Source organism: Mycolicibacterium aromaticivorans JS19b1 = JCM 16368, from assembly GCF_000559085.1.
GTDB classification, from domain to species: Bacteria; Actinomycetota; Actinomycetes; order Mycobacteriales; family Mycobacteriaceae; genus Mycobacterium; species Mycobacterium aromaticivorans.
Window position 1 is genome coordinate 3,485,230 of record NZ_JALN02000001.1, and the last position, 115,343, is coordinate 3,600,572.

Consider the following 115,343-nt stretch of genomic DNA (forward strand, 5'->3'; position numbering starts at 1 on the left):
TCTGTGAGTCGCGGCAGCTGGGCCGTCATTCACTGAGCGCTGACGCTTCACAATGCGCCGCTGAGTGAGGCGTCAACGCTCACTCAACCGGTCAGCTGAACGGCTTGCGCCGGTCCAGGATTCGCGATCCCATCCCCGCGACGCGCCAGGCCCGCGCCACCAGGTCGGCGTCCTCGTCGGTGACCAGGTTGCCCATCACCCGCACCGCGACGCCCATCAGCCGCGACGAACGCATCGCGACCGGCCCGGTCAGCGGCAGGAAGCGCGGCAGCGTCAGCATCAACCCCAGCCGGCGGGCCACCGAGAAACCGCGCCCATAGTGCGCCTGCAGCATCGTGGGCCACGCCTGCGACAGGTCGCCCGAGCCCAGCATTTCGGCAGCCAGCCGCCCGGTTTCCAGCCCGTAGTCGATGCCCTCGCCGTTGAGCGGGTTCACACATGCCGCGGCGTCGCCGATCAGCACCCAGTTGGGCCCGGCCACACCGGAGACCGCCCCACCCATCGGCAACAGTGCCGAGGACACCGCCCGCGGCGGGCTGTCGAATCCCCACGACGCTCGCTTGAGGTCGGTGTAGTGCTTGATCAGTGGCCGCAACGCCACGTCGGCGGGCCGTTTCGCGGTGGCCAGCGCGCCGACGCCGATGTTCACCTCGCCGTTGCCCAGCGGGAAGATCCAGCCGTAACCGGGCAGCACCTGCCCGTCGACAGACCGCAGTTCCAGGTCTGAGGAGATCCACGGCTCGGAAGACCGCGGCGACGAGAGGTATCCGCGCACGGCCACCCCATACACCGTCTCCTGATGCCACTGCCTGCCGAGCACCCGCCCGAACGGGGAGCGCGCTCCGTCGGCCACGATCACCCAGCGGCAGGACACCCGCGACCCGTCGGCCAGCACCACCGCGTCCGCGCGGCCCCGCGAATCACGAGATACATCAACGGCTTTCACGCCCAGCAGCATGGCCGCGCCGGCATCTTCAGCGACCTTGCGGATCCGGTCGTCGAGTTCGGTGCGCGGCACCGCCGACCCGCCGGACGGAAACGACGGCCCCGGCCACTTGACCTCGACGTCGGCGCCGAACCCGGACAGCCGCAGGCCGTGATGACGGATGTGGCCGTCCAGCCAGTCGCCGAGCCCGAGCCGCTGCAGCTCGAGCACCGCGCGTGGGGTCAGTCCGTCACCGCAGGGCTTGTCGCGGGGGAACTCGGCGGCGTCGACGACGAGCACGTCGTGACCGCGCCGGGCAGCCCAGGCGGCCGCCGCCGAGCCGGCCGGTCCCGCCCCGACGACCACCAGGTCTGCCCGCAAGTCCATGCCCCCAGTATGTTGGCAGGGTGAGTACTCCGGCCACGGTGGTAGCAGGGGTGGACTTTGGTGATCCGGCTTTCGCCAAGAACGTCCGCGACGGGGTAGGTCGTGTCGAAGAGCTCATGAGCACCGAACTGCGCGGCGGTGACGAGCTGATGACCGAAGCCGTCGTGCACCTGTTCGAGGCCGGCGGCAAGCGCTTCCGACCGCTGTTCACGGTGTTGTCGGCGCAGATCGGCCCGGAGCCCGACGCCTGGCAGGTCACGGTGGCCGGCGCGGTGATCGAGCTGGTGCACCTGGCCACGCTGTATCACGACGACGTCATGGACGAGGCGCAGATGCGGCGCGGGGCGCCCAGCGCCAACGCCCGCTGGGGCAACAACATCGCGATCCTGGCCGGCGACTACCTGTTCGCGACCGCGTCGCGCCTGGTGAGCCGGTTGGGCCCGGACGCGGTCCGGATCATCGCCGAGACGTTCGCTCAATTGGTCACCGGTCAGATGCGCGAAACCAAGGGCAACACCAACGGGGTGGACCCGGTCGACCACTACCTGAAGGTGATCTACGAGAAGACCGCCTGTCTGATCGCGGCGTCGGGCCGATTCGGGGCCACGTTCGCGGGCGCCAACGACGACCAGATCGAGCGGCTCAGCCGGCTCGGCGGGATCGTGGGCACCGCGTTCCAGATCTCCGACGACATCATCGACATCGACAGCGATCCCGACGAGTCGGGCAAGACCCCCGGCACCGACTTGCGCGAAGGCGTACACACGCTGCCGGTGCTGTACGCGCTGCAAGAGACCGGCCCCGAGGCCGACCGGCTGCGTGAGCTGGTGAAAGGCCCGATCGAGGACGACGACGCCCTGGCCGAGGCGCTCGCGCTGCTGCGCGCCGGTGACGGCATCGCCAAGGCCAAGGCCACCGTGCAGCGCTACGCCGAGCAGGCCGGCGACGAGCTGGCCGGTTTGCCCGACGGGCCGGGCCGTCGCGCACTGGCGTCACTGATGGACTACACGATCAACCGGCACGGCTGACGGCGTCGCGGAACCTCACGGTCGGTTCGAGGCGTTAACCTCCCGGAGACTGCGTTTGCTCGTAGGAGGAATTGATGACTTGGCATCCGACCGCCAACACGTTCAAGACGTTCGCGCTGCTTGTTGGGATGTCGGCGCTGATTGTCTTCATCGGTTCGCTGTTCGGGCGCAACGTGATGTTCCTGGCGCTGGTCTTCGCGATCGGCATGAACGTCTACGTGTACTTCAACTCCGACAAGCTGGCACTGCGCGCGATGCATGCCCAGCCGATCACCGAGGTTCAGGCGCCGCAGATCTACTCGATGGTTCGCGAGCTGGCCACCACGGCGCATCAGCCGATGCCGCGGCTCTACATCAGCGACACGGCCAACCCGAATGCGTTCGCCACCGGCCGCAACCCGCGCAACGCGGCGGTGTGCGTCACCACCGGCATCCTCAACCTGCTCAGCGAGCGTGAACTGCGCGCTGTGCTGGGCCACGAACTGTCGCACGTCTACAACCGCGACATCCTGATCTCGTGTGTTGCCGGTGCGTTGGCTTCGGTGATCACCGCGCTGGCCAACATCGCCCTGTTCGCCGGGATGTTCGGCGGCAACAACCGCGACGGCGGTGCCAATCCCTTTGCGCTGTTGCTGGTTTCGCTGCTCGGTCCGATCGCTGCCACGCTGATCCGGATGGCGGTGTCCCGCTCGCGGGAGTACCAGGCCGACGAGTCCGGAGCTGAACTGTCCGGCGATCCGCTGGCGCTGGCGTCGGCCTTGCGCAAGATCAGCGGCGGGGTGGAGAACGCGCCGCTGCCTCCCGAGCCGCAGCTGGCCGACCAGGCGCACCTGATGATCGCCAGCCCGTTCCGCGCCAGTGAGAAGATCGGCAAGATGTTCTCCACCCATCCGCCGATCTCCGACCGGATCGCGCGGCTCGAGAAGATGGCCGGCCACTAGCCGGTAGCCCCGGCGGTCAGGACGCCATGGCCCGCTGGTAACGAATTGTGACTGCGGATCCGAAAGACCAGGTGAGTCCGCAGACTGCGCCGTCGGTGGCGCTTACGTAGGGTGTGATGATGCTGAGCAGAATCCTGATCGGCCTGGTGAGCGTCGCGGGGGCGGCGGCGATCGGTTCGCCGGGCATGGCCGCGGCAGATCCCGAGCCGGCACCCGCTCCGGTCCTTCCGAACGTCAATGCCTACGCCCCGGTGAGCCCCGTGCCGTACACGGCCATGGGCGGCAACTGGTACGCCTTCGCCGGACCGCCCGGGGTGGTGTGCGTGTTGGACAAGCAGAACTCCAGCTACGGCTGCAGCGGGGCGCTGCCCGGTGCTCCGGATGGCGCGAACCTCGTCAGTGCCGGGCCGTCCGGTGAGCCCGGCTTTTCGAGCAGCGGCGGCTCGCTGTACGCGTCGGCGGGTGACGTGAAGCCGCTGCCGCCGAACACCCGGCTGAGCTTCCGCGACATCAGCTGCGGCGTCGACGGTGGCGGCGTCGTGGCGTGCGTGAACAACCACGACCAGGTCGGCTTCGTCGTCGGGCCGAGTGCGACGTTCACATCGGGTCCCAGCCCGATGCTGGATCGGCCGAAGAACTCGAACCCGTTGTTCCCGTCGTTCCCGGGCTGAGCCGCGCTAGAAGTGTGAGTCGTTGACTTCGTGGCCAGGCTTCTCGGCCATCAGGCCGCGGTAGGCCTGTTCGACGTTGGCGCCGTGGTTGACGACGGCATCGACCTCGCGCGCGATCGGCATGTTCAGGCCGTACTTCTCGGCGAATTCCATGATCACGCTGGCGGCTTTGACGCCCTCGGCGACCTGGTTCATCGAGGCGATGATCTCCTCGATGGACTTACCGGAGCCCAGTTGTTCGCCGACGTGGCGGTTGCGGCTGCGCTGCGAGGTGCAGGTGACGATGAGGTCGCCCATGCCGGCCAGGCCGGCGAACGTGTCGCGGTGCCCACCGATGGCTTCGCCGAGGCGCGACATCTCCCGCACCGCGCGAGCCATCACCAGCGCCCGGGTGTTCTCGCCGATGCCCAGCGAATAACCCATGCCGACGGCGATGGCGTAGACGTTCTTCAGCGCGCCGGCGATCTCGACTCCGACGACGTCGTCGGTGGTGTAGACGCGGAACCGCTTGGTGCGGAACATCTTCGCGAGGTTGGCGGCCAGATGTTGGTCGGGCATGGCCAGTACGGCGGCGGCCGCGTAGCCGTCGGCCACCTCGCGTGCGATGTTGGGGCCGGCGAGGATACCGGCCGGGTGACCGGGCAGAACCTCGTCGATGATCTGGCTCATCCGCATGTTGGTGCCCTGCTCGAGACCCTTGACCAGGCTCACAACGGGCACCCACGGGCGCAACTCCTTGCTCAGCTCGGCCAGCACGCCGCGGAAGCCGTGTGACGGCACGCCCATCACGACGACATCGGCGCACTCGGCGGCTTCGCTGAAATCAGTGGTGGCCCGCAAGGTTTCCGAGAGTTCGACCTCGTCGCCCAGGTAGCGCGAGTTGCGATGGTTCTCGTTGATGTCCTTGGCGGTCTCCTCCGAGCGCACCCATTGCAGCGTCGGCCCTCGGCGCGAGCAGATGGATGCGACGGTGGTACCCCAGGATCCGCCGCCGAGCACGACGACATTGGGTTCGCGGCGTTGAGAAGTCATGGTGTTCAGCGTATTGCGAATACCCGGTTGTTCATGGGGAGTTCGTGCAATCGGGGTGCGTGGGTGCACCCACCCCACCCGCTGCTGAGCTATCCGGCCACCTGCGCCGGGGACGCCACCCGGCCGAACGTCATGTCCTCGTCGATCTTGTCGATGAAGTGGTGGTCGAAGGCATCGGCGAGATAATTCTGCCGGACCACCCATGGCCGCTTGAGACCCGACTTCGGCAGGGCGTGCAGGTTGCGCAACACGTAACCGGCCTGGATGTCCCACGCGGGCTTCTCGGCGATGGGTTCGCCACCCAGGTGTGGGAAGGCGTGGGTGTAGCCGTGTGTGTTCATGTATTCGATCAGCTTGGCCGCCGCGCGGGCGGTCATGTCGGCGCGCAGCGTCCACGACGCGTTGGTGTAGCCGATGCACCAAATGAGGTTCGGTACGTCCTCGAGCATGTGCGCCTTGTAGGAGAACCGTTCCTGGGGCTTGATCTCATTGCCGTCCAATGTGATTCGCACACCACCGAGGGCCTGCAGCTGCAAGCCGGTCGCGGTGACGATGATGTCGGCCGCCAAGTGCTTGCCCGACTTCAGGGTGACGCCGGTGTCGTCGAAGCGGTCGATGTGGTCGGTGACGACTTCAGCGCGGCCGTCGGATATCACCTCGAACAAGTCGCCGTCGGCGACCAGGCACAGGCGCTGATCCCAGACGTTGTAGCGCGGCTTGAAGTGCACGTCGACCGGGTAGCCCGCAGGCAGCCGGCTGACGTTCTGGGCCCGGATGATCTTGCGGGCCACACCGGGTACGGTCCGGGCCAAGAACCACACGACGCTTTCGAAGGCGACTGCGAAGTAGCGCGCGAACGCGTGAGAAATCTTGCGGGGAACGACTTTCCGGACGGCCTCGATGAGCGGGTTCACCCGGGAGCCGGCCAGCAGGAAGGTTGGCGAGCGCTGCAGCATCGTCACCTTGGCTGCCTTCTGGGCCAGTGCTGGAATAAGCGAGATCGCGGTGGCCCCGCTGCCGATGACGATCACGTTCTTGCCGGTGTAGTCAAGGTCCTCCGGCCAGAACTGGGGGTGCACGACGGTGCCGGCGAACGTCTCGAGGCCCGGGAAGTCGGGGGTGTAGCCCTCGTCGTAGTTGTAGTAGCCCGAGCCGAAGAACACGAAGCGCCCGCGGTAGGTCTTTCGTTCGCCGTTCTCTTCGGCATGCACGGTCCAGGCGTCGGTGGCCGAATCCCAGTCGGCCGACTGCACGTGGGTTCCGAAATGGATGTTGGACAAGATGCCGTGCTTGCGCGCGGTGTCTTCCATGTATTCGCGGATGTGGTCGCCGTCGGCGACGCCTTCCTTGCGCACCCACGGTTCCCACGGCCAGGACAGCGAGAAGATGCTGGAGTCCGAGCGCACGCCGGGGTAGCGGAACAGGTCCCAGGTGCCGCCGATGCGATCGCGGCGTTCCAGGATCACGTAGCGCGTGCCGGGGTTGCGCTCGGCGATGCGGTAGGCGGCGCCGATCCCGGAGAAGCCGGCGCCGACGATCACGACGTCGTAGGACCCGCCGTCGCTCTCGGCGGGTACGGGGGCAGTCTCCGGGGTGGCGGTCATCGCGGTCCTCGCTTCGCGTGGGTGGTGATGCTCACCACACTAGGCACTGACCGGTTGGTTGAGCGAGGGCCCTTGGTCTACCGATAGTTGACGAACTGCAGCGCCACGTCGAGGTCGGCAGCTTTGAGCAGGGCGATGACGGCCTGCAGGTCGTCGCGCTTCTTGGAGCTGACCCGGATCTCGTCGCCCTGGACCTGCGACTTCACGCCCTTGGGGCCTTCGTCGCGGATCAGCTTGTTGATCTTCTTGGCCTGCTCGGAGTCGATGCCCTGCTTGAGGGTGCCGCTGACCTTGTAGGTCTTTCCGCTGGCCTGCGGTTCGCCGGCGTCGAAGGCCTTCATGGAGATGTCGCGGCGAATCAGCTTCTCCTTGAAGACGTCGACGGCGGCCTTGACCCGTTCCTCGGTGGAGCTGACGAGTTCGATGACCTCGTCGCCTTTCCACGCGATCGTGGTGTCGGTGCCGCGGAAGTCGAACCGGGTGCTCAGCTCCTTGGCCGCCTGGTTCAGCGCGTTGTCGACCTCTTGGCGGTCGACCTTGCTCACGATGTCGAACGATGAATCCGCCATTGGACTCGTCCCCTTCGGTTGATCGGCCGGTTTGTGTTTGGGGTACATCCTCGTTGTACCCTGCTAGTCGCACCAAACCGGATCCCCGGTGCGGCGCACCCAGGCAGGTTGCCCGAGCGGCCAATGGGAGCGGACTGTAAATCCGTCGGCGGAAGCCTACACAGGTTCGAATCCTGTACCTGCCACACTGGTCAGGCCCCCTCAACGAGGGGGCCTGATGTAATTTCGCTGACTTGACGCTTCACTGCACGGGTACCCCTGCGGAATATTGCGAGGTGTTCGGTGTTCCGGTCGCCGGGGTGGCGACAACGGTGATCAGACTGCCAGGTGTCGTCACGGTCCAGGGGAACTGGGCGACGAAGTCGTTGGTCGCGGCGTCGATCGTCCCGATCAGCTTGCGGCCCTGCACGTTGCCCCCGCCGGAAGCCGGGTTGCTGAACACCTGAATCGTGAAGGGGCCGGAGTAGCCGTCGATCCCGGCGACCGACCCGGTGACCGTCAACACGGCCCTGTCGCGGACCGCAGAACTGACCACCGGTGTCGGCTGGCCGCCGTTGCCGCCGTTGGTCAAGGCGATGCCGAGACCGGCGTTGTCGAAGATGCGGTTGCCGGTCAGCGCATTTCCGCTCGACGTGTGACCGTTGACGGTGACTCCGTTGCCCCCGTTGCCGCTGATCGTGTTGTTCCCGATGGCGATGTCGGTGACGCCGTCGGGAATGGTGGAATTCGGATAGTAGCCGGCTTCGAAGGATCCGTTGGCGCTATGGAACGCGTTGTACTGCAACTCGTTTCCGCCGGAGGGATCGGCGGGTGTGTACAGCCCCAGATACCCGCCTGCGGCGTCGTAGAGGTAGTTCATCCCCGCGATCACCCGACGGCCGGTATTGAAGAACTGTCCGCTCTGCGGCGGCATGTTCTGCGAGAAGGCACCGGCCAGCGGATCGAAGAAGTCGACGGCCGTCGCGGTCATCTGGTTCGTGCTGTCCGTGGGGTCGACGGTGTAGTGGATCTTGCCGCCGGAGTTCAGCAGATCGACGTCCAGCGCACCGGTGAAGGTGCTCGATCCGCTTTGCCCCGGCAGCGTGAGAATGCCGGTGGGGATGCCGATGTCGATGACCAACGAACCGAGGTTGCCCTGTTGGTACGTACCGGGGTCGGCGGGGTCCGGTTTGTAGGTCACCTGACCGGTGGCCGGCTGCCAGTCCGGCACGGTCTGGCTACCGCGGCTCAGGCCCGAGGGTGCCAGGTCGGTGTAGGCGTACGGGCCGACGCCGGTCACCGCCGAGTCCGCCGTCGAACTATCCAGGCCCAGGATGACTCCGCCGGCCGTGATGACGTAACCCGGGCGCATGGTGCCCGCACGCATCTGCGTCAGGTTCAGGAATGCGTTGTAGTCCTGGTTGTTTCCGTTTTGCGTCGGTTCGGTCCCGAAGCCGGTCCGGTCGAAGCCGACGCCGAAATTCATCACCGGACCGAGAATGCCTGGGTTGGCGTCGTAGCTCGCCCACCACCCGCCGGGAATGGTCACGGTGCCGACGCCGCCGACACCGGGGGTGATCTGCACCTGCCGGGTCGTGGTGCCGTCGGTGATTGTCACAGTGCCCTGGTCGGTCAGGGTGTTGAACACCGCAGTGGCCGTGCTGGTTCCCGGTGCGGGGGTCGTCGAGGCGCCTACTGCACTCACCACCAGCACCGGCACGTCAGCCGTCGCCACCGCAGGGTTGGCGGGCGCGGACGGGCCGACCCACGTCGAATCGGGGAACGTGACGCTGGTGTTCACCCATGTTCCGAAGAACATCCGGTTGGAGCTGTTGAGGTAGACGCATCCCGGTGTTCCGCCGGAGGTGTCGAGATTCGGCACCTGGCCCTGATCGATGTAGAGGCCGCGCGATCCGGTGTCGAGGTTGATATTGATCGCCGGACCGCCATCGAAGCTCACCAGAACCTGAGGATCCGCCGGAACCGGCTGGGTGTAGAACCCGGGATCGTTGGACCAGTGCAGCACATAGTGGCCGTAGGCATACGGGTTCGGGTCGGATGACCCGGTGTTGTCCCGGTACCCGTCCGCGGGATTGCCGAAATCGTTGAGCGCCTGGTCGATTCCGGCGCCCAGCGAGATCCCGTCGCCGACGTTGCCGGTGATTGTGTTACCGGTGACCACGGTTCCGGTGAAGTCCCCACCGGTGAAGTCGATGCCGTTGCCCTGGTTTCTTGACACCGTATTGCCGGAGATTTCCAGGCCTTGCACCCCGTCGGGCGCCGCGATGCCGGCCCGGCGGTTGTACTGAATCGTGTTGTCGGCGATCACCGTCGCCGTGTAGTCGCCGGGTGCCAGGACGATGCCCTGGGCATTCGGTCCGGCCGAGACGTAGCCAAATTCGTTTGCGGTGCCCTTGGCGCCGATGGTGTTGTGCCGGATCGCCAGCCCAGTGGTACTCCGCAGTGTCTCGATACCGAAGCCGGAGTTTCCGGTGAGGGTGTTGTACGAGATCGAGGTTCCGGTGTAGTTCCCGCCGCCGAGCTGGATACCGTCGTAGACGTTGTCTGCGATGGTGAAGCCCCGCAGCACCGAGGAGGTTGAGGCGCCGTCGAATTGCACGCCGTTGACCGTGAAATCCGCGATGGTCCCCCCGTGGGCCAGTTTGGCCGTCACGTTGTCACCGATGAACAGGCCCGCGCCCTGCGAATTCGGCAGGCCGCCGTTCAAGCTGATCGAACCTCTGGCCGTGACGGTTCCGCTCTTGAGATTCAGCCCGCCCAACGCGTTCTTCGAGCCCACTGCCGCGTTGAGGTTCACCGTGCTGTTCGGCGCGCTGAGCCCCAGCACATTGCCGGCGCCTGCGGCGGAATCGACTCGACCGCCGAAGGTGATCGCAGAACCGTTGGTGCTCACCGAGCTGGGTCCGGCCAGTGTGGTCGACGAGGCGGAGTAAAAGGCGCCCGCCGTGGTCACGTAAGCACCGTTGAGAGTCAGTCGGTCGAAGTAGGTCTGCGCTCCGGTTGTCGTCACTCCGGCGGTGGCCGTCGAGCCAGGACGGTCGGTAGTGAGACTTGCCAGCGCTTTGACTCCGCCTACCTGGCGCACGAAATTCGTGGCGCCCCGCGAATTGACTTGCAGCCCTTGCGCACCGGCCGTTGTCGCATCGACGGTGCCGGAGAACGTGACATTCCCGCGGCCGGTATCGATCACTGAGCCGCCGTTGAGTTGGGTGATACCGGCCACCGAGAAGTCGCCTCCGCCGGTGCGGTAGACGCCGTTCAGTTGGGCGTTCTGACCGTAGGATTGCGCTCCCCTGGTGGTGACCGATTGTAGGCTCACCGTCGATTGACCACCGTTGGGCCGCAGCCAAATTCGTTGTTCAGCGACGTCGTACATGACGTCGAAGTCGTTGAACAGGTTCAGACCGGTGTTTACGTTCGGAACGTCGGTCGCTGCGCCGGTGGTGTTCAAGTAGCCCACCTGGTCGACCGAGCCGATGGTCCCGGCGGTGAAACTCCAAGTGAGCGAAGGGTATCCGGGCACGGTGGGGAGTTCGCCGGTGAATACAGTCCCCGGAATGAGCTGGCCGGACGAGTCCATGTAGGGCTTTGCCAGCGGGTCCGGCAGCCGGGCGCTGGTGGACCCCGCGCCGCTGTCGATCAGGCTGGGCAGTGGCCCGCCACCAAGGATCACGGCGGGTTGACTCGGATAATCTGCCGGGGTCACCGTGTAGGTCGGGCTGAAGCCGAATTGCTCCAGCAGCGGATATCCGGACACCGGGTAGTAGCCGGCGGGCGCCGGATCCTGGGGATCGCTCGGCGCCGGGACCGCGGCGATCGGTATGGCGTAAGGGAATTGGGCACGCAACTCGTCGGTGACGCCGACCGTCAGCTGTGGTGTGCTGCCGATCGGGCCGAGTTGGGTCAAATAGCCGCTGGAGAGGTTACCGGGCAACTGGAACAAGACGCTGGTGACGAATGAACCAGGGGCATAAAGTAACTGGCCGTCGATCTGCTGAACACCGAAGGCGCCACCGAAGTCCCCCGCGAACTGGGTGCCGAAGGGCGCGTTGGGTGAGATGGGCTGGCCGCTGCCGTTGGTCGCGCTGACCACGGCGGCTAGGTCTACGGGCCCGTCGGTGGAGACGGCCTGCTTGCCGCTGCCGATCGTGATGTTGGCCGGTGTGACGCGCCCGTAGAGGGTCTGTCCGCTGGTGTAGGTGATCTGGGCGGTCTCGTCGCCGAGCGGCACACCGCTGAACGCGGCGGGGTCATATCCCGCGAAGAAGCCGTTGCCACCGGTGTCGAACAGGTAGACCCGCGACGGGTTATCGCCGATCGCCACGTCGATGCCGTACTTCACGTCGCCCGCGATCGGCAGGTAGTGCAGCGGAACGGTCACCGAGTCCGGCGATTGCCTCACATTCAGGGGCGCGATACCGCGAGTGGTCAGGCTGCCCAACGGAGATCTGCTGCCGACGCTGCCGGCGAAAGTCGTTGTGCCCAAGGCGGTGACGAGCAGTGACTGCCCACCGAACCAGCCTCTGCCGTCAACGGTCCCGGCGAAGGTGGCGTTTCCGGTTCCCGCGTCGATCTCGGTGTCACTGAGGAGCACCACCGGGGCGTTTATGGTGACACCGGCTAGGCCCCGCACGGCCTGGCTCAGCGTGAGGCTGCCCGGAACCCAGTTCGCGGTGACTGCTCCCTTGAACGCCGCGTCGGACTCGAACCGCAGCGAGTCGATACCGGTCGTGGTGAAGTCCGCGATGGCGGTTCCTCCGGTGAAGACGAATCCGGCGCAGCCGCCGTTACCGGCGGCGTCGGCCATTACGTGATCGACCGACGTGGCCGTGAACTCCTGAGCGCTGGAAAATGCGGGGTCGCCGGCCACCTCAATGGCGGTGCCGGTGTCGCGGAAGTAGGCGACGCTGCCCGTGTGGACGGCGACGATCAGCGAGTCGCCGCTGACGCTGGCGCTGACTCCGGTGGGGACGAAGCCGAAGAGCGTCCGGCGGATGAGAAGCAAGCCGCCTTCGACGACATTGGAGATGGGACCGGCGGGGTACGTCGCCAGCAGGTCGAAGGCAGAGTTGAACAGGTGGTTTGTCGCGGTGACAAGGCCCTGCTCAATACTGGGGGCGGTCAGGCCGAGACATGCGGTGCACGTCGCGGCCCCGGCGGCATCGGCTGAAACCCCCGCCGACGTGGCACTGCCGCGCTTCGTCGCGGCGGGACGAGCTGAGTCCTTGCCGCCGAGGCGATGTGAGTGAGCGACCGCCGACTGGTGCACCGTTTTCCCGGCCGCGCTGGCTGCCGGCGTCGGCCTGTGCCGGTTACGCGCACCACCGGACGGGCTGATCGTCGGCTGATGCGATGCGTTGTCCCTCGGCGAGGCAGCTCCCGAGTCGCTGCCGTCGTCGGCGGCGGCGAGACCGGTCGGCTGCGCGAGGATGGCCAGACCCAGCACACACGCCGCCGCACCGAGATGGGCCGCCCGTCGTGAAGTTGGCATCCCGTCCCCCTCCCGAGTATCGGAATGCTAGGACTTTTCGGCAGGCGCGTTTAACGAACCGCAAATTTTGGTGCTGACTCGACTACAGCGACCAACCGCAGATTGACCCACGAGTAAACCGTCAGACGAATCGGCCGCGCTATCAGGCAACTCCCGTTACGCTCGTCGGCCTAGATGGCAATCGCGCCTGGCTGCACTTGGGGGATCCGATGAGCAGAAAACGTGGACGGCAGATCGGCGCAGCAACGTTTGCCTTGGGCGTCGCGTTGGCGGGACCGCAAATCGCGATCGCGGCCGCCGACGCACCGGACGCCCCGTCTACATCCGCGGGTGCCCACGCCGGGCCGGCGTCCCGCACCCCGTCGACCGCTGCCGAGGTCCGCAAGGCCCCTACTCGAGCTCGTAACAAGACAAGTGCTGCCGCCACACCGCAGACCGCGTCGTCCGCCGGATCCGCCACCCCATCGCGCGGTGTCGCATCCAGCCGACGGGCCGTAACCCGCACTGCCACAGCGACATCAGAGACGGCGGGTGCCACATCGGTGGCGGCTCCCCGGGTGGATCCGGCCTGCCCGTTGTGCCGGGCAGCGCACGCCCAAAGCCTCGACCAGACCCTCGTGATAACCGTCAACCGCGCGTTCAATTCGGCGTTCACACTGCTCTCCGGTGGTGGCCCGCTCTCCGATGTGTTCACCGGTGCACTTGTTCTCGTCCGACGGTCGCTGTTCTTCGTCCCGGAGGGCGTGACAGCCAGCACGACGACCAACGGGTTGACGGTGAACGTCAACTCCGGAAGCGTCGCGTACTTCCGGCAGAACGGCTCGGGGGTGCAGGTTTCCGGCGATCCCGGGTTCTGGAACGCGACCACCTACACCAGCGACCACGTGGCTGTGGCCGGTGCCGGTAACGGTGGCGCCGGCGTCGTGCTCACCTCCGGGACCATCGCCGGTGACCTGACCACCGATCAGATCGACGCCGTGAGATTCGAGTCCGGGTCGGCGTTCACCGGGAAGGTCGCGGTGACAGCCACTGGTCTGCTCACGCTCCGCGACGGCGTGCGCGGTCTCGCAGGTGTCGCCCTGAACGCCCCGGCGATCGTACTGGACAACAACGTCGAGATCGACGGCGGCTCAGGCGACGCGGCGTTCGCCGGAACTGTCGACGCCGCCAGGGCCGGCAAGCAGTCGCTGACCGTCACAGCACTGGGCACCACCACCTTCGCCGGCGACGTCGGTGCCACTGCCGCGCTTTCCAGCCTGCTGACTCAAGGCATCGCACCGTTGGCGATCACCCAGTCCAACAACACCAAGACGATCGCCCTGCACTTCCTGCCGTGGGTCGAGAATCCGGTCACCGGCACGAACGAAGTGAAATACGGCATCGATGTGGCGGTGGGCGGCAACCCCTCGCAAGTCTACGAATTCGACACCGGTGGCAACGGCTTCTTCGCCGGCTACAACCAGCCCTTCTGGCAGGGAGTGCCGATCACCAGCGACCCGGTGTCGATCCTGTTCACCTCGGGCAATCAATTCAACGCGGTCGTCGCCACTCCCACGGTCACCATCGGCCAGGGCAACCACACGGTCACCACCGCGCCCATCGACGTCGGCGCGATCCTGAGCGGAAGTTCGCCCAAGACAGGGACTTTCGTGTTCACCGATCCCGCTGCGCCACCGATCGAGGGCAGCTTCTTCGGCGATTTCGGCGCTTCACTGGCCGTGCTGCCGGTCTCGGGAACCTCCTACCTGCTGGCGAACCCGCTGCTTCAGCTGCCCGGAAACCTGTCCAACGGGTACCTCGTTCAACTCGGCCCGATCGGTGTCACGCCGCAGGTGACCGTGGGTCTCACCGATAGCCTTCGCGCGCAATTCCCCTACGCCGTTCCCATCGCCCCCGCGCCGGGCGGCGGCACCTACCCGGTGTCCGGGCTGCCGCAGCTGAACCTGTTCGGTATCTACCCAAGCTATTTCGCACAAGAATCCCCGACGAGCCCGCTGGTTCCGATCCAACAAGACGGCTGCGGAAATGACTGCGCGTTACCGACCGTCATCGACAGCGGCGCCCCCAGCACGAGCATTCGCCTTGGCGACCAGAAGGGGCCATTCGAGACACCGGGTGGCCAATTGCAACCGGGCGTGAGTTTCGTCGCGCAGTTCCCGACTGCCGAAGGCAAGCCACCGCTGACATGGACGTTCGTCGCGGGAAACAACGGGTCGGTGAATCTGGTCGACTACGCCAACAGTTCGGCGGCGTTTTCGGGCGACAACCTCAACACCGGACTGAATATCTACAACAACTACGACGTGATGTTCGACGTGCAGGACCAGGTTCTGCGCTTGCGGCCGACCGGCGGCCAGTCCATGGTCATCGCGAATTCGGTGACGACGACCGGGACACAGACCTACCGGCAGAACGCCGAACTGAACGGGACCTACACCACCGGCGGTGCCGACTTCTCCGTCGCAGGCGTCACCACGCTCACCGGGGACACCGTGATCAACGCCGGCGCCGGCAACGTCACGTTCTCCGGCAACGTCGACAGCCCGACCCCGGCCGGTTCGGATCCTGCCACTCCGATGGCGCTGACGGTTAACTCCAGCGGTACAACGACATTCGCGCGACCGGTGGGGTCGCTGTCAGCGCTATCTTCACTAACAACGGATGCCGGTGGCAGAACCGACAGTTTCCAGGTCGACACCGTCGGCACTCAGAACTACGGCGACGATGTCACTTTGCAGGGCAAGTACGTCACGCAGCAGGGCAGTTTCCTGGTGTCCGGCGACACCATACTGGGCGCGGGAGTCAGCGTCCAAGCCCTCGACAACTACTCCCAGTACCCACCGCAGCCCGGCGGGATCACGTTCAGCGGCAAGGTCGACTCCCAGCCCGGTCGCGGCTACACGTTGGATCTGCAGAGCGGCGGCGGAAAGATGGTCCTGGTCGGTGACGTCGGCTCGACAAATCCGTTGGGCGGGTTGACCGCCGAGAGTGCGGGAGCGCCTGCAGGAACCAACCCCGAGTTCGTCGCCAGCGGCAGGATCACCATGGACGGCAGCCTGGGATTCGCCAACGACAACGGTCTGGTGATCAGTGACGGCGTCACCACCAAACTCACTTCCGGCGGCCTCATCACCAACTTCGGCAACGACGGAATCCTGGTGACCTCTCAGGCCGGGACGCAGGTGAGCGGCTTCGCGGTGAGTGGCAGCGGCTCGGCCAACATCGCGACCGACGGTGCAGCCAATGTCACGATCACCAATAACGCCGTCTCTGGCGGCGCCGGCTCCGGCGTGGACCTCAAGAAGTCAACGGCCGTCACCCTCAGCGGCAACTCGATCAGAGGAGCCGGCGGCGCGGGGCTCCGCGCCGACCAGCTGCACAACTCGATCATCTCCAACAACACCATCGCTGCCAACACCGGTGAAGCCGTACGGCTCACCAACTCCGCGAACGTGACGGTCAGTGGAAACACCGTCAACAGCAACGGATCAGATGGTGTGTACGCCGACGGGCTGACCGATTCCAGTATCTCCGGCAACAACATCACTGCGAATCAAGGTAACGGGATTTACTCCACCGACTCGACGACGATTCAGATCGTGTCGAACACCATCAGCGGCAATGGATTCAACGGTGTGTCGATCGATAAGGGGTCGACAGGCAACGCGATCCTGTCCAACTCGATATCCGGCAATGACGCTGCGAAAGCCGGCGGTCTCGGCATCTCGCTCAACAACGGCGACGGCAACGACGGGCAGGCCGCCCCTCGAGAAATTCAGGCCGTGCAGACCGGCGCGTCGTCGAATGAGCTTCAGGTATCCGGCAAGCTGAATCCGCAGGGGTACACCGGCGAGTACACCGTGCAGGTGTTCTACTCACCAGCCACCGATGCACCGAATATCGAGGGCCAGCAATTCCTTGGGCAGGAGGATGTTTCCCTCACCGGGCAAGACTTCTCATTCAGCCTGCCCCTCGATACCTTGCTGCCAGCCGGGTACATCACCGTGACGGCCACTCCGAAGGACGGCGCGCCCAACACATCCGAATTCTCGAATGGCGCCGCTCTTCAATAGAACTGGACCTCTACCACCCCGGAAGGGTGACAGCCGTTGCCGCGTCAGCGGCTTCGGCCGCTGCCTCCCACTGCATGCTTGGCCCCGCCGGTGCTCGTCGACTTCTTCGACGAGGTGCCGGCAGCGGGGGAGCTACCGCGCCCCTTCGCTGGAAGCGCGGCCGCGGTGCGGCTGGGCGCGGCATTCGCGGATTTCGCGCCCGGGGTTGCGGCGCTGCGACCGGAGCGGCCGGTGCCGGCCGGGGAGTCGCTGGCGCTCGCGACGCGAGCCACGCGGTCGGCTGACGGCGCGGCCGCGGGCAGCGAGATAGCCCGCGACACTGATGACGCGGCCTGCACCAGGCCCGCGACGATCAGGGCCGGCGGCAAGAGCGCATAGATGAGCGCACCAACCGCCACCGCGGTTCCCGTCAAAGCCGGGGTCATGGTTCCGCCCGCGGCGGCGACGAACGGACGCATGAGGACAACCAGGACCGCCGCGCTCCCCGTGAGGGTGACCGGAAAGCCGAGGTACCAGGCCGGGGTCAGCAGTGCAGCGGCTCCGGCGATGACCAAACCTTGAGTGAAACTGTAGATGGGCTCAGGTACCACAACCACGACGGAGGCCGGGGTCTGTGCTGCTCCAATGGAATTCGCGCCGTCGTGCTTGAGTGCCGAAGCGAGGCCGTCGACTGCGGTCGATGTCACGGCCGCGGCCAGTGTGGCTGCGAGTTCGACCGCCCGGCCGACGTGGGGCCGGGCCACCTCGCCTGGCGCGGCGGCTCCACAACCAGCTGCCAACACGACGGCGGCGATCCCCGCAGCGCAAACACTCCGCAACCCGTCGCGGAATCTCACGGTCCATGTCGTCGCGCCAACTGCTGCGGTCACGCCGTGTCCTTTGTTCGGGCAGATTGTTCCTGAGAAATTATCAGGAAGACTGGCAAAGGATCGCGTTTCGGGTTCCGGGTGCGCGTCGCATCAAGTCGCATCAAACAGTGGTGTCTCGCCGGCCTTCGCTGAATCTGTGAAATTATTGACGAGTGCGTAATGAAGAGCGGCTTGTCCGCTCCACCGTGGTAGCTGAACCGCGATGGACCTGATAGCTCTCGGCCGCGCCCGCCAGGCGGTGCTGCGGCTCGGTGTCGTGCTGATCATGGTCGGCGCGATGATCGTCGGCACGTCGCCGGGCGACTGGCTCGCGGAGTGCATCTGGATCGCGGTCTATGCGCTCGCCGCGATCGGCGCGGCGGTTCTCGCGGTCTCACCGGCCGGCAAGTTGATCAGCGGACCACGGTGGCGCATCGCCACCGCCGCGACCGACATCGTGGCGCTGGCGGGCTTCCATCTGCTGACGTCGGGCGGCTACGTCCCGTTGTTGCTCATCGGGCTCCTTCCGTTGATGGTGATTGTCGAGTTGTCCTGGCAGCGCGCGGCAATTGTGTTGTCGCTGAGCGTGGTTGCGTTCGTAGGTACGCTGTTCGCCGATACCTCCATCCACCAGAGGATCGGATGGCCGGCGGCCTGGTTCCTCGTCGTCGTATACGCGTACCTGTGCTGTGCGGCATTCCTCGCGACCTATGTGCACGCGCGCCAGATTGCCGAAATCTCCTCCGAGCGCTCCGCGAGTGAGCGTCTGGCCCACCAGGCCACCCACGACGACCTGACCGGCCTACCGAATCGTGCGTATGTGCTGGCCCGGATCACCGACGCGCTGACACGCGCTGGGCGTGATGCGTTGTCCGGCGTGCTGTTTCTCGATATCGACGATTTGAAGGTCATCAACGACTCGTTGGGTCACGACGCCGGCGACACTATGCTTCAGACCGCCGCGCAACGCCTCGCGCGTTCCGTACGAGCCGGGGATGTGGTCGCCCGGCTCGGCGGCGACGAATTCGTCGCGCTGCTGTTCGGCCCGACCACCCGCGAGGCGCTGGACGGACTCAGTGAGCGAATGCATGCCGCGCTGGCCGAACCGGTGCGCATCGGTGCGACCACCTTGCGCATGACCGCCAGCATCGGCATCGCCCCGATCAACGAGCGCGACGAGAACACCGCGGCCACCATACTGCGAGACGCGGATCATGCGATGTATCAGGCGAAGAGGCTGGGTCGCGGCAAGAGTGCTTACGCCACTGAACAACTCGTCGACACGACCGGTTCGACCTAGCGCAGGTGTACTGGTCACACCGACAGGATGTGCCCTTCACTGGCCGGAACGGTCCCGTCCAGCAGCGCCGCATAACACTGCTCAACGGCCTCGCGGCCTTCTGAGGTCACCACAGTCATCCACGGCCGCTCGGCGTCGTCGATGCGTGCCAGGAACGCCGTCCACACCGCGGCCAGCCGCTCCTGCAGTCCCTGCGGCCCCCACTCCGCAGCACGCTTGCGGGCTTGTTCGGGCGCGAAGAACAACTGCGGCGGCGGGCCCGGCAATTCACCGCCGCCGCCCATTGCATCCCAATGTGTCGCGCCCACCGCGCAGCTATAGGCCAGCAGATCGCCGAGTCTGCGATGGACCGCACCGCGCACCGCGGTGTCGCCGCTCATGTCGACGTACACCGATGCGACCTCGGGAAGAGTGCCCACGTCCTGGTAACAGAGGACGTCGTCGTAACAGCCCAGGGAGCGGGTGAATTCGGCGTTGGCCGGTGACGTCAGCCCGACGACGGTGACGTCCCCGCCGCGCTGTGCGAGGCAGAACGCGGTACCGTAGGCGGTCTTGCTGGATGCGCTGGACAGGATCACCGTCGTGGCGCCGAAGAATGCGTTGTCGGCAAGGAAGTCGTCGATCAGGAACGACGTGGCGAACAGCGGACGTAGCAGCGCCTGCTGCGGCTCGCGGTCGGCTCGATAACCGGGGTCGGCGCTGCACCGCACGTACTGGTTGTAGACCGCGTGCAGGGCGCAACGATGCTCGGAACCCTCGGCGAAACCGCCCGGGTGCACATCGGTGGCCCGCACTACCGCCTCGTCGGCGATCGGCCAGTAACCGTAGAAACGCTCGTCGATTTCCACTCCGGGACAGCGTGATTCGATGACCGTGGCGAAGCCCCATACCGGGACATGACCGGTGCCCCATTCGGCGGTCGGAAAGAACTGCCAGTAGTTCATCACGTCACCGAGCGCGGCGTAGGTGATGTTGTTCGATGTCAGGGCGAAAGCGTCGATGCGCAGGCGCACGTCGCCGTCCCCCAGGCTGGGTGCGGGTGACTCGTCCCAGTGAGTGGTGCGCAGATCATTGCGCTGCACCACGAAGCTCGTCGTCATCGGCTCTCCAATCATTGCGGTACACCCAGCGCAAGCACTGCTGTGTCGTCCTCGATGCCGGCTCCGAAAGAGCCCAGCAGCTGGCGGATTTGGGCGATCAACGCATCAGCGCCGACCGGCCCCAACGCCGTGACGAATCGACGCAGGGCGCCGTCGTCGTCGTATCGGCGTTTGCCGTCACCGACTCGTGCCTCGGTCAGGCCGTCGCTGTAGAGCAGCATGGTGTCGCCCGGCGCGAGTCGCAGCGCGGCGTCGACGAACCGCGGCCGGTCGGTCAGGCCGACTGCCATCCCGCCGGTGATATCCAGATAGCTGACCTCGCCGGAGCGCTCCACCAGCAGCGGTGCCGGATGCCCGCCGCTGGCCAGGCGCACCTCGAACCCGTCGTCTTTCTGGGTGAGAGTGCCGAAAATAACTGTGCAGAAGCGTGTTTGCCCATCGCGATGCTCTTGGCCGATCACGGTGTTCAGCCGGTGCAGCACAGTCATCGGGTCGGGGTCGACGACAGCTGCGGTGCGCAGGGTATAGCGGGTCAGCGATGTGATCGCCGCGGCTGCCGGACCCTTGCCGCACACGTCGCCGAGGAAGAATCCAGATATGTTGTGCGACAACGGGAACAGGTCGTAGAAGTCGCCGCCGATGTCTTGTACCGAGGCGTGGTAGTGAGCGGCTGCGGCTAGTCCCTCAGGGACCGACAATGACGGCGGCAACAGCGAGCGCCGCAGGGTCTCGGCCAATGACTGCGCCCTGGCCCGTTCGGACTCGGCGCGCTGGCGCTCGTCGAGCAGCTCCCGTTCGTACGAGCGTCGTTCGCGGGCGTCTTGGATGTCGACGCGCAGCAGCGCAGGTCGACCGTCCGCCCCGCGTTTGACGTTGGCGGTCAGAAACACCGATCGGCGTGAGCCATCAGCGGCCCGCAGCTCCACGCTGATGCCGTCGAGTTGGCCACTCATCTGCAACAGCGGAGCGAAGTGCGTCTCGAAGTGGATGCGCCCACCGATGGTGAAAAGATCAGTGATCAGCTTGCCGTGCAACGCATTCGGTGTAGTGCCGAGCCAAGACGCCAGCGTGGCGTTGGCGTCGACGATACGCCCGTCGGGGGTCGCCGCCAGCTGACCGCTTGGCGCGTTTTGCCACAGATCCTCAGCGTCGGTCATGCGGAGGCGAATGCCGCGAGGGCCTCTGCGGTGGCCTCGGGTGCGCTCACGTGCGGGCAGTGGCCGGTGGCGTCCAGGGTGATGAGCTGGGCGTCGGGAATGTGATCGCGGACGTATGCGCCGACTTCGGGCGGCGCGATGACGTCCTGGCGGCAGTCGATGATCAGCGTGGGGACTCCGACATTGGCGAGGTCGGCGCGGTTGTCGGACAGGAATGTGGCGCGGGCGAAGACCTTCGCGGCCGCGGGGTTGGTGCGGCAGAAGGTCGCGGTGAGGTCCTCGGCGAGTTCGGGGCGGTCGGCGTTGCCCATGATCGCCGGCGCCATCGATCGCGACCAGCCGAGGTAATTGCTTTCCAGCGATTCGAGGAGCTCGTCGATGTCGGCGCGGCTGAAGCCACCGCGGTAGCCGTCGTCATCGATGTAGCGCGGGGACGGGGTGATCATCGCGAGCTTGCCGAAGCGGGCAGGCGCGCGGGACGCCGCCAGGGCGCCGATCATGGCGGCCACCGAGTGCCCGACGAGTGTCACGTCGTGCAGGTCGAGGGCCTCGGCAATCTCCACCACGTCGTCGGCGTAACCCTGCAGGGACGAGTACTTGACCGGATCCCACGCCTCGGGGTCGGCGTTGCCAGAACCGACGTGGTCGAACAAAACGATGTCGAAACGGTTCTGCAGCAAGGCTGCCACCGGGTGCCAGAGGTGCTGGTCGCAGCCGAAGCCGTGCGCCAACAGAAGAGTCGGTCCGTCGGCCGCACCCATGCGGGTCACGTTGTTGCGGGAGACGACGTCCATCAGGGCATTCTTGCGCAGCTAGCGCCGTGGTTCGGATCTGGTGCGCTTGTCCGCGTACATGGCGGCGTCGGCGCGGGCCAGGACGGCTTCGGCCAGGTCGCCGCCACCCACCACCGCTGTTCCGCAGCTGGCCCCGACGGTCAGTGCCCCGACGCTGGTGGCCATCTCCTCCTGCAGCACGGTGAGCAGGCGCTTACGCAGGCTGATCGGGTCGGGGGCGAACGAGGACGCGAGCAGGACGGCGAACTCGTCCCCGCCGATCCGGGCTCCGAGATCCTCGGCCCGGCAGGTGGTCGCGATGCGGTTGCCGATGACCCGCAGCACCTCGTCACCGACCGAGTGCCCGTAGACGTCATTGATCGGCTTGAACCCGTCGAGGTCGATGTAGAGCACGACGGCGACCGGGTTGCCGGTTCCCGCGGCACCGGAAATCATGCCTTCAAGCCCGGAGAGGAACGCCGACCGGTTGGCCAGGCCGGTGAGGGCGTCGACGGAGGCGGCATGGGCTTTCTCGTCCATGACGTACGCGCGGGCCAAGGCCTTGGCAATGAACGCGGCCAGCTGTTCGAGCAGGCTCACGTCCTCGTCGGTGAATGCGTTGGGCTTGTCGCAGATGACCTTGAGCACGCCTTGGGTGCGGTTGCCGTCGACCAAGGGGACCACGATCATCGACCGGGCATGGACCCGGCGGCAGGCTTCCAAGTCCACCCGGGGATCGGTCTCGGTGTCGGTGGAGATCAGGATCTTGCCGGTGCGGACGCACTCGCCGGACATGCTGCCCGACATGGCCAACCGCAGCCCTTCGGTGCCCGCGAGCGAACCGACGGCGGTGGTGTAGACCATCTCGCCGAACTCGGCGAGCTCGATGACCGCGCCGGGCGCCCGAGTCGCTTCGCGTGCCTGTTCTGCGACGATCTTCATTACCGCGTCGGCGGTCGCCTCGGCTTCATTGATCGCTTGCTGGACCTTGATGATGGTCTGCAAGGTCGCCACCGACAGTTCGCCCCCCACGAGCTGGATATTAGGGGACAAAAGGCGGCCGGCGTAGGCAATGAACAATTCGCATAAGTGCGTTTACGCGTACACGCTCATGTCACCCATGGCGTGTGCTATACCCCTAGCAAATTAGCTTTTTCGTCAACATCGGGGGTTGGTGCCATGGGCCTGGGACAGCAGGGTCGTTACGTCGGTCGGGTCGGAGCGTTGGCGGTGGCCCTCGGTGTCGGCGGGCTGATCGTCGCACTGCCTGCGGTGGCCGGCGCGGACAGCGGGGCGGGGGACTCGGGCAAGACGACGTCCTCGGCCGGCAAGCCTGCCCCTCGGACCGCGGCGAAGGCGGGTCCGCGTGCTCCCAAGGCGCCGACGTCGACGCCGGCCGCGTCGGCCAAGCCGGCCGCATCGATCTCCGGAGCGAGCCGGCGGCCGCTGGACGGGCTCAGCGGAAGCAGCGATCCGTTGGCTCCGGTCACCGAGCCAGTGTCATTCGCGGTGCTGGCGGCGACCCGTCGGGACGGGACCGCCCGGTCGGCACGCTCGGTCGTCACCGGTGGAACCGCCTCTGCGGCAGCCGCTTCAGTGCCCAGTGCCGGTGTCACGGGAAGCGCACCGCTGCCTGCCGGTGCCACCGCAGGCACCGCGCTCGGCACTGCGGTGCGCAACTTCATCGACTCGCATTTCCCGGGCTGGAGCCCGATCGCTGACCAGCTGGCACCGATCGTCGCCAATGGAGTCCAGGATCTGTTGGACAATGGCAAGGTCAGTGCCGAGGTGCAGCAGCTGATCGCGAATGACACTATCCTGCAGTTCGTTTCGACGAAGATCTCCGCCGCGCTGAACACCTACCTCGGCGTGCCGTCGTCGGTCGGCACCGTCGTCGGCAACGCTGCGGTGAGCTTCGCTAGCACGGTGCTCGGCAACACCGGCGTCCAGACCGCGCTGGACGTGCTCGCCACCGCCGTGGCGCCGGACAGTGCGCAAGCCACCGCCATCGCGGCGGGTTTGGCGATCAACGACATTGCGCCGCTTGCGAGTTACCTCAAAGCGGTGGTCGCCAACTCCTCCGGCGAGGTCGCGACCTTCCTGAGTAACTCCTCGGTTCAGGCTGCTCTGGCGTCAGGTGTGTCTGGTGCAGTCATCGATCTGACCAGCGGTGGGGTCATCCCGACATGGCTCGGCACTGTTGTCGACGGCTGGGTGACATCCGCGCTCGGTGACAACGCCACCGCGACCGCTGTCGGAAACGCGCTGGGCGCGGCCGTACAGGGCTTGCTGAGCAACACCAAGGCGGTGCAGGGTGTGGCCGCGGCCGCCGGTGCTGGTGTCACCGACATCCTGTCCGCGCCAGGCGTCCCCGCCGCGCTGGCCGGTTACATCACGCAGTTCGGCACCGCCCTGCTGACGGGCGACAACTGGATCGATGCACTGGACGTGGCTTGGCAAGGGCTGCAGGGCAATTCGGCGTTCCTGTCGGCTCTGGCTCCCGCCGCCGGTGACGTTGTGTCGTCGTTGGTCACCAATGCCGACGTGGTGGCGGCTCTGGCGTCGACGGCCAAGGCGCTGGTGATCAGCTTGTCGGCCGACGAAGGCTTCCGCACTGCCGTCGGTGAGTTGTTCGGGTCCACTTACGGTCCGACGCTCGTACAGGCTCTGGCCGATCCGACGTCCGCGGCGCAGCTCGGCGCGACGGCCGGCTCGGTGGTCACCAGCTTCCTCGGTCAGGACGGGGTGGCGGCGACGCTGTCGGCTGCCACCGAGCAGATCGTCGCGGCGCTGCTGGGCGGGGCTTCGCCTGTCGACGTGCTCCAGGGTGCTGTGCAGCAGCTGGCGTCGGACCCGGCGTTGGTCGCCGCGTTCAATGCCACAGTGCCGGACGCGCTGAAGTCTGTGCTGAAGGCTCCGGCCGTGCGTGACGTGATCAGCACGGTCGCGCAAGGTGTCGTCAATCAGCTGATCGATTCGACCCCGCTGAACAACACGGCCCTGGATCCGGTGGTGAGCCAGGTGGCGAAGGCGACGGTCCAGGCGTTCGTGTCCAATCCGGCGGCCCAGGGCCTGCTCGGCGATCTCGCCGGGGATCTCCTTGGCGGAACGCCGCCGGCCGATGTGGTGCAGACCGTTATTTCGAAGGTTGTGAACAGCCCGGCGTTGCAGATCGCGCTCGGTCAGTCGCTGGGCCAGGGGTTCGGTGCGCTGCTCGGGGACAATCCGGTCGCCTACGCGGTGGGTCAGCTGGCCGGAATCGGTACGGCGCTGGCATTGGTGTTCAGCTTCGGGGTGGCGAATCTCTTCGGCCTCGGCGGCAGCCTGTCGGCGTCCTCGGTCCCGAGTGGCAGCTCGTATTTCGTGACATTGCAGATTGCCTGAGCGAGAAAACGGACGCAAACGCGAACGGGTAAGCCATACTCAGTGCTGCCGGATAGCAAATCCGCCACCAGCACTCTCGGCATGATCGGGGAATAGTCATGATCAGTACCGCAAAGACTCGTTACACGGTGTCCGGCGTCCTGGCCACAGGTGCCGCCGCGAGCGCATTATTCGCAGGCGCCGCGCTGGGATCGGCCCCCGACGCCAACGCGAGCTGCGCGTCATTCTTCGGTCTCGGCAACAGCGCCAGCTGCTCCAGCACGCCGCTGAGCATCGCGATCGCGGTCGGCAACGGAGCCACTGCGCATGCCGGCGGACTATTCGGCGCGGCGTTCGCCCTCGGGACCAATTCCGCCGCGACCACTGGTGACGCGTTCACGTTCGCCACGGCAGCCGGTGACGGTTCGGTCGCCACCGCCAACGGACTGTTCGGCATCGCCACTCAGCTCGGCCCGAACGGCGCCGCGGTCACCAAAGGGTCGGGGCAGTTCGGCAACTTCGGTCTCAACATCGCATTGAATGTCACGCCGCTCAATTCGGCGGCGAACGGCAGCACCGTCACCGCGGGCGGCACCGGCGGCGCGGGGAACATCGCCCTGAATCTCTTCGGCCGCGCGACTGCCGCCAACAGCGTGAAGGTCACCTCGCACGGCTTTTTCAACATTGCGACGAATGTTGGTGGCCGCGACAACATCATCGAATCGGGCGACGCGGCCAACAGCTCGATCATCAACCTGGCGACCAACCTCTTCGGGAGTAACACCACGGTTTCGGCCCAGGGTGGGATTTGGAACTGGGCGACCAACGTGCTCGGTAACAACAACACCGTCGTGACGGTCGGCAGCCTGGTGAACACCGCGACCAATCTGTTCGGCAGCAATAACACCGTGATGACGACGGGTGGCTACGCCAACTGGGGCCGTAACCTCTTCGGCAACGGCAACACCATCGAGGTCACCGGCGGCTACGCGAACACCGTTCGAAACCTGTTCGGCAGCAACAACACTGTGACGACAACAGGCGGCAACGGCAATCTGGCGCAGAACTGGTTCGGCACCGGGAACGCGGTGACGATCACCGGCGGCATCTACAACACGGCTTTCAATCTGCTGGGCGGCAACGGCAATCAGGTCGAGTCGCAAGGCGGGTATCAGAACGCGGTGTTCAATTTGATCGGTAACCACAACACGTTGACCGTCGGCGGTGCGGGCAGTAACTACAATCTGACGGTCAATTCGTTGAGCAGTAACAACCAGGTGACCGCTGGTGGTGCTGGCGGTAACTTCAGCGCCGGGTTCAACGTCCTCGGCGGCACTAACACCGTCCATGCGGGACCTGGACCGCTCGCGTTGGCCGGCACCATCTTCGCCAACGGTCAGACCGTCACCAAGACCAACCCGGGTATCGCGATCAACAACTTCCGCATCGGCGGCGCGCAGGCCACCAGCGGCCAGAGCAGTAAGACGCCTGCGGCGAAGGCCGGCGACGCCGGAAAGAAGAAGGGCACCGCTGGGAGCGCGCGGGGTTAGCCGCTAGCTATTCGGGATGTCGAAATTGGACTGGCGCAGAGGAAGTGCGAGAGCACATCTGCGCCAGTTCAATCTCGCGAAGGCTCCTAGCCCATCGGCCCCATGTCGTCAGGCATCGGTGCATCGCAGCGGGCGCGGAAATCGGCCGCCGGTTGGCGAACGGCTTTGATCTGGTCGCGGACATCGGGATTGGCCTGGAGGTAATTGGAGACGGCGGTGCGCATCTCGTCGCGCGACTTGCCCTTGAGGCCGGTGAAGAAGGCGTTCACGTCCGGGTGGGTGAACAGGTAGACCGACATGCCGGCGTTGACTCCCGAGAGGACCTGGGTGAGGTCGCCAGCCGTGCAGTTCGGTTCGTCGGCGGCGGCGGTTGCCGAACTGCCGATCAGCATTGCGCCGGAGATGATCCCGGCGCTGATCAAATTGCGGACCAACATTCGACTGCTCCTAACGATGAAAGATGGACAGGTAAAGCTCAGTTGCGAGGTCCGGGACGGCCAGGCCGGATCGGCGGACGCGGAGATGGAGGCGGATTCGGCCGGGGGTTGAGATTGATGTCGATGCCCCAGGAGTCGTCGCAGTACCACGGGTCTGCGCAGTAGCCCGGATACGCAGGCCCGGCGATCGGCGCGGTCGGGCCGCCGCCGCGGACTTCGCCTTGCGCGCAGACCGTGGCCGCGCCTGCATTGGTGCAGTCCGCTGAGGCGGGTGTAGCCGATATCAGGGTCGCGGGTCCGGTCCCGATGATCAACCCGAATGCCAAGAAGCACGATGCTTTTCGCATGGCGCCCACCCCTATTTCCCAGGAGGGCCCGTGATCGCGCTGATCCGGTGGGCTCTCGGACATTTTGGCTCTGCGGATAGTACTACGCCGCGTCGTGCAATTGCGCAAGAGCAAAGACTCAGAACGCGCCCGGCTCACCGGGTTCGGTCTCCAAGGCCGCACGGTTGGTCAGCAGCAGCCAGACGAAGTACAGCCCACCGACGGCGATCAGGCCGAGCACGATCAGGCCGGGAATCCTTGCCTCACTGGGGGATACGAGGGCGAAGATCGAGAAGGCCACCCACACCAGCGCGGTGTAGGCCACCGGCAGCTCGAACCGGCCGAGGCTGAAGCCGCCCTCCTTGCGTTCGAGGCGCTTGCGCACGCAAAGATAGAGCACCACGATACCGCCGTAGATCAACGCAGGCAGGATCGTCGACGCGACGATCAGCTGCAGCAGGGCCGCACCGCGCAGCGTGAGCATCAACACCACGCCGATCACTAAGATCAGGATCGTCGCAGCGACCGGCGTCTGGGTGCGCGGGCTCACCCGGCGTAGCACTGCGTGGCCGGGGAATCGTGAGTCGCGCGCCATGGCGAATGCCTGCCGCGAGCAGGCTGCGATCATCACCATTCCGGCGCCGAACATGGCAAACACGATGCCGGTCAACAGGACTCGCTCCATCACCGGACCGAGCTGATCGTGGATGATCGTCGCCACCGGTGAGCCGCTGGTGGTCACTGCGGTGATGTCCTTGATCGCCAACGTCAGGATGACGACGAACACCAAACCTAACGTCGCCGAGGCGATCACCGACGAGACGATCGCGCGGGGAACGCTGCGGAACGGATCCTTGGCCTCCTCAGCGAGATTCGCCGCGGAGTCGAAGCCGACCAATGTCACCAAGCCCATGATCATGCCGGCCATCAGCGGCCCGCCGATCGCGAAGTAGTTGGGCGCATCGGCCGCCACACCGCGGGACACCAGATTGGCGGTCGTGCCGGTCCCGGAGAACACCATCACGGCACCGAGGCCGACCACCAGGACCGCCAGGATTACCAGCTCGAGACCGACCGCCCCGGAGGTGACCACGCCGAGCAGCCGGGTGGAGGCGATGACGAGAATGGTCTGAGTCAGCAAGATCGCCAACGTGATCACGCGTGCGACGTCCTCGTCGGGCGCCATCCCGAACAGCGGCATCAGCGCTTGGCTGGCCAGGGCGTTGTCCATCGCCGCCACCGCGATCGCCAGGAACCAGAACGTCAGCCAGCCGAACAGCCAGCCGACTTTCGGGTTCGCCAGCCGCGAGGCCCACTGATAGGACGAGCCGCTGAGCGCGATGCGCGCCGCGAACTGCGCCACCACCAACGCGACGAGGGTCTGGCCCACCGCGGCGATGATCCATAGCCAGATCCCCACCGGCCCTGAATAATTCAGCACCGCACCGTAGGTCGCGAAGATCCCGACCACCACGGAGATGAACGCGAACGAGATCGCGAACACCTGGAACGAGCCGAGGGTGCGTTTCAGTTCGGGTTGATAACCCGAATGCCGCAGTTCCTCGTCGGTGGAGTCAACGGTCATTGCGGCACCGGGCCTTCCTCGAAGTCAGAGCAACCATAGGGGACGAGGGGACGTTCGGGCGGCGGCTTGAGCAGCATCCAGACCGCCACCGCCGACCCGAGCAGCAGAACCGAACCGATCCCCGCGGCGACGGCGAGTCCGTCGGTGAACGCGGATTGGGCGGCGGCAAGCAGGGCGTGCGCCTTGTCGTCGCTGAGTGATGCGGCCGCTCGGTGGGCGGCGGCCAGCGACTGCTCGGCGTGCGCGAGGACGTCGTCGTGGATGCCGGCCGGGCGGTCGAGTCCGCGGTAGACGGCGGCGATCACGCTGCCCAGCAGCGCGATACCGAGCGCCGTGCCCAACTCGTAGGCCGTCTCCGACACGCCCGCCGCGGCACCGGCCCGTTCGGGCGGGATGCTGGTGATGATGACGTCGTTGGCGACGGTGAAGGCCATCCCGAGCCCGGCGCCGATGACGAACAGGGCGAACCCGAGCGGCCAGTAGGGGGTTGTCGGGCTGATCGCCGTCAGCGATGCCAGCGCCGCACCGATCAACGTCAATGAGGTCGCGAGCACCACCCGCGGCGACCGATACCGCACCGCGACACCGGCGAGGACCCCGAACGCTGTCGCCGCCAGCGCGGCGGGCAGTTCGGCGAGCCCGGCCTGCAGCGGGCTGTAGTCATGCACGAGCTGGAAGAACTGCGACAGGAAGAAGAGCACTCCGGACAGCCCGAGCACCGACAGCATGTTGGCGGTGATCACGCCGGTGAACCCGCGGTTGGCGAACAGGCGAACGTCGATCAGCGGGTGCTGCGCCTTGAGCTGACGTCGCACGAACAACGTCAGCGCACCCAGGCCCACCAGGCCGGCGGCGACGATGTCGGCGTGCAGTCCGTGCGCGGCGCCCTGTTTGGCGGCGTACACCACGCCGAGGATCCCGACCAGCGACAGGGCGGCGCCGATCGGATCCCACGGTCCCGGGATCGGGTTGCGCAACTCGGGCAGCAGCACCCAGCCGCCGATAACCAGGACGACGACCACCGGCACGTTGATCAGGAACACCGAACCCCACCAGAAGTGCTCCAGGAACAGGCCACCGATGACCGGGCCGAGCGCGGTGCCCGCCGAGAACACCGATGCCCAAATGCCCACGGCGACAGCACGTTCCCGCGAGTCGGGAAACAGACCACGGATGAGGGCCAGGGTCGACGGAGCGAGGCTCGCCCCGGCGACACCCAGCAGCGCACGGGCCGCGATCAGCATGCCGGCGGTCGGGGCGAAGGCGGCCGCCACCGATGCCAGCGCGAAAGCGGTTGCGCTGATGAGTAATAGCTTCTTGTGCCCGATCCGGTCGCCGAGGCTGCCCATGGTGACGAGCAGCCCGGTGAGCACGAAGGAGTAGATGTCGCCGATCCACATGATCTCGGTGGTGGTCATGCCGAGATCCCTGCCGAAGACCGGTGCCGCCACCGCCAGGACGGTGCCGTCGACTCCGATGAGCAGCACGCCCAGGCTGAGCACACCCAGTGCGGGCCAGCGGTGTCTCATGGACTACCCGGCGTGGCAGAACACGTCGACCTGGGCGGCGAGAGTGGCGAGGGCGAGCTTGGCGGCGGTGATCATGGAAACGACGTTATGGCCGGTGGGCACCCCGCATCATCGGCCGAAGTATGCGTTTGTGCAGGTACGGCGTGGTGCAAATTATGTAGACGCGCCGTGCAGCACTTTGTTTTCGTGCGCCCAGGCCGCTGCTGCGGTGCGGCTGGAGACGCCGAGCTTGACGTAGATGTTGGCCAGGTGCCGGGCGGCGGTCTTCTCGCTGATGAACAGCTTCTTGGCCAGGTCGCGGTTGGACAGGCCCGCGGCGATGCCGATCAGGACCTCGAGTTCCCGCTTGGTCAGCCCGCCGGGCGCTGCGCTGGGTTCGGCCTGGGTGGGTGCGACGCCGAGTTGTTGATAGATCGCGGCGGCGTTGGCTTTTTCGGTGGCAGCTCCCTCGGGATCCGCGGAGTCGCTGCGGGCCAAGGACATCCACTCATACACCTGAGCCATCTCGTAGCGGCATTGGGTGCTGCGGTAGCGGCGCAATGCGTCCTGGAGGACGGGCAGTGCGTCGGCGGCCTTTCCCTGTTTGACGAGGACGGTGCCGCGGGCGTGGCGGGCCCAGGCCCGGAAACCGGGGGAGTCGAACTTCTCTGCGCCTGCTTCGAGTTCGGCGCAGTAGCGGTCGGCGTCGTCGATTTTGTTGCGGGCCAACGCGATTTCGACGGCGGCGGGCAGCAACCGGAGGCGGTTGATTTCGTCTTGCTCGGCGTCCATCCGCATGCGCAGGTCGGTCGCGGCGGCGTCGGCCTCACCGAGGTGGCAGCGCAACAGAGCCTCACCGGGTTGCGGGTCCTTGTTGTGGTCGCGGGCTTTCGCGAATGCTTCGCGGGCGCCATCGAGGTCGCCTTTACGGCGGCGAATCTCGCCGAGTTCGTAGTAGCCCTTGCCGACGGTGCCGGGGAAGTCGCCCATGGCGGCGATCGCGTCGAGCAGCCGCTGCTCCACCTCGGTCAGGGTTTTGGTGGCGCTGTGCAGGTCTATCTTGTGGACCTCGCAGGTGGTGCCGTACCAGGAGGCGGTGACCTTCGGGCCTTTGCGCCAGACCTCCATGGCGTCGAACCAGGTCTTCATGCGGGTTAGGTCGGCGAGGCGGTGACATTCGTGGATGACGGCGCAGTAGATGTCGCCGGCCCAGTCGACGGGGACCTGGTCGGCGAGGACGGGCATCATCGCCTCGTCGAGTTGGGCGAAGGCCTCGCTGGTGCGGGCGAAGGGCAGCATGGTGACGCCGCTGGCGGTGAAGCACAGGGCGTTGAAGCCGGGATCGTTGAGTCTGTCCGTGACTTCCTGGAGCTGCGCTGCGAGGTCTTTGGCGACGTCGTTGCGGCCCTCGTCGATGGCCACCAAGGAGTCGACATAGAGAAGGTAGGCCAGGACCCGGTCGTCGGGTTGTTTGTCGTGCAGGCGGCGGGCGCGGTTGATCCAGACGCGGGTGATGGTGAGGTCGCCGCCGTTGAACCACTGCAGGGCGACCTCGACGGCCTTCATCGCGGCGCCGTGGGTGTCGTTGGCGGCGTTCAGGCGGTTGAAGGCCTGCTCAGAGAGCTGCATGGAATGCCGGCCGTGGCCCAGGCGCCAAGCGGCCAGGCCGAACGACGACAGATCGTCGGTGGTGAGTTCGCCGGATTCTTGGGCCTGAAGGTAGTGGTCGTAGGCGGTGCGCCAGTCGCCTTGTGCGTAAGCGGCGCGGGCTGCGTCGAGCTCGGTGGGGTTCGCCATGGTGATCGCGTTAACGGTAGCGGAGGCTGCGGCGATGTAAGGGCTGAACAGTGCGGGTGCTTCGGCGAGGTCGCGGGTTGGCTACGAAGTCTTGTACTGCAGGTTTTCAGGTTGTCGGGATACTGTTGACAGCCGTTGACTTCGGAAGGGGTTGCTCATGCGGGCTGGCTGTGTCGCTGCGGTGGTGTGCGGTGTTGCGCTGGCGATGGCGCCGACGGCTTCGGCGGCCGAGGACCTGATGAGCGGCAGCTACACCGTGATGGGCCCGAACGAGATCATCGACACCTGGACCATCTCGAACCTGTGCAACGTGATCGAGACGGGCTGCCTTGCCAACGTCAAGTCCCCGCTGATCGAGGGTCAGGCCGTCTACCAAGGCGCGCACACCTGGATGATGCGAGTCATCGGTCAGGTGCCGGTATGCCCGGACAGGTCCAAGACCAAGGGTGCGATGGTCTTCACATGGAACACCCAGAGCCTGACCGGCTCGGTGACCGAGATCCAGCAGGGCAACTGCGTGTTCACCCGGCCCGGGCAGTCGCAGATTCCGATTACGTTGGTGGCTGCTTAGGGGTGCGGTCGTGCGATGGATTCCTTAACGCCGTTTTTTTAGGACGCGTCGCGTCAGCGTAGGGAGCGTTCGTGTCAAGCGATTTCCTCGAGACGCCGTGGGCGTTCGACACGGTGCAGCAGTATGCCGATCCGTGACAAGCAGCTCGGTCAAGTTGCACAGCGTCAATAGCGCCCGATAGAAATTGCCAATGCGGTCCAGGATGCTGCGTACCGTTGCAATGCCCAACTAGCCTGAGGCCGTGCTGGCTATTCCGACCCTTAAATTCAGTTATGGCAATCTTCTCCTCGCTCGCCTGCGGGAACTTAAATCGGCCACGGTCACGGAACTCGTCGGCGATGATCCAGCGCAGCTCTTCAAATCTGGTGGTCCGTTCGACAATCCCGAGAGGCGCGCGGCTGACTGCCTTCGGTTCGCGCGGATGCTCGGCTTAGTGGTGGATGAGGAGCGCCGGTGGAAGCTAACCGACTCAGGCATCGCCTATGCCGAAAATGTTGATCCGAGCGATCCGTGGGTTGTCAGCAAAATCCAGGCAGATGTCCTTCGTGGCCAGTTATCTGGCGGTGGTGCAGAGCTTGCTGAGGAAGTCCGGGTCGCTCTCCAGATTATTCGTGACTTGGCCCCCGGCTTTTCCAACGACGACCTAGGGCGCGCCCTAGCTGAGCGTGCGAGCACCGGTCAGTGGCAAGCGGAACGAACTTTCGAATCACAGGGTGCTCGCTACCGAGAACTGCTCGTCGAGAGTGGGCTTATCAGAAGAAATGGGGAACTCACCGAGCAGGGCGAGGCGTTTCTCGCACGACGTGCTTCGGTTTGGTGGGTGAATCAGGGAGCCACGTACACGAAGGAGCGCGATGGTGGATTCCTTTGGGCTCCACTGCTGAATAAGGCGGGCCGTCCGCAGTACCACTGGGACACCATGGATGAAGTCCGCGTAGGCGACGTTGTTCTGCACTACAGCAACGGCTCTTTGCGTGCCGCCAGCCGCGTGAGCGCTGCTGCGAGGCCTGCACCAAATCCGCTCGGAGATCAATCCTGGGAGGAGGCGGGCCGACTGGTTGAGACGCGATATCAGGAACTGAATGAGCCGGTGGCACTAGGCGCAATCGACGCAAGTGCGCGAATAAGGCAGGGTTCTCCCTTCACGAGTACCGGATCTGTCCAGCAGGTTTACCTAGTTCGTCTGAACGGCGATTTTGTACATCAACTCGCCCAGCGATTTCCCGAGCTCGCGGAGCACTTACCATCGGTTCCCGCGCCTCCGCCGTCCGTGCCACTCCCGGAGGTGACTGCCGAAGAATTGTTTCGCAACTTCGAAGCCGTGGTGGACGCCTCTGGACTCCGCTTCCCGGCTGGTTCAAACCTGATTCGATCGTTCCTGTGCAGTCTGCTGGCTAAGCCATTCGCGATCCTCACTGGCTTGGCCGGTTCGGGTAAGACGCAGCTCGCAATGCGACTCGGTGAATGGTTCGGCACAGACGAGCACGGACGTCATCGTCACATCGTTGTACCCGTACGACCCGACTGGACCGGCCCGGAATCAATCTTTGGGTACGAGGACGCACTCCGTACCTCCGCGACTGGGGCGCCCGTGTGGTTCGTTCCCGAAGCGTTCGAATTCGTCCTCCGCGCGGCTGACGATCCCGAGTACCCGTACTTGCTGATTCTCGACGAGATGAATTTGGCCCACGTGGAGCGGTACTTCTCCGACTTTCTGTCCGGGGTGGAATCGCGACGCCCGGTCTTACCGGATCTGAGCTTCGACCAGCCATCCAATCAATGGGTGCTGCGCGACGCCGAAGCGCGAAGACTTCCACTGCCGCGCAACCTTTTTGTTGTTGGCACGGTTAACGTGGACGAGACGACGTACATGTTCTCTCCGAAAGTTCTCGATAGAGCGTTCACTTTTGAGTTCCGGGTGACCTCTGATCAGCTCGATGCAGATCTGCGGCGGCCGATTGCAGCTGCCGCGGGGGAAGACCAGCAAGTGCGAGCGTTGTCGTCGCTAGCGGAAAGCGATGATTGGCACCGGGAGAACCCTCATCCAGCTCGCGACGAGATTGTGTCGACGCTTCGGGAGGTGCACGCAATCTTGGCTGCCGCCAACCAAGAGTTCGGGCACCGCACGCTCTATGAAATCTTGCGGTTCTGTGCGTTCTTGGCTGCGACGGGAGAGACTGACGTCGATACCGCGCTCGACCTCGCGATCATGCAGAAAATTCTTCCGAAGGTGCACGGCTCGCGACGGCGGGTAGAGCCAATCCTAGTTGCGTTGGATGCCCTGGCTGCAGGCATCGGTCCTACCCCGCGGCTACCGATTACGCAACACAAAGTTGTCCGGATGATGGACGCCGTTCGCGCGAATCAGTTCGTCAGCTTCGCTGAATAGCCATGTCCCAAAATCCAATGAAATTGGCGCTTCAATCTAGCGGTGGTCATGTCGTTGGTGAACTGCTGGTCACCAACCTCCCCGGTCGGCAGGACACGACGTTCTCGACGCGGGGTGAAATCGCGTTGCGTGAGGCGGCGATCTACCGCTACGAGATACTCACCGCCGCAGAGACTGTCGACCTTGAGCCGCGCGAGCTGTTCGATCCCGACGATGCGAGTCTTAAGCGAGGGCGGCTACGTCCCGGCCAAGCTGTTGGGCGTCTCCGGATCCAAGTTGTTGATCGCGCGACGCAGGTAGCTGGGTCAACCGAAATTGATGTTCTGGCAGTCAAGCTCCACCACGAGACTGAGTATCGCCAAATGCTAACTGATATATCCTCGTTCGCTGCTGAGGCGGTGTTGCAAGGGTTCGCGCCAAGCTTGTTGGACCTTGCGCCAAGCGATTCGCCCGCCGAATTGCTCTACCTCCGTTTCGCGATGATCGCGGCGTACTTGCAAGATCCAGCGTTTGAGGCGGCAATCGCGCGTGTCACGACCCAGCCGCATCGAACCTGGGTCGCCGAACGCGAGATCCGCCCTATCGGAGCGCCGTTTCCAGCGGGGTCGGCCTTTCGGCGTGCAGTTCGCGCATCCGGTCGAAGGGTACCGTGGACGGGTGGTTCGGTCACCCTTGCTTCTTTGCCCGCCGCTCTCTCTCGCGACCGCACGGAAGCGACAGTTGACAACTCTGCAAATCAGTTCGTCAAGTTCGCCTTAACTCGTTGGCGCGCAATCGCACTCGAATTATTGAACGCTCTGTCACTTACCTCGCAGAAGGTCGAATCTGGACCGCTGCGCCGTGGTGAGCAGATCGCTGCTGAAGTCGGTGCTCAACTCGACGAGTACCTTGGACACCCACTATTCAGGGACGTTACCGCCCTAAATAGAATGCCCACTTCGGACCAGGTCTTGCTCAAGCGCGCGGGTTACCGCGAAATCTTCCGAACTTTTGCCATGACTGAGTCTGGTCCGACCGTACGGATTGATCGCGAAGACTTGACCGATGTTTTCGCAGCCTCGCAACGCAATATCGCCACGCTGTACGAGTTTTGGTGCTTTCTTGCCGTAGTCAACTCACTTGGACGAGTGTGTGGGTATGAACAGACGGCGCGCGCATTCGCGGTGTCGGCTGATGGCACCTCCATGATGATGCGGTCAGGCCACGCGTCGAAGTTATCGTGGTCTGTCAGAAGGGTGGACCGTCCACTTCGAATTGAAGTCTTCTTCAATCGGACCTTTGCCGGGAGAGACGATCGGCGGGGCTCATGGAGCCAAGCGATGCGGCCCGACTGCTCGGTCCGTATTCGCCCAGACGGCAGTACGCCTTCGCGCGTTACCGCTCAAGAACTCGAAGTCTGGTTGCACTTCGATGCGAAATACCGTGTCGACAATCTCCTCGCACAGCTGTCATCAGCTCCTGATTCGGATGAGCTGCTGGCAGAGTCGGCGACCACTGGCGGCGCTAAGCGAGACGACCTGCTCAAGATGCACGCCTACCGGGACGCGATCTCGAGAACGGCGGGAGCGTACGTGTTGTATCCGGGGTCAGAAATCAAGGACATTCGGCGGCATCCGGGCTTCAAAGAAGTCTTGCCAGGCCTCGGCGCCTTCCCCCTCCGGCCGAATAGTGAGGGCCTGCCGTCGTCATCGCAGGCCCTCGACCAGTTCTTCAGTGATGTGCTCATGCATGTCGCCAGCCAGGTCACACGCGACGAGCGTCATCGCTTCTGGACCGCCACCGTTCATCGATCTGATGAGCCCACCCTAAAGTCTTCACTGACAACTGACTTTCTAGACGAGCCTCCTGCCGACACGGATGTGTTGCTCGCATTCGTCCGAGACGTCGAGCACCTTCAATGGATAGATCAGTTGAAGCAGTACAACATTCGTGCGGGAGATCGGGTTGGCGCCGTCGAAATCGGCGGGCGAGAGCTCGGTGCCAAGCTGCTCGTCCTGTACGAGAACCGGAATGGCCTCCTCCGGGTGGCACGCGCCGCCAAGGTAGCGCGCTGGCGGCCAGCTACGGCGGCCGACTTGTCGGCTATTGGTTACCCGGACCCGCGTGGCGAGATCTACTTCGTAGCAGATATCGAGTTCATCGAACATCTACCGGCGTGGGCCGACTCGATCGACCTCGAACACCTGACGTCAGGTGTCCGTAGTGGAGCCCCAATTGTCGTGACTTGGTGGGACATCGTCCGAGCAGCGCTGCCGCCCAACTCCGAGTAGCGGCTCTGCTCGACTGCAACGCGTCTGGTATTGGCCGTAGACGGACGGCTTGCCCATGATCGCGAGTCTGGCTGAGACCGCTACCCTCAACTACCCAATGCGACGCGCACCACATAAGCTCACTTATTGACACCCGTCAAGTCCGTGTGAGCGAGGATGCATGACCAGTTCGATCGTCGATGACGCCGCCAAGGTTCTGGCCGAGCCGCGCGCATACGCGGACGAGGCCCGGCTGCAGAGGGCCCTGGCTCACCTGCGGGAACACGCCCCGGTGTCCTACGTCGAGGTGCCCGACTACCGGCCGTTCTGGGCCATCACCAAGCACGCCGACGTGATGGCGATCGAACGCGCCAACGAGCTGTGGATCAACGCCCCTCGGCCGATGCTGCAGACCGCCGCGACCGACGAGCTGTCGGCGGCCAACCTCGCTGCCGGCGGTGGCTTGCGCACGCTCATCCACATGGACGACCCGCTTCATCGCGACATCCGCAAGATCGGTGCCGACTGGTTCCGGCCGAAGGCCATGCGCGCCTTGAAGACCCGGGTCGACGAACTGGCCAAGATCTACGTTGACAAGATGGTCAAGCAGGGTCCTGAGTGCGATTTCGTCCAAGAGGTCGCGGTCAACTTCCCGCTCTATGTCATCTTGTCGCTGCTCGGTCTGCCGGAGTCTGACTTCGGCCGCATGCTCAAGCTCACCCAGGAGTTGTTCGGCGGCGACGACGACGAGCTCAGTCGCGGCAAGGACCCGGAGGAGCTGCACGCGGTCATCCTCGACTTCTTCCAGTACTTCACCGCCCTCACCGCCGCCCGCAGGGCCAATCCGACCGAAGACCTCGCCTCGGCGATCGCCAACGCCAAGCTTGACGGCGAATTCCTCAACGACATCGACTGCCTGTCGTACTACGTGATCGTCGCCAGCGCCGGCCATGACACCACCAGCGCCGCGATCTCAGGTGGGCTGCTCGCTCTCATCGAGCACCAGGACCAGCTCGCCCGGCTCAAGGCACAGCCGGAGCTGATGGGCACCGCGGTCGAGGAGATCATCCGCTGGACCGCCCCGGTCAAGGAATTCATGCGCACCGCCACCGCCGACACCGAAGTGCGCGGCGTGCCTATCGGCAAGGGCGAGTCGGTACTGCTGTCCTACGTCTCGGCCAACCGGGACGAGGAGATCTTCGACCAGCCAGCCACATTCGACGTCGGACGCGACCCGAACAAGCACCTGTCCTTCGGTTACGGCGTCCACTTCTGCCTCGGTGCGGCTCTGGCCCGTATGGAGATCAACAGCTTCTTCACCGAGCTGCTGCCGCGACTGGAGTCCATCGAACTGGCCGGCGAGCCGGAGTTCATCTCGACGATCTTCGTCGGCGGGCTCAAGCACCTGCCGATCCGGTACTCGCTGCGCTGACGCAATCGGCGTCGCCTGAGGCGTGGCCGACTACGCTGACACCACCACAAGTGGAAGGCGGCCCATGCGACTGTTCATCACCGGAGTCGACGCTGACGGCAAGTCCTGCATCATCAGCAACGACGAGGTCGAAATCAACTCCGTCGCACCCGGTTTCGGCATCGCCATTCCCTACAACACGACACAGGCGCCACCACCGGCCCGCCCAACGGGCAATGCCGACCTGATCGACCAGTACCTCGAGCCCGGCCATGTCCGCTGGATGGTCGTCGACCAAGGCGCCAACACCGAGACGCCCAAGCACCACACCGACACCCTCGACCTCGAGCTCGTCCTCAGCGGAAGCGTCGACCTCATCCTCGACGATGGTGCGCACCGCATCGAAGCCGGTGACATGGTGGTCATGACCGGCGTCGACCACGCGTGGAAAGCCGGCCCCGACGGCTACCGCATGACCGCCGTCCTGATCGGCACCCCGGCACCTGCTTAAGCGAAGTTAGGTCGCATCAACTTCAATCACCAACGCCGACAACCCACCTCCATCTCAGTTCAGTGAATGGGTATGGGGTGCAGGCTAATCACCGAATTACAGCGCCACCACGCGGACCAGTTCTGCAAGGCCTGTGAAGTCGTCCGCATTGCGGCTGTAGAGGTCCAGGCCATGGGCATGTGCGGTAGCGGCAATCAACAGATCCGCGAATCGGCTTCGAGGCTTGCGGCCTTCACTGATGACGGCCGCAACGACGAGACCGTAGCTGCGCGCTGCCCTGTCGTCGAAAGGAATTGGCTCAATCAGCGATTCGACCTCCTGCAACCTGGACTGGCGTCTGGCGGCCTCTACCGGCGTACTTGCCAGGAGAGGACCGGCCGCCAGTTCGGCGGCGGTGATGGCGGAAATCGCCATCTCGTCCGGTAGCTTGTCGGCGACTGCCGGATCGTGCCAGTCGATCACCACCGATGTGTCCAGCAGCCCGGCCGCCATCTACAAGCTCTGATCGATCGCGGCGTCGAGATCGCGACGGAACTCGCCAGGGTCGATCCGGACCCCTGCGCCGGCGATGCGTGCCAAGTCGTCACGGGTGATGAACGTCTTGCGGGCGGGCTGAATAGGGCGAAGTTCGGCGACTGGCTCCCCATGACGGGTGACGACGAACGTCTCACCCGCTGCCACCGCATCCATGAGCTTCGCGTTTTCGTTGCGCAGTTCACGCTGCGGGATCGTCCGGGCCACGCAGGCCAGTGTAGCGAGGTGTGCTACATATGGCTACACATTGTCTCGGGATCCACCCGCGCCTGCCGCCCGCAAAAGCCGCGTTAGGTCGCCTGACCCCCTAGACAACGCCAGTTGTCACACGGGAGACTTGGTCATGCACAAGGGGTTCACGCTCGCAGCGGCACTCATAGCGGCAGCGCTCACGACCCCAATTGCCAACGCCGACAACCCAACCCCGTCGCTGCCAGAGTTCGCTCCGCACGAATCCGACTGGCAGCCCAACACCGTCGTTTATCCGTACAACCTCTGGCAGAACCGCGTCACCCCCGAGCAGGTCACCGCCATGCGCGACTCCTGTCAATGGTTCAACGCCCAGTACGAACCGCTGATGAGCCAAGTCTTCGGCTTCCAGCACTTCCTCGACAGCCAGCACGACAACTGGCAAGCGCCCGGCGTCCAACAAGCCGCAAACACCATCGAGGCCAACCTCGACCAGTCCGCGGCCTTCCTCGACCCCCGCGCGCACACTCTCTTCATCGTGAACTACCCCGACCAGAGCGAGTATTCGCCTGTCTACAACGGGGATTCGATGTTCCACCTCTGGTATCAGCTCACCCAGATCAGCGACAACATGAAGCACCAGCTGCCGTCGGGTCAGCTGAACGCACACATTGCCACCGCCAACGTCTACGGCACCACCATCCGCGACTCGCAAGTGTGCGCCGGAGCCTGACGCCGGGCCGATAGCCTCAAGCGGTGATGATCGGTGTCCTGGCCGCCCTGCTGGCGTGCGTCGGCTACGGGGTCTCCTCGGTCCTCCAGGCTTACGGGGCGCGCCGATCAGCAGCCGCAGCCGTCGACCGCGGCGCCACCGGACACGTCACCGCAACTGGTGCCCCGACCCTGCGCTCCACGCTGCACGCCGCTGTCACCGCAGCGTTCATCGTCGGAATCGTCTTGGATGTCGTCGGCTTCGTCGGCAGCGCGGTCTCGGCGCGGCTGATCCCATTGTTCTTGTCCCAGACGATCATCAGTGCCAACCTGGTCGTCACCGCGGTGCTCGGGATCGCCGTCCTCGGCATCGGATTACGCAGCCGCGACTGGATCGCCATCGTCGCGGTCATCGCCTCGCTGTTTGTCCTCGGTCTCGGCTCGGGTGAGAGAGGTGAGGTGGACCCCGACCGGCTCGTCCACTGGATCGTGCTGGCGGTTTCGGTGCTGATCCTGCTCGGCGGGATCGCACTGACCCGCATCCTCGGGTCGCGCAGCGCGGTCATGGCCGGACTGATCGCCGGTGTGCTGTTCGGCATGCTCGCAATCGGTGTGCGCGTGCTCGATGGTGTTGAGCCGCTACAGCCGGTCACCCTCGTCACCGACCCGGCGGCCTGGACCGTCGCCATCGCCGGCATCGGCGGCTTCTACCTGCACACCGTGGCGCTGCAACTCGGTTCGGTGAACGGGGCCACCGCGGCCCTCGTCGTCGGCGAGACGGTGGTGCCCGGCATCGTCGGCGTGGCGTTCCTCGGCGACAGCTCCCGGTCCGGACTCGGCTGGGTGGTGGCCCTCGGATTCGTCGGGGCCGTCGCCGGCGCCGTGGCCGTCGCGGTCTTCGGCGCGATCGGACATCAGGTTGAGACCGAAACCGAAGTCCCGCAACCCAACTAAACGGCAGTGAACCGGATCGCCGCCAGCTTGTTCACCTCGACCGCCTCGCGGAACTCCTCCACAGAAGGAATCCGGTCCTCGCGGAACCGCAGCCCCATCATCCGCTGCGCCCGCTTCGGGCCATACGCAGAAGCGCACCGGTGAAACAGCGACACCGTCTGCTCACGATCCTCGATCAGCGCGCCCCGCATCGTCGTCTCGCGCCCGTCGTACAACACCGACGCGGGAGCACCGCCGCGAAAGTTCAGCTTCCACACACTCCCGATCAACGCGTACAGGTCGCCGTCGATTTGATGCGCAGAAACCGGCACCACGAACTCCCGACCCGTCTTGCGTCCCTTGAACGACAGCACCATGAACTGCCTACGCAGCCCGCCGGCCAGCGGGGTGCGCAACAGATACCGCATGAGCGGGTTGACGGCCCGCATGATCGCGTCCGGCGGAGGCGCCGGAGTGATCGCCGCTGACTTATCCACCGGACAACGGTACGACCGCGGCCCGCATAACCGCAGGTCATTCGCTACACAGCCGACCGCAAGGTTGCGCCTCGCCGAACGAAGCGGCTTGTATGGGGTCATGGATCGTCGCCAGATGCTCATGACCACCGGCCTTGGCCTGCTGGTCGCCGCCACCAAGATCCCGCAGGCCGGCGCCGCACCGACCACACCAGTCCCGCAGGCCCCGGCGCCGCAGAACTACATCTTCCACGACGAATTCGACGGCCCCGCCGGCTCCGCGCCCGACCCGTCCAAGTGGACCACCGCGCTGGCCCGTGAATCGATGGAAGACCCCACCTTCTGGGAGCTGCCGCAGAACGTCGGCCAATACCGCGACGACCGCCGCAACGTCTACCTCGACGGCAACTCCAACCTGGTTTTCCACGCCGCCAAAGACGGCCCCACCTACTACAGCGGCAAGATCTTCGGGAAGTGGCAGGGCGGCATCGGCCACACCTGGGAAGCCCGAATGAAGTTGGACTGCCTGACCCCCGGCTGTTGGCCCGCCTTCTACCTGTCCAACGAGAGCCCCGTCAACGGCGGCGAAGTCGACGTCATGGAGTGGTATGGCAACGGCAAGTGGGCTCCCGGCACCGCCGTGCACGCCAAGCTCAACGGCGGCGAACACGTCAGCCAGACCATCTCCGTCGACAGCGCCTGGCACACCTGGCGCGTCGTGTGGGACGACGCCGGTATGAGCTTCTCCAAAGACGGCGCCGCGCCGTACTTCACCGTGCCGGCCCGTTCACTTCCGGACTGGCAGTTCAACGATCCCGGCTACACCCTGATGCCGGTGTTCGACCTCGCCGTCGCCGGCTCCGGCGGCGGTGACCCGACCGGTGGCAGTTACCCGGCCAACATGCTGATCGACTACATCCGCGTCTGGTAATCCGGCGTCCGAGCCTTTCAAACGCTACGGCGCAATCAGCTGCCCGGCGTCCGAAGCGGCCTGCAGCAGTTGGGAAATGGTCAGCGCGCCGTAACCCGTCTCCACGGGACCCATCGGCAACCCAAGCCACGGCACCACCGTGGGATCCGGGTCCACGTCGAGGTTGTGAGCCTGCATGCCCGGCAGATGATGCTCGAAGAAATTCCCCAGCGTGTCGACCGTGAAGATGAGATCGCCGATCGGACCGTAGCCATACAGCGCCGACGCATTGAACAGCGGCGCAACCGCTTTCGGGTCGCCGATCATCACGATCGCGCCGTAGTGCGGCTTGCTTCCGCCAGCGGGCACATAGCTCGGCATGAACGGCTGCAGACCGGGGAGATCGGTAGCGAAGTACGCCGCGGGGTCACCATAGGTCTCGATGTTGACGAACCCGGAGTCGGCGCCGTTGCCGTCGACGACGGTATTGATACCGGGACTCTCGAAGCCGATGCCGTCCAGACCCGTCTGCTGCGCAACGTATTCGGCTTCCCAGCCGCCCAGTGAGTGGCCGGTGACAAAGATGTCAGAGGCGCCGTAACCCTGCAGGGCAGCGTCGGCCTGTACCCGTTGCGCGAAGGTCACCGCGTCGGTGAACCCCTGCGGAGTGGTGTGGGTGTAGATGACTTGCAGGTCGGTGACGATCTGCGAGATGGCTATCAGTGGGTCGAACAACAGATTCGTCCCACCGGTCGTGCCCTGGTAGGCGATGATGATCTGATTCTGCGGCGTCACCCATACCTGAGCTCGCTCGCCCGACAGGACGTTCGTGGACGTGACCGGCACCCCGTTGACGGTGAACGGCCGTAACCCGCCCGGGACACCGCCCAGCACGTATTCCGCCGCGGCGGCATTCAGGAATTGGGCGACCGTCGGCGTCAGCGCGGTCGTCGGGCCGGTGTAGATCAGGGTGGGCGGTATCGGCTGCGTGGTCGGGGTCGCGTCCAGCCCCACCGCATGCTCGATTCTGCGGAACACCGCGAAAATCAGGTTGTCGAACGGTGCGAGGTCGAGCGGGCTTTGCGGGCCGCCGACCGCGGCAGTGAGATCGAGCGACTGCAGCACGGTGTTGACGATGTGGCCGGGCAGTGCGATCAGCTTGGCGATCGGGGACAGCGGCGCCGGGGGAGTCGGGGTCGTCGGCGCGGGGGTCGTCACGACGAGCGCAGCGCTCGCTGAGGTCTTTCTCGCCGTGGTCGCCACGGCACGGGAGGACGTGGCCGACGCTTCCGTACCCGGTGTGGGCGCGCTGATCGGAACGGTGACCGCGGCGGCACTCGCTGACCTCGTCGAGTTGCGCTGCGAAGCAGTCGAATCCGGCTGGATCGCCGAGCGCCGGCTCGTCGCCAGGCCGCTGCCACGATGACTGTCGCGGCCGTCAGCCGCCGCTTTGGGGTCGCTTGCGTGTGACTGACTCGACGACGACCCAGCGTGGCCGGTATCGGCCCAGGCCGCAGCTTGCCCGCCGACGGTTCCGATGCCCAACCCGATGCCCACCGCAAGCGTGGCCAGGCCGCACCGGCACGCCGTCCGCTTCCGCTGGCTGGCGCGGCGCTGCGTCTGTCCCGTCATCGATCCCCAAATTCCGTCACGGTGTCTCTACGTTGCTGACGACGATATGACAACGTGGGATGTCGGTCTCGGTTTTCGCTGTCGAGCGTGGGGGCTGTCGTTGACGAAATGGCCGTCGACCACCGATATCTCACACGCTCGGCGCGCAACCCACCGTCAGCGACGCCGCACCGGCCGACCCAGCAGCGTGACCTCCATCAAGCGCCGGATCGTCGCCACCGACTCAGGCCCGGATTCCCGGGCGAACAACCGCCGGAAGTCCACCGTCAGCGCAAACGCCGCGCCCACCGCATACCGGGCGGCACCGATTTTCATCTCCGGCCGCGCCGCCGTCACCAGCCGCGCCCAGGCGTCCATCGTCGAATGCTCGATGGTCTCCAACACCCGCAGATCCGGCTCCGGAACGTTTTGCCGCTCTGTGTAATACACGTACGGCAGGTCCGGCCACTCCATCACCCGGCCGAGGTACTCGTCGACCAAGTCATCGAGCGTCGCCTCCGGATCGGAGTTGCGCGACAACGCATCCGCGGTATCACTGGAATGCCGATCGGCTGCCCGCCGATACGCCAGCGCCAAGATGTCCGCCTTGCCCGGGAATGACCGGTACAACCCCGACGCCTGGATGCCGATTGCCGACGCGATGTCCTCCATGCTCGTGTTGCGGTACCCGTTCTCGTAGAACAACCGGACCGACTCGAAGAGCACGTGCTCGTACATCCCGGCCTCGGCGCCGACAACCAGAGGCGTGAGCCGCGGTGCGCCTCCGCGCCTCGCGGAAGGCAGCTCGGCAGCCAGGACGTCAGCCGTCATCGTGCACAGCAAAGTCCGGATATCGCCTGCTGCAAGCGGATTGGAATGATCGGTGATGCTGCCGATGATGGTGAGCGCGGCCGCTGACAGCGTCCACGCCTGGCTCGGCTTCAATCTGGGCCGCAGCGTCAGCAGCGGCCGATGCATGCGCTCGTTCACCACTTTGAGTTGGTGGACCAAGACCGCGCGGTCAGCCTCTTTCAGGTAGCGCGCTTCCCAGCGATACAGCCCACCCGCCGCCCGGTTGGCGATGGTGGCGTCGACCAATGCAGAGGTCAACGCCTGCAAGGTCATTGCCGGATCGCCGTCCGTTTCGTCGGCGAACGCGGTGGTGTCGACCAGCATTTGGCTCAGTCCCAGCACCGCGTCGCGGAACAGGTCGTACTTGCTGGGGGAGTGGCGATACAACGCGGCGGGCGTGATGCCGACCCGCGCGGCGATGTCCTCCATGCTGACCGCGTGATAGCCCTGCGAACCGAAGGCGTCGGTCGACGCGCGCGCTATCTGCGCTTTACGGTCCTTGGGCCGCCGCCGTACAGCGGGTTCGCCATCTGACACGGACTCCACGCTAGTCGCTCCTCGAGTGCATCACCGCAAATTGATTCGAAGACAAGAACGAGTATTCACTTCTGCTTGTCTGCCGTCTCGCCTGTGTGAGACGCTTCATAGAGCTAGACAAGGGGAGATGTCTACATGCCAACGTCATCGCTGACCACCGCTGAGACCCGCATCAGGATTCACAAGAGAACCGCACGCTGGAGTGACGAACCCGTCACCGCCGCCGACGCCCTGGACTTCTGGTCCTTCGCCGCAGGCGCTGCCAACGTCATCATGCAGCTGTCGCTGCCCGGCGTCGGCTACGGCGTGGTCGAATCCAGAGTCGACTCCGGGAACCTGCTCATCCACCCGTGGAAGCGGGCCCGCACCACCTTCACCTACATCGCCGTCGCAATCATCGGCAGCGACGAGGACAAGCTGCTGTACCGCGAGGCCGTCAACTCCGCGCACCGCCACGTCCAGTCCACCGACCAAAGCCCGGTGCGCTACAACGCCTTTGACCGCGACCTGCAGATGTGGGTAGCCGCCTGCCTGTTCGTCGGGCTCGAAGACACCTACCAGCTGTTGCGCGGCGAGATGACCGCCGATCAAGCCGAGGGTTTCTACCGCTCCGCCTGGACGCTGGGCACCACCCTGCAGGTCAGCGAGGACCAGTGGCCGCCCACCCGCGCTGCCTTCGACGACTACTGGAACACCGCCTGCCAGCGAGTCCAGTTCGACGACACCGTGCGCGCCTACCTGTTCGACCTGATCGACCTCGAGATGATCAACCCGTTGCTGCGCATACCCTTTCGTGGTCTGCTCAAATTCCTCACCGCCGGATTCCTGGCGCCGGTATTCCGCGACGCACTCGGCCTTGCGTGGAGCGCGCGAAAGCAACGCCGCTTCGAACTGCTGTTTCGCTTCGTCGCCCTGGTGAACCGCTTCCTGCCCTCGTTCCTCCGTCAGCCTGGCCCGCACCTGCTGCTGGCCGACCTGCGCCGGCGCGCCCGCCACGACAAGCGACTGGTCTAGCGGCATCACGTTCCGCCGAACTCTGGTCGCAGTACCGAACCCAACGCCGATAGCGGAATGTCCGCCTGCACAGTGCCGCCATCCATCGACCACTGCATGACGCCCGGGGTGTAGTTGATCGGCGAGTCATGGGCGACCGGATAGTCCGGCATGTACAGGATCAGCTCGTCGCCGGACAACGCCCACGCCTTGTACCCACCGGAATACACCGTGTCCGGTCCCCACCGCTCGGCCACGAACGGGTAGCTGCCCGCCTCGTGCGGGGGCGGCGCCTGATCCAACGCATCCTGAATGAAGGGCGCGCCCAGCGTCGCGATCGCCCCGAAATCGACGCCGGGCTTCAGCACATCGGCCAGCCCGACCCGAACGCCGCGGGCCATGTCGAAGGTGAACGTCCGAAACGCGTTGTTGGGCTTGGGCCCGTCGGCGTGATAGTCCTCGTGGAACACCACGCTGAGCACGTCGCCGCGCTGCAGGATCTGGAAGTTCTCCTCGCCGAAGCTGTCCGCCACCATGTGCACGCCGACGGTGCGCCAGTTGGTGACCAACTGGGTCAGGTAGTCCCGAATGGTCGGACCGGTGACGGGATTGTCGACCAGGTCGCCGGGCACTGCGACCTTGATGTCGCGGACAGCCTTACGTTCCGACAGCACCGAGGTGTGGCAGTAGGCGCCGTCCCACTCGGCGCCGAGGCTCGAGCAGAAGTCCGGCGCCGACGCGCCGGCCACCGGCGCGACGGCCAGTGCCGCCACGACGAGAAGCACAGGAACCACACGAATGCGCATGCTGGTCAGGGCAGTTGGACTTTGCTGGCCCGCCAGACGCCATCGACTTTCTCCAGCGTCATCTTGACCCGGCTGCGGTCGATCCGCGGATCCGGTGCCGCCTTGTTGGCCACCGTCTGGTCGATGAACATCAGCACCACGACTTTGTCCGGGGTGGCCGACTGCACGGCCGACTCGATCACCACACCGTGCGCGGTGGCCTTATTGTCCAAAAGCAGTTGGCGCAACTGCGCGCTGGACTGCGAATACATGTCCTTGAATTCGCCGGTGGCACCGTTGAGTACCTCGGCGAAGTTCTGGTCGACGTTGTTGGAGTCGATGCTCGTCAGCACCTGCGCGTAACGCACCGCGGCCGCCTGGCCCTCCCGCGCCGCCACTTCGACGCGATGCTCCTGCCATGCCTGCCAGCCCAGGAAGCCCGAACCGCCGAGCAGCGCAACGATCATCGCGCCCAACAGCACTCGCCGAACCAGGGGCCACCGGCGCCGCGTGACCGGCTCCTCGACAGCCTCGGTCTCGACGTCCGACTCCACGTCGGACTCCACGTCGGATTCGGTATCGGGTTCGGCTTCACTGGTGACGGTCATGGCAATCTCCTCAACTCGGCGGTTCGATCGGCAGCACCGGGCCGCCGTAGGGGGTCGGAATGGTGTAGCGGCCTTTGGGTGTCGGGTCGGTGGTCGCACCCAGGTCGGCGCCCGGCGGGGGACCGGCGGTGTCGTCGTCGGCCGGGCGCGGTGCGTTCTTGGCGCCGCGGATCAGCACCGCCGGGTCGTCGTCGCGGCAGTACGTATACAGGTAGGGCTCGGGGTAATCGGCCGACGATGCCGGACGCCTCGGCGTGCCGTAATCGCATGCGTAGCGCGGGTAAATGTCGGCGGTCGCCCACAGGCCGTGGTCGTGCATCACGGTGGCCCACGCATCGAGCAGGGACCCGCGGTAGTCCGGGAACAGCGCATTGAGGGCCGGCACCCGCACATACAACAGCTGCGAGGCGGTGGCCATGCTGGTCAGCAGCCCGACCATGGTGTCGGAGTTGTCGGTGAACAGAGCGTCGGTGGCCGAGAGGGTGTGCGGCGTTTGATCGACGAGCCGGCGGTAACCGTCGACCATCTTGTTCACCCCGCTGAAGGTGCGATTCAAGTTGTCGGTGGCGACCTTGATCCCCGCGTTCTTGTCGGCCGCGGTGGTCAGCACGATCCGGCTGGTCCGCAAAATGCTCGTGGTCTGCGGCAGAACGGAATCCAGCGTCGACAACAGGAACGTGCCGCCGTCGATGATGTCGGCGAGCTTCTGCGGGCCTTGATTGGTCAGGCTCAACTCTTTCTTGATCAGTTCGAGCTTGCCCGGATCGACCTGCTTCAACATCCCGTCGGCGTGGGCGAGGACGTCAGCCAAGCTGACCGGCACCGAAGCCTTGTCCTGCGCGATGACGCTGCCGTCATGCAGGTACGGCCCGGCGTCGGAGGTCGGCACGAATTCGATGTACTGCTCACCGGCCGGGGACAGACCCGACACCTTCACCGGGCTGGCCGACGGGATGCGGACATCCGAGCGCACGGTCGCCACCGCGGCCACTCCGTCGGGCGTGATCGCCAGCGACTGCACCCGCCCGATCGGCACCCCGCGCAACGTCACGTCCTGATTGGGCAGCAGCCCACCGGATTCCGGCAGCTTGATCGTCACCCGGTACGCCGAGTCGAACGGCGTCACCCGCAGCGCACCCACCAACACGTACGCCGCGGCGACCACCAGCGTCAGGACCAGACCCACCGTCGACAACCACAATCGGTGCCGATAGCCGAACCCGACCCCACGCACCACGCGGCCGGCTGCCCACTCGATCATGGCGGCGGCTCCGACGCAGGCGGGCCAGGTGGCGGGCCAGGTGGCGCGACGATCACACTGCCGGGATCGGTGGGGCTGGGCAGCACGGGAACCTGCGGAACCCCGGGGCCGGACCCGACGACGCGCTGCTGCAATCGCCAAAGCGTGTACTTGAACGTCCCGACCATCTGCGCCCAGTCGTAGCGCTTGGGTCCGTGGAAACCGGGGTCGCCGAGGAAACCGGCGTCCGGCATCGACCCGAGAACCAGTCGGTCGATGCTGGCCCGCACCGAAAACGAGTTGCTGGCAGTCGCTTTGATGATCGGCGGCATCAGCCGGTTCAGTGACCGCAGATCGGCGTCCGGGGCCAGCACCAGGTCGTTCCACGAGCGGGCGATGGTGTTGGCGTCACCGATCACACTGCGCCCGCTGGTGTCGGTGCCCGCGATCGACGGGAACTTCTGCAACTGCTTGCTGGTGTCGCCGGCCTGCTGGACGACGTCGGCGACGGTGTCGGCGTTGGCGGCCAGTGTGTCGGTCGCCGGACCCGCCGCGACCATCACCTCGCTCAGTGCCTGATTCTTGGCGTCGAGTTCGGCGGCCAAGTGCGAGGTTTCGGTCAACGCGTCCGAGATCTGGTCGGAGCGTGCTGTCAGCTTGGCCAGTGTGCCGTTGGTCTTGGCGATGATGTCGCCGAAGGCCTGCCCTTGATCGCCGGTGGCCTTACCCAACCCGTTGATGACGTTGGTGAAGTTGCGCACCGCGCCGCCGTTCACCATCACCGCGGCCGAACTGAGCACCGACTCCACGGTCGCCGCCGCCGTCGTGGAATCCAGACCGATGGTGTCGCCATCCTTCAGCAACGGCGTGGCCGCGGAGGCGTCTGGCGGGGGTTTCAATGCGATGAACACATCGCCGAGCGGCGTGGCCGAACGCAATTCGGCCGTACTGCCCCGCGGCAGACGCACCCCGTCCATGATCCGGATCGTCGTGACCGCGGTGTAATTGCTGGCCACCATCCTCTCGAGCTGGCCGACGTCGGCGCCGGCGAGCTTCACCTTGGCCTCGGCGGGCAGGTTCAGCGCATTGGAGAACACCGCGGTCAGCCGGTACCCACCGCTGCCGACGCTCGGGGCCGGTAGCGGCAGGCTGGACAGGCCGTTCGACGAGCACGCGGTGGCGCCGACCGCGACCAGAGCCGCGGCAGCGGTCTGCTTCCAGCGTCTCATTTCTGGCCCATCGCGGCCATGCCGTCGAGAACGTAGGTCAGCCCGAAGTCTGGGCCGAAATCCTGCAATGTGCCGGTGCTGCAGCCCAGTTGGCGCAAACCCATCAGGTTGCAGATCTCCTTGGTGTACTGGCTGTCGAACAGCACCCGATCGGTGAGCACCCGCGCCCGTGCCGCGCCGTTGTTCTGGTCGACGACGTTGTACATGTTGTCCAGCGTCAGCGGCGCGACGTCGAGGAACTCCTTGAGGTCACGCTGCCGTTCGACCAGTGTGTTCGCCGTCGTATTGCCGTTGTTGACAACAGCTTTGATGTTGTCGCGGTTCTTCTCCAGGAAATCGCCGACCTGGGCCAGCAGGGTGTTCATGGTCTTGCCGGTGGTGCCGCTGCCGAAGTCCTCGTCGTTGACGATCTGGCTGAGCTGACGCACGGTCGCGCCGAACTCGCGCAGCGTCGCGTCGTTGTCGGCGGCGGCCTGCATCAGCGAGCTGAGGTTGCGCACGATCGTGGTCAACTGGTCTCGGGTCTGTGCGCCGCCATCGGCGGACAGCCGCAAGGCATTCGACAGCTGTCCCAGCGCATCCTTGATCTTCTGGCCGTTGCCGTCGGCGATCGCTGCCCCCGAGTTGACGACGTTGGCCACCGGTCCGTTACCGTTTCCGTCGCCCTTGAGCGAGGTGGAGATCTTGTCCAGAACACCAAGCACCCGGGCGAACTCGACGGGCGTCTTGGTCCGCGGCAATCCGATGGTGTCGTGATCCTTGAGCACCGGACCGCCGCGATATGGCGGAGTGAGCTCGATCTGCCGGTCGGTGAGGATCGACGTCGAGATCGTCACCGCCTGCGCATTCGCCGGGACCTGCACGCCGCGGTCGACGGTGAACTGCACCTCGACGTAGCCGCTCTTGGGGGTGATCGCCGTGACCTTGCCGACCGGCATGCCGAGCACCGCGACCGTGTTGTCGACGTACAGCCCGGCGGCGCTGTCGAATTGCGCGGTCAGCGTGATGTGGTCGGTGGCCGACCGGAAGTACGTCCACGCCACGGTGATCGCCGACGCAGCCACCACCACGACCACCGTCAGAACGGCCAGCAGCCGGGCCCGCGCATTCATTTGCAGTCCTTGTAGTACTGGATCATGTTGAACTGCTTGGCTCGTCCGCTGATGGCGCACATCCAGGAGTCGACGGCAATACCGTTGGGCGTGTTGAAGTCGACGGCGTTGCCGGTGCCGCTGGCGTTGGCGAAACCGCGCAGTGCCACCGGTCCGGCCTGCAGGGTGCTGCGCAGCAGATCGTCATGTTGGGCCAGCAGGTCGGACAGCCGGCGCAGATTCGTGATGGTCTGGTCCAACTCGCCACGGTTGGCCACCACCGTGGTGCTCATCGTGTTCACCAGGTTGGTCAGCGCCGCCATCATGGCGTGGAACGTCGCGCTGCGATCCACGAACCGGCCGATCAGCTCCTGCCCCTGAGTGATCATCGCCGCGATGTTGGCGTGCTGGCGCTCCAGGGTGCTGCTGACCATGTCCGTGCTTTTCAGCAACGCGCCCAGCTGGTCTCGCCGGTCGGCGATCACGGTCGACAGGGTGTGGATGTTCTGCATCGCCTGCGGCACCACGGCGGGCAGGCCCTGCATCTGTTCGCCGAGGATCGCCAGCGACTTCGCGAACGAATCGGTGTCAACCTGCTCGTAGGTGGTCGTGACGTCGGCAAGGGCGGCCTGCAGGTCATACGGCACCTCGGTGTGCGACAGGTCGAAGGTGTTGTCGGGCAACGTCCCACCGTCGACGGGCTCCAACGCCAGATAGCGCGATCCCAGGATGGTGGCGACCTTGATGACCGCCTTCGAGTCCTTGCCGAGCGCGACGTCGTCGCGAACCTCGAGGCCGGCTTCGACGTGGTCGCCGGCCAACGTCATGCTGGTGACCTTGCCGACCTGGATGCCGCCGATGGTGATCGGGTTGCCCGCCTGCAGGGCGGCGGCTTGAAGGAACTTGGCGGTGTAGTGCCGGTGACCGACGTTGGCGGCGTTGGCAATCAGCATTGCCCCGACGATGACGGTCACCACGGCGACGGCGATCAGACCGAGCCAGGTCTTGTTGTAGGTCTCCAGCGGGCGCCTAGCCATTGGCCATGTTCCTGCATCGTGGGGTGTACATCGCCTTGTTTCCCGGTGTCGCCGCGTTGACGATGATCGGCGTGATGTCGTTGAGGCCGGGAAAGAACCCGGTGCCGTTCAGATCGCAGGCGTACGCGTTGGCGAAGGCACCCTCGTTGGTGATCCGGGCCAGCCCTTTGAGCATCAGTGGCAGGTTGTCACCGGTGAACGCCAGCTGCGGCTCGATGTCGACCAGGTGTCCGGTGAAACCGGGCTGGCGCGTGATCATCTCGTTCAGTGACGGGTTGACCGTGTCGGAGATCGTCGACAGCTGGCGGATCACCCGCGCCATCGCCCCTGTCGAATCCACCAGTTGGGTGCGCCGGGCATTGAAGTCCGATACGACTGAGCTGGTCTGGGAGAGCACCTGGTCGAGGCTGGTGTTCTGCTTGGCCAGGCTCGCCATCACGGTGTTCAACTGAGTGATCACATCACCGAGCACCTGATCGCGCCCGGCGAATGTGTCGGTCAGCGTGGAGGTTTGGCTGACCAGGTTCACGATCGACGAGTTGTCGCCCTGCAGCGATTGGATGACGCCCTTGGTCAGGTTGTCGGCGTCGCGGGGGTTGAGCACGCTGAACAGTGGTTCGTAGCCGTTGAGCAGTGTGCCGACGTCGAAGGACGGATCGGTGCGCTCAACCGGGATCGTGGCATGCGGTGCGAGCGGGCCCGGGCTGCCGATCTTTCCGAGTGACAGCCCGAGGTAACGCTGCCCGACGATGTTCTGGTAGGTCACCGACGCGACAGTGTTGCCGAACAGGTGCTGATCGTTCTGTACGACGAACGACACTTTGGCCAATGTGCCTGCCAGTTCGATCTTTTCGACCCGTCCGACGCGCACGCCCGCCATCCGGACGTCGTCACCTTCACGCAGCCCGTACACGTCGGTGAACATCGCGGCATACGGGGTGGTGGGGCCGGCCACGTCGCGGCGCAACGTGACATACACCAGCCAGGTCAGCGTCACCGCCACCACCATGAGCAGTGACAGCCCGATCAGCGGGGCGCGGAACTTCATCTCGACCCTCCGGCCTCGGCGGGCAGTGGCGGCGCCGAAGCCGGCGGTGCCGGCGACGGCGGGGCATCGTCGGGATTGGCGGCAAGCGGCACCGGAGGAAACGGCGGGGCCCACCACGGTGTCGGGGGATTGGGGTCAGTCAGGTTCGGATTCGGGTTCACCAGCGGGGGGCCGACCGCGACGAGATTGCCGTCCGGCCCGACGACGGTGCCCGGCGTCGGGGCCAGATCCTTGGGCGGCTGGTAGTTCTGCGGCAGCAGCATCTCGGGCAGGTCTGGCCGCACGACGATCTTCGGTGCCGTGTAGCAGCTGGCCCCCAGCAGCTGGCCGTAGCGCGGGCAGTCGGCCCGGGTGTAGTCGTAGCTGGGCGTCAACGACAGATTGACCCGCATGTTGCCGGTATCCAGCTCCGGCATCCATACCTCGTCGAAGAACTTGCGGGACAATACGTTCAACTTCGTGAATGCCGGCACGAACTTGCCCGCGTTCATCGCGAGGCTGCCCAGCACCGGCGTCAGGTCGTGGCTGATGCCGGTCAGCTGGTCGATGTGATTGTCCAGCGCGGTATGCGTGGTGCCCAGCGTGTGCGCGCCACCGGTCACCAAAGCGGTCAATGCCGACCGCTTTTCGGCCAGCACCTGCATGGGCTGCACCGCCTGGTGCAGCGCGTCAACCAGATCTGGTGCGGTGGCAGCCAGCCCGTGGGTGGCGTCGATCAACGCCGAGACCGTCGATGGCCCGTCGTCGGTGCTGATGACCGAGTTCAGCTGGTCCAGTAGCCGATTCAGTTGGGCGCCGCCGGTGAGCAACTTTGTGCGCCGGTTCTCGGTGGCGGCGTTGACCGCAGCCAGGATTCCGACGCTGCGGTCCTCACGGCCGCGCCCGGTGGCGGCCAGCACGTCACGCAGCTTGCTGATGGTGGTCTGGAAGAGCACGGTCGGCAGCTGGGTGTCCTCGGGAATGTGTTCCCCGGCGCGGATCGCCGGCCCGGCCCCATCGGCCACGAGTTGCACCGACGACACCGCGAACACGTTGGACGGGACCACCCGGGCCGTGACGGTCGCCGGGATGGAGCCGGCGTACTCGGGCTTCAGGTCGATGTGGACGTAGTTGGGATGACCGTTGGCGGCGGGGACTACGCTGTCGACCAGTCCGACCAGAATGCCGTGATATTTCACGTCTGACTTCTGCGGCAGCCCGTCACCGACGTTCAGCAGATCGGCGACCACTCGCACATAGTTGTCGAGCTTGCCGTTCGACTTGAGCAGCAGCAGCGTTGTCACCAAAGCGGCGACCACCACGACGGCCAGCCCGCAGACCAGGAGCTGACGGTCGGTAGGTCCACGCCCGTCGAGGTCAAAGGAATTCGCCATCTAGCCGCCGAACCTCGCCCCGGCATCAACGCTCCACAGCGCCATGGTCATCAGCATGTTCACCACGATCGTCACCGTGATGGCCGCGCGCATCGCGTGCCCGGCGGCGATGCCGACCCCCTCGGGTCCGCCGCTGGCGTAAAAGCCGTAGTAGCACTGGATGGTCGAGGCGATCCAGACGAACACGACCGCCTTCAGCAGCGAGTACAGGATGTCCCTGCCGGACAGCATCAGCGTGAAGTAATGCAGGTAGGCGCCGTTCGATCCGCCGCTGATCACCTCGACCACGATCTGGGTGGTCAGGTAGCTCACCGCCAAACACAAGACGTAGAGCGGGATCACGGCGACGACGGACGCCATCAGTCGCGTGGTGACGAGGTAGGGGATGGGGCGGATCGCCAGCGAGTCCAGCGCGTCGATCTCCTCGGCGATCCGCATGGAACCCAGCTGTGCGGTGAACCGGCAGCCGCCCTGCGTCGCGAACGCCAGCGATGCCGCGATCGGCGCGAGCTCGCGGGTGTTCACCAGCGACGAGATGATCCCGGTCGCGGGGCCCAGCCCCAACAGGTTCAAGAAGTTGTAGCCCTCGATGCCGACGATCGCGCCGACCGTGACGCCCAGCACCAAAGCGACGCCCGCGGTGCCGCCGCCGACCACCAATGACCCGTTGCCCCAGGCGATATCGGACAGCAGCCGGGCGAACTCGGTACGGTAGTGGCGCAACACGATCGGCACCGCCGCGACTGCGCGGACGAAGAACACCAGCATGTGGCCCAGCCGGACGACCGGTGACATCAGCCGCCGGGAGAACCGGGCCCAGGGGACCCGGAACGGGCTGTAGGTCGATGCGGTCACCTCACAGCCCCACTCGCGGGAACAGCATGTTGTATAGCTGGCTGATCGCGACGTTGACGATCATCAGGATCAGAATCGATTCGACGACAGCAGCATTCACCGAGTTGGCGACTCCGGTGGGGCCGCCTTTGGTGGACAGTCCCTTCTGACTGGACACGATCGCGACGATCGCGCCGAACACCACGGCCTTGAGCAACGCCAGCACCATGTCGCCGGGCGTGGTGAAGGACGCAAACGTGGCCACGAAGCTACCGGGGGCACCGTTCTGGAAGTAGACGTTGAACAGATAGCTCGCCAGGAACCCGACGAAGCACACCACTCCCGTGAGGGCGACGCCGATCATGATCGCGGCGGCGAACCGCGGGACGACGAGGCGGCGAATGACCGAAACGCCCATGACCTCCATGGCGTCGATCTCTTCGCGCATCGTCCGTGAGCCCAGATCCGCGGTGATGGCCGAACCGACAGCGGCCGCCATCAGGATCGCGGCGACCAGGGATGCAGCCTGCCGGATCACGGCCAGCCCGCTGGCCGCACCGGCCAGCGAGGTGGCGCCGACCTGGCCGGCGAGCAGAGCGAATTGGATCGACAGCGTCACCCCGACCGGCAGGGCCACCAGCACTGTGGGGACCACGGCTGTTCCGGCCATGAAGGCGCCTTGGCGGACGAACTCCTGCAGCGGGAACCGGCCGGTGACCAGGTCGAGGAACAAGTATTGAAGGGTTCTCACCCCGAGGACGAACTGATCACCGACGGTCGCCAGCGATGCCAGCGGATGCCGCTTCACATAACCGAGGGTCCACCCGCCGACGACGTCGACCGCCCGCGGGTTGGCCACAGCTCCCGACGATGGCGATTCCTCGGCCGTCGTCATGATCGTGCCCGCATCATCGCCAATCCGAAATTCGCTTCACCGTAGGATATTTGACGCCCATGATCGAGCTCACGAGCGATGATCACATACAACAAGCCATCACTACGCGAAGTTCAAAGGGCGCCACGCCAACCTCCTCAACCTGTCGCCACGGTATGACCCGGCCGCTCCCGGCGTCAAGAAAATGGAGAATATTCGTTAACATAATCGAACCTATGGTGTGCCTAAGTGAACGTCAGGTCACCACGAGGTGCGGTGTCATACGAAGACGCGCGTGGCTCAGGCGGCGCGGTCCGGCAGCGCCAGCTTGAGGATGGTCCGCTGCGTCTGAAGGAATTGGCGAAGCAGTGGGCCGGTGGTGTACGGCAGACCGTATTCCTCGCAGAGCGGGCGAACCCGTCGCGCTATCTGGGCGTAGCGATTGCTCGGCAGATCGGGGAACAGGTGGTGCTCGATCTGGTAGCACAGGTTCCCGCTGAGGAAGGCGAGTACCCGCCCGGCCGTGAAGTTGGCGCTGCCCAGCATCTGGCGCAGGTACCATTCGGCCTTGCTCTCCTGCTGGACGACATCGGGTGTGAAGGTCGACACCCCGTCGGGGAAATGCCCGCAGAAGATCACCGTGTAGGCCCAGATGTTGCGCACGATGTTGGCGGCGACGTTCGCTGACAAAGCCCGCCGCCAACGAGATCCGTTGAGGGCCGGGATCGCAACGTAGTCCTTGATGATCTGTCGCCGGATCTTGGCCTTCAGCGCGCGCGTGTGGCCTTGGCGTTGCTCGGCGTTGGTTGCGCGTTCATGTTCCGAGTGCAGACCGTGCAGTGCGATGCCCCATTCGAAGATGACGGCCAGCAGCGCGTTGCGAAACGGCTGCATCAGGTTACGTGGCCGCCATGCGACATCGCGGGTCACCCGCATGATGCCGAAGCCGAGGTCGTCGTCGACGCCGACGACGTTGGCGTACATGTGGTGCCGGTAGTTGTGTGAGTACTGCCATTGCGACGACAGCCCGGCCATGTCCCACTCCCAGGTGGTGGAGTGGATCTCGGGATCGTTCATCCAATCCCATTGCCCGTGAACGACGTTGTGGCTTATTTCCATGTTCTCGACGCTCTTGGCCACGGCCAGCGACGCCACCCCGAGCAGCCACCCACGCCGTGATCGGCTGCCGAAGATCAGCAGTCGGGCGCCGGCATCGAGTGCTCTCTGGAACATGATCGTGCGACGGATGTAGGCGGCGTCGCGCTCGCCGCGGGAGTCCTCGATATCGCGGCGGATCGCATCGAGTGCGGCCGCCAAGGTATCGATGTCCTGTTGGCTCAGATGCGCATAGTCAACGACGTCTGTGATGGCGATGGGGAGTCCTCAAGAAATCGACCATTGTGCGTTGAGCGACAACGGCATTGGAGGAAGTGCCCGTCTGTGAGCGGATGCTCGCGGCATCGCGGAGGTGGGACGCCGATTCGGGCCGGCTGCAGGTGCCAGCAGCACCAGCTTACCCGTCTGGGGGAGTGCTGCCGCCCGGCGCCGTCGCCGCTCGGGTTCGGCAAATCCGAGCATTAGTGCGCCGAGTAGAGGAGGGTGGGGGCATGGTCGCGGAACTGTCACCCGTCGGGCCGGCATCTCAAGCCTGGTCCGGCTAGTTTGACGATCCAGGACGAGCTTGTTGCGGCCGTCGACGGCCAGCGTGGAGTGAAAGCCGCCGACCGGCTCTGTGAAGCGTGTGTGCTCCTGCTCGACATTGACGCAGCCGCGATTTCGCTTGTCTTCGATGGTGCGAACGCGGGCACGCTGGGCTCCAGTGGTGCCTCGGCTCGGGCGTATGACGAATTGCAGTTCACCTACGGCGAAGGGCCGTGCCTGGACGCGGTCCTCCAGCAGGCCCCGGTGGTGGTGATCGACCTTGCGCATCCCGGGGAAGCGCGGTGGCCCAATTACGGACGGGCCATGCTGGAGCATCGGATCCGGGGAGTTCTTGCGATGCCGGTACTGGTAGCCGGTGAGTATGTGGGCGCGCTGGACCTCTTCCGGGCTCAGCCTGGTCCTCTGGCGGGCGAGCAACTCGCCGGCGCGGCCGCCGCTGCCGAGCTGGCCGGCATTCCGGTGCTGGATCTGCTGGTCGGCGACCTGCAGGCGGCCGTCGATGATCCCAGCAGCAACGCATGGGCGGAATTGTGTACGTTGAGCCGCGCCGAGGTCAGCCAGGCAACCGGAATGTTGGTGGCGCAGTTGGACATAGATCCGACCGAGGCGCTGGTGCGGCTGCGTGCGCACGCCTACGCCACCGGTCGCACCGCTACCGATGTCGCCCGCGACATCATCGACCGGCGGCTGAGACTGGAGACGGACAGATGAACGACGACAGATGCACACGCACATCCAGGCCGGGAGGCAAGCCATGGTGAGCGATGACCTTCGCGAAACTCGCGTACTCAGCGCGGTGGTATCACTGGTCGACAGTCTGCTCGACGATTTCGACGTTGTGGACCTGCTGACAGAACTGACCGAACGCTGTGCCGAACTGCTCGACATCTCTTCGGCGGGATTCCTCCTCGCCGATCCATTACGGCGACTCCATCTGGTGGCCGCCACCTCGGAGCAGACGCGGGACCTCGAGCTGTTTCAGCTGCAGGCCGAGCAGGGGCCCTGCATCGACTGCTACCGGACCGGCGAGCCGGTCGTGGTGCCCGACATCGCCACGCAGGTCGACCGGTGGCCGCGGTTCGCCCCGGCCGCGGCGGAGGCCGGCTTTGCGGCAGTGCACGCTTTGCCGATGCGCGCAGCAGGTGTGGTGCTCGGCGCGCTGAATTTGTTCGACACCCGGCCCGGTGGACTAAGCGAAGCCGATCGACTGGTCGCGCAGACCCTCGCGCACATCGCGTGTGTGGCGGTCCTGCAAGAACATCCGCCCACCGCCGCCACCGTGGTCTCGCCGCTGCGGTCGGCCCTGATCGGTCGCGTCGTCGTGGAGCAGGCCAAGGGGTTCGTCAGCGAGGTGCTCGGTGTCTCGATGGATGAGGCGTTCCGGTTGATCCGCACTCACAGCCGGGCGCATGGCGAGCATCTGACCGATGTTGCCCGGCGGTTGATGAGGGACCGGCACACCCGGCCGGAGTTGGTCAGGGCACTCACGGAACTCGCCCACCGTGAAGGCCGGCAGTGAGCACCTATTGCTGACGTGCGCGGGCCCGGCGGACCGCCTCGTCGACGAGTTGCTCGGCGACGTCAGCCAATTTGATGTGCTCCCGCTGGCTGATGCGGATGAGACGGTCGAAGGCCTCTTGCGCCGTGCCGCCGGAACGGCTGCGAATGATGCCGATCGCCTGGTCGATCACTGCCCGGGTGCGCAGCGCCTGCTGCAATTGCTTGGTGCGCAGTCGGGTACTTGCCAGCAGCTGCGCGTTGTACACCGATACCGCTGCGGGGCCGGCGAATTGGGTTCCTAGCTGTACGGCGTGTTCGGTGAACGCGTCCCGGCCGTAGGCGTAGGAGTTGATCGCGCCGATGACCCGGTCACCGACCGCCAGCGGCAGTGCCAGTACCGAATGCACACCCATGCGGGCCACCGAACCGCCGAAATGCGGCCAGCGGCGGTCGCTACCCAGCGAACCGCTGACCGCCGGCCGTCCAGACCTCAGGCAGCTGATGCACGGCCCTTCGCCGAGCTTCTCGTACTGCAGGGTGTCGATGTCTTGAATGAACTGCGCGGTCACCGACCGTGCCTGGACGGCCAGTTCCTCACCACCAGGACCGGGGGTGCGGGGCTCGATCACCGTGACACCGGCGCCGTCGGCTCCCGGTATCGCCTGAACCGCGAATTGCGCTACCTGGCGCAGCATTTCATCAACGCTGGCAGCATCCGCGATGATCCCCGACAAACCGCTGAGGCCAGCGCTCAAATCGAGTTCGTCAGACTGGAGCTGAGCCGGGGTGAGTTCTGGTTCCGGGGGCGGCTTGCGGCCCGGCTGCACGTCGTAGTCGTCCATCGACCCCCTCCCCGGGTGTCACTGGGCGGAGACAGCGGGATCCCCGCGCGATCAATGTACCGCTGAGCTCAGGTCACCAGTGCCAGGGCATGAGCGCGCCGCAACTTGCCGGACGGGGTCTTGGGGATGACTCCCGGGGCGAGCACCACCACGTTGCGTGGCCGGGCGTTGACCTCCACCACCACTTCGTGGATCACCTGGTGTTCGATCCGACGGACCTCGTCGTGGTCGTCGAAGTTTTTGCATTCCACCGCCACTGCAAACGATTCGCGGGAGTGCCCCGCATCGAGGCGGACCGCTACCGCGCAACCCGGGCGCACTCCATCGACGCGGGCGGCGGCGCGTTCGATGTCGGTCGGGTAAATGTTGCGCCCGGCCATGATGATGACGTCTTTGAGCCGACCGCAGACGACGATGTCGTGGTTCTCGGTCAGATAGCCCAGGTCGCCGGTGTCGTACCAACCCTGATCGTCCTGTGCCGAGATGAACCCGGCGACCGTGGTGTACCCCGGCGTGACCGGGTCGCCACGCAGGTGGATGACGCCGACTCCGCGGGCGGGCAACACCGCCCCGTCCTCGTCGAGGATGCGGGCCTCCAGTCCGTTCAGCGGCGGACCGAGTGTCACCAGACGCCTGGTGTTGCCGCGGGTCGCGGGTACGGCGCGGTGCAGGACTGCCAGCAGATCGGCGTCGATCTCGTCGACGGTCATGCCTGCGCCACACGCGGAGAACGAGGCGGCGACGGTGGTCTCGGCCATGCCGTAGGCCGGAAGTATCGCCTCCGCTCGCAGTCCGTGCGGTGCGCCGGCAGCACACAGATCCTCGACGTCGGCCGGATCGACCTGCTCGGCGCCCGACAGCGCCCACCGCAGCGACGACAAATCGAACTGACCCGGCGACGCGAGGCTGCGCAGCCGCTTCGCCAACAACTTGTAGGCGAAGTTGGGGGCCGCCGTCATCGTGCCCCGGTATTTGTCAATCAGCTTGACCCACAACAGGTTATCGCGCAGGAAGTCCATCGGGGTCATCTTGATGAGCTCGACCCCGAAGTACATCGGCACGGTAAGGAACCCGGTCATACCCATGTCGTGGAAGCAGGGCAACCAGCTCACGATCACGTCGGACTCGACGTCGACCTCGGCACCGGCGAACATCGCCTCGGCGTTGGAGACGACGTTGGCGTGCGTGATCCGGACCGCCTTGGGCGAGCCGGTCGATCCCGACGTCAGCTGCATCAGGGCCAGGTCGTCGTCATAGGACGTCACAGCCCGCACCGGGTCGGCTTTGAGCAGTTCGCTCGCGATCACCACCCGGATTCCCCGCTCGGTGAGCAGCGGCGCGGCCGGCAGGAACGGCTCGCCGACGACGACGGCCTTGGCGTCGATCGTCTCGAGAACCGCCATTGTCTCCTCGGCCCAGCGCATCAGGTCGGTGCGCGGCGTCGGCTGGTGCAGCATGGTGACGCTGGCGCCTCGAATCCAAATGCCCTGAGCGGTCGGCGCGATGTCCACGGGATACCCGGCGAGCACCGCAACGGCGTCGCCGTGTCCGACACCGGCGGCGGCCAGGCCGCCGGCAATTCGGCTGGCGCGGGCGTGCACCTCGGCCCACGTGTGGCGCATAGGGGCGTCGGGCTCGCCCGTCACCATCCCCTTCATGCTCCATTGGGCGTTGCTGAGCATGGTTTCGGTGAACTGGCTCAATGGAGCTTCCTTCTGCACGCCGCGCCTGATGTGCGCCGTGCGATGTTTGTGGCCGCAGAATGACTGCCGCGAGTGATCGTGTGAAGCAGCGCTTATTCGACGCTGTTTGATCGGCCACGCGCCCACGCTGGGCGCCAGATCGTGCGGTCGGCAACGTCGGGCCGGAGGGCACCGGTGCGGCGGGGCGTACAGATCGCCGCCGTGACGTTTCCGCGAGGCTGGTGGGTCAGCCCACCATGACCGTACCGTGCGACGGCGCTGGTCGGGGACGACTCGCAGGCGAATCGGTCCCGGTGCTTTCCACATGCTGACTCGCGGAGTCTGTGGCAAACGTCAGGTAGCTTCAATCTCCACGAGAGCTGCCGAGGAGTAAACGGTGGAGACGACGCTATTCGGGCGCTATCAGCTGCAGGAGCTGGTAGGTCGAGGCACGGGCGAGGTCTACCGCGCTTTCGGCACCAAGACCGACCGCGTCGTCGCCCTGGAGGTTCTCCCGCACCGGCTGGCGCAGGACCAGACGCTCCAGCAACGCTTCAGACCTATCTGATCGACTTCGGGCACGCCAGGCCCTGACCGCACGGGTTCGGAAGCCGGAAGCTCCGGTCGCCACGTCTTGGCAGAGCTGCGGCCACACCGCCGCCGCACATTCGCCGCCATCGGGCGCAGCCGTCCTGTTCGGTGGACACCGCAGGTGTGTGTGCCTGGGCCGTTGATGATCGTGCCTTCGCCGGTGCGCGAGCGAGCTGACGACGACGATCACCGGCACGATCTCGTCGACCCTCGACGGCAACACTCAGGTGCTGCTCGATCCGACGAAGGTCATCAATGACCAGCTGAGTGCTTAGCCGTCCTCATCCTCGATGACGTGCATGGCGGCCTCCTCCGCGGAGGCCGCCCCGCCGTCGATACCGACGTCTTCGGCGACGAGCTCGGACTCGTCGTCCTCACCGAAGCCCGCATCGGGTGCCACCAAACGTCCGGACCGAGCCCGGCCGACCTCGTCGTCCTCGGGATAGTCGGAGTCGTCCGCAGCGGAGCCATCCAGCTCGTCGAGCACGTTGTTCAGCCGGGACACCGGATCGGGTTCTTCCTCGGCCAGCAGCTCGTCGAGCGTCTCCGGGCCGGGATGGTCGAGGTTCGTGCGGGCGACCGGCCGCTCCGGAGGGGAAATGCCCTCGTCGAGGATGTCGTCGACGGCACGGTCAACCAACGTGTCCTCGGGCTGGAGCTGGTTGTCGTCCTCGACGCTGTATTCGCCGCTGTCAGTGCTGTCGTCCCAGGTGCTCACAGCTCCAGAATGTCACGACGTCAGAGCAGCGCCACGGGGACTTTCGTCACCAGCCGCTCGACGGCCGTCACCGCGCCCGCGCGGACCCATAACCACTTCTTTGAGCTCATAAAGAATCGATCGCCACCATCAACGCATGGACTCACCTCGTTCCGGATTTCGCCGGGCCGCCGTGACCTCGTGGGCGTTGGCCGGTATCGGCATCGCCGGAGTGGCGGGCGCATCGGCGTTGGCCTACGGCGACACCGTCAAGCCCGTCGTTGCCGAGCTTCCGCCGGCAGACCCGGTCGCGACCGACCCGGCCGTCGACCTGCCGCCGGCACCGCCCGTCGTGGAGCCGCCCCCGGCGCCGGTTCCCGCGGCGGACACTCCGGCGCCCCCGAGCCCGGAGCCGACCGTCGCGCCCGCCCCCGCGGAGACCTACACCCCGCAGCCGACCTACACCCAGAAGCCGGTCTACACCCCGAAGGCGACCGTCCAGGAACAGGCACCGGCACCCGCGCCGGCACCGAGCGCCAAGTCGCAGCCCGCGTTCCCGATCCGGCAGAGCCATGTCCCGGCCGGTGGCGGCGGCACCTCAGGGGGCAACAGCTTCTCCCCGCACATCACGGTGTCACGTGGGTCATGACGAACGAGGCGCTGTGGGCGTTGGGCCGTGGCAACGGCGTCGTCGCGTTGGTGTTCATGACGGTGTCTATGGCATTGGGTATCGCCGCACGGTCCGGACGCCCGCTGCTGGCGCTACCCAGATTCGCCGTCTCTGACGTCCATCGCTTCGCCGCCCTGTCGTCGACGCTGCTGGTGGCATTGCACATCGGCCTGCTGTTCCTCGACCCCTACGCCAAGCTGAAACTCATCGACATCGTCGTGCCCTTCCTCAGCGCCTACCGGCCGCTGTGGCAGGGCCTGGGCACCGTTGCCGTCGACGTGCTCGCCGTCGTTGTGATCACCGGTCTGCTCCGTCACCGCATCGGGCCGCGAGCCTTCCGATTGGTGCATTGGGCGACTTACTCGTTGTGGCCTGTCTCGATGGCTCACGCGCTGGGCAACGGCACTGACACCGGACGCGCGTGGTTCCTCGCGATCGCAGCCGCCTGCGCGGTCGTCGTGGGCGCGGCGCTGATCTGGCGGCTGCGCGCCAACTTCAGTGAGTATGCCGATGCGTAGCGCACCGCGGCTGCTGTCCGCTGCCGGACCGACTCTCGCTGAACACCTCGACCGTTTCGGCCCTGCACCGAAAATCTCCGGCAGCCAACTCATTTCGCTTCTCAACGACGCCGGGCTGTCCGGGCGGGGCGGCGCCGGCTTCCCGACCGGCCGCAAACTCGCCGCGGTCACCGGCCCGGACCCGGTGGTGATCGCCAACGGCGCCGAGGGAGAACCGTTGAGCCGCAAGGACGCGCTGCTGCTGACACGGGCGCCGCACCTGGTGATCGACGGCCTGCATATCGCTGCCGCCGCGATCGGCGCCCACACCGGTTACCTGTACGTCCACGCCGACGCTGTGGCATCTGTGCGCGCGGCCCTCGACGACAGACGAGCTGCCGGGCTCGACCCACACCGTGTCGAGCTGACAGTGGTGGAGGCACCCGACACCTTCGTCGCGGGGGAGGAATCCGCTGCGATCCGGCACATCGAGGGCGGCCCCGCGTTGCCGCGCGACCGCACCGTCCCTGTCGCGATCTCGGGGGTGCGTAAACGCCCCACGCTGGTCAACAACGTCGAGACGTTGGCACACATGGCACTGATCGCCCGCCACGGGGCCCACTGGTTCCGCTCGATCGGAGACCCGGCCGACCCGGGCTCCATGCTCGTCACCCTCTCCGGCGCGCTGGACGGTGAGGGTGTTGTCGAGGTGCCGACGGGCGTGCCGATCACCGACCTGATCGACACCAGAGCGGTGTCGGCGATTCTCATCGGCGGCTATCACGGGAGTTGGCTGCCCGCTGAGACTTTCGCGGGACTGCGGCTATCGCGCACGGGCTTGAAATCGCTTGGTGCATCGCCCGGCGCCGGGATCGTTCACCTTCTGGGCGTGACCGAGTGTGGGTTGGTCCGCACCGCCGAGATCGCCGGCTACCTCGCCGACGAGAGCGCACGCCAGTGCGGTCCGTGTCGCAACGGCTTGCCCCGGTTGTCCGAACTGATCGACGAATTGGCCTACGGGCGCGCCAGTGACCATCTGGTCAAAGAGATTCGGCGTATCACCCGGCTTGTGGACGGCCGAGGGGCGTGTCGGCACCCGGACGGGACCGCGCGCATGGTCCGCAGCGCGTTGCGCGCGTTCGCGGCCGATATCGAGCAGCACCGCCTGGGCCGGTGCGACAGCGTGGTGCCGGCGGCACCGGTATCGAAAATGCCGATGGCATAGCCGGGCATCCTCTGCCGAGCAGAGATCCCCGGTCAGCCGACGGTCGCGTTCCTGGCTAGAAGTGTTGTCCGCGAGCAGGATCCGATGCGATTGTCGTGCATCGCGCGTGTGAGTCTCAGCGAGCCTTGACGTTAGCCACGGTTTGAGTCGGCTGGCCGTCGGACTTGGAGCGCTTGTCGGCCCGTTTTTCTTTGAGAGACTTGCCGGATTTCTTGGACATACCCTGTCGGGGGGATTTGTCGGACATCGTCGGCCCTTCAATAGGGGGCCTGTTGGTGGTCCCGGTCCCTCGGACTCTACGCCCGAATCCCCGAAACGTTCCCGACAAGCCAAGTTCTGGCCTTCCCGACTGGCAAATGTTCCTGTCCCGCAGGATTTTTCACGCGGTCAGCGAGCGGCGAACGCGATCACCGGTCAATACTGTCGACACCAGCCGCACTGCGAATGCGGCATCGATCGACGATCCACGAACCTTGGGGTGTAGTGTCAGATGCAGATCCGTTGCATTGGCGGGGACCGTTAGGCTCGGGCTACGTCCATGGGTCGACCCTGCTAACTCGTGAGGAATTTCCCACATGGAAAACTCCGACCTTTTCTCGCATCCCGTCGACACGACGGATGTTCCGTACGAGACGGTCAATGCCCCTGTCCTGCACCCGATTTTCTCTGGGCTCACCGAGTCCGACTCGCCACAGTCTGCGTCCTCGTGAACGGCATGTCCGGGAGTCGGCGCCTTGCCAGCCCGGTGCGCATCACCCTGAAACCCACCCTCGGCGGCGACATCGACGGCGCCTGGTGGCCGCATTCCTTCGCGCTTGCCCGCGAACTGCCGGAACTGATCGAGGCATTGCACCCGGTCCTGGGTGAAATCGTCGATATCAAGATCAACTGGTCTTCGTCGTCCGGCACCCCGGTTCTGAAGACGCTCACGTCGGGAGCGGTGTCGATGCACGGCTGGAACGACCGCCAGCATCGGCTGATGATTGTCTCCGGCCGTACCGGCTGCGCGCGGCTGCTTGTGGTGCCCAGCTCGACGTCGGTGAACTTGGGGCGTCTGGTGATACGGCGCGCTGCCGCGATGGATCCTGGCGCCGAGCACGACAGCTCGATGTGCGATATCGCGGACGCTGTGATTCGTGCGGCAGAGGCAGAGTGCTCCCTGTGGTCGGCCCAGCTCCTCGAGGCGGCCGCGAAGGTCGAAGCCTCCGCGCCCTGACGCTGTCGGCTAGCACGCCACGTGGGCCAAGCGCTGCCGCGGGACGCTGGTTTCGCTCGGCTCGATTGACTCAGGGATGCCCAAGCCACGTCCGGCGGTCTCCGTCAGAAGCAGCACGCTGATCAGGCTGACCACGGTGAAGCCGGCCATCATCGCGGTGATCGACCAGCTGCCGTACGACGACAGCAGCATGGGGGACAGCACTGGGGGCAGCGCGCCACCCATGATGCCGCCGACGTTGTAGGACAGGCCGGCGCCGCTGTAGCGGTAGCGGACCGCGAAGATCTCCGGAATGAATGCGGCCAAGGGGCCCATCATGATTCCGATGATGCCGTAGGTCCCGATGATGGCGATGCCGTAGCGGACGGGGTCGCCGGATTGAATGAGCGGAAACAGGATCAGAGTCCAGGGCAACGCCAGTGCGGCGCCGAACGCCAGGATGCGGCGACGGCCGTAGGTATCGCTCAGGATCGCCGACGCGGCGACGAACGCCAGCGAGCACACGCCGCCGGCCACGCCCACGAGCAGGATCAGATCCTCGTCATAGTGCAGGTGCGTCGCGGCATAGTTCGGGAAGTAGGTGCCCACCTGGAACGCCAGCATGAACAGGCCCATCACCGCGCCGGCCGCCAGTACCACCTCGCGGCCTTGGTGCCGCATCGCCTCGGCGAGCGGAACCCCGCTGTGGCCCTCAGCCGCCGACTCGGCGAAGACCGGGCTCTCCTCGACGTGCAGCCGGATGTAGAGCGCGACCGCCACCAGCACCGCGCTGATCAAGAATGGGATGCGCCAACCCCATTGCAGGAAGGCCGTTTCCGCGTCGCCGAAGGCGCCGTGCACCCCAAGGAACACCAGGTTGCCCAACACCAGCGCGGTACCGAGACCCAACTGGGTGAACATGCAGTAAAACCCACGCTTGCGTTGCGGCGCCTGCTCGGCGCTCATCAGCGCGGCGCCGGCCCACTCACCGCCGACGGCGAAACCTTGCAGCAGTCGCATGCTGATCAGGAGCAGGGGCGCGGCCGCGCCGATGACGGCGGTGCTGGGGATGAGACCCACGCCGACGCTGGATGCGCCCATGATCACCAGCGTGAACACCAAGGTGTTCTTGCGCCCGATGCGATCGCCGAAGTGACCGAACACCGCTGCGCCGACCGGCCGGGAGAGAAATGCTGCCGCGAAGGTGCCCAGTGAGGCGATCGTCGCCATCAGTGGACTCAGACCCGGGAAGAACACGTGGGGGAACACCAGTGCGGCGGCGGTGCCGTAGATCAAGAAGTCGTAGTACTCGATGGCCGAGCCGACGTAGCTGGCGAGCGCGACCCGGCGCATACCTGTTTCCATGACGCAATCGTCGCCAGTGGCGTGCGCCACAGGTATCCACCGGCCAGAGGATCTTCGCAGTTGACCGTGGTGTCCACCGATCGGTGGACACCACGGACCCTCGCCTAGCTGTCGAGGGACGCCGCCAGGAGTTCATCACTGGTCGAGGCATTGTCGGGGGCCGCGGCCGTCATCATGACGGCGTGCGCCCGATCGGCATCTGTTCCGACAGGTACGACGAGCAGGACCAGCTTCCCGCCGCCAAGCCCCTGGACTTCAACCGTGTTGCTCGGTTGGCGGTTGTAGCCGTCGAGTCGGACGACTCGTCCGCCGATCAGAATCTTGCCGCGGGCCTTCACCCACTCCGTCATCTTGTACAGGACATAGCTGATGGGGCCGAGGCGAACTGACAACACCGCGAGCAGGTCGGGGACTTCCGCCTCGAGGTCGTCGCTATGCGGCCACCACGCCCCGTCAACGCGACCAGTCTGAGGACCCTTAGGCTTCAGTCTCAAGCGAGGTGTCGCCTGCGGTGGCGGCTCTTTCCAGCCAACTGATGTGCGGACTTCTGGTTGCGTCATCGGACGCTCCTGTCTGCGGCCATGAAACCCACCAAGATGGGCGGAAGTGACGCGATGGGTGAACGCGTCCGAAGCATCGCCGTACGTGCAGCCTACTCGCATCGGTACCGACATACGTCCTGACCGACAAATCCGGGCAATCGGTTGGAAACCGTTCGTTATCAATGGAAATCGATGTGGACTCGCGCGACGCGGCTGCATGGTGAGTGGCGCCTCCCGCGCTGTCAGATTCTCTCGCCGGCCGTCGTTCTCGTTCACGGCCTGGTCGCGGGGTGTAGGGTAGGTGGTGTTGGGAATCCAGCCAGTCCGGAATGACTCAGCCGTCCGCCGCTGACTCGCCGAGCATTCGCTCACGCCGGGCACGTCGGTGACAACCGCAAGACGGGATCACCTTGAACCTTCACTCTGTCCTTCCAACAATTGCGCCTATTGGCGTTCGCCGCCAAGGCTTTTCCGGCATCCCGCGGGTCGGAATTCTGAGTACCTACCCGCCGACGTTGTGCGGATTGGCCACCTTCAGCGCGGCGTTGGCCGACGGGCTTCGCGTGAACGGTGCCGCCGTCGACGTGGTTCGGATCGCCGATGGAACGCCAAGCGGCGATGTCCATGTCATCGGCGAGTTGATCAACGGTGTACCGGCGTCGGTGTCCGCAGGTGTGCAGCTGCTGAACAGATCTGACGTGGTGGTCATACAGCACGAGTACGGGATCTATGGCGGGGCTGACGGCGAAGATGTCGTTGACATCATCCGTGGGATACAGGTTCCGACGATCGTTGTTGCCCATACCGTGCTCAAAGAGCCCACGCCGCAACAACGTTGGGTACTGGAAACGATAGTGGCCCAAGCCGATCAGGTGGTCGTGATGACCACCGCTGCGCGCGACCGTCTTTGTCTGGGCTACGAAGTCGACAGCCGGAAGATCACCACGATTCCGCACGGGGCCACCGTGGTGGCCAGGGCTCATGTCAAACGTGGCGGTCGTCCCACGCTCTTGACCTGGGGCTTGCTGGGGCCGGGTAAGGGCATCGAGCGAGTGATCGATGCCATGGCCACGCTCAGCGAACTCCCCGGGCGGCCGCTCTATCTGATCGCCGGTCGCACGCATCCGAAGGTTCTCGCCGCGGAGGGCGATGCCTACCTTGATGCTCTGCGGGAGCGGGCCAAGTGCCGCGGCGTCGCGGACTCGGTGAGATTCGATGTCGCTTACCGGGACAATCAGGCGCTTGGCGCGATCATTCAGTCAGCGTCGGCGGTGGTCTTGCCTTACGACTCCACCGAACAAGTCACCTCGGGCGTACTGGTTGACGCCATCGCCAACGGACGCCCCGTCGTAGCGACCGCGTTCCCTCATGCGGCCGAACTGCTCGGCGACGGCACCGGAATCGTCGTGCCGCACGGTGACACGGATGCACTCACATCCGCCCTGCTTTCAGTGCTGACGCAGCCGCGGATGGCCGGGCAGATGGCGGCAAGGGCACGTCTGTTGGCTCCGACAATGGCGTGGCCGGTGGTTGCGAAGGACTATCTGGTTCTGGCTCAACGTCTTCGCTCCAGGATGTCGGCTCTCGTATGAGCGAGCTGCCGATTCCGAATTTCGACCAACTGCTTCGGATGACCGACCATCGCGGGACCTTTGAGCACGCGTGTCTTGACGAACCGCGGCCCGAGCACGGCTATTGCACTGACGACATGGCCCGCGTGCTCGTCGTCGCCGCCCGTGAGCCCGGTGCCTCCGGTGAGGTCAATCGCCTGGCCGGCGTTGCCGTGCGGTTCCTGAATGACGCCCAAGCCCTCGGTGGTGCCTGCCGGAACCGAATGGATGCCGCCGGTAAGTGGTTGGACGAGCCGAGCCTGGATGATGCTTGGGGTAGATGCATCTGGGGCCTCGGCACCGCAGTAGCGCACAGCGAGGTCGTATGGGTGCGCAAGTCAGCGCTGGTTCAGTTCGAACGCGCCGCGCAAGGACGTTCGAAGTGGCCGCGCGCGATGGCATACGCCGCTTTGGGTGCCGTTGAAGTTCTAACGGTCCATCCCGACCATCGCGCTGCCCGGAAACTGGTCACCGATTACGCGGTCTCAATTGCCAAGCCGAACGGGGATCCTGACTGGCCTTGGCCCGAGCCACGTCTGAGCTACGCCAATGCGGTTCTGGCCGAGGCGATCATTGGCGTGGGCGTGGCGCTGGAGGCACCGAAGCTGTGGCAGCAGGGCCTCGACCTGTTGGCATGGCTTCTGGATATCGAAACCTTCAACGGGCACCTGTCGCCCACTCCGGTCGCGGGGCGGGGCCCGGGTGACCCTCAACCGGCCTTCGATCAGCAGCCGATCGAGGTGGCAGCCCTGGCCGACGCCTGCGCTCGCGCTGCTGCCGTCGACGCCGCCGCGCAGTGGAACGACGGAGTGCGAAATGCTTTGGCGTGGTTCACCGGTGCCAATGATTCCGGCCAGCTGATGTGGGATCCGGCCACCGGCGGTGGATACGACGGGCTGCAGGCTGACGGCATCAACCTCAATCAAGGCGCTGAATCGACATTGGCAATGATCTCGACGATGCAGCACGGCCGGCGAATATCGTTGCTGCAGAGATGACGTCGATGGAAGTTGATCTCGCCAAGCGCGTCCCGCTGCGGCTGACGCTTGACAGGTCACGGGTCGTCACCCGGCTCTTCGTACCCGGCCAGGAAGGCTTCGAACAGCAGGACTCCCGGGCGGGAGCGGTACTCGCGCGCATCCTCGCGCTGAGTGAAGACGAGGTCATGCGCTCGCTGGATGACGTGATCAGCCGTTTCGACAGCCGGCATCGCGATCTGGGCGGCACGTTCCGGCGACACGCGCGCGAACTCGCCGACCGGCTGCGGCCGGACGCGCGAGTATCCGATGCCCGGATGTTGCTACTGGGCGCCACCTTCAGCAGCGAGTACGCGATCGAGGGTGCTGCGCTGTGCAATCCCAGCATGGTCGCGCACCCTGACCAGGCCGGAATGGTGGCTGGTGAGCTGCGAATTCTTCTGAGCGTGCGCGGTATTGGTGAGGGCCACCGCTCGTCGATCGGTTTTCGGACCGGTGTGGTTGATGCGACCGGTAGTCCCCACATCGACCCTGTAGGTGCGTTCGCCACGCTCGGCGCGACGGCGCCGGGCGGCTTGGACGCCGCGGTTTTCCGCAGCGAGCTCCACCAGTTCGGCGATGACGGGGACGCGGCCAACTATGTCCTGGAACCACTCGGGGAGTGCTTCACCCGTACCGACCTGGAGGAGAGGCTGGTCCAACTGCAGTCTCACTCGAGCACCCGTGGACGCGTGCTCGAGACAATCTCCGAGATCCGCGCGATCGCGGACAGGAGCTACGCTGTTGAATTCCTGGACCAGGTACCGATTTCCGAACGGGTGCTGTGGCCTGCGACACACGCCGAGTCGGTCGGTATGGAGGACGCGCGCTTCGTGCGCTTCGTGAACGTCGATGGCTCCGTGACCTTCTACGCCACCTACACGGCTTACAGCGGATCGCGCATAAGCCAACAGCTGTTGGAGACGGCCGACTTCCGGTCGTTCACCTCGAAGCCCATGGTTGGGCGCGCTGCGGCCAACAAGGGTCTGGCATTGTTTCCGCGTCGCATCAACGGCCGGTACGCCGGGTTGTCGAGGGCGGATCGCGAGTCGAACTCGATCGCGTATTCGGATCACCCATTCGTGTGGACTGACTCGCGCCCGTGCCAGCGCTCGGTCGAGGCCTGGGAGGTCTTGCAACTGGGCAACTGTGGTTCACCGATCGAGACCGACGCCGGTTGGTTGGTGCTCACCCATGGGGTCGGCCCGATGCGCACCTACCGGATAGGGGCCCTGTTGCTCGACCTGGATGATCCGACGAAAGTGATCGGCCGGCTGCGCGAGCCGCTGCTGAGCCCCGCCCCGGACGAGCAGGACGGTTACGTCCCCAACGTGGTCTATTCGTGCGGCGCAATCGTCCACGCCGATACCTTGGTGCTGCCTTACGGGATTGGGGACGCCTCTATCGGGTTTGCGACGGTTGCGATGTCCGACCTGATGTCGGCACTCGGGTCGGGATGACGTTCAGACGAACCCGGGTGGTCAACGGCGACAACGACTGGTTGACGGTGAACGATATTGTGCGTGCGGGTGTCCGGCGCTCGGCGCGCGGTCGAGAATTGATTGCAGCCGAGGAGATTTGGGATTCCGAAGGCCGTCATTCAGAGCCTGCGGCTATCGCTCCGTCGAGATTCTGGTGGACGTGAGCGCAGCGCGGCCGGGCAGGGCATCATGGTCGTTATGAAGCGAGAGGTGGCCGCCCAGCTCGAGGTGGAGATCAGCGGTCCGACGACTCTGGAGTTCCAAATCGCCGTCGCGCCGCATCCGGGAGCCGAAGTGTCCGAGGCGTTGTCCTTCGTCCTGAACGGGCTCCCCGTCGCCGCGGTGGAGATCAGCGGCGAGCATGGCAACCGAATCCACAAACTCGATGTTCCGGTGGGAACGCTGAGGGTCGCCTATGAGGCGACGATCGTGGGCCGAACGAACCCGGCGCCAGTGACCGAGTACGACTTGTCAAGGTACCTGCGCCCCAGCAGGTATGCGGAGGCTGACAAGTTCTATGGCTTCGCCGCAACGGAGTTCGGTGACTACCTCGACTCGGAATCGCTGTTGGAGCACGTGGCGTCCTGGGTGGGAAACAGATTGAACTATGTGCCCGGCTCCAGCGACCCGATCGATGGGGCGGTGGATACGTTGCTGGCGGGGGCGGGGGTGTGTCGCGACTTCGCCCACCTGGTCGTCGCTCTGCTACGGGCGGTCAACGTGCCCGCCCGAGTCGTCTCGGTGTACGCGCCGGGTCTGTACCCCATGGATTTTCACGCTGTCGCCGAGGCGTACGTGAGAGGGCAGTGGAGGGTCGTCGACGGAACGCTCTTGGCGCCGCGGCAAACCCTGGTGCGGATTGCCACCGGCCGTGACGCGGCGGACATTGCCTTCCTGGACAACCATAAGGGCGCAATCACGCTGAACAGACTGGAGGTCATGGCGATCGTCGACGGCGATCTGCCCAGAGACTCGCTTGATCAACTGGTGTCGATCCAGTGAGCCGAGAGACGATGCCGCACGCATCGTCGAAACGAGTCGATCGGCCGCACTGTCTCAGCATTGAGACCACAATCCCGGTATGGATATACAGATTCACCAAGCGGACGGGCGAGTAAGTCGTTACCCAGACGCCACCGGCTATGAGCTGATGCCCGATGCGGTGCTCAAGGTTGATGTTGATGGAAGCCTGCTGTTCTTCAATTCACGGTTCTGGCTTCAGCTCGCGGTCGACGTGGCCGATCCGGACCCGTTCAACGTCAACGCGAACCCATTGAGATAGCCTCGCGCCTCTGAAACGTGGCGCCGTTGTCGTTCAGCAGCAGCGGCTTACGTCGCTACGCGATGCGGGTAGTCCTCCGCCCGGTGCTGAAAGGACAAGATCGTCGGGTTGCGGACAACACCGTCGCGAATCTCCACAGCCCGGGAGACCGTCGTGCTGCTCTCCCAGAAATCCGGTCCGGCCAAGACTGTCGAGATGTGCGGCAACAGCGCCTCACTGATCTCCCACGTTGCCGAATTCCACAGGTACGACGGGCTGTGGTCGACGGCGTAGTAGTACACGTCGGAACCCACGGTGATGACCGGGTCGGTGAACGACGTCGGCCGGGCCCAGCTGAAACCCATTCCGGTGTCGCAGGAGACGTCGACGATCAGGCTGCCGGGAGCGAACGCGTCGAGTTCGTCTGCGGTCACGAAGATCAGGGGCGCCTCCGGATCCTGTAGGACGCAGTTGACGACGATGTCGTTATCGGCCAGCAGTGTCGCTGCTGGGGCAGGACCGTCGGGGGTGTCCGCCCAAGTACGCGCTGCGTCGTCGGAGTCCTGCCACATCTTGAAGATCTGGGTGGAGTGAATCGGCGAGGCGACCGCCGCCGCATCGCGGTTGGTGAGCACCCGCACGTCATCGACGCCGTGCGCGTTGAGGGCAGTGACCGCTCCACGCGCGGTCGCGCCGAATCCGATTACCGCCGCCCGCAACCGTCGGCCATAACTGCCGGTGATGCCTGCCAACTGCATCGAATGGAGGACGGAGCAATAACCGGCGAGTTCATTGTTCTTGTGGAACACGTGGAGTGCGAAGGAACCATCGGCGTGCCAATGGTTCATCGCCTCGAAGGCGATGATTGTCAATCGCCGGTCGATGGCGGCCTGCGTCAAGGCAACGTCCTGGACACAGTGTGGCCATCCCCAGACCACTTGTCCGACCTTCATCTCCGCGAGGTCTTCGGCCTGGATCTTGGGCAGCAGGATGACGTCACACTCGGCGATCAACTGATCACGCGGCTTGATCCCGGCGACCAGCCCGGCCAGAGTCTCGTCAGTGACGCCGAAGTGTTCGCCAAAGCCGTGCTCGAGAAACATCCGCTGTCGCAGCGCGGCGTCGATTCTGTCGATATGCGAGGGATGGATGGGTAGCCGACGCTCGTTCTCTTTGCGCGACCGAGCGAGTACGCCGAGTGAAAGTTGAGAGTTTTCAGGGCTTTTCGACATGCAGTGGGCCTCTGTTCCCGAGGGTGGCGCGTTGACGGCTTGGCTGCGGAGCCGACTGGCCACCGCGGACAACCATAGCTCACGTCAGAGGCGGTGCATCTCTCGCGACATCCTTGAGTGCTCGACGAAGCCGGCACGCGGTGGTGGCGACTTGAGGTTCTTACCCCGTGGTTCCTGCTCGGCGAATGCGGGCGCACGTAACCATGAAGCAATGCGGCTCAGGAAGCGTCCCGGCGACAGTCCGCCGGCTCCGATAGCGACCATCACGGTCCTCCGTTCGATCAACCTCTTCGCGCTAGACTAGATCGTCTAGACTGATAGGTCTAGACCGTGTGGTCTAGGCCACATCGTCTAATCGCGGACGAAAGCGGCCTATAGTGGGGAAAGCCCAGTTCACCGATGGTTCGGAGGCGGTTCGAATGACGACGCAGCAGGAAGCGGCGCTCTCGCACAAGGAGCGGCTGTTTCGCGCTGGCGCGAAGTTGTTCTATGAAAACGGCTTTCACGGGACCACGATCGACGCAGTCCTTGCCGAGGCCGGCGTGCCGAAAGGCTCGTTCTATCACCACTTCGGCTCCAAAGACGCATTCGGTCAGGCGGTCTTGAGCCGATATATGGGGTTCCAGGGGGAACTGGTCGCCACCTGGGCCGCCAGAACCGACCTGTCGACCGCCGACATAGTGACCGGCTACTACCGGGACATGTCCCAGGTCTTCATCAAGTCAGGTTTCCAGACGGCCTGCCTGACCGGAAAATTCTCCACCGAGGTGGCCGCCACCTCCGACGTCTTCCGGCCACAACTAGCCGGACAAATCGATGGGTGGAAGGCGCGGCTCTCAGCGCTGTTCACGGCGGGACAGAAGCGCGGCGACGTTCGCCAGGACCGCGCGGCCGAAGATCTCGCTGATGTGGTGCTCGCACTCATTCAGGGTTCGTTCGTGTTGACCTTGTCCACCCGCGACGAGCACACGCTCGAGGCGGTGTGTGACGCGATTCGGCAGCTGATCGAACCCCCGAACTGAACCTGCCAAAAGCGAAGGGCTGGTGCGGTATTGCCGCACCAGCCCTTGCTTGTGGTATGAGGTCCGAGTCAGACCGCGGAAACCCGCGTCGCTTGGGGGCCCTTGGGTCCCTGTCCGACCTCGAACTGGACTCGCTGGTTCTCCTCGAGCGACTTGTAGCCGTTGCCCTGGATTTCCGAGTAGTGCACGAACAGATCCTGCTCGCCACTGTCAGGAGCGATGAAGCCGAAGCCCTTTTCGCCGTTGAACCATTTCACAGTTCCCTGTGCCATCTATTTCTTCTTCTCTCATTCAGATGGATGCCGGAGGCATCCCTTGCTCGCTCCGGCGGGCCCGCCGGAACGAAATCTAGTTGGTGCCAACCGCTGAGCGCGGCCGACGGGCACGACGCCGGCCGGGCTGGCCACCACCGTGAGCTTGGTTGTTGCCGGACTGGCCACCACGAGACTGGCCGCCACGAGGCTGGCCCGACTGGCCGCCGCGTGACTGGCCACCACGGCCGCGGCCCTGTGTGGAGGTGTGGCGAGGCGCAGCAGGAGCCGGCGCGGGTGGCGGAGCCTGGTACGCGGCGACCTCGCCGACCAACGCCTGCACGGGCTCGGAATCTGCCGAAACCTGTTGCGGGGTGGCCTTTATGCCGGCCTTGCGCAGCAGCGCCTGGGTGTCGCGGCGCTGCTCAGGCAGCACCACTGTGACCACGTCGCCGGTGCGTCCCGCTCGCGCGGTACGACCTGAGCGATGCAGGTATGCCTTGTGTTCGGCGGGCGGGTCGATATGGACGACCAGCTCGACGTCGTCGACGTGGACACCGCGCGCAGCGATGTCGGTTGCGACCAGCACCCGGGCCGTCCCGGCGGCGAACGCCGCCAGGTTGCGGTCGCGGGCCGGCTGAGAAAGGTTGCCGTGCAGATCAACTGACGGAATACCGGCCTGCGTGAGTTGCTTGGCCAACTTGCGAGCGTGATGCTTGGTGCGCAAGAACAGGATTCGGCGTCCGGTGCCGGAGGCCAGGGCGTGCACCAAGTCCTTCTTGGCATCGACGCCGGCCACGTGGAACACGTGGTGGGTCATCGCGTCGACCGGCGACGTGTCCGAATCGACCGCGTGCGACACCTGGTCGCGCAGGAACCGGGCCACCAGCTTGTCTACGCCGTTGTCCAGGGTCGCCGAGAACAGCAGGCGCTGTCCGCCGGCCGGGGTGGCAGCGAGGATTCGGGTGACGCCGGGCAGGAAGCCCAGGTCGGCCATGTGGTCGGCCTCGTCGATCACGGTGATCTCGACCGCGTCGAGCGTGATCAAGCGCTGGCGCATCAGGTCTTCCAGACGCCCCGGGCAGGCGACCACGATGTCGACGCCGGCCTGCAGCGCCTTGACCTGCTTGTTCTGCGGAACGCCACCGAAGATGGTGGTAACCCGCAGACCGGAGGCCTCAGCCAGCGGTTGCAGCGTCGCGGTGATCTGGGTGGCCAGCTCACGGGTCGGTGCCAGGACCAGGCCCGAGGGTCGCGACGACCGCCGGGTGGTGTCGGCCAGCCGGCTGACCAGCGGAATGGAGAACGCCAGCGTCTTGCCGCTGCCGGTCTTGCCCCGACCGAGCACGTCGCGGCCGGCCAGAGTGTCCGGCAGGGTCGAGACCTGGATCGGGAAGGGATGGGTGATGCCGCCGTCGGACAGTGCGCGCACCAATGAGGGGCGCACGCCGAGATCGGCGAACGTCAATTCGGGATTCATGAAGCCTTTCGGGCATCGATACATGGCGAGATTGCCGGAGGGCAAAATCGATCGCCGCGAGACTGTGTGCTTGGTGGCACTGATCAGCTGAACTCGGCTTCCGCAAAGCGGTTGTGCCGGTGAAGTGAAGGTGTTCCACGACGTGCTGGCGGCCGTTTCCAGCTGCCAACGTTGTTGCAAGCATATCAGCTTGAAGCCGGTATATATTCCCGGAGTAGCGGGTATCCCTCGCGTCACCTGGACGCGACCGAAGGGGTCAGCGGTGATGACAGCGTTGCGGACCGGCGACGGACTCGCCGATGTGGTGGTCACGGCAGTGGCGTCGACCACTGCTGTGGCACCGGACGCCGAAGAAACCTGGCAGCAGTTGCTCGAGGGCGGCAGCGGAATTCGCCGACTCGACAAGTGGTTCATCCACGAATACGAGTCGCCGGTGCGGATCGGCGGGACCCTGCGCGAAGACTTCGACGAACACCTCAACCGGGTAGAGCTTCGCCGGCTGTCCTATCTGGGCAAGATGTCGACAGTGGTGGGCCGCAGGCTGTGGGCGGCCGCCGGCTCACCCGAGGTTGACACCAGTCGGTTGCTGGTCTCGATCGGTACGGCCCTGGCGAACACCGAAGAAATCGCAGAGGGTGCCGTCGACTGGCACGCCCGCGGTCTGCGGGCGATGTCACCGCTGGCGGTCCAGATGCACATGCCCAACGCGCCTGCCGCCGCGGTCGGGCTGGAACGCAAGGCCAGAGCCGGTGTGATTGCGCCGTTGATGGGCGATGCATCCGGCGCTGGCGCGATCGCCCAGGCCTGGCGACACATAGTCTTGGGGGAGGCCGACATCGCGATATGCGGCGCCGTCGAAACCCAGGTCGAGGCGGTGCCGGTGGCGGCCTTCCACGAGCTGGGCCTGCTGTCCACCAACAACGACGACCCGGCCGGCGCGTGCCGCCCCTTCGACCGGCACCGCGACGGGATGGTGCTCGGGGAGGGCGCCGCCATGTTGCTGATCGAAACCGAGGAGCACGCCAAGGCCCGCGGTGCACCGATCCTGGCTCGGCTCCTGGGTGCATCGACGAACTCCGATGCCTACGACCTGCTCCGGCCGGACCCGACCGGGGAAACGGCCGCTGCCGCTATCACCCACGCGATCGACCTGGCCGGCTTGCAGCCATCCGATATCGACCACGTGAACGCCCACGCCACCGGAACGACGTTCGGCGACCTCGCCGAGGCCCGCGCGATCCGGCACGCCTTCGGCGGCCACATGCCCGCGGTCTACGCGCCCAAGGCGGCGCTCGGCCACTCGCTGGGCTCAGCGGGAGCGATCGAGGCGGTCCTCACTGTGCAAGCGCTGCGCGACGGTGTCGTGCCGGCCACTCGCAACCTGAAGGACCTCGATCCCGAGATCGACCTCGACGTGGTGGTCGACCGGCCGCGTCGAGCCGACTACAGATATGCCGTCAGCACCACGATGGGCATGGGCGGCTACAACGTGGTCCTGGCGTTCGGTGCCGCCTGATCAGCGCTTGACCAAGGTGAACTGCCCGACCTCGGACACGCCCCGGCGGAAGAAATCCGAGCAGCCGATGAGGTAGCGCATGTAGCGGTCGTACACCTCGACCGACGTCACCTCGATGGCCCGATCACGCGCGGCCTCCAGCCGCTCCGACCAGATGTCGAGGGTGCGCACGTAGTGCGGCGTCAGGTACTGAAGCTCTTCGACCGCGAAGCCGGCCTTCTCCGAGAATTCGATGACGTCCTCGTCGCAGGGCACCGCCCCGCCCGGGAAGATCTCCTTGGAGATGAACCGCATGAACTTCAGATCCGACATCACGATCGGGATCCCGAGCTCCGGCCAGCGTTTCAGCGGGTGGCCCATGATCGTCTGCAACACCATTCGACCGTCGTCGGGCATCACGCGGTGGCAGGTGTCGAAGAACGCGGCGTAGCGATCCTTCGGAAACGCTTCGAACGCTTCGATACTGACGATCCGATCGACCGGCTCGTCGAATTCTTCCCAGCCGCGCAGCTGAATTTGCCGAGACCGCTTGGTCTCGACAGCATCCAGCACCTCTTGGCCCAATGCGCGTTGATTTCTGCTCAACGTCAAACCGAGGGTGTTCACGTCGAATCTTTGCGCTGCGCGCTTCATCACCGAACCCCAGCCGCAGCCGACGTCCAGCAAGGTCATTCCGGGCTGCAGGCCCAACTTGTCCAGTGCCAGATCGATTTTCGCGAGCTGCGCATCTTCGAGCGACGTGTCCTCACCCTCGAAGTACGCGCAGCTGTATGTGCGCGTCGGATCCTGGAAGAGCGCAAAGAAGTCGTTCGAGAGATCGTAGTGCGCCTGGACATCCTCGTAGGCCGGGCGCAGCTGCGTTGAACCTGAACCACTTTCCGTCATCGTCGGCCGACCCCCTCTTCTTGAGATGTGTACGCCGTCACGACGCCAACTATGAAAAAAGGCTAACCGATTGCCTTTTCACACGTGAACTGGCATATGTCGGTGTAGCCGTTGCGGAACAGATCCGCGCACCCGGTCAGGTACTTGTCGAAGCGCTCGTAGATCTCTTCTGAGGTGATCGCGACCGCCTCGTCCTTCTTGGCCTCCAAGTTCGCGGCCCAGGTGTCCAGAGTGCGGGCGTAGTGCGCCTGCAGGTGCTGCTCGCGGGTCACGTTGTAGCCGGCCGTGACTGCGTGCTGACGGACCATCGAGGCGAGCGGCAACCGGCCGCCGGGATAGATCTCATCCATGATGAATTTGATGAAGCGCACCCGCGACATCGTCAGCGGGAGCTTCTTGGCTTTGATCTCCTCGTCCTCCGGAATGATGATCGTGTGTAGCAACATCACGCCGTCGTCGGGCATCCAGCTGAAGGTCTTCTTGAAGTAGTCGTCGTACTTGTTGAAGCCGAAGTGCTCGAAGGCGCCGATCGAGACGATCCGGTCGACCTTGCCGTCGAACTCCTCCCACGGCTGCAGCCGAACCTCCATCCTGCGGTCGGTGTCGATGTTCGGGAACCGGTTCTGCTCGATGTGCTTCTTCTGGTTCTCCGACAGCGTGAGGCCGATGACGTTCACGTCGTACTTCTCCACGGCGCGCTGAATCGTCGAGCCCCAGCCGCAACCGATATCCAGCAGCGTCATGCCCGGTTCCAGCCCGAGCTTGCCCAGAGAAAGGTCGACCTTGGCCATCTGGGCTTCTTCGAGGGACATGTCGTCGCGCTCGAAGTAGGCACAGCTGTACGTCTGGGTGGGGTCCTGCCACAGCTTGAAGAAGTCGTTGGAAATGTCGTAGTGGAACTGCACTTCCTTCTTGTCCGACCCGCGAGTCTGGGACGCGGACTTCGACAGCCACTGCGATGAGGGAGACGTTGTACGGGGTGTGTCAGTCACAGGCGTTCCGTCCTCAGTGCGTGGGTAGGGATCCGACGCGGTGTACCCATTCAGCCTGATCTCAATCATCGCTCTGCGAGGGCATTTTGCCGACTACCGTGGTCGGCGTGGCCGAGGCCGACGGTGTCAGCTGGGACGGCAAATACGCGGGCCGGACAGCCGGGCCGCCGCGTCTGCCCGAGGTGTTTGCGCCGTACGCCGACGAGGTCCCAACCGCGGGCCACGCGCTGGAGCTGGCCTGCGGATTCGGGCAGGCGTCCGTGTGGCTGGCTGAGCGCGGGCTGACCGTACAGGCTGTGGACGTCTCGGCCGTGGCGATCGAGCAAGCGCAGGGCCTGGCTAGCAGCCACGGAGTCGGCGACCGCTGCACGTTCTCGGTCGCCGATCTCGACGACGGACTTACCCCGGGGCCGCCGGCCACGATGATCCTGTGCCATCGGTTTCGCGATCCGGCCCTGTATTCGCCGATCCGCGACCGACTGGCGGCGGACGGTCTGCTCGCGATCAGTGTGCTCAGCGAGGTCGGCGCCGAGCCGGGGCCGTTCCGCGCCCGCGCCGGTGAGCTTCGGAAGGCATTCGCCGGATTGCAGCCGTTGGCTGCGGGGGAGGGCGACGGCCAGGCCTGGCTGCTGGCGCGTCGTTCCCGCCGCTAACGCAGTTTGACCATGCGGGTGGTGGAGCTTTCGTCGAGCTCCACGACGTCGGTGCGGGATCGCAGAAAGTCGCTGAACGACTTGAATCCCAACGACTTCTCCGAAAACGACGGGTCCATCCGCTTCATCTGAGCCTTGACCGCAGAATTGTGCAGCCAGTCGGCGTCGTCTTTGCCCAGACCGATCTGCAGCGCCCGCTGCAACAGCGCGGTCGCCGCGGTCTGCGGGTCGGGCGACTCCTTGTCGTTGTCGGCCGATTTCGCGCGCCGGGTTCGCTTCGGTGGTTCCTCAGTCAACGTCTGCTCGACTTCCGGGACACCGGGCAGTGAGTCATAGATGACGAAATCGTCGCAGGCCGCCGCGAGCGCACGGCTCGACGAACCGGCCACGCCGATGCCGACGACGTAGCGGCCCAGCCGCTTGCAACGCTGAGCGAGCGGGATGTAGTCGGAATCGCCGGCCACGATCACCACGTGCGTCAGGTCGGGCAGTCGGAACATATCTTCGACGGCGTCGACAGCCAGCCGGATGTCGGCGGCGTTCTTTCCGTAGGCCGCGGCCGGGAACAGCTGCACCAAATCCACCGCCCGGCCTACCAGCTGCTGCTGGTACTCGGCGTTGACATCGGCGGACCAGTCCGCATACGCGCGCGTCAATACCACCGTCCCGAACGACGACGCGAAATCCAGGATCGCCCCCACATCGACACGTGCCCGAGCCAGCTTGCCGGCCTCCAATCCCTTGGCCTTGTCGCGTTGAAAAGAGTTGCGGCCGTTGACCTGGTCGTAGCGGGAAATGACGATGTTGTCGAAGTCGAGGTACACCGCAACACGTGCAGCGCCAGGTTCGGTCATGTACTCGAGTCTTGTCCATGTTGTGACGCGGCACGCGCCTTTGCCCGAACGTGAAGCGCTCCCAGTGCGTCTATGCTTCAGGGGCCCGGCTCATTTGGGTATCCCGCCAACAGTGGCCAACCTCGTAAAATTCGCATGGAGCAAACAAGTTGACCGTGAGTCGTCGAGCCCGTGGAGCCTGCCTTGGCGTGGTTCTGGCGGTGCTGGCCGTGCTCGGCGGGGTTGTCGTCACCACCGCGCCGCACTGCCCTGAGCACTGCCGCACGGAGGCTGCCGCCCTCACTCCACAGCCGGCGCCGTCGAAGGACCCTGCCGCCGTCACCCTCACCCCGGCCGACGGTGCCACCGGCGTCGACCCGCTCGGCGGGATCACCGTCGTCGCCAACACCGGCATGCTGACCCACGTCACGATGGTCAACGACGCCGACAAGCCGATCCCGGGAGTCGTCACTCCGGACTTCAAGACCTGGAAGCCGACCGTGCCGCTGGGCTACGGACGCTCCTACACCCTTACCGTCGAGGCCCGTGGCCCCGGCGGTGTGCCGTCCACGATGTCGTCGACGTTCCAGACGTTGGTGCCCAGCGATCAGACCCAGGTGTCGTTCACCGCGGCGGGCTGGCAGCCGATCGACGGTGCCCGGTTGGGGATCGGCACCGTCATCGTCGCGCACTTCGGTGAGCCCATCAGCGACCGGGCCGCCGCCGAGCAGCACCTGTCGGTCACCACCAATCCGCCGGTGCGCGGATCCTGGTACTGGATGGACGACCAAACCGCCCACTGGCGTCCTGAGAAGTATTACGCCCCAGGCACTTCGGTGACAGTGCGGGCCAACATCTACGGGGTGCCGCTTGGCGACGGGCTCTATGGCGAACAGGACTCCACCGCGACATTCACCATCGGCGATGCGCACGTCTCCGTCGCCGATGACACGACCAAGCAGGTCAGCGTCTTCGATAACGGCAAGCTGGTACGCACCATGCCGACCTCCATGGGCCGCGGTGGCACAGAGACGATCGGCGGACAGACCCTGTCGTTCTGGACCCCGCCCGGTGTCTACACCGTGATGGACAAGGCCAACCCCGTGATCATGGACTCGTCCACTTATGGGCTGCCCATCAACTCGCGGCTGGGCTATCGCGAAACAATCCCGTACGCCACTCGCATCAGCCCGGACGGCATCTACCTGCATCAGCTGAACGCGACCGTGTGGGCGCAGGGCAACACCGACACCTCGCACGGCTGCCTCAACCTCAGCGGAGAGAATGCCGCCTGGTTCTACGACTTCTCCGTACCCGGAGACGTGGTGGAGGTGAAGAACACCGGTGGCCCGCCGCTGCAGCTGACGCAGAACGGTGACTGGACAGTGCCATGGAGCGAGTGGCTCAAAGGCAGTGCGCTGCACTGAGTTGGTATCGGGGGAATTAAATTTCGCTAATGAATGGATGTTTGCTGCAGGTCGTCGCTGGGTCGGCGTTCGCCGGGTGACTATCCGGACCTGCGGAAGTCTATGATCTCAGGCGTCAAAGGTGACGCCGGCAACACATCGTCGACCTGTTCTGGAGTGATTTTCGGTGGTCTTTTCCCGTCCGGCTCGCACGGCCGGCCTGGTGGTGGGGGTGTTGCTTCTCGCTGTTCTGGTGAGCGACGTCGCCGGGGTGCCAGGGCGTGTGCAAGACCGCCACCGCGACCGCCCAGGTGCAGTTGCCGCCAGCGCCGCCCAAGCCACCGATGCTCGGCATCGCGCCGGCGAACGGCTCAACCGACCTCAGCCCGATGAGCCGAGTCTCCGCCCAAGTGGTCGGCGGCAGCTTGACCAACGTCTCGCTGGTCGACGACTACGGCAACGTTCTGACCGGGGTGCTGTCGCCGGATGGGACGTCATGGCAACCGGCCCAGCCCCTCAAGTACGGGCGCACCTACACGATGCAGGTCGCCAGCCAAGGTGCCAGCGGTCTGCCGCTGACGCGAAGTTCCAAGTTCTCCACCGCATCACCCGACTACCTCACCCACGTGTACCTCGAGACTCCGGGCGGGCTGCCGATCCACGACGACATCCGCTACGGCATTGGCACGATCATCGCCGCACGCTTCGATGAAAACATCTCCGACAAGGCGGCAGCGGAACGCAACCTGGTGGTGACCACGAACCCGCCGGTGCAGGGGGCCTGGTATTGGGTCGACGACAGGACCGCACACTGGCGCCCGGCGAAGTACTACGCGCCGGGCACCACCGTGTCAGTGGCCGCCAACATCTTCGGGGTTCGAGTCGGCGACGGGATGTACGGCGAGGAAAACGAGAAGGCCACCTTCACGATCGGCGACGCGCACGTCTCCGTCGCCGACGACACGACCAAGACGGTCAGCGTGTTCGACAACGGCAAACTCGTCCGGTCGATGCCGACGTCGATGGGGCAGGGCGGCTACCAAACCATTGCGGGACGGACGTTTTCATTCTGGACCCCACCCGGGGTGTACACCGTGATCGACAAAGCCGAATCGGTGACGATGGACTCGTCGACCTACGGTCTGCCGGTGGCCTCGTCGATGGGATACAAGGTGAAGATCCCGTACGCCACCCGGATCAGCACCGACGGCATCTATCTGCATCAACTGAACGAGACGGTCTGGGCGCAGGGCAATACCAACACCTCGCACGGCTGCCTGAATCTCAACGGTTCGAACGCCTCGTGGTTCTTCAATTTCTCGCAGCCCGGTGACGTCGTGGAGGTCAAGAACACCGGCGGTCCGAAGCTGGAGATCTGGCAGAACGGTGACTGGTCGCTCCCGTGGGGCGAATGGTTGAAGGGCAGTGCCCTGACGCCCAAGCCTTAGGGCGTCAGGGCTGCTTGCTGGTGCTTCGGCCCGAGCCGGCCGTCGCTTTGGGTTTCTGCTCGCTGGTGCGCGGCGCCGTAGTGATTCGGTGCGACGACGGTGTCGGTTTGGCGCCAGTATTCATGCCGGCGTTTCGTTGTGGGCCAGCGAAACCTCGCTTGGATGATGCTGCAGTCGTCGGCGTCGTGCTTGGCGAGACAAGCGAACTGAGGTACTTGCCGGTTACGCCGGCGGCTTGGCTCACCAGGTAGATCGGGCCGACCGCCCATCCGGCGAGGCCGAGCCCGAGCGCCGTCAGAGCTTCCGGTTGATTGAGGCTCCCGCCGAGGATGTGCAACGCTGCGTCGAAGAGCACGGCTACGCCGATGCTCGCCGGCATCGTCACGGGAAAGGCCGCGTACCACACCGGAGACAAGGCAACGAGAGCAGCGAGATCGGCAATCAAGGTCACCGCGCCCTGCAGTTGTTGCCCTCTGACGTTGGCGTGGGCGGACGCCGCTGCGCTCCTTCGAGGTGGTGTGAATTCGGTGTTGGGAGTAAATGCCACGGTGGTGAGATCGACGGCGAGGGTTTGAGTCTGAATTGCGGGCGCAAGACACGGGGTCGTGATGTCGGTCGTGTGGGGTGCCGCCACCACGCCGGCGGAGATGATTGCCGCTGCGGCGATAGCGGTAGTTCTCATCAATGGGTTGTCTTGCTCGTCGCGCGGCCTGATCCCGCGGTTCCTGCCTGCTTCTTGTCGGTGGTCCTCGATATGCGCTGAGCCGTCCGATGCGGCGATTCCTTCTGGGCGGCAGATGAACTCGCTCTCGTGCGTCCTGATCCTGCCAGGCCACTCTTGGCGGGAAGGTTGGGGAGCACGGTTCGAGACGCGGGAGTGGAATTCGACTGCACCGAAGCAGACGTCGGTTTCGGCGCCGCGGTCAACGCAATCAGTGGGGATGCCAGAAAGTAGGGGGCCAATAGGAAGCTCGCGAGGCTCGATTGGAGAATGAAAACGGGGTCGAGTGTGATCGGCTGCATGCTGACGCCTTTGACCAACACGTTCAGCAACACTCCGATGCCGACGCTCAGTGGCAAAGTAATCGGGAACGTCGTATACCAAGCCGACGCGACAGCGATCACGCCGATAGTCGCGACCACCTGCTGCGGAGTAGGCGGTGCAAAGTTCAGTTGCGGAATCGCCGCGGCATTACGGTCGGATCTTGCGCTGTTTGCGGTGGTTTGTGCCACGGCGGTCAGATCAACCACGATCGTGGACAGCTCTATCGCGTGAGGGTGCCGCGGGGTTGCAACGTCTTGTGCGATCGGCGCGGACACCAGGCTGACCGCAACGACCGTCGTTATGCCAGCTGCAGCGAGCCGAAAGATATTGGCACTGTTGGCAATCGATTCAGTCATGTGATCGTTCCTTCATCGTGGGCCGCCCTGATCGGGCGGCTTGGGGACACCTTTTGCTGGCTAGCTCGGATCTGCTCGATGTGGTCTCATGCAACGTCAGCCCCGGGTCGGGTATGGGGTTTGAGATGGCTGGTCTCCGCGAGTACGCGAGACCGTGGGCGACGTGGCGTCCCCGGCCCTGTGCGCGGAACTCGGTCGAGTGCCTGCTCGTGGCGACGGTTGATGGGGTATTCCGCTGTGAGACAGGGCTTGTGACGGCGTACGAGATGAAGTTCAACGGGGCGTACACGAATATGTCGAGCGCCGCTTTCACGAGCCATGGATCGGCGACTTTCGGGTTCCGAGCGTCGCTTCCCAATGCGTAGACACCCAGCCATCCCGCGAGCAGGAAGCTAACCGGCACGGTGACCGGGAAGGCCAGATACCACAGGGTCGCCAGTGCGATCGCCTTGATGCCGTTGGATGTCGCTAGAGGCGAGAGAGTCTTAGCGGCAGTTGGCGACGCAGAGTGGGGCCGGTCAACGGGGGCGGCTTGTAGGTCTACCGAGAATGCCTGGCGTGGTGGGTCATGTGGCCGGGCGACCGTGTTCGGCGCGGCCAGCAACCCGATGGCGACGATCGCTGCGACGGCGCCCGCGGCAAAACGGGAGCCAGGTCCAACCACGCGAAGCAGCCCACACATGCGATTCCCCCGAGAGATCGACTATGGGCGAGGGTATCTGACACTTAGGTAAATATCAGGTTTTTATCAGGGCACGCTCAGGTGTGTCGTGGGTCACATCAAGCGTATTCTGGGAAGCGTCTCGAGAAGGGAGACGCGATGAAGGGTGCATATCGCGATCCGGTGGATCACTCCCGCACAACACAACCGCACGCCGGCGAATCGTTCATCGACACGCTGTGGCTTCCCGGATTACTGCTCATTGCGCTCGGCGTGGTGGGACTGGTAGGTGTCATCGCAGCGTTGGCCTACAACCATCATGAGCTGCTGCTGGTGTTGAGCTCGATCGCGGCGGGACTGCTGATTGTCGGCGCGCTGCTGATCATGGCCGAGCATCACCGGGTGGTGCGTGTTGAGCGCCGGTGGCTGGACGAACATCCAAGCCACCCGCGTCACGCGGCATAACGGATCGCATCTGTACACACCCGGGACCCCCGGATGTGGGCAGCATCTCTATGCGCCTGCGCCGGCTCTCACGTGCGGATTTACCCGTTCGCCATTTGCTGATAATTACCTGACTGTCAATAAACCGGTAACGGTTGTGCCTCAGTTCACAGTCGGCACTTGCTCATGGTTAGCGCCTTGAACAGTATTTATACCGATCCGACTGACAGTGTTCTGCGAAGTCGCGGCGGACACCCTAGTGATCCCCTAACCCCCTAATGGGGGTTGCTGGGATATCCCGGTACACCCCGTATCGGGTAGGGGACCGCGCCCCATTTCGGGGTGCGCGTCATCTCCATACCGTGGCTAGTAATCACCGGGCGGGGCCGGCGATCGAGCTTTCCAAGAAGACTAGGAAGGAACGTCCAATGGACTCCCTGCTTCAATTCATCCTTGACCTGTTCAACAACGAGTCTGCTGCGCAGTCGTATGTTGCCGACCCGAATGCGGCGCTGGCGAACGCAGGGCTGGCCAACGTCAGCCCCGAGCAGATCCAGTCGGTCGCTGCGTCCGCAGTGCCCGGCCTGGAGCTGGTCGGTGCGGACCCGGTGTCCGGCCTGGCTCAGGCTCTTTCTAATCAATACGGCTTCGCACCGGTCGACGGACTCCTGTCGGCCCCCGGGGCGGCTGCCGGCGTGGTCGCCGACCAGGCTCTGAATCTCGGAGTCGACGGTGGCTCGAATCTGGCCGCCGCAGTCGGTGACGGACTCGGTGTCGGGCTGGGCGAGAGCCTCGGTGCCGCGCTCGGCGGCGGTGTCGAGACCGGCCTCGGCCTCGGTGGAGCAGTCGGCGGCGGCCTGGAGAGCGGCGTCGGCCTCGGTACCGGGCTTGGTGGCGGATTCAACACCGGCGGAGGTCTGCAGACCGGGCTTGGCGCCGGAATTGGTGCCGGGTTCCAAGCCGGACTGAACGTCGAGGTCGAGGCGGGCTTCAACGCCGGCCTGGGCGCCGCGGTTGGCGGCGGCTCCGAGATCGGTGGCCAGACTGGGGTTGGTCTGGGCAGCGGTTTCGGGACCGGCTTTGGTGCGGGTGCGGGCTTCAACGGCGGCGCTGAGCTTGGTGGTGGTTTCAATGCCGGCCTGGGTGGCGGTTTTGAGGGCGGCACCGAGATCGGTGGGCACTCGGGTGCCGGTTTGGGCACGGGTTTCGGGACCGGGTTCGGTGCCGGTGGTGGCGCTGAGCTTGGTGGCGGTGTCAATGCCGGCCTGGGTGGCGGTTTTGAGGGTGGCACTGAGGTTGGTGGGCACTCGGGCATTGGTCTGGGTAGCGGTTTCGGGACCGGCTTTGGTGCGGGTGCGGGCTTCAACGGCGGCGCTGAGCTTGGTGGTGGTTTCAATGCCGGCCTGGGTGGCGGTTTTGAGGGTGGCACTGAGGTTGGTGGGCACTCGGGTGCCGGTTTGGGCACGGGTTTCGGGACCGGGTTCGGTGCCGGTGGTGGTGCTGAGCTTGGTGGTGGCTTCAACGGTGGTGCTGAGCTTGGTGGCGGTTTCCAGAGCGGGGCGGAGCTTGGCGGCGGTGTCAATGCCGGCCTGGGTGGCGGTTTTGAGGGTGGCACTGAGGTTGGTGGGCACTCGGGCGTCGGCCTGGGTAGCGGCTTCGGTGCCGGTGGTGGCTTCGAAGGTGGCGCTGAGCTTGGCGGTGGCTTCCAGAGTGGCGCCGAGCTTGGTGGGCACAGTGGCTTTGGTGTGAACACTGGCTTCAACGGTGGTGCTGAGCTTGGTGGCGGTTTCCAGAGCGGGGCGGAGCTTGGTGGCGCCGCAGCTGCAGGCGCAGGCGCCGCAGCCGGCCTCGGAGGAGGCGCTAATATCCACGGACAGACCGGTTTTGGTGGTCAGGTTGGTGGTCAATTCGGCGCCGGCGTCAACGCAGGCAGCAACTTCGCCGCCGGCGGCGGCAGCCAGCTTGCCGGTGGTGCACAGATCAACGACCGCGCTCGGGTGATCGACTCCAACGAGGTCGACGCCGACCGGCGCACCGCACTCAGCGGCAGCACCACCACCAGTGCCAGTGGCGGCGCCGGCGGCTCGGCGAACGTCGGCTCCGGTCTCAGCGCTCAGGAGAATGCGAACTTCAACAGCGCGTCCAACGTCGGCTTCTCCAGCCCGCTCGGCGGCGCAAGCATCGGCGGCCAGACGGCTGCGGCCGGTGGCGGAGCGATCGGTCTCGGTGGTGCCGGTGTGACCGCAGCCGGCAATGCCGCGGCGAGCAGCACGACTGCGGCGGCGTTCACCAGTCCGCTTGGCGGTGCGACCGCGGGCGCTCAGGTGGCGGCGAGCAACACCGCCGCAGCGAGCTTCCTGCACAACGACGGTGCGGCCCTTGGCGGCCAGACCAACGTCGCCGCCGGGTTCGGTGGGCAGACCAACCTCGGTGGAGTTGTCGGCGGCCAGACCCACGTCGCTGCGTCGGAGACGTCGGCTGCGCACGCTGGCGGCCAGACCGGAATCAGCGGTGGGTCGAGCATCGCAGGCGGGGCCAGTGCCTCCGGCGGCGCAAGCTCTAACTTCCTCAACCACGAGGCGACGAGTCTGAATCTGCACAATTCGGTTCAGGCGGCCGGCTCGACGAGCGGCTCGGCAGCGGCCGATCACGTCTCGGCGGGCGGGAACACGTCGTTCCAGAACGGATTTGGCGGTCAGGCCGACATCCTGGGCCACGACACCGCGGCGCTCGGCGGCCACGGCTCGGTCAACACCGGGGCCGGCGCAACGGTGTCGACAGGCGCTCAAGGCTCGGCGACCACCCCGTCGCAGGGCAGCGTCATCCACACCGGTGGCTCGGCGACCGGCGGCGGACAGGTCGCGGCCGGTTCGAACGGCGGCTCGGTGATCACCACGACGCAGGGTGGGGCCAACGCCGGCACCTCGAGTTCGGTTGACAACAGCCACACTTCGGCGACGGTCGATCAGCACTCGGCCTTCGACGCGTCGAGTCATGCCGCGGTGACTCCGGTGCCCGATCACTCGACGGACGACCAGTCGGCGCATGCCAGCACCGACTACTCGAGCCACTCGCTGTACGACACGAGCCACGACAGCGCGGCGTCGCACAGTCAGGCGAGCACCGATCTGTCGGCACACAACCAGCTCGATCAGCACCACCCGGGATTCTGACCGGAGAGGCCTGACACAAAATCGGTGGGGACCGCATGGTCCCCACCGATGTGTGTGTGCCGCAGTCGTGTGACTAGTCGGACATCCGGTGCGGGACGTCGGTGATCAGACCGCCGTCCATCACGAACTCGGAGCCGGTTGCGTAGGACGATTCATCGCTGGCCAGGAACAACACGAACGACGACACCTCGTCCGGCTCGCCGAGGCGACCCATCGGGGCAGCGACCAGATCCTCGGGCATGTGTGCGGTCATCGGGGTGCGGATCATGCCGGGGTGCAGCGAGTTGACCCGAATGTTGTTGGCCGCCAGCTCGAGTGCGGCTGATTTGGTCAGCCCGCGGATCGCCCATTTGGATGCGACGTAGCCGTGGTTACCCGGGGTCCCGCGCATCGCCTGGATCGACGACATATTGATGATCGAACCGCCGCCCGCGTCGATCATCGGCGCGATCACGGACTTGATGCCGAGCATGGTCCCGGTGAGGTTGACGTCGATAACCCGTTGCCAGCGTTCACGTTCCAGGTTCTTCAGGGTGCGGCGGTAGACAATGCCCGCATTGTTCACCAGAACGTTGAGGGTGCCGAACTCCCGCAGGACCAGCGCCACGGCTGCCGCCCAATGGTCGGGATCGGATACGTCGAGATGGATATACCGGGCATCGTCGCCGAGGGCAGCGGCCACCGCGGCGCCTTCGTCGTCGAGAACATCGCCGAGAATCACCTTGGCGCCCTCGCTGACCAGAAGCTGGGCATGGGCCGCACCCATCCCGCGAGCGGCACCGGTGATCAGGGCAACCTTGCCGTCGACGCGTCCCACCCGCCGCACGGTACCCGGCCAGACGGCTCGAGCTGCGTTACTTCCCCGCTAGCTGAGACCACGTGTCCAGGACGCTTTCGTAGGCCGTCGGCTGCACCGCGATCGAACCCACGAACGGATGCTCCATCGCAAACGTCAGATAGAGAACGAATGCCAGCAGGGAGCCGGCCAACGCGATCAGTGCGCCGTGGATTACGACGTCCGAGGAGGGAAATGTATAGGTGAACAACAGCATCACCATGCCGCCCCCCAACAGCAACACCCACAACTCGCCGGGAATCTCCGACTGGCTGCCGGAGATTCGTGTTTTTCGGGCGCTGCCCAGTTCGTCGAGTCGGGTGATGGATTGCTGATAGAACGCGATCTCGCTCTGCTTGGTCGGCTCGATGTGCAGGAAGCTGTTCCACACCGCGGTCAGGTGCTCGGATTGCTGCTCGATGGTCTCCCCGCGCCGCATGCGCGGAAATTCGTCGTCGACGACGTCCTTTGTGTAGTCGATAAGGCTCTGCTGAATCCCGGCCCGGTCGGCGACCGGCAAGCCCGTCGAATCGCGCAGCAGATCTGAGATCGCCGACGCCTCGGCCTCTGTGCCCCGCTCAGCCTGATTCAACTGCTCCCACACCACCACAACGACGAAGGCCACCAGCACGGCGTAGAGCACCCCGGCCAGGTCGAACACGTGGCCCGCCACTGAACCCGACCGTGCCAACCGTCGCTGCGGAAGGATGCGTCGGCTCAGCACCAGTCCCAGCACGGCCAGCCCGACGGTGATGACGACCACCACGACCCCGACGAGCGGTGCGGGCAGCTGCAGGAGCCAGATCACCGGATACTTGTTGCCGACGCATTCGTCCGCCAAACCACGGCTTGCGTCGATAGGGTGCGGCTGTGCTCGAGGTGATCGACAAGGGCGGGGCCACTGCCACCCGCTCCACGCCGCTGCTGTTCGTGCACGGGGCCTTCCACGGGGCCTGGTGCTGGGACGACCACTTTCTCGACTACTTCGCCGAGCGCGGCTATCACGCTCTTGCGCTGAACCTGCGGGGCCACGGTGCCAGCCCGTCGGCTGTGCCGATCAACTCCTGTGGCGTCCTCGACTATGTCCAGGATGTGAAAACCGTCGCTGACCGCCTGCCCGTGCCGCCGGTGGTCATCGGTCACTCGATGGGCGGATTCGTGGTTCAGAAATACCTGGCGGTCCACGATGCGCCGGCCGCGGTGCTGGTCGCGTCGGCCCCGCCGACGGGTATCGCGCCTGCGACCGTGCGGGTGGCCTGGCGTCATCGGCGCCAGTCGGTGCGCACCCGTTCCTTCAGCAGACCGTTGGATTTCTTTGCAGCGCAGGGTGTTTCACGAGCAACTTTCTATCATTCCGCCACCCCCGACGAGATCGTCATCGCGTGCACGTCGCGGCTGAGCGCGGAAAGTGCCCGGGTGCTGTACCGCGATCTGCTCTACCGCCACCTCGCACGACCCAAGCGCGTCAGGGCTCCGGTACTGGTACTCGGCGCCGAGCTCGACGGGTTCTTCACGCCAAAGGAAGTCGCCGCGACCGCGCGGGCTTACCGCACCGAGCCGGTCATGTTTCCCGGCATGGGCCACAACATGATGCTCGAGCACGGCTGGGAATCCGTGGCTGACCGCATTGACAGGTGGTTGACAGCAACACTGCGCTGACGGGGCGGTTAGTTTGGCCCCGGAACGGGAAACCACAGCCGCACCCCGACCAAGGAGGCAGGAATGCTGCACACCGCCGTGCTGGCCGCCAGCGACAACATCGAAGCCGCGGGATTCATCCTGCGCGGCATCAAAGGTATCTTCGTCGCCATCGGCAGCATCATCGCCGCGGTCGTCTGCGCGGTCATCGCAGGTATGAAGGGTCGAAATCCGTTCGGCTGGGGCATTCTCGGGCTGTTCTTTTCGATCCTGACGCTGATTGTCATCATCGTGATCCCCAGCAAGAAGTCCTAGCGCTGTCAGGCGTGAAAGCCCGCGAGGACCGCCTGCACGCCTACGTCCCAACGCCGATCGACCGACGACGTCGACGTGCCCAGCCAGCGCCCGGCTTCCTGAACCGCCAATCCCTGGGCGAGAGCGAGCAATACGTGGGATATGTCGACCGGGTCGCCTGCCAGTAAGCCGGTGTCGACGCACCGCTTCACCTTGCCGACGAGGATCTCCCGCACCGTCGGCGCGGATGCCAGCTGGTCAGGAGCGGGGTCGAGCTCCTGGAAGGGTCTGCTGAACATCACCCGGGCCAATGGCGGGTAGTCGAGGCAGAACCGGCGGAACACCGGAATCACCGCCCGCAGGTCGCCCAGCTCGTCGGTCGTCTCGGGGATTGCGACGAGTTCACCGCCCAGTCTGCGGAAACCTTCGAAGAACACCGCCCGCAGCAATCCGTCCTTGTCGGAGAACAACTCGTAGACCGCGGGCACGGAGGTGCCGGCGCGCTCGGCGACGCGGCGGGTGGTGAAGCCCGACATCCCGTCTTCGCACAGCGTGCTCACCGCCACGTCGACCACGCGGTCGCGCAGCTCGGGAGTGCGCTGCTTGACCCTGGGCACGGACTCCTACATTCCGAACTCGGAACGGATGTTGTCGATACCTTCGCGCATTGCATCAAGGGTGGCCTGGCGGGCGCGCAGCTTGCTGGCAAGATGCGCACTGGCATTCAGTGCGGTGAACTCATGCGCGGCTTCCTCGGCGCGCGCCAAAACCTGGTCATTCATCGCGATCTCGTCGATCCAGCCACCGGCCAGCGCGGTCTCGCCCAGGAAGTTCTTGGCCAGACCGACCGCCTGCTGGTAAGCCGACGGCGTCAGCCGCAGCCGCATGATCTCCAGGGCGGGGTACGGCAGCACCATCCCGATCGCTACCTCGTTGGCCTGAAAGTTGTAGGTGGGACCGGCAATTCGGTGGTCAACGCTGCACGCCAGAAACGATCCCATGGCGATCGCGTGACCGGTGATCGCCGCGACGACGGGTTTGGGGAACGACAGCAGCCGGTGGGACAAGTTGAACCCACCCTGCAGCATCTCGACAGAGGCGTCGATGTCGCCGGAGCGAAACACCTTCAGGTCGAACCCGCCGCTGAAGACGCGGTCATTGCCTGCGATCACCACTGCTGCGGCGTTCTCACCCTCGGCGCGATCGAGGGCGTCGTTGATCGCTTTCAGCATGACCGGACTCAGCACGTTGACCTTGCCGTCGTCCAACGAGATCACCGCGACCGCGTCGTCTTTGCGATAACTGACCGACCCGCTCATGGATGCTCCTTCGTCGCAGCGTCTAATTTCGTACCGACGTTACGTAACGAAGTTCCGATTTCCAAGGGGCAATTCCGCCTACCCATGCCGGGGCAGGCGCACGACCTCCGTCGGCTGCTCGAATCTCTCTCGCCGCCAACGGCTCTGAGTTTCCTCGGCGGCGCGCTTCATCCGGGCGATCTCCTCGCGAAGGACGTCGACGCGCGTCTCCTTGGTGGCGAAATGGAAGTAGTCGAGCATGTTGCGCAACAGTTCGAGCTTCTCGCGCTCGCGTCGGGCCAGATCGTGTCCGGTCATCATCTCGACACGGTGCACCGGCTGCAAGGTGTCCCAGTCCAGCGCCACCTTGGTGCGGTACACCGTGCGCTTGCGCCCGAAGGTCCTCGCCCACCAGCCCTGCGGCTCGGGCTGGTCGTGGTAGGAGACCAGCTCCTCGAACCGCGAGTCGATCGACTCGCCGAACTGGCTGCGATCGAGCGCCGAATCCCACACCGTGCGCCACTCCTGCGTGGGCGCGAGCTCGGGAATGCTTTGGGGCAGAGTCAGTTCCACGATATCGGTGAACCCGTCCTCGGTGTGCTCGTACCGAGCCACGGTGGGGGGCTTCGGAAAGGCGAAGCCTACGTCGAAGGCGGCCGTGCTGCCGTAGTTGCGGACGACCAGCTCGATGACATGCCAGTCCGCGGAGTGCGGCTCCATGAACATCGCGACGTGCGGTCGCGCCTGCTTGGCGTTAGCTCTCTGTTGTCGACGAATCTGCCGATGCGCGTAGATCAACGCCGCGAGCCCCAGCAGCACTGCTGCCCAGGCGGCGACCGCCAACCACGTGCCGGCCCCGACTCCGGTGACATCTCCCCACAGATCCGCGAGATCACTCGCGTTTTCCATCCTCTGCTTATATCACGGCAAACTGACGTCTTCAGTATTGACGAGATTGAAAGTTATTGCCGCGCTGGCGCAGTCGGCGCTGCACCGCGTACGGGCTCGCGGCCATGGATGCCCGGCGACGGCGCACGGCCAGCGTGACCGGCAATACCGGAGAAATGCCGCAGGCCTGCGCGAATTGCTGTGCGGTCAGCCCGTCCGCCGAGTTCATGTCGCAAGGGCCGAACGGTGGCGCCCCTTCCGGCAATCCGCCGCCGTAGCCTTGCCCGTCGGTGTACTGGTGGGCGACTTTGCCTGGATAGGGCGGATTCGAGCCATACGACGCCACCACTAACCGGATGCCGTCCGGCTTGGTGGGCCACAATTGGTCGAGGTCTCCGGCATTGCCGTAGCCGATCACCTTGGCCGTCGAGCCGACATAGGCGCCCACCTCGCGATAGGCCGCATTGATCCCGGCTGACTGGTCACCGGAAATCTGTCCCCCCCACGATTCGACGTCGATCATCACTGCCATCTTTGGATGCGGTGCTCGCACTTGGGATTTGAACGTCTCCACCGTCTCGCTCCAGTTTGGCCGCCACACGAAGTAGACGACGAAAAAGGTCAGTCGCCCGCTGTCGACATTGCTCAGGCACCAGCCATAGTTGTTAACCCAGCGGCGGTCGCCGTAGGTGCCGTCATTGGACCGGATGCACAACACCGGGTACGGATAGGTGTCGTTTACGCCGACCTGCCACTCGGAGACATCGGCATACAGGGTATCGGCCATAGCTAATTATGGCTATTGCCAACGAGATTGGAAGTATCAGGTGCCCATCAGTGTGCGCCACTGGTCCAAGTTCGACGCCTTGTAGACGTAGTTGGACCGTTTGACCTCGGACAGCGCGGCGCTGGGCTCGATCGAGTACCAGTGCCCGGGGAACACCGTCGGATCGCCGGAAAGCGCCGCCAGCTGCTGAAGACTGCGAAACATCTCGTCGACGTCGCCGCCGGGGAAGTCGGTACGTCCGCAACCGTCCAGGAACAGCGTGTCGCCGGCCACCAGACGACCGTCGAGCAGGAAGCATTGACTGCCCGGTGTGTGGCCGGGAGTGTGCAGCAGCTCGATGTCGATGGCGCCGACGGAGACCTTGTCGCCGTGCTCGTGCGCGGTCAGGCTACTCATCGGGATGCCGGTGACCCGCGAAACCCAGAGTGCTTCGTGGGTGTTGACGTGGACCGGGACCTCGACCCGCTCGAGCAACTCGGCCAGGCCTGCGAGGGTGAAGCCCATCATCGATCCGCCGACGTGATCGGGGTGGTGGTGGGTGACCAGCACTCCGGACAAATGCATACCGTCGGCCTCGAGCGCCTCGACCAGCTCGCCGGCTGCATAGGCCGGATCGACCACGAAGGCGTCGCCGGTTTCCCGGTCACCGATCAGGTAGGCGAAGTTGCGCATCTGCTGCGCCATCATGTCGCCGGCGGCGAAATCACGGCCGGAGAGCAGCTGGCGGAAATACAGACGGTCCGTTGATGCCATGGCCTTACAGTAAGCGTGCTCGCTCGACGAGCTCAGCGTGGCCCGGGCGGCCAATCGGGGTCCCCATCGAGCGGTTTGGCTGAGCCCATCCGCAGGCTGTACCCTCTTTAAGGCCCACGGCTGTTCGTCGCTCGCGGGTCAGGCCCCCTTAGCTCAGTCGGCAGAGCGTTTCCATGGTAAGGAAAAGGTCAACGGTTCGATTCCGTTAGGGGGCTCGGTGGACACTCGGATCTCGTGGCTGACCTCTGGGCGCCGCGGAACTCCGCAAGTGCCTATCGGGGCGGTGTAGCTCAGCTGGTTAGAGCGCACGACTCATAATCGTGAGGTCGGGAGATCGAGCCTCCCCACCGCTACAGGTAGACGCAAACGAGAACGTGAAAGAAGGCAACGAACGTGGCCTCCAGTACCGACGTACGGCCGAAGATCACCTTGGCCTGCGAGGTGTGCAAGCACCGCAACTACATCACCAAGAAGAACCGTCGTAACGACCCCGACCGGCTCGAGCTGAAGAAGTTCTGCCCGAACTGCGGCCAGCATCAGCCGCACAAAGAGTCGCGCTGATTTCGCCTGGCCGTCGCGACGACGGCCAGGCGAACAGTGCCGAGGTTGACTAGATAGGTCCTGCTCCGTGGCTTTGTCCCAAGAATTCGTCGGGCGACATTTTCGCTATCCCGACTATTACTTGGTCGAGCGAGAAAAGATCCGCGAGCACGCCAGATCCATCCAGAACTCCGATCCGGCGTTCTTCTCCGACGAGGCCGCCGCCGAGCTGGGCTACGACGACATTCTGGCGCCGCTGACGTTCACGTCGATGCTGGGCTACGCCGCTCAGACCGCCTTCTTCGAGCACGCCAACATCGGGATCACCGACAAGCAGATCGTGCAGATCGATCAGGTTCTGAAGTTTTTCAAGCCGATCAAGGCCGGCGACAAGCTCTACTGTGACGTCTACGTCCACGAGATTCGGCAGGCGCACGGCACCGACATCATTGTCACCAAGAACGTTGTCAGTAATCAGGATGACGAGGTAGTACAGGAGACCTACACGACGCTCGCCGGGCGGAGTGAGGAAGACGGAGAGAGTGGCTTCAACGATGGCACTGCGTGAGTTCAGCTCGGTCAAAGTGGGTGAGGAGCTGCCGGAACGGGTCATCACCCTGACCCGCGCCGACCTGGTCAACTACGCCGGCGTGTCCGGCGATCTGAACCCGATCCACTGGGACGACGAAATCGCGAAGCAGGTCGGTCTGGATACCGCGATCGCGCACGGGATGCTCACCATGGGTCTCGGCGGCGGCTACGTGACCAACTGGCTCGGTGACCCTGGCGCGGTGACCGAGTTCAATGTGCGATTCACCGCGATCGTGCCGGTGCCAAACGATGGTGTGGGTGCCGAGATCGTGTTCACCGGCAAGGTGAAGTCGGCTGACCCCGAGACCAAGACCGTGACGATCGCGCTGATCGCCACGACGGGTGGGAAGAAGATCTTCGGCCGCGCCGTCGCGATTGCGAAGTTGGCGTAACCATGGCGCTTAAAACTGATATCCGGGGAATGGTCTGGGAGTATCCCGACACCTTCGTGGTGGGCCGTGAGCAGGTTCGCCAGTACGCCAAGTCGGTGAAAGCGACCGATCCGGCCTCGCTCGACGACAAGGCAGCGGCCGAGCTCGGCCACGCCGGTCTGGTCGCACCGCCGACGTTCATGTCGATCCTGGCGGTGATGATCCAGAACCACTTCTTCCAGCACGTCGACGTCGGTCTGGAGACGATGCAGATCGTCCAGGTGGATCAGAAGTTCAAGTTCTACCGGCCTATCGTCGAGGGTGACGCCGTCCGCGGCACGATGTACATCGAGTCGGTCGAGGAGCGGTTCGGCGCCGATATCGTCACCACCCGCAACGTCCTCATCGACCAGCACGGCGAGATGATCATGGAGTCATTCACCACGCTGATGGGGCACGAGGGTGACAACTCGATCTCGGCAGGCTGGGATCCGGAGACGGGTCAGGTCCTACGCAAGCCGGTCGTCCACGACTAACAACGGATTAACACCTGCCTGGTGTGCCGTTGTACACTCGGACCTCGGGGTTTTCCCAGATAAGCGCGCTGTCCGTCGGTTCGGGTTTGACCGAACGGGGAGCGCGCGAATCATGTGGGGGTAAACCGCCGGGGAACGGCGACAACGACGAGCCCGAGCTTGCGAAGGTGAGGAGTGTCGCAGTCAGACAGAGGGGCGTAGCTCAACTGGCAGAGCAGCGGTCTCCAAAACCGCAGGTTGCAGGTTCAAGTCCTGTCGCCCCTGCTTCAACTGAATAAAGCTGGAATGAACATGGTGGACACTGGAGGGTGCACACCGGGCTGGGTACTCCAGCCCATACGTACTCGACACAAAGGAGCATGCGGTGAGCGACGAGCGCGAAAGTGCTGACGCCGCAGGCGCAGGCGACGGTTCTTTGGCTGGTACCGAGGACACCAACGGCGGTCAGACCGTCGTGGTGACCCGCCCCGCGCGTCCCACCGGCAAGCGGTCCCGGCGCGCCGGAGCCACTGCGCTGGCCGAGCCGGAGGAAGTCGAATCGACCGCCGAAGAACTCGGCGTCGAGGACAAACCCGGCAAGAAGACGAAGGCCAAGAAGAAGAAGAAGGCCAAGTCCGGGCCCTCGCGTAACCCCATCCTGTTCGTCTGGAACTACCTCAAGCAGGTCGTCGCCGAGCTGCGCAAGGTGATCTGGCCCAACCGCAAGCAGATGGTCAGCTACACCACCGTGGTTCTGTTGTTCCTGGCCTTCATGGTCGCCCTGATCGGTGGGGTCGACCTCGGCCTGGCCAAGCTTGTGCTGTGGGTGTTGGGTTAGCGAACCCTGACGTTTTTTAGAGAGGACTGACTACCGTGACAACCCCCGAAGGCGATACGCCCACGGGTGAGGCGCTTGTCGACGTGATCGACGAGGACGCTGCCACACCTGAGATCGAGGCGGCGCCTGACGCTGAGGCGACGGAAGCCGCCAGCGAGGCTGCTGCCGAGGAGGAGCTCGATCCGGCCGCCGCGCTCAAGGCCGAGCTGCGCAGCAAGCCGGGCGACTGGTACGTCATCCACTCCTACGCCGGCTACGAGAACAAGGTGAAGGCGAACCTGGAGACCCGCGTGCAGAACCTGGACGTCGGCGACTACATCTTCCAGGTCGAGGTGCCCACCGAAGAAGTCACCGAGATCAAGAACGGCCAGCGCAAGCAGGTCAACCGCAAGGTGCTGCCCGGTTACATCCTGGTGCGCATGGAGTTGACCGACGACTCGTGGGCTGCGGTGCGCAACACCCCGGGAGTCACCGGCTTCGTCGGCGCCACCTCACGGCCGACGGCGCTCTCGCTCAACGATGTGGTGAAGTTCCTGCTGCCGCAGGGCGCGGCGAAGAAGCCCGGCAAGGCGGCATCGACGGCTGCTTCGGCCGCATCTTCAGAGGCCACCCTGGAACGCCCGGAGATCCTGGTGGACTTCGAGGTGGGCGAGTCGGTCACCGTCATGGACGGTCCGTTCGCGACCCTGCCGGCCTCGATCAGCGAGGTCAACGCCGAGCAGCAGAAGCTCAAGGTGCTGGTGTCCATCTTCGGCCGCGAAACACCCGTCGAACTGACCTTCAACCAGGTCGCCAAGATCTGATCGCTGTCTGCGATCGCTAGAAAGGAAACAACCCCGAATGGCCCCGAAGAAAAAGGTCGCCGGGCTGATCAAGCTGCAGATCCAGGCCGGGCAGGCCAACCCCGCCCCGCCGGTCGGCCCTGCGCTCGGCCAGCATGGCGTCAACATCATGGAGTTCTGCAAGGCGTACAACGCCGCGACGGAAAACCAGCGCGGCAACGTCATCCCCGTGGAGATCACCGTCTACGAGGACCGCAGCTTCACTTTCGCGCTGAAGACCCCGCCCGCCGCGCGGTTGCTGCTTAAGGCTGCCGGCGTGCAAAAGGGCTCGGCCGAGCCGCACAAGACCAAGGTTGCGAAGGTCACCTGGGATCAGGTGCGCGAGATCGCCGAGACCAAGAAGGAAGATCTCAACGCCAACGACATCGATCAGGCTGCCAAGATCATCGCCGGCACCGCCCGGTCGATGGGCATCACTGTCGAGTAGCTCGCCGGATCGACCAGACAGAAGTCGAACAAGCACCGCAGGCACGCGTGGGAGGACCAGCTTCGGTCCGCGAACCACGACCTCATCAATTAGGAGAACGAAATGAGCAAGACGAGCAAGGCCTACCGCGAAGCCGCGGAGAAGGTCGACAAGGCCAAGCTTTACTCACCGCTGGAAGCCGCGAAGCTCGCCAAGGAGACGTCGTCGAAGAAGCAGGACGCGACCGTCGAGGTGGCGATCCGGCTCGGCGTCGACCCGCGTAAGGCCGACCAGATGGTCCGCGGCACGGTCAACCTGCCCAACGGCACGGGTAAGACCGCGCGCGTCGCCGTGTTCGCGGTGGGGGAGAAGGCCGAGCAGGCCAAGGAAGCCGGTGCGGACATCGTTGGCAGTGACGACCTGATCGAGCTGATCCAGGGCGGCATGCTGGACTTCGACGCGGCGATCGCCACCCCGGATCAGATGGCCAAGGTCGGTCGCATCGCCCGCGTGCTGGGCCCGCGCGGTTTGATGCCGAACCCCAAGACCGGCACCGTCACCCCGGATGTGGCCAAGGCCGTCACCGACATCAAGGGCGGCAAGATCAACTTCCGCGTCGACAAGCAGGCCAACCTGCACTTCGTGATCGGCAAGGCGTCGTTCGACGAGAAGAAGCTGGCCGAGAACTACGGCGCCGCGCTCGACGAGATCCTGCGTGCCAAGCCGTCGTCGTCCAAGGGCCGCTACCTGAAGAAGATCACCGTCTCGACGACCACGGGCCCGGGCATCCCGGTCGACCCGGCCGTCACCCGGAACTTCACCGAAGAGGCGTAACGCTTTTCGACCGGTGGCCGTCTACTTCGGTAGGCGGCCATTTGTCGTTTCCGCTACGCAGTGGGGTCGATCGGTATACGGATCGTGGCGAGCAGGGCTCGGTGGTCTGAGCCCGGTACTTCGATGGTGCGCACCGATTCGGCCGCAGCGTTGCGGGTGAGCACATGGTCGATGGTGATCAGCGGCGGAAATATCCGGTTGGAGGGGAACGTCGGGGCGAACCCTGATCCGCTCTGTTCGACTGCGTCGCGGTAACCGTTGGTGAGTAGGTCGCGGAACTGGCGCATATCTGGGGTGCTGTTGTAGTCGCCGCCGATGATGACTGCGCCCCGTCGAGCGATAACGGCGAAGCTGTCCAATTGTGTTTTCGCGCTGACCATTCCGGTTCGCCAGCCGTCGATGGTATTACTTCTTCCGGCAACGGGCGAGTAGACATGCACACTCGCGAGAACGGGATCGAAGCGCAGACCCGGTACCAGCAGGCGTGCCGCCGGAATGCTTACACCCTCTTCTTCGTCTCTAGTTGACGCGAGGATGTCGAGAGGATATCGACTCCATATCCCTGCGCCCCCGGCACCAGGCGCAGGGATGAGGTGCGAGTACGGGAACGTTGCGTCGATTCCTGACTGCTTTAGACGTTGAATCGCTTCGGGAGTCAGCTCTGAAACGGTAACGACATCGGCATTTTCTTTGGTCAGGTTGACGATGAAGGCTGGATCCGCTTGTCCGTAGCGGAGATTCGAGGAGAGCACCCGAATGTTTTGGTAGGTGCCGGTGATAGGCGGTTGGCCGATGTAGTACCACGAAATCTGAACTGCGATGCTGACTCCCACTACGCCGGCGGCGAGCACGGTCAGCAGAATTCGTCGGCATGAAATAGCCACCAGCAAGCCTGCGAGAGCCGCCAACGGCGTGTAGGGCGATCCGACAGCCAGGATGAGGCCTGGAATATTCGATATCGGTTGGGTGCGCGCGAAGACAGAAGCAATAGTAAGAAGCACGCTGACGATGACAAGTAGCGTGACGAGCGGTCGGCTGCTTTTCTTTTTCTTATCGAGGGGGCGACCCTCACCTATGCGCTGCGAGTTGATCAATCGCGCTTGCAGAGTGTGAGTATCGGGGGGAGGAGCTCGGCGATTTGTGTGCCGACCCGTGCGAAGAACTCGGAGTCCTGACCGATCGGGTCAGGAATGTCTCGGGCAGCACCCGAAGCCAGGTGCGGGCGTAGGGCCGCGAGGTCTGCGACATTCTTTGCCTTTCGCTCCGACACTAATAGGGAGGCTTCGCTCAGCGTGAACGTCTTGTGTAGTTGGCGTGGAGCTAGACCCAGAACCGAGTCACGATGTGCTCTCGTCATAGCGATGACAAGGTCCGCGTCGCCAGCGATGCGCGGTGTGAGCTGTCGTGCGGCGAAATCGGACGGGTCGCCGCCGAGGTGCTCGACCACGCGAGCCGCCTCAGGGTGGATGGGATTTCCGATAACAGCCCGGATCCCTGCGCTGGACGTGGTGAGTGCCGCTATCCGCAATTGAGAGCCCAGAACAAAGGCGAGTCGCTCCGCCATCGGTGACCGGCAGATGTTTCCCGTGCAAACAAACAAGATGTGCAGAGCCGACTCCCTCCCGCCGGACTAACCTACTGTTTTCCCGTGCTGCTCGCGCCGTCAGAATGAAGAGTCTTCCCACCACCGCTGTACCGGCAATATATATCGATCTTTTCGCAGCAATGTCCGCACCCGATCTTCGACGATCCTAGAGTCCAGATCTCAACACTTTGCCGTGGCCGGTAGATGAATCTGTCCCTGCGCTCCCGCTCAACTGCCCAATTGAAGCTACGGTGCCTAGCTCTAGCAGGGACTTTACCGCCCATGTGGGCTTCGTCACATAAACCTCTGCCTGCAAACGGCCTCATAGTTCTTTCGAGACTACGTCGGCGTCGCCGAGCGAAGTTTGGCAACCGACCAGATCGTTGCCCTAGTGCGGCAAGGGGCGCCAAACGATTTCCAATGGTCCAGATTCCGACAGGACTGTACCGCGCGCGAAGCAGATATTCTGGGCTCGCGCCCCGGTCGTTACGCGGCTATCGCTTAGGCGACGTTAGCGACGAGACCAGTGCACTACACGATTGCTTCGGGAACGTCCGTTTGCGCCATCGACTGGTTATGACCGCGACGTTGAACGTTGCGGGAGCGTTGCTGAATTGCGTCGACGCTGCGGCGAACGAAGGTCAAAGCGTCTCAGTCTCGAGGGTCGGCGCTTCGACGCAGCAACTCCGCGTAATCGCCTGTGACAAGCGTGATCAGCTGGGGTGGCAAATTTTGTGGGGTGCCAGGCAAATCAGCTCATCGAGGTACACGGCGGGTTCGGCGGTGATAGCGTTACCACATCTGCCAGGGGTGGCGCTTCGGGGAGACGGCCGGTAAGTCGGATCTCACTTTCTTGGGCGACGCCTCGTGTCAGCTTTCGACAGCCGACCGGCGTTGCACAGCTGCGTCAGGTCGGACGTCGTAATTTATCGGAAACGCTCAGAAGGCGGCGGAACCGAGGGGGGACATGCGGCGACGCGCGGTTGTAACGGGTGGTGCGGGGTTTGTCGGCTCGCACCTCGCGGAGCGGTTGTTGGCGCATGGCATCGACGTGGTCTGCTTAGACAACTTCGTGACCGGTTCGGCCGATAATGTCGCTCACCTACAGGGACATGACGGATTCCGGCTGGTGAAGGTCGATGTCAGCGACTACATCTCCGTCCCGGGGCCGGTTGACTACGTCCTCCATTTCGCGTCGCCCGCGTCACCTGTCGACTACGCGGAGCTGCCGATCCAGACCATGAAGGCTGGTTCCCTGGGGACGCTGCACACCTTGGGACTGGCGAAGGAAAAGGGTGCCCGGTACCTCCTCGCGTCAACGTCGGAGACGTATGGAGACCCGCTCGTTCATCCGCAGCCCGAGAGCTATTGGGGCAATGTCAATCCTGTTGGGCCGCGGGCGTGCTACGACGAGGCGAAGCGCTTCGCCGAGGCTCTCACGATGTCTTATCGGAGAAAGCACGGCGTCAATACCGCGATCATGCGGATCTTCAATACATACGGCCCCCGCATGCGCCCTGACGACGGTCGCGCAATCCCGAACTTTGTCAACCAGGCGCTGGCGAACATACCGATCACCGTTCATGGCGACGGCAGTCAAACGCGCTCGGTCTGTCATGTCGACGACCTGGTTGAGGGCGCTTTGCGGTTGTTGTTCTCCGATCTCGCCGGGCCGGTCAACATCGGGAATCCACACGAAGTCACGATGCTGGAGCTGGCCGAACTCATCCGCGAACTTGCCGGGTCCGATTCCCCGGTGGAGTTCACCGCACGTCCCCAGGATGATCCATCCCAGCGCCAGCCTGACATCACGCTCGCGCGCACCGAATTGCACTGGGAGCCAACGGTCGACGTGCGCGACGGGCTGAGGGAAACCATCGCATGGTTCCGCAATCGGGCGGACCTGGGAGTCAAAGCCGGCGATTCCGTAGCGTCACAGACTAACGTCGAGGTTGACCGCCGTCGACATAAGGTCGCCGTCATCGGGACCGGCTATGTCGGAGCGGTCACTTCAACCTGCTTGGCGTTCCTTGGGCATTCGGTATGCGGCCTTGACATTGATCCGGTACGCGCAGGCCAACTCAACGACGGTCAAGTTCCCTTCCATGAGCCTGGCCTGCCCGAATTGCTGCTGGAGACTCTGAGGACTGGTCGCCTACGGTTCACCGACCGTCCGGCCGAAGCCCTTGCTGATGCGGACTTTGTTTTCCTCTGCGTCGGAACGCCGCCGGGTTCCGACGGTGCGCCGGATCTGGCGCAGCTGGAAAGTGCCATCCAATCGCTGGCGCCGCATCTGCGCAGCGATGCGGTGATCGTCAACAAGTCCACCGTGCCGGTCGGTTCAGGCAACTGGACGCGCACGATTCTGGAAGACGCACTCGAGGGCAATCGCCAGTTGTCCTTCCACGTCGTCTCCAATCCGGAATTCCTGCGCGAAGGCTCCGCGATTGCGGACTTCATCTATCCCGATCGAATTGTGTTGGGCGGCAACGCGTCAGATGTCAGTCGGGTCGCTGAGCTCTATCGACCGGTGCTCGACCAATCGTTCGAAGGGGGACGGCGAGGCCGTCGTCCGACCCTGATCACTACCGAATTGGCCTCGGCCGAAATGATCAAGTACGCGGCGAACGCATTTCTCGCAACGAAGATCAGCTTCGCGAATGAGATGGCGCAGCTGTGCGAGTTGTTTGGTGCTGATGTACGTGAGGTACTTCCTGCCATCGGTGCGGACCACCGTGTCGGAAACGCTTTCCTGAACCCCGGAGTCGGTTGGGGCGGTTCATGTTTCGGCAAGGATGTCTCGGCGCTGATCTCGTCCGGCGAGGAATACGGCTACCTGCCGTCGATGCTTCAAGCGACGGTGGAGATCAACAAGATGCAGCGGGCCCGGACGGTCCGCAAGCTCCAACGAGAGCTTCACATTTTGAAGGGCCGTCGGATCGCATTGTTTGGGCTGACTTTCAAGCCCGGTACAGATGACTTGCGCGATGCGCCGGCGTTGGACATTGCGCGGCGGCTACTGTCCGCCGGTGCGGTGGTCTCCGCTTTCGACCCTGTCGTGAAAACTCTGCCCGAGGAATTCCGAGCGGTTCGGCTCGCGCGAGACGTTTACGAGGCGGCTGACCGGGTGGATGCCGTTGTCGTGACGACGGAATGGCCCGAGTTTGCCCTCATCGACCCTGCCGAGCTGCGGAGGGTCATGCGCGGCGACCTCGTAGTCGACGGCCGGAACTGTCTATCCGAAGCGAGCTTTGCCACGTCAGGCCTACGATTGATTGGCTTCGGCTGGTGATGTCACCACATCCTGGGGGGGAATGATTTATGAGTCTTGACGTGCCGCCAAGGCGACCTGCTTCTGTATTCGGTGGCCAGCGCACCTCGCCGGTGCCACGTAAGGTCGAAAGAAACACCAGAGTAGCGATCGACAGCAAGAAGGCTAGTAGGCACGGCCTTCGACACCGCCAGTTACTACGCGTGTCGGATTCAGTGACGGTGGCGGCCTCCGCGGCCGTAGGTGCGGTGTTAATTCACCACATCAGTGCGGCACGCGCGGGGGACCTTGGTGTCCGCGATGTAATAGTGGTCGCAGTCGCGATGGCAGTGGCACTGCATCTGCACGGGCTGTATCGCAGGCCTGACGCGCGGTTGCGGCCGAGCGAATGGTGGAGGCCCACGGTAATTGCGCGATGTCTGCCGACGGCTGCCCTTCTTGCACTTGCTGCCGATGCGTTCGTCCTCCGCGGCGAGCGAGCGATGACTCTGACTGCTGCAGTGGCCATGACTCTGCCCGCGATCGTGCTGGTCCCATTTGGGCGTCGATTGGTGGTGCGCATGTTCGATCCAACGGTCAGCCGCATCGTGGTGATTGGCACGGGACCCATCTCCGATCGACTGACCTCGAGGTTGCAGCGGTGTCCAGACACTCTCGTGGTCGGGCATGTCGACGACAATCCCGCACCGGGTGTTGCAGTCCTTGGTGGGCTCGCCGACCTACCCGAAATTTGCGCCCTGCACGCGATCGACAGGGTGATCGTTGGTTTTCCGAACACCAGCGACGCGATCGTCCTCGAAGCATTGCGTCGGCTTGAGGGCCAGGTACCGGTATCCGAGATCCCACGTTACTTCGAATTGCACAACTGGCGCAGTGAAGCTGAAGAGCTACATGGGCTGACTTTGATGCACTTGCCCACCCCGTCACTGGCTGCGAGTGCCCGAATCACGAAGCGTTTCATGGATGTTGCTCTTGCCACCTGTGCTCTGATCGTCGCTTCGCCGGCAATGATATTGATTGCGGCGGCGATCAAGCTCGATTCTCGCGGGCCCGTCTTCTTCCGCCAGGAGCGGACCGGACGGGGTGGCCAACCGTTTCGGATTTTCAAGTTCCGCTCGATGACCGCCGACGCGTGGGACCGGCGCATGAGCGTCTCCGAGCTCAATCAGTCGGATGGACCGCTTTTCAAAATGGCAAGTGACCCGAGAGTCACGCGTGTCGGTGCGCTAATCCGGAAGACAAGCCTCGACGAATTGCCTCAGCTCATCAATGTGGTTCGCGGCGAAATGTCGCTCGTCGGCCCGCGTCCGCTGCCGACCGAGGAGGCAGATCGGCTTGACGGCGCCGCATTGGCTCGCCTCGACGTAAGTCCGGGCATCACTGGACTGTGGCAAGTCTGCGGCCGCAGTGACCTGACGTACGCGGACCTTCAGCACCTGGACTCCGTATATGTCAGGTCGTGGTCGTTGACGTGGGATCTACGGATCTTGCTGCAGACACCACAGGTGGTATTCGGGCGTAACGGCGCTTACTAACTTGTAGGCCGGCGCTTCGGAGGCCGCTGAATGCGCGAACCCGCCGCGCGACCGAATGTCTGCGTTGATCTCAGCTGCTCGAGCGCCGTGGGCTCGCCCGTTCTATCTGATCGCGGTTGCCTTGGCCTACGCAGCCCGTCATTCCATGCTCGGGGCTCAACACTTCACGGGCGATTACCAGCCGGTTTATTGGACTTCGCGATCGCCTTACCGATCGACTCATGTGAAGATAATTGCGATAAACCCTGGCTGAAGCCTTCGGCACCAACCTAATCACCGTCAATAGGAAGCACGGTAGGCGCAGTCGGACTAGCGGCTGCATCGGTCGCTTGATACATCGGCAAAGGCCCGCGTCAAGGCCACGGTTGTAGCCAGAGGGTTGATGGCAAGGGAATCGGCAGAAAACCGTAAACAAGATCGCAGCGACGTGTGTGTGTAGAAAACGCCTACCTTCCTGTCAACCTACTAAAATCTTGACACTATGGGTCGTGTCCAACTCCAAGTTCGTCTAGCCTAAACACTTGTGGCAAGCGATCAAGAGACTGAACACGTTGCAGCGGAAACCGCAAGTGGCGACGAGACCGTTATTTTGCACGGTCCTTCCGCGCCCAAGGAACGGCGCAGACGGCGTCAACTAGGTCTTATATTTCCGGTAATTCTTGGCCTCTTCGTCCTTGTGATAAATATCATTTTAATGAATGGTAGCCCACTGCAATACGCGCTAAGTAGCATGAATGGACCGGTGGGCAGTGTTTCCTCATTATTGGTTATTATCAGTACATTTATCGGCGGACTTCTGATAATATACGCGATTGTCGTTGGGTTCACTGAGCGGTCAATGTCGCTGTCGGATGGGCGTCGCTGGTTCCGCAGGTGGATCGTTGTGCCCCTCGTCCTCGGGCTGTTGGCACCGCTGTTTACGGTGTGGAGCCTTTGCTACTGGAATGGTGCGTACGAGCAGCGACCTCAGCAGAGTTGTCTTGAGCTGTATGAGCGGGCGCAAAATATCCGCAAAGACAACCCTGGATTTCGGATGCCCTCGGGAGATCAGCAAGAGGTCAGATGCAACATCAACCATACTGTTTTGGGCATCTAGCAGAGCTTGGGGGAAAGTTTGTGGGCGGCCCGACAGCGTGCCTTCTCGCTGCGAGGGCGTCATTAGGCAGGCCGTATGTTTGCCGCAGTAGTACTCGGCGCTGCGAGCCTTGGCGTCATTGTGGCTGCTAGCAGCGTCTCGGTCCGGCGCCTCCAATGCCGACCATCACACGAATCTCAATCCCGTCGCCGCTAGGTATAGGTGGGGCAGGATTCTGCGGGCTGTGCTTACGCAGTGGCGCAGTAAGCAAGAAATCGCGAAGCTGCCTTAGCGCGGCACCGAAGCTTTTCCGTACGGATTTCAACTCGAGTATGCGATCTCCCAAATATCCTCACGCACCAACACCGTATTGATCGTGTCTTTATACACGACAACATAACCTGCTGCAACCAGTGACCGCCCGAGCATTGCATCGGCGTTTCTTGTAGCACTCATTTCGGGGTGTATGTCGACGAGTTCAATTATCATCAATTTCGGCCGCCATTTAGGAAGCGTGAAGCCGGCGAACACGGCCGTTTCGAGACCTTCGACATCAACCACGAGGACGTCGAAGTCCGCCGGTATATCAGAGTTTTCCAATAGTCGATCAAGGGTCTGAGCAGGTACCACTAGGCTACGACCGGTGAGCTCATAGGACGACCACTCGATAGTGTCGTACTCTCGCTTTTGCTCCGGGTTGGCCGTGGTGAGTCCACCGGCAAGAAAAAGACTGACCTCATTCTGGGACCCGTCATTAATTGCTGTCTCCACTACAGTCACATCGGGATGCCCGCGATGGTTTTTGCGACATGCCGCTGCGAGTTCGGGCACCGGCTCCACCATTAGTCCGCGCCACGATCTCGCGGCTAGACCCCATGTGTTACTGACGAAGACTCCGTCGTTGGCGCCGATCTCGACAAACACGCCATGGTTGCGGTTTCCCAGAAATTGAGAGTACAAGTTTCCGATTTGTGGAATCTGGCAGTCTAATTGTTGGGGGTAGTAAAAGGATTTATCTAGTCGTCCTGCGCGCGCCTGTCGACGTCTACTCTGCAAGGATCGGTTATATTGCACAGCGGTACGTGCGGCGCGCGGGCTAATGGAAGCCAGTACACGCTTCAAACTCGCCTTTAGACGATCCATGGAAACACACCCCCTGAGACTAATTTGGCGCTTTGCTGCGCCTTCGATAAATCACCACGATACAAATCATTGTCCCTACAAGCGCGATGACCTGGGCGATCAGGACACCTATCCCCGCCGCCAGTGCTCCGAGAGAGGAGGTTAGTGCAACGACAAAAGTCAACTGAACCACGACCGCAGCCGCCACTATTCCTGCGGCGAGGTGATCACGGCGGCGCGACTGCAGCGCCACGAGCATCGGTTGAGTAAAGCAGTTGAGGAGCATAGCCAATGCGAGCAATCGCAAAATAGGCGCTGAGTTGCTGAAGCTAGAACCCAACAACGACGTGACCAGCCATGGAGCTGCGACGAACACACCCAGGCTAAGTCCTATCGCCGCTACGAGAATCCAACTCGCACGGAGTAGCTGCCCCCTGAGCGCAGCCAGTCGCGGCTCGGCTGCCATAAACGGAGCGGCAGCTGACGCGAATGCTCCGATGGCAACTAGGAGGGGCTGGGTCCAGCGGTTGACTCCGCCGTAGATTCCGGCAGCGCCTGAGCCCGCCAACACAGCCACAATAGGGAGATCCAGCTGCTGCGCGCTTACGCTGAGATTTGTGACGGCATACCACTTAGTTCCTGACCACGGGTTAGCCATGGAGCGAAGACGAATCCGCGGTCGATCGTCTTTCGGCGTAACTGCAAGCGCGCACAGGGTCAACGTCACGTCGCCGAGCACCAACGAACTCCAGAGCGAGACGCCGGCGGGAATGCCCATCGACGTCTGGCCCAGGAACACGGCGACGGAGAAGACACGCCCTACAACAGTGAGCCATGCGACAGCCTCCGACCGTTGGGCGGCTCGCAGTGGAACAAGTGATGTCTGCGCGAACGTCGAGCTGCTCAGCAAGAAACCCGTGGCGACAAATTCTGGTGCAATTATCAATGCGCCCACCACGGTAGCTGCAGAAGCCGCCAGCACGATCAAAAAGCGGGAGGCCATGCGGGCGTTGAGCTCATCCGCCGCAATTTGTTGGCTGGCCAGCTCTCGAACCCAGTATGCATTCGCGCCGAGATCAATGAATCCGGCGCACGCCAATCCGACACCGATGGCGGTGACCACCGTGCCGTATTCATCCGGTTGCATACCGCGTGCTGTCAAAATGTAGAGAGCGGCCACCAGAAGTTGCGCAATGCCCATACCGACTACAAGCGCAAACGCCTGCAAGTTTAACGATCGCTTTTGGTTCAACCGTCGTACCTCAGATGGCAGCGAATGACGCGACAAGGAGCTGACTGCCGATCTCGCCGCTGCCCGTGCGCCAGCATCGTCAAATGAGACCAGCTATGAATGCGTCAGCGCCAACCTTCACAACGCTCTCGCCTGGCGCTGGCAGGAGTCTCGCCCGCCCCATTGCCTGACTCAGGGATTCGACGTCTAGGTTCGACCAAATAGCCTGCTCGCGCAGATACCGGGCATCTCGCTTCAGCGATTTGGCACCCGCTAGGACAAGACGCCTTCCCGAAGCGGCCGCCCTGAGCGCGATGCCGCTCGGTCCTTCATTTGTGTACGCAACGACAACGCAGTCGACAGCGCCGATTGCGGCGTCAAACTCAGCATCCGTCAAGGTCCCAGACAAATGCACTACGTGGCCTCCGCCGGCAACGAACCTCTGCAACAGCGGCTTAACCTCTTGTTCCACTTGCGTATCTAGGGATCCCGCGATTAGCAGTCCAACATTGGGCTGGCCGGTTAACGCTTGAACAATGAGCGGCAAGTTCTTTCTGGGCGTTATAACTCCGTAGATTCCAAACCAATAGCGTTCACCGTAACCGACTAGGTCTTGCTTCATTTTGTGCTTCAGTTCTGGAGTGCCGCGCAGCACTACGGGATCCGGAATCCAGCGGAGCGGTTCGTAACGCCTAACATGGGGGCTACGAAGAGCTGACACCCGAACCCGCGAACGTTGATCGGCTCCGAAGATTACTAGTTTCTTCGCAACACCTCTCACGCGCGTAGGCCAAATCGATTCCTTCGGCTGCCCGTCGGCTCGCATTGACAGCACGGAGAGCCTGCCTGGGCCGGTCCAACCGTACCGGAGAATTGGGAATAAGTACTGATCGCCGTCTGGCACGATCGTGAGAGGCGCGTTTACGTCGGTCGCCGCGCTCGCAATGCCTTTCAACGTAAACGCCTCCGCTGGACGGATGGCAATCTCTGGCGCGATCGCGGCAAGATGCACGTCCCATTGGGTGCTTTCCACAGCGTCTGCTGTCGTGACCACGACGGCCCGTTGGCCACGGGAACGAAACGATTCGACTAAAAGGCCGACATAATCGAGACGGTGACCTTCTGGATTCGGCTCCACTATCAGTGATGCTTGGCCGGTATTACGGCTATCGAAGCTGGGACCCACTGTCTACTGTCCGGCGGGATAGGAAGACTTTGCCCGAAAGAATATGGCGTCGGCTTGCAGAAGTCGGCCACTTACAGGGTCTGTGAACACAGGTCCCAGACCCATCAAGCACATACCCAATGCGTCTGTCCGTTCAAGCCCCTCCCGGTATGTCATTGCCCCTTCGTAAAGTGGTGTCAGGGATAACTCCAACTGGAGTCCGATTATGCCCGAG

The 115,343-nt window shown here is 64.6% G+C and carries 106 protein-coding genes, 4 tRNA genes and 1 pseudogene (1 of these 111 running past the window's edge); 54 read left to right on the forward strand and 57 right to left on the reverse strand.

What is annotated here, in order from left to right; genetic code table 11:
* Positions 1–91: 91 nt before the first annotated feature.
* Positions 92–1,312 carry a menaquinone reductase MenJ gene (gene menJ / locus Y900_RS16755; RefSeq protein ID WP_036343297.1) on the reverse strand — a complete coding sequence of 407 codons (1,221 nt, stop codon included), beginning with the start codon at positions 1,310–1,312 and terminating at the stop codon, positions 92–94.
* A 20-nt stretch (positions 1,313–1,332) separates the two neighbouring features.
* Between menJ and grcC1 the strand changes: the two genes are divergently transcribed.
* From grcC1 to Y900_RS16770, 3 genes are all read left to right on the forward strand, one after another.
* Positions 1,333–2,340 (forward strand): nonaprenyl/(2E,6E)-farnesyl/geranylgeranyl diphosphat synthase, encoded by a 1,008-nt coding sequence (gene grcC1 / locus Y900_RS16760; protein ID WP_081845141.1) that lies wholly within the window; start codon positions 1,333–1,335, stop codon positions 2,338–2,340.
* 74 nt (positions 2,341–2,414) lie between these two features.
* A complete protein-coding gene (htpX, locus tag Y900_RS16765; protein ID WP_036343300.1) occupies positions 2,415–3,281 on the forward strand; it encodes a zinc metalloprotease HtpX in 867 nt (288 codons plus the stop codon).
* Between the two features lie 119 nt (positions 3,282–3,400).
* The gene (locus Y900_RS16770; RefSeq protein WP_036347038.1) at positions 3,401–3,952 is read left to right on the forward strand and encodes a hypothetical protein; all 552 of its coding nucleotides are present in this window, start codon (positions 3,401–3,403) and stop codon (positions 3,950–3,952) included.
* 6 nt (positions 3,953–3,958) lie between these two features.
* Here Y900_RS16770 and Y900_RS16775 read toward each other — a convergent pair whose 3' ends face one another.
* The 3 genes from Y900_RS16775 to Y900_RS16785 all read right to left on the reverse strand — a co-directional run bounded on the left by Y900_RS16775 (position 3,959) and on the right by Y900_RS16785 (position 7,157).
* Positions 3,959–4,984 (reverse strand): NAD(P)H-dependent glycerol-3-phosphate dehydrogenase, encoded by a 1,026-nt coding sequence (locus Y900_RS16775; protein WP_036343301.1) that lies wholly within the window; start codon positions 4,982–4,984, stop codon positions 3,959–3,961.
* An 89-nt stretch (positions 4,985–5,073) separates the two neighbouring features.
* A complete protein-coding gene (locus tag Y900_RS16780; protein ID WP_036343303.1) occupies positions 5,074–6,588 on the reverse strand; it encodes a flavin-containing monooxygenase in 1,515 nt (504 codons plus the stop codon).
* A 77-nt stretch (positions 6,589–6,665) separates the two neighbouring features.
* Complete coding sequence (locus tag Y900_RS16785; RefSeq protein WP_036343305.1) at positions 6,666–7,157, reverse strand: YajQ family cyclic di-GMP-binding protein; 492 nt, start codon at positions 7,155–7,157, stop codon at positions 6,666–6,668.
* A gap of 102 nt (positions 7,158–7,259) precedes the next feature.
* Between Y900_RS16785 and Y900_RS16790 the strand changes: the two genes are divergently transcribed.
* A tRNA-Tyr gene (locus tag Y900_RS16790) sits at positions 7,260–7,342 on the forward strand.
* Positions 7,343–7,398: 56 nt separating this feature from the next.
* On the opposite strand, the gene Y900_RS16795 is transcribed toward Y900_RS16790, so the two are convergent.
* On the reverse strand, positions 7,399–12,648 hold the full coding sequence (locus Y900_RS16795) for a right-handed parallel beta-helix repeat-containing protein (protein ID WP_081845142.1): 5,250 nt from the start codon (positions 12,646–12,648) through the stop codon (positions 7,399–7,401).
* Positions 12,649–12,857: 209 nt separating this feature from the next.
* On the opposite strand from Y900_RS16795, the gene Y900_RS16800 reads away from it, so the two are divergent.
* The gene (locus tag Y900_RS16800; protein ID WP_081845143.1) at positions 12,858–16,721 is read left to right on the forward strand and encodes a right-handed parallel beta-helix repeat-containing protein; all 3,864 of its coding nucleotides are present in this window, start codon (positions 12,858–12,860) and stop codon (positions 16,719–16,721) included.
* Between the two features lie 44 nt (positions 16,722–16,765).
* Here Y900_RS16800 and Y900_RS16805 read toward each other — a convergent pair whose 3' ends face one another.
* The gene (locus Y900_RS16805) at positions 16,766–17,590 is read right to left on the reverse strand and encodes a hypothetical protein (protein WP_131536189.1); all 825 of its coding nucleotides are present in this window, start codon (positions 17,588–17,590) and stop codon (positions 16,766–16,768) included.
* A 202-nt stretch (positions 17,591–17,792) separates the two neighbouring features.
* Between Y900_RS16805 and Y900_RS30335 the strand changes: the two genes are divergently transcribed.
* Complete coding sequence (locus tag Y900_RS30335) at positions 17,793–18,869, forward strand: GGDEF domain-containing protein (protein ID WP_051660110.1); 1,077 nt, start codon at positions 17,793–17,795, stop codon at positions 18,867–18,869.
* A gap of 14 nt (positions 18,870–18,883) precedes the next feature.
* On the opposite strand, the gene Y900_RS16815 is transcribed toward Y900_RS30335, so the two are convergent.
* Genes Y900_RS16815 through Y900_RS16830 form a run of 4 tightly spaced genes read right to left on the reverse strand, consistent with a single transcriptional unit; the run spans position 18,884 to position 22,931 of the window.
* On the reverse strand, positions 18,884–19,969 hold the full coding sequence (locus tag Y900_RS16815; protein ID WP_036343311.1) for a DUF2855 family protein: 1,086 nt from the start codon (positions 19,967–19,969) through the stop codon (positions 18,884–18,886).
* A gap of 11 nt (positions 19,970–19,980) precedes the next feature.
* Positions 19,981–21,126, reverse strand: a complete 1,146-nt coding sequence (locus Y900_RS16820; RefSeq protein WP_036343313.1) for a PP2C family protein-serine/threonine phosphatase — start codon at positions 21,124–21,126, stop codon at positions 19,981–19,983.
* Complete coding sequence (locus Y900_RS16825) at positions 21,123–21,920, reverse strand: alpha/beta fold hydrolase (RefSeq protein WP_036343316.1); 798 nt, start codon at positions 21,918–21,920, stop codon at positions 21,123–21,125. Before Y900_RS16825 ends, Y900_RS16820 begins: the two co-directional genes overlap by 4 nt.
* Before the next feature lie 18 nt (positions 21,921–21,938).
* The gene (locus tag Y900_RS16830; protein WP_051660111.1) at positions 21,939–22,931 is read right to left on the reverse strand and encodes a GGDEF domain-containing protein; all 993 of its coding nucleotides are present in this window, start codon (positions 22,929–22,931) and stop codon (positions 21,939–21,941) included.
* Between the two features lie 147 nt (positions 22,932–23,078).
* Between Y900_RS16830 and Y900_RS16835 the strand changes: the two genes are divergently transcribed.
* Positions 23,079–25,283: a hypothetical protein gene (locus Y900_RS16835; protein ID WP_036343318.1), complete on the forward strand. Its 2,205-nt coding sequence runs from the start codon at positions 23,079–23,081 to the stop codon at positions 25,281–25,283.
* A gap of 98 nt (positions 25,284–25,381) precedes the next feature.
* The gene (locus Y900_RS16840) at positions 25,382–26,812 is read left to right on the forward strand and encodes a beta strand repeat-containing protein (protein ID WP_051660112.1); all 1,431 of its coding nucleotides are present in this window, start codon (positions 25,382–25,384) and stop codon (positions 26,810–26,812) included.
* An 86-nt stretch (positions 26,813–26,898) separates the two neighbouring features.
* On the opposite strand, the gene Y900_RS16845 is transcribed toward Y900_RS16840, so the two are convergent.
* The 5 genes from Y900_RS16845 to Y900_RS16860 form a co-directional block, all read right to left on the reverse strand.
* The gene (locus Y900_RS16845) at positions 26,899–27,249 is read right to left on the reverse strand and encodes a heme-binding protein (RefSeq protein ID WP_036343320.1); all 351 of its coding nucleotides are present in this window, start codon (positions 27,247–27,249) and stop codon (positions 26,899–26,901) included.
* 38 nt (positions 27,250–27,287) lie between these two features.
* Entirely contained in the window at positions 27,288–27,596 is a 309-nt protein-coding gene (locus tag Y900_RS30975) for a hypothetical protein (RefSeq protein WP_081845327.1), read from the reverse strand.
* Between the two features lie 118 nt (positions 27,597–27,714).
* Complete coding sequence (locus tag Y900_RS16850; protein WP_036343322.1) at positions 27,715–29,160, reverse strand: APC family permease; 1,446 nt, start codon at positions 29,158–29,160, stop codon at positions 27,715–27,717.
* Positions 29,157–30,689: an MFS transporter gene (locus Y900_RS16855; protein WP_081845144.1), complete on the reverse strand. Its 1,533-nt coding sequence runs from the start codon at positions 30,687–30,689 to the stop codon at positions 29,157–29,159. The genes Y900_RS16850 and Y900_RS16855 overlap by 4 nt, the downstream gene beginning before the upstream one ends.
* Before the next feature lie 153 nt (positions 30,690–30,842).
* Entirely contained in the window at positions 30,843–32,465 is a 1,623-nt protein-coding gene (locus Y900_RS16860) for a helix-turn-helix transcriptional regulator (RefSeq protein WP_036343324.1), read from the reverse strand.
* A 157-nt stretch (positions 32,466–32,622) separates the two neighbouring features.
* Here Y900_RS16860 and Y900_RS16865 point away from each other — a divergent pair, with 157 nt between their 5' ends.
* The 5 genes from Y900_RS16865 to Y900_RS16885 all read left to right on the forward strand — a co-directional run bounded on the left by Y900_RS16865 (position 32,623) and on the right by Y900_RS16885 (position 39,596).
* Positions 32,623–33,036, forward strand: coding sequence for a hypothetical protein (locus tag Y900_RS16865; protein WP_036343327.1), 414 nt, complete (start codon positions 32,623–32,625; stop codon positions 33,034–33,036).
* A 241-nt stretch (positions 33,037–33,277) separates the two neighbouring features.
* On the forward strand, positions 33,278–35,425 hold the full coding sequence (locus Y900_RS30340; RefSeq protein WP_051660113.1) for an McrB family protein: 2,148 nt from the start codon (positions 33,278–33,280) through the stop codon (positions 35,423–35,425).
* A gap of 17 nt (positions 35,426–35,442) precedes the next feature.
* A complete protein-coding gene (locus Y900_RS16875; RefSeq protein ID WP_036343329.1) occupies positions 35,443–37,695 on the forward strand; it encodes a DUF2357 domain-containing protein in 2,253 nt (750 codons plus the stop codon).
* A gap of 160 nt (positions 37,696–37,855) precedes the next feature.
* Complete coding sequence (locus Y900_RS16880) at positions 37,856–39,106, forward strand: cytochrome P450 (RefSeq protein WP_036343331.1); 1,251 nt, start codon at positions 37,856–37,858, stop codon at positions 39,104–39,106.
* A 64-nt stretch (positions 39,107–39,170) separates the two neighbouring features.
* On the forward strand, positions 39,171–39,596 hold the full coding sequence (locus tag Y900_RS16885; protein ID WP_036343333.1) for a cupin domain-containing protein: 426 nt from the start codon (positions 39,171–39,173) through the stop codon (positions 39,594–39,596).
* Between the two features lie 96 nt (positions 39,597–39,692).
* Here the strand turns inward: Y900_RS16885 and Y900_RS16890 are convergent, their stop codons facing one another.
* Positions 39,693–40,088, reverse strand: a complete 396-nt coding sequence (locus Y900_RS16890; protein WP_036343335.1) for a type II toxin-antitoxin system VapC family toxin — start codon at positions 40,086–40,088, stop codon at positions 39,693–39,695.
* A complete protein-coding gene (locus Y900_RS16895; protein WP_036343337.1) occupies positions 40,089–40,337 on the reverse strand; it encodes a type II toxin-antitoxin system Phd/YefM family antitoxin in 249 nt (82 codons plus the stop codon).
* Between the two features lie 136 nt (positions 40,338–40,473).
* Here Y900_RS16895 and Y900_RS16900 point away from each other — a divergent pair, with 136 nt between their 5' ends.
* Together Y900_RS16900 and Y900_RS16905 are read left to right on the forward strand one after the other, a co-directional pair.
* A complete protein-coding gene (locus tag Y900_RS16900; protein ID WP_036343338.1) occupies positions 40,474–41,052 on the forward strand; it encodes a hypothetical protein in 579 nt (192 codons plus the stop codon).
* Between the two features lie 23 nt (positions 41,053–41,075).
* Positions 41,076–41,984: a hypothetical protein gene (locus Y900_RS16905; protein ID WP_036343340.1), complete on the forward strand. Its 909-nt coding sequence runs from the start codon at positions 41,076–41,078 to the stop codon at positions 41,982–41,984.
* Here the strand turns inward: Y900_RS16905 and Y900_RS16910 are convergent.
* Complete coding sequence (locus Y900_RS16910; protein WP_051660416.1) at positions 41,981–42,412, reverse strand: hypothetical protein; 432 nt, start codon at positions 42,410–42,412, stop codon at positions 41,981–41,983. The genes Y900_RS16905 and Y900_RS16910 overlap by 4 nt on opposite strands.
* Before the next feature lie 148 nt (positions 42,413–42,560).
* Between Y900_RS16910 and Y900_RS16915 the strand changes: the two genes are divergently transcribed.
* Positions 42,561–43,370, forward strand: a complete 810-nt coding sequence (locus Y900_RS16915) for a glycoside hydrolase family 16 protein (RefSeq protein ID WP_036343342.1) — start codon at positions 42,561–42,563, stop codon at positions 43,368–43,370.
* A gap of 24 nt (positions 43,371–43,394) precedes the next feature.
* On the opposite strand, the gene Y900_RS16920 is transcribed toward Y900_RS16915, so the two are convergent.
* Positions 43,395–44,567: a hypothetical protein gene (locus Y900_RS16920; RefSeq protein ID WP_420329770.1), complete on the reverse strand. Its 1,173-nt coding sequence runs from the start codon at positions 44,565–44,567 to the stop codon at positions 43,395–43,397.
* A gap of 34 nt (positions 44,568–44,601) precedes the next feature.
* On the opposite strand from Y900_RS16920, the gene Y900_RS33745 reads away from it, so the two are divergent.
* Positions 44,602–44,775, forward strand: coding sequence for a hypothetical protein (locus Y900_RS33745; RefSeq protein ID WP_420329771.1), 174 nt, complete (start codon positions 44,602–44,604; stop codon positions 44,773–44,775).
* A 362-nt stretch (positions 44,776–45,137) separates the two neighbouring features.
* On the opposite strand, the gene Y900_RS16925 is transcribed toward Y900_RS33745, so the two are convergent.
* Positions 45,138–46,349 carry a TetR/AcrR family transcriptional regulator gene (locus Y900_RS16925; RefSeq protein ID WP_237752582.1) on the reverse strand — a complete coding sequence of 404 codons (1,212 nt, stop codon included), beginning with the start codon at positions 46,347–46,349 and terminating at the stop codon, positions 45,138–45,140.
* Between the two features lie 135 nt (positions 46,350–46,484).
* Here Y900_RS16925 and Y900_RS16930 point away from each other — a divergent pair, with 135 nt between their 5' ends.
* Positions 46,485–47,363: an oxygenase MpaB family protein gene (locus Y900_RS16930; RefSeq protein ID WP_036343345.1), complete on the forward strand. Its 879-nt coding sequence runs from the start codon at positions 46,485–46,487 to the stop codon at positions 47,361–47,363.
* A gap of 5 nt (positions 47,364–47,368) precedes the next feature.
* On the opposite strand, the gene Y900_RS16935 is transcribed toward Y900_RS16930, so the two are convergent.
* The 11 genes from Y900_RS16935 to Y900_RS16985 all read right to left on the reverse strand — a co-directional run bounded on the left by Y900_RS16935 (position 47,369) and on the right by Y900_RS16985 (position 58,835).
* The gene (locus tag Y900_RS16935) at positions 47,369–48,148 is read right to left on the reverse strand and encodes a mannan-binding lectin (protein ID WP_036343346.1); all 780 of its coding nucleotides are present in this window, start codon (positions 48,146–48,148) and stop codon (positions 47,369–47,371) included.
* 5 nt (positions 48,149–48,153) lie between these two features.
* Positions 48,154–48,735: an Rv1363c family protein gene (locus Y900_RS16940; RefSeq protein ID WP_081845146.1), complete on the reverse strand. Its 582-nt coding sequence runs from the start codon at positions 48,733–48,735 to the stop codon at positions 48,154–48,156.
* Between the two features lie 10 nt (positions 48,736–48,745).
* Positions 48,746–49,996, reverse strand: coding sequence for an MlaD family protein (locus tag Y900_RS16945; protein WP_036343347.1), 1,251 nt, complete (start codon positions 49,994–49,996; stop codon positions 48,746–48,748).
* Entirely contained in the window at positions 49,993–51,204 is a 1,212-nt protein-coding gene (locus tag Y900_RS16950; RefSeq protein WP_036343348.1) for an MlaD family protein, read from the reverse strand. The genes Y900_RS16945 and Y900_RS16950 overlap by 4 nt, the downstream gene beginning before the upstream one ends.
* Positions 51,201–52,316 carry an MCE family protein gene (locus tag Y900_RS16955; protein ID WP_036343351.1) on the reverse strand — a complete coding sequence of 372 codons (1,116 nt, stop codon included), beginning with the start codon at positions 52,314–52,316 and terminating at the stop codon, positions 51,201–51,203. Before Y900_RS16955 ends, Y900_RS16950 begins: the two co-directional genes overlap by 4 nt.
* A complete protein-coding gene (locus tag Y900_RS16960) occupies positions 52,313–53,332 on the reverse strand; it encodes an MCE family protein (RefSeq protein ID WP_036343352.1) in 1,020 nt (339 codons plus the stop codon). The genes Y900_RS16955 and Y900_RS16960 overlap by 4 nt, the downstream gene beginning before the upstream one ends.
* Positions 53,325–54,380, reverse strand: a complete 1,056-nt coding sequence (locus Y900_RS16965; protein ID WP_036343354.1) for an MCE family protein — start codon at positions 54,378–54,380, stop codon at positions 53,325–53,327. The genes Y900_RS16960 and Y900_RS16965 overlap by 8 nt, the downstream gene beginning before the upstream one ends.
* Positions 54,377–55,753, reverse strand: a complete 1,377-nt coding sequence (locus tag Y900_RS16970; protein ID WP_081845147.1) for an MlaD family protein — start codon at positions 55,751–55,753, stop codon at positions 54,377–54,379. Before Y900_RS16970 ends, Y900_RS16965 begins: the two co-directional genes overlap by 4 nt.
* Entirely contained in the window at positions 55,754–56,608 is an 855-nt protein-coding gene (locus Y900_RS16975) for an MlaE family ABC transporter permease (RefSeq protein WP_036343355.1), read from the reverse strand.
* Position 56,609: 1 nt separating this feature from the next.
* Positions 56,610–57,482, reverse strand: coding sequence for an MlaE family ABC transporter permease (locus Y900_RS16980; protein ID WP_036343357.1), 873 nt, complete (start codon positions 57,480–57,482; stop codon positions 56,610–56,612).
* 279 nt (positions 57,483–57,761) lie between these two features.
* Positions 57,762–58,835 carry a fatty acid desaturase family protein gene (locus Y900_RS16985; RefSeq protein WP_036347057.1) on the reverse strand — a complete coding sequence of 358 codons (1,074 nt, stop codon included), beginning with the start codon at positions 58,833–58,835 and terminating at the stop codon, positions 57,762–57,764.
* A gap of 288 nt (positions 58,836–59,123) precedes the next feature.
* Between Y900_RS16985 and Y900_RS16990 the strand changes: the two genes are divergently transcribed.
* Positions 59,124–59,834, forward strand: a complete 711-nt coding sequence (locus Y900_RS16990; RefSeq protein ID WP_036343358.1) for a GAF and ANTAR domain-containing protein — start codon at positions 59,124–59,126, stop codon at positions 59,832–59,834.
* Between the two features lie 10 nt (positions 59,835–59,844).
* Positions 59,845–60,642, forward strand: coding sequence for a GAF and ANTAR domain-containing protein (locus tag Y900_RS16995; protein WP_420329772.1), 798 nt, complete (start codon positions 59,845–59,847; stop codon positions 60,640–60,642).
* Between the two features lie 4 nt (positions 60,643–60,646).
* Here the strand turns inward: Y900_RS16995 and Y900_RS17000 are convergent, their stop codons facing one another.
* Positions 60,647–61,465 carry a GAF and ANTAR domain-containing protein gene (locus Y900_RS17000; RefSeq protein ID WP_036343359.1) on the reverse strand — a complete coding sequence of 273 codons (819 nt, stop codon included), beginning with the start codon at positions 61,463–61,465 and terminating at the stop codon, positions 60,647–60,649.
* 68 nt (positions 61,466–61,533) lie between these two features.
* Entirely contained in the window at positions 61,534–63,168 is a 1,635-nt protein-coding gene (locus tag Y900_RS17005) for a fatty acyl-AMP ligase (protein ID WP_036347062.1), read from the reverse strand.
* 376 nt (positions 63,169–63,544) lie between these two features.
* Here Y900_RS17005 and Y900_RS32430 point away from each other — a divergent pair, with 376 nt between their 5' ends.
* Positions 63,545–63,715, forward strand: coding sequence for a hypothetical protein (locus Y900_RS32430; RefSeq protein WP_157838257.1), 171 nt, complete (start codon positions 63,545–63,547; stop codon positions 63,713–63,715).
* Between the two features lie 294 nt (positions 63,716–64,009).
* Here the strand turns inward: Y900_RS32430 and Y900_RS17010 are convergent, their stop codons facing one another.
* Positions 64,010–64,456, reverse strand: coding sequence for a DUF5709 domain-containing protein (locus Y900_RS17010; protein WP_036343362.1), 447 nt, complete (start codon positions 64,454–64,456; stop codon positions 64,010–64,012).
* Positions 64,457–64,592: 136 nt separating this feature from the next.
* On the opposite strand from Y900_RS17010, the gene Y900_RS17015 reads away from it, so the two are divergent.
* The 4 genes from Y900_RS17015 (at position 64,593) to Y900_RS17030 (ending at position 68,043) form a co-directional block, all read left to right on the forward strand.
* Positions 64,593–65,084: a hypothetical protein gene (locus Y900_RS17015; protein WP_036343364.1), complete on the forward strand. Its 492-nt coding sequence runs from the start codon at positions 64,593–64,595 to the stop codon at positions 65,082–65,084.
* Positions 65,081–65,623, forward strand: a complete 543-nt coding sequence (locus Y900_RS17020) for a ferric reductase-like transmembrane domain-containing protein (RefSeq protein WP_036343366.1) — start codon at positions 65,081–65,083, stop codon at positions 65,621–65,623. Before Y900_RS17015 ends, Y900_RS17020 begins: the two co-directional genes overlap by 4 nt.
* Complete coding sequence (locus Y900_RS17025) at positions 65,616–66,827, forward strand: NADH-ubiquinone oxidoreductase-F iron-sulfur binding region domain-containing protein (RefSeq protein ID WP_237752583.1); 1,212 nt, start codon at positions 65,616–65,618, stop codon at positions 66,825–66,827. The genes Y900_RS17020 and Y900_RS17025 overlap by 8 nt, the downstream gene beginning before the upstream one ends.
* Before the next feature lie 715 nt (positions 66,828–67,542).
* Positions 67,543–68,043 (forward strand): DUF5994 family protein, encoded by a 501-nt coding sequence (locus Y900_RS17030; protein ID WP_237752700.1) that lies wholly within the window; start codon positions 67,543–67,545, stop codon positions 68,041–68,043.
* 9 nt (positions 68,044–68,052) lie between these two features.
* Here the strand turns inward: Y900_RS17030 and Y900_RS17035 are convergent, their stop codons facing one another.
* Both Y900_RS17035 and Y900_RS17040 read right to left on the reverse strand, forming a co-directional pair.
* The gene (locus Y900_RS17035; RefSeq protein ID WP_081845148.1) at positions 68,053–69,375 is read right to left on the reverse strand and encodes an MFS transporter; all 1,323 of its coding nucleotides are present in this window, start codon (positions 69,373–69,375) and stop codon (positions 68,053–68,055) included.
* A gap of 116 nt (positions 69,376–69,491) precedes the next feature.
* Complete coding sequence (locus Y900_RS17040) at positions 69,492–69,947, reverse strand: DUF5994 family protein (protein WP_036347068.1); 456 nt, start codon at positions 69,945–69,947, stop codon at positions 69,492–69,494.
* A 506-nt stretch (positions 69,948–70,453) separates the two neighbouring features.
* On the opposite strand from Y900_RS17040, the gene Y900_RS17045 reads away from it, so the two are divergent.
* From Y900_RS17045 to Y900_RS32145, 5 genes are all read left to right on the forward strand, one after another.
* Complete coding sequence (locus tag Y900_RS17045) at positions 70,454–71,521, forward strand: glycosyltransferase (protein WP_337588779.1); 1,068 nt, start codon at positions 70,454–70,456, stop codon at positions 71,519–71,521.
* On the forward strand, positions 71,518–72,537 hold the full coding sequence (locus Y900_RS17050; protein WP_036343371.1) for a hypothetical protein: 1,020 nt from the start codon (positions 71,518–71,520) through the stop codon (positions 72,535–72,537). The genes Y900_RS17045 and Y900_RS17050 overlap by 4 nt, the downstream gene beginning before the upstream one ends.
* Positions 72,534–74,015 (forward strand): glycoside hydrolase family 130 protein, encoded by a 1,482-nt coding sequence (locus Y900_RS17055; RefSeq protein WP_036343373.1) that lies wholly within the window; start codon positions 72,534–72,536, stop codon positions 74,013–74,015. Before Y900_RS17050 ends, Y900_RS17055 begins: the two co-directional genes overlap by 4 nt.
* Positions 74,016–74,234: 219 nt before the next feature.
* Positions 74,235–75,038: a transglutaminase-like domain-containing protein gene (locus Y900_RS17060; RefSeq protein ID WP_192827522.1), complete on the forward strand. Its 804-nt coding sequence runs from the start codon at positions 74,235–74,237 to the stop codon at positions 75,036–75,038.
* Positions 75,039–75,117: 79 nt separating this feature from the next.
* The gene (locus Y900_RS32145) at positions 75,118–75,318 is read left to right on the forward strand and encodes a hypothetical protein (protein WP_131536191.1); all 201 of its coding nucleotides are present in this window, start codon (positions 75,118–75,120) and stop codon (positions 75,316–75,318) included.
* Between the two features lie 47 nt (positions 75,319–75,365).
* Here Y900_RS32145 and Y900_RS17065 read toward each other — a convergent pair whose 3' ends face one another.
* On the reverse strand, positions 75,366–76,529 hold the full coding sequence (locus Y900_RS17065; RefSeq protein WP_036343375.1) for a N(5)-(carboxyethyl)ornithine synthase: 1,164 nt from the start codon (positions 76,527–76,529) through the stop codon (positions 75,366–75,368).
* 419 nt (positions 76,530–76,948) lie between these two features.
* On the opposite strand from Y900_RS17065, the gene Y900_RS17070 reads away from it, so the two are divergent.
* Positions 76,949–77,551 (forward strand): TetR/AcrR family transcriptional regulator, encoded by a 603-nt coding sequence (locus Y900_RS17070; protein WP_036347075.1) that lies wholly within the window; start codon positions 76,949–76,951, stop codon positions 77,549–77,551.
* A 68-nt stretch (positions 77,552–77,619) separates the two neighbouring features.
* On the opposite strand, the gene Y900_RS17075 is transcribed toward Y900_RS17070, so the two are convergent.
* On the reverse strand, positions 77,620–77,823 hold the full coding sequence (locus tag Y900_RS17075) for a cold-shock protein (protein WP_036343377.1): 204 nt from the start codon (positions 77,821–77,823) through the stop codon (positions 77,620–77,622).
* Between the two features lie 76 nt (positions 77,824–77,899).
* Positions 77,900–79,282 carry a DEAD/DEAH box helicase gene (locus Y900_RS17080; protein WP_036343379.1) on the reverse strand — a complete coding sequence of 461 codons (1,383 nt, stop codon included), beginning with the start codon at positions 79,280–79,282 and terminating at the stop codon, positions 77,900–77,902.
* 265 nt (positions 79,283–79,547) lie between these two features.
* Here Y900_RS17080 and Y900_RS17085 point away from each other — a divergent pair, with 265 nt between their 5' ends.
* The gene (locus Y900_RS17085; protein ID WP_036343380.1) at positions 79,548–80,798 is read left to right on the forward strand and encodes a KasA/KasB family beta-ketoacyl-ACP synthase; all 1,251 of its coding nucleotides are present in this window, start codon (positions 79,548–79,550) and stop codon (positions 80,796–80,798) included.
* On the opposite strand, the gene Y900_RS17090 is transcribed toward Y900_RS17085, so the two are convergent.
* Together Y900_RS17090 and Y900_RS17095 are read right to left on the reverse strand one after the other, a co-directional pair.
* A complete protein-coding gene (locus Y900_RS17090) occupies positions 80,799–81,683 on the reverse strand; it encodes a cyclopropane mycolic acid synthase family methyltransferase (protein WP_036343382.1) in 885 nt (294 codons plus the stop codon).
* 62 nt (positions 81,684–81,745) lie between these two features.
* A complete protein-coding gene (locus Y900_RS17095) occupies positions 81,746–82,675 on the reverse strand; it encodes a cyclopropane mycolic acid synthase family methyltransferase (protein ID WP_036347077.1) in 930 nt (309 codons plus the stop codon).
* Positions 82,676–82,782: 107 nt separating this feature from the next.
* Here Y900_RS17095 and Y900_RS17100 point away from each other — a divergent pair, with 107 nt between their 5' ends.
* The gene (locus tag Y900_RS17100; RefSeq protein WP_036347079.1) at positions 82,783–83,328 is read left to right on the forward strand and encodes a class I SAM-dependent methyltransferase; all 546 of its coding nucleotides are present in this window, start codon (positions 82,783–82,785) and stop codon (positions 83,326–83,328) included.
* On the opposite strand, the gene Y900_RS17105 is transcribed toward Y900_RS17100, so the two are convergent.
* Positions 83,325–84,182, reverse strand: coding sequence for an NYN domain-containing protein (locus Y900_RS17105; RefSeq protein WP_036343384.1), 858 nt, complete (start codon positions 84,180–84,182; stop codon positions 83,325–83,327). The genes Y900_RS17100 and Y900_RS17105 overlap by 4 nt on opposite strands.
* Positions 84,183–84,337: 155 nt before the next feature.
* Here Y900_RS17105 and Y900_RS17110 point away from each other — a divergent pair, with 155 nt between their 5' ends.
* Both Y900_RS17110 and Y900_RS17115 read left to right on the forward strand, forming a co-directional pair.
* Positions 84,338–85,588, forward strand: a complete 1,251-nt coding sequence (locus Y900_RS17110) for a L,D-transpeptidase (RefSeq protein WP_420329773.1) — start codon at positions 84,338–84,340, stop codon at positions 85,586–85,588.
* A gap of 260 nt (positions 85,589–85,848) precedes the next feature.
* Entirely contained in the window at positions 85,849–87,015 is a 1,167-nt protein-coding gene (locus tag Y900_RS17115; RefSeq protein WP_237752584.1) for a L,D-transpeptidase, read from the forward strand.
* A 4-nt stretch (positions 87,016–87,019) separates the two neighbouring features.
* On the opposite strand, the gene Y900_RS17120 is transcribed toward Y900_RS17115, so the two are convergent.
* Together Y900_RS17120 and Y900_RS17125 are read right to left on the reverse strand one after the other, a co-directional pair.
* On the reverse strand, positions 87,020–87,649 hold the full coding sequence (locus Y900_RS17120; protein WP_192827523.1) for a hypothetical protein: 630 nt from the start codon (positions 87,647–87,649) through the stop codon (positions 87,020–87,022).
* 47 nt (positions 87,650–87,696) lie between these two features.
* The gene (locus Y900_RS17125; RefSeq protein WP_036343388.1) at positions 87,697–88,416 is read right to left on the reverse strand and encodes a hypothetical protein; all 720 of its coding nucleotides are present in this window, start codon (positions 88,414–88,416) and stop codon (positions 87,697–87,699) included.
* Positions 88,417–89,236: 820 nt separating this feature from the next.
* On the opposite strand from Y900_RS17125, the gene usfY reads away from it, so the two are divergent.
* From usfY to Y900_RS33085, 3 genes and pseudogenes are all read left to right on the forward strand, one after another.
* Positions 89,237–89,542 carry a protein UsfY gene (usfY, locus tag Y900_RS17135; RefSeq protein ID WP_036343390.1) on the forward strand — a complete coding sequence of 102 codons (306 nt, stop codon included), beginning with the start codon at positions 89,237–89,239 and terminating at the stop codon, positions 89,540–89,542.
* A 407-nt stretch (positions 89,543–89,949) separates the two neighbouring features.
* Positions 89,950–90,042, forward strand: a pseudogene (locus Y900_RS33750) (IniB N-terminal domain-containing protein); the annotation flags it as partial.
* Between the two features lie 1,224 nt (positions 90,043–91,266).
* Entirely contained in the window at positions 91,267–92,694 is a 1,428-nt protein-coding gene (locus Y900_RS33085; protein ID WP_131536197.1) for a hypothetical protein, read from the forward strand.
* A 73-nt stretch (positions 92,695–92,767) separates the two neighbouring features.
* Here the strand turns inward: Y900_RS33085 and Y900_RS17150 are convergent, their stop codons facing one another.
* Both Y900_RS17150 and Y900_RS17155 read right to left on the reverse strand, forming a co-directional pair.
* The gene (locus Y900_RS17150; protein ID WP_036343393.1) at positions 92,768–93,511 is read right to left on the reverse strand and encodes a glucose 1-dehydrogenase; all 744 of its coding nucleotides are present in this window, start codon (positions 93,509–93,511) and stop codon (positions 92,768–92,770) included.
* Positions 93,512–93,548: 37 nt separating this feature from the next.
* Positions 93,549–94,337 carry a bestrophin-like domain gene (locus Y900_RS17155; protein WP_036347084.1) on the reverse strand — a complete coding sequence of 263 codons (789 nt, stop codon included), beginning with the start codon at positions 94,335–94,337 and terminating at the stop codon, positions 93,549–93,551.
* Between the two features lie 62 nt (positions 94,338–94,399).
* Between Y900_RS17155 and Y900_RS17160 the strand changes: the two genes are divergently transcribed.
* The gene (locus Y900_RS17160; protein WP_036343394.1) at positions 94,400–95,188 is read left to right on the forward strand and encodes an alpha/beta hydrolase; all 789 of its coding nucleotides are present in this window, start codon (positions 94,400–94,402) and stop codon (positions 95,186–95,188) included.
* Between the two features lie 63 nt (positions 95,189–95,251).
* A complete protein-coding gene (locus Y900_RS17165; protein ID WP_036343395.1) occupies positions 95,252–95,482 on the forward strand; it encodes a hypothetical protein in 231 nt (76 codons plus the stop codon).
* A 5-nt stretch (positions 95,483–95,487) separates the two neighbouring features.
* Here the strand turns inward: Y900_RS17165 and Y900_RS17170 are convergent, their stop codons facing one another.
* From Y900_RS17170 to Y900_RS17190, 5 genes are all read right to left on the reverse strand, one after another.
* Positions 95,488–96,078, reverse strand: a complete 591-nt coding sequence (locus Y900_RS17170) for a TetR/AcrR family transcriptional regulator (RefSeq protein ID WP_036343397.1) — start codon at positions 96,076–96,078, stop codon at positions 95,488–95,490.
* Between the two features lie 6 nt (positions 96,079–96,084).
* Positions 96,085–96,780 (reverse strand): crotonase/enoyl-CoA hydratase family protein, encoded by a 696-nt coding sequence (locus Y900_RS17175; RefSeq protein WP_036343398.1) that lies wholly within the window; start codon positions 96,778–96,780, stop codon positions 96,085–96,087.
* A gap of 78 nt (positions 96,781–96,858) precedes the next feature.
* On the reverse strand, positions 96,859–97,668 hold the full coding sequence (locus tag Y900_RS17180) for a DUF8453 domain-containing protein (RefSeq protein WP_036343400.1): 810 nt from the start codon (positions 97,666–97,668) through the stop codon (positions 96,859–96,861).
* A gap of 31 nt (positions 97,669–97,699) precedes the next feature.
* Positions 97,700–98,434, reverse strand: coding sequence for a glycoside hydrolase family 25 domain-containing protein (locus Y900_RS17185; RefSeq protein WP_051660115.1), 735 nt, complete (start codon positions 98,432–98,434; stop codon positions 97,700–97,702).
* Positions 98,435–98,470: 36 nt separating this feature from the next.
* Positions 98,471–99,187, reverse strand: coding sequence for an MBL fold metallo-hydrolase (locus Y900_RS17190; RefSeq protein ID WP_036343402.1), 717 nt, complete (start codon positions 99,185–99,187; stop codon positions 98,471–98,473).
* Between the two features lie 142 nt (positions 99,188–99,329).
* Between Y900_RS17190 and Y900_RS17195 the strand changes: the two genes are divergently transcribed.
* From Y900_RS17195 to rplA, 11 genes are all read left to right on the forward strand, one after another.
* A tRNA-Thr gene (locus Y900_RS17195) sits at positions 99,330–99,402 on the forward strand.
* 64 nt (positions 99,403–99,466) lie between these two features.
* Positions 99,467–99,540: transfer RNA gene (locus Y900_RS17200), tRNA-Met, on the forward strand.
* A gap of 40 nt (positions 99,541–99,580) precedes the next feature.
* Positions 99,581–99,748 carry a 50S ribosomal protein L33 gene (gene rpmG, locus Y900_RS17205; RefSeq protein ID WP_005143733.1) on the forward strand — a complete coding sequence of 56 codons (168 nt, stop codon included), beginning with the start codon at positions 99,581–99,583 and terminating at the stop codon, positions 99,746–99,748.
* A 67-nt stretch (positions 99,749–99,815) separates the two neighbouring features.
* Positions 99,816–100,295 (forward strand): (3R)-hydroxyacyl-ACP dehydratase subunit HadA, encoded by a 480-nt coding sequence (hadA, locus tag Y900_RS17210; RefSeq protein ID WP_036343403.1) that lies wholly within the window; start codon positions 99,816–99,818, stop codon positions 100,293–100,295.
* Entirely contained in the window at positions 100,282–100,710 is a 429-nt protein-coding gene (gene hadB, locus Y900_RS17215; protein ID WP_036343405.1) for a (3R)-hydroxyacyl-ACP dehydratase subunit HadB, read from the forward strand. Before hadA ends, hadB begins: the two co-directional genes overlap by 14 nt.
* A gap of 2 nt (positions 100,711–100,712) precedes the next feature.
* Entirely contained in the window at positions 100,713–101,225 is a 513-nt protein-coding gene (hadC, locus tag Y900_RS17220) for a (3R)-hydroxyacyl-ACP dehydratase subunit HadC (RefSeq protein WP_036343407.1), read from the forward strand.
* A gap of 191 nt (positions 101,226–101,416) precedes the next feature.
* A tRNA-Trp gene (locus Y900_RS17225) sits at positions 101,417–101,489 on the forward strand.
* A 100-nt stretch (positions 101,490–101,589) separates the two neighbouring features.
* Complete coding sequence (gene secE, locus Y900_RS17230; protein WP_036343409.1) at positions 101,590–102,042, forward strand: preprotein translocase subunit SecE; 453 nt, start codon at positions 101,590–101,592, stop codon at positions 102,040–102,042.
* A 35-nt stretch (positions 102,043–102,077) separates the two neighbouring features.
* Positions 102,078–102,845, forward strand: coding sequence for a transcription termination/antitermination protein NusG (gene nusG, locus Y900_RS17235; RefSeq protein WP_036343410.1), 768 nt, complete (start codon positions 102,078–102,080; stop codon positions 102,843–102,845).
* A 37-nt stretch (positions 102,846–102,882) separates the two neighbouring features.
* On the forward strand, positions 102,883–103,311 hold the full coding sequence (gene rplK, locus Y900_RS17240) for a 50S ribosomal protein L11 (protein WP_036343413.1): 429 nt from the start codon (positions 102,883–102,885) through the stop codon (positions 103,309–103,311).
* Between the two features lie 102 nt (positions 103,312–103,413).
* Positions 103,414–104,124, forward strand: coding sequence for a 50S ribosomal protein L1 (gene rplA / locus Y900_RS17245; protein ID WP_036343414.1), 711 nt, complete (start codon positions 103,414–103,416; stop codon positions 104,122–104,124).
* 53 nt (positions 104,125–104,177) lie between these two features.
* Here rplA and Y900_RS17250 read toward each other — a convergent pair whose 3' ends face one another.
* On the reverse strand, positions 104,178–105,218 hold the full coding sequence (locus tag Y900_RS17250) for an endonuclease/exonuclease/phosphatase family protein (protein ID WP_237752585.1): 1,041 nt from the start codon (positions 105,216–105,218) through the stop codon (positions 104,178–104,180).
* The gene (locus tag Y900_RS17255; protein ID WP_337588780.1) at positions 105,215–105,724 is read right to left on the reverse strand and encodes an arsenate reductase/protein-tyrosine-phosphatase family protein; all 510 of its coding nucleotides are present in this window, start codon (positions 105,722–105,724) and stop codon (positions 105,215–105,217) included. Before Y900_RS17255 ends, Y900_RS17250 begins: the two co-directional genes overlap by 4 nt.
* Before the next feature lie 952 nt (positions 105,725–106,676).
* Here Y900_RS17255 and Y900_RS17260 point away from each other — a divergent pair.
* The 3 genes from Y900_RS17260 to Y900_RS32150 all read left to right on the forward strand — a co-directional run bounded on the left by Y900_RS17260 (position 106,677) and on the right by Y900_RS32150 (position 111,611).
* A complete protein-coding gene (locus tag Y900_RS17260) occupies positions 106,677–109,001 on the forward strand; it encodes a UDP-glucuronate decarboxylase (protein WP_036343419.1) in 2,325 nt (774 codons plus the stop codon).
* Positions 109,002–109,030: 29 nt separating this feature from the next.
* Positions 109,031–110,515 (forward strand): sugar transferase, encoded by a 1,485-nt coding sequence (locus Y900_RS17265; RefSeq protein ID WP_036343421.1) that lies wholly within the window; start codon positions 109,031–109,033, stop codon positions 110,513–110,515.
* Positions 110,516–111,038: 523 nt separating this feature from the next.
* Complete coding sequence (locus Y900_RS32150) at positions 111,039–111,611, forward strand: hypothetical protein (protein ID WP_131536199.1); 573 nt, start codon at positions 111,039–111,041, stop codon at positions 111,609–111,611.
* Positions 111,612–111,911: 300 nt separating this feature from the next.
* On the opposite strand, the gene Y900_RS30980 is transcribed toward Y900_RS32150, so the two are convergent.
* The 4 genes from Y900_RS30980 to Y900_RS30985 form a co-directional block, all read right to left on the reverse strand.
* Complete coding sequence (locus Y900_RS30980; RefSeq protein ID WP_081845149.1) at positions 111,912–112,733, reverse strand: FkbM family methyltransferase; 822 nt, start codon at positions 112,731–112,733, stop codon at positions 111,912–111,914.
* A gap of 19 nt (positions 112,734–112,752) precedes the next feature.
* Complete coding sequence (locus Y900_RS17275) at positions 112,753–113,964, reverse strand: lipopolysaccharide biosynthesis protein (protein WP_131536201.1); 1,212 nt, start codon at positions 113,962–113,964, stop codon at positions 112,753–112,755.
* 79 nt (positions 113,965–114,043) lie between these two features.
* Entirely contained in the window at positions 114,044–114,997 is a 954-nt protein-coding gene (locus Y900_RS17280) for a glycosyltransferase family protein (RefSeq protein WP_036343425.1), read from the reverse strand.
* Positions 114,998–115,132: 135 nt separating this feature from the next.
* A protein-coding gene (locus Y900_RS30985) for an FkbM family methyltransferase (protein WP_237752586.1) crosses the window boundary here: on the reverse strand, positions 115,133–115,343 show its end. It continues 545 nt past the right edge of the window; the window shows 211 of its 756 coding nt (coding positions 546–756); its start codon lies off the right edge, out of view; its stop codon occupies positions 115,133–115,135.

What these genes read in the sequence shown, in the direction of transcription:
- menJ (WP_036343297.1), bottom strand. Translation starts at nt 1,312, where the DNA reads ATGGACTTGCGGGCAGACCTGGTGGTCGTCGGGGCGGGACCGGCCGGC.
- htpX (WP_036343300.1), top strand. Translation starts at nt 2,415, where the DNA reads ATGACTTGGCATCCGACCGCCAACACGTTCAAGACGTTCGCGCTGCTT.
- Y900_RS16770 (WP_036347038.1), top strand. Translation starts at nt 3,401, where the DNA reads ATGCTGAGCAGAATCCTGATCGGCCTGGTGAGCGTCGCGGGGGCGGCG.
- Y900_RS16775 (WP_036343301.1), bottom strand. Translation starts at nt 4,984, where the DNA reads ATGACTTCTCAACGCCGCGAACCCAATGTCGTCGTGCTCGGCGGCGGA.
- Y900_RS16780 (WP_036343303.1), bottom strand. Translation starts at nt 6,588, where the DNA reads ATGACCGCCACCCCGGAGACTGCCCCCGTACCCGCCGAGAGCGACGGC.
- Y900_RS16785 (WP_036343305.1), bottom strand. Translation starts at nt 7,157, where the DNA reads ATGGCGGATTCATCGTTCGACATCGTGAGCAAGGTCGACCGCCAAGAG.
- Y900_RS16795 (WP_081845142.1), bottom strand. Translation starts at nt 12,648, where the DNA reads ATGCCAACTTCACGACGGGCGGCCCATCTCGGTGCGGCGGCGTGTGTG.
- Y900_RS16800 (WP_081845143.1), top strand. Translation starts at nt 12,858, where the DNA reads ATGAGCAGAAAACGTGGACGGCAGATCGGCGCAGCAACGTTTGCCTTG.
- Y900_RS30335 (WP_051660110.1), top strand. Translation starts at nt 17,793, where the DNA reads ATGGACCTGATAGCTCTCGGCCGCGCCCGCCAGGCGGTGCTGCGGCTC.
- Y900_RS16815 (WP_036343311.1), bottom strand. Translation starts at nt 19,969, where the DNA reads ATGACGACGAGCTTCGTGGTGCAGCGCAATGATCTGCGCACCACTCAC.
- Y900_RS16820 (WP_036343313.1), bottom strand. Translation starts at nt 21,126, where the DNA reads ATGACCGACGCTGAGGATCTGTGGCAAAACGCGCCAAGCGGTCAGCTG.
- Y900_RS16825 (WP_036343316.1), bottom strand. Translation starts at nt 21,920, where the DNA reads ATGGACGTCGTCTCCCGCAACAACGTGACCCGCATGGGTGCGGCCGAC.
- Y900_RS16835 (WP_036343318.1), top strand. Translation starts at nt 23,079, where the DNA reads ATGGGCCTGGGACAGCAGGGTCGTTACGTCGGTCGGGTCGGAGCGTTG.
- Y900_RS16840 (WP_051660112.1), top strand. Translation starts at nt 25,382, where the DNA reads ATGATCAGTACCGCAAAGACTCGTTACACGGTGTCCGGCGTCCTGGCC.
- Y900_RS16845 (WP_036343320.1), bottom strand. Translation starts at nt 27,249, where the DNA reads ATGTTGGTCCGCAATTTGATCAGCGCCGGGATCATCTCCGGCGCAATG.
- Y900_RS30975 (WP_081845327.1), bottom strand. Translation starts at nt 27,596, where the DNA reads ATGCGAAAAGCATCGTGCTTCTTGGCATTCGGGTTGATCATCGGGACC.
- Y900_RS16850 (WP_036343322.1), bottom strand. Translation starts at nt 29,160, where the DNA reads ATGACCGTTGACTCCACCGACGAGGAACTGCGGCATTCGGGTTATCAA.
- Y900_RS16855 (WP_081845144.1), bottom strand. Translation starts at nt 30,689, where the DNA reads ATGAGACACCGCTGGCCCGCACTGGGTGTGCTCAGCCTGGGCGTGCTG.
- Y900_RS16860 (WP_036343324.1), bottom strand. Translation starts at nt 32,465, where the DNA reads ATGGCGAACCCCACCGAGCTCGACGCAGCCCGCGCCGCTTACGCACAA.
- Y900_RS16865 (WP_036343327.1), top strand. Translation starts at nt 32,623, where the DNA reads ATGCGGGCTGGCTGTGTCGCTGCGGTGGTGTGCGGTGTTGCGCTGGCG.
- Y900_RS16875 (WP_036343329.1), top strand. Translation starts at nt 35,443, where the DNA reads ATGAAATTGGCGCTTCAATCTAGCGGTGGTCATGTCGTTGGTGAACTG.
- Y900_RS16880 (WP_036343331.1), top strand. Translation starts at nt 37,856, where the DNA reads ATGACCAGTTCGATCGTCGATGACGCCGCCAAGGTTCTGGCCGAGCCG.
- Y900_RS16885 (WP_036343333.1), top strand. Translation starts at nt 39,171, where the DNA reads ATGCGACTGTTCATCACCGGAGTCGACGCTGACGGCAAGTCCTGCATC.
- Y900_RS16890 (WP_036343335.1), bottom strand. Translation starts at nt 40,088, where the DNA reads ATGGCGGCCGGGCTGCTGGACACATCGGTGGTGATCGACTGGCACGAT.
- Y900_RS16900 (WP_036343338.1), top strand. Translation starts at nt 40,474, where the DNA reads ATGCACAAGGGGTTCACGCTCGCAGCGGCACTCATAGCGGCAGCGCTC.
- Y900_RS16910 (WP_051660416.1), bottom strand. Translation starts at nt 42,412, where the DNA reads ATGCGGGCCGTCAACCCGCTCATGCGGTATCTGTTGCGCACCCCGCTG.
- Y900_RS16915 (WP_036343342.1), top strand. Translation starts at nt 42,561, where the DNA reads ATGGATCGTCGCCAGATGCTCATGACCACCGGCCTTGGCCTGCTGGTC.
- Y900_RS16930 (WP_036343345.1), top strand. Translation starts at nt 46,485, where the DNA reads ATGCCAACGTCATCGCTGACCACCGCTGAGACCCGCATCAGGATTCAC.
- Y900_RS16935 (WP_036343346.1), bottom strand. Translation starts at nt 48,148, where the DNA reads ATGCGCATTCGTGTGGTTCCTGTGCTTCTCGTCGTGGCGGCACTGGCC.
- Y900_RS16940 (WP_081845146.1), bottom strand. Translation starts at nt 48,735, where the DNA reads ATGACCGTCACCAGTGAAGCCGAACCCGATACCGAATCCGACGTGGAG.
- Y900_RS16945 (WP_036343347.1), bottom strand. Translation starts at nt 49,996, where the DNA reads ATGATCGAGTGGGCAGCCGGCCGCGTGGTGCGTGGGGTCGGGTTCGGC.
- Y900_RS16950 (WP_036343348.1), bottom strand. Translation starts at nt 51,204, where the DNA reads ATGAGACGCTGGAAGCAGACCGCTGCCGCGGCTCTGGTCGCGGTCGGC.
- Y900_RS16955 (WP_036343351.1), bottom strand. Translation starts at nt 52,316, where the DNA reads ATGAATGCGCGGGCCCGGCTGCTGGCCGTTCTGACGGTGGTCGTGGTG.
- Y900_RS16960 (WP_036343352.1), bottom strand. Translation starts at nt 53,332, where the DNA reads ATGGCTAGGCGCCCGCTGGAGACCTACAACAAGACCTGGCTCGGTCTG.
- Y900_RS16965 (WP_036343354.1), bottom strand. Translation starts at nt 54,380, where the DNA reads ATGAAGTTCCGCGCCCCGCTGATCGGGCTGTCACTGCTCATGGTGGTG.
- Y900_RS16970 (WP_081845147.1), bottom strand. Translation starts at nt 55,753, where the DNA reads ATGGCGAATTCCTTTGACCTCGACGGGCGTGGACCTACCGACCGTCAG.
- Y900_RS16980 (WP_036343357.1), bottom strand. Translation starts at nt 57,482, where the DNA reads ATGACGACGGCCGAGGAATCGCCATCGTCGGGAGCTGTGGCCAACCCG.
- Y900_RS16995 (WP_420329772.1), top strand. Translation starts at nt 59,845, where the DNA reads ATGCACACGCACATCCAGGCCGGGAGGCAAGCCATGGTGAGCGATGAC.
- Y900_RS17000 (WP_036343359.1), bottom strand. Translation starts at nt 61,465, where the DNA reads ATGGACGACTACGACGTGCAGCCGGGCCGCAAGCCGCCCCCGGAACCA.
- Y900_RS17015 (WP_036343364.1), top strand. Translation starts at nt 64,593, where the DNA reads ATGGACTCACCTCGTTCCGGATTTCGCCGGGCCGCCGTGACCTCGTGG.
- Y900_RS17020 (WP_036343366.1), top strand. Translation starts at nt 65,081, where the DNA reads ATGACGAACGAGGCGCTGTGGGCGTTGGGCCGTGGCAACGGCGTCGTC.
- Y900_RS17025 (WP_237752583.1), top strand. Translation starts at nt 65,616, where the DNA reads ATGCGTAGCGCACCGCGGCTGCTGTCCGCTGCCGGACCGACTCTCGCT.
- Y900_RS17030 (WP_237752700.1), top strand. Translation starts at nt 67,543, where the DNA reads ATGTCCGGGAGTCGGCGCCTTGCCAGCCCGGTGCGCATCACCCTGAAA.
- Y900_RS17035 (WP_081845148.1), bottom strand. Translation starts at nt 69,375, where the DNA reads ATGCGCCGGGTCGCGCTCGCCAGCTACGTCGGCTCGGCCATCGAGTAC.
- Y900_RS17040 (WP_036347068.1), bottom strand. Translation starts at nt 69,947, where the DNA reads ATGACGCAACCAGAAGTCCGCACATCAGTTGGCTGGAAAGAGCCGCCA.
- Y900_RS17050 (WP_036343371.1), top strand. Translation starts at nt 71,518, where the DNA reads ATGAGCGAGCTGCCGATTCCGAATTTCGACCAACTGCTTCGGATGACC.
- Y900_RS17055 (WP_036343373.1), top strand. Translation starts at nt 72,534, where the DNA reads ATGACGTCGATGGAAGTTGATCTCGCCAAGCGCGTCCCGCTGCGGCTG.
- Y900_RS17060 (WP_192827522.1), top strand. Translation starts at nt 74,235, where the DNA reads ATGAAGCGAGAGGTGGCCGCCCAGCTCGAGGTGGAGATCAGCGGTCCG.
- Y900_RS32145 (WP_131536191.1), top strand. Translation starts at nt 75,118, where the DNA reads ATGGATATACAGATTCACCAAGCGGACGGGCGAGTAAGTCGTTACCCA.
- Y900_RS17065 (WP_036343375.1), bottom strand. Translation starts at nt 76,529, where the DNA reads ATGTCGAAAAGCCCTGAAAACTCTCAACTTTCACTCGGCGTACTCGCT.
- Y900_RS17070 (WP_036347075.1), top strand. Translation starts at nt 76,949, where the DNA reads ATGACGACGCAGCAGGAAGCGGCGCTCTCGCACAAGGAGCGGCTGTTT.
- Y900_RS17075 (WP_036343377.1), bottom strand. Translation starts at nt 77,823, where the DNA reads ATGGCACAGGGAACTGTGAAATGGTTCAACGGCGAAAAGGGCTTCGGC.
- Y900_RS17080 (WP_036343379.1), bottom strand. Translation starts at nt 79,282, where the DNA reads ATGAATCCCGAATTGACGTTCGCCGATCTCGGCGTGCGCCCCTCATTG.
- Y900_RS17085 (WP_036343380.1), top strand. Translation starts at nt 79,548, where the DNA reads ATGACAGCGTTGCGGACCGGCGACGGACTCGCCGATGTGGTGGTCACG.
- Y900_RS17090 (WP_036343382.1), bottom strand. Translation starts at nt 81,683, where the DNA reads ATGACGGAAAGTGGTTCAGGTTCAACGCAGCTGCGCCCGGCCTACGAG.
- Y900_RS17105 (WP_036343384.1), bottom strand. Translation starts at nt 84,182, where the DNA reads ATGACCGAACCTGGCGCTGCACGTGTTGCGGTGTACCTCGACTTCGAC.
- Y900_RS17125 (WP_036343388.1), bottom strand. Translation starts at nt 88,416, where the DNA reads ATGACTGAATCGATTGCCAACAGTGCCAATATCTTTCGGCTCGCTGCA.
- usfY (WP_036343390.1), top strand. Translation starts at nt 89,237, where the DNA reads ATGAAGGGTGCATATCGCGATCCGGTGGATCACTCCCGCACAACACAA.
- Y900_RS17165 (WP_036343395.1), top strand. Translation starts at nt 95,252, where the DNA reads ATGCTGCACACCGCCGTGCTGGCCGCCAGCGACAACATCGAAGCCGCG.
- Y900_RS17175 (WP_036343398.1), bottom strand. Translation starts at nt 96,780, where the DNA reads ATGAGCGGGTCGGTCAGTTATCGCAAAGACGACGCGGTCGCGGTGATC.
- Y900_RS17180 (WP_036343400.1), bottom strand. Translation starts at nt 97,668, where the DNA reads ATGGAAAACGCGAGTGATCTCGCGGATCTGTGGGGAGATGTCACCGGA.
- Y900_RS17185 (WP_051660115.1), bottom strand. Translation starts at nt 98,434, where the DNA reads ATGGCCGATACCCTGTATGCCGATGTCTCCGAGTGGCAGGTCGGCGTA.
- Y900_RS17190 (WP_036343402.1), bottom strand. Translation starts at nt 99,187, where the DNA reads ATGGCATCAACGGACCGTCTGTATTTCCGCCAGCTGCTCTCCGGCCGT.
- hadB (WP_036343405.1), top strand. Translation starts at nt 100,282, where the DNA reads ATGGCACTGCGTGAGTTCAGCTCGGTCAAAGTGGGTGAGGAGCTGCCG.
- hadC (WP_036343407.1), top strand. Translation starts at nt 100,713, where the DNA reads ATGGCGCTTAAAACTGATATCCGGGGAATGGTCTGGGAGTATCCCGAC.
- rplK (WP_036343413.1), top strand. Translation starts at nt 102,883, where the DNA reads ATGGCCCCGAAGAAAAAGGTCGCCGGGCTGATCAAGCTGCAGATCCAG.
- rplA (WP_036343414.1), top strand. Translation starts at nt 103,414, where the DNA reads ATGAGCAAGACGAGCAAGGCCTACCGCGAAGCCGCGGAGAAGGTCGAC.
- Y900_RS17260 (WP_036343419.1), top strand. Translation starts at nt 106,677, where the DNA reads ATGCGGCGACGCGCGGTTGTAACGGGTGGTGCGGGGTTTGTCGGCTCG.
- Y900_RS17265 (WP_036343421.1), top strand. Translation starts at nt 109,031, where the DNA reads ATGAGTCTTGACGTGCCGCCAAGGCGACCTGCTTCTGTATTCGGTGGC.
- Y900_RS30980 (WP_081845149.1), bottom strand. Translation starts at nt 112,733, where the DNA reads ATGGATCGTCTAAAGGCGAGTTTGAAGCGTGTACTGGCTTCCATTAGC.